The following is a 110,060-nucleotide window of genomic DNA, read 5'->3' as shown; positions in this document are numbered from 1 at the left end:
ACCTGGAGATGCGCGAGGCGCTCACCGAGGCGCTGGCGAGCTTCGAGGGCACGGTGATCATCGTCTCCCACGACCGCCACCTGCTGCGTGCCACCGTGGACGAGTTCTGGCGGGTGGCCGATCACGGCGTCACGCCCTTCGACGGCGATCTCGAAGACTACCGGGCCTGGCTCAAGAGTCGCCTGGAGGACGAGCGCCGCGAGGCCCGGGCCGACAAGGTCGAGCGCCAGGAGGCGGGGAGCGCGCCCCGGGAGGATCGCAAGGCGACGCGCCGGGCGGCGGCGGAGCTGCGCGAGAAGCTGCGTCCGCTCAAGCGCGACCGCGACCGGGCCGAGCAGGCGATGGAGAAGGTCCAGGCCGAACTCGCCGGCGTCGAGGAGGGGCTGGGGGAGGCCGAGCTCTATACCGACCCGGCGCGCAAGGAGGAGCTCACCGAGCGTCTGGGGCGCCAGGGGGAGCTCAAGTCCCGGCTCGAGGAGCTGGAGCAGGCCTGGCTCGACGCCGAGGAGGCCCTGGAGGCCGCCGAGGCGGAGCTCAACGGCGCCTGAACAGCGCTATCGCAGTTACCTGAAACAAGGGGCGCTGGGGACAAGCCGAAGAGGAGGTCCTACGCCAGGGATGGCGTCGGTAGCGCCCAAGGAGGGGTTCACAGCGCCTCCGGAAGGCCGGCCCCGCTCGCAGGCGTGTCGCCAGGCAGCCCCTAGCTACCGAGCTGTAAAGCTATCTGCGATAGCCTTGGGCGCCTGACGCCGGCGCTCACGGGCGCGTTCAGCCCTCCAGCAGGAAGGTGACCGGTCCGTCGTTGATCAGCGAGACCTGCATGTCGGCGGCGAACTCGCCGCTTTCCACCGTCGGCCAGGCCGCCCGGGCGCGCTCGAGCAGGTAGTGGAAGAGGCGCTCGCCCTCGGCGGGCGGTGCGGCGCTGGAGAAGCTTGGCCTGAGCCCCTTGCGGGTGTCGGCGGCCAGGGTGAACTGGGAGACCAGCAGCAGCCCGCCCTCGGCCTGCTGCAGGTTGAGGTTCATCTTGCCGTCCGCATCGGCGAAGACCCGGTAGTGCAGCAGCTTGTGCAGCAGCCGGTCGGCCGCGGCCTCGTCGTCACCCTTCTCGACGCCCACGAGGGCCAGCAGCCCCGGGCCGATGGCGCCCACTTCACGCTCTTCCACCTCTACGCTGGCGCGTCGCACGCGCTGGATCAGGGCCTTCATCGGACGGGCTCTCCTTGCTGATGTCTCGGGCGGCCAAGCCTAGCACGACGGCGTGCTCGAGGGCCGCCCCTCAGTGGCCCAGCAGGTCGTCCCGGAAGTCGTCGCCCAGCGGGTCGTTGCCCAGCCAGATGCCGAACAGCGCATTGGCGAGCGCCTGGTCACCACCCGAATAGAGGGGCTCGCCGTTCAGGGCGAGGGTCAGGGCCTCGCCGTCCCAGCCCAGGGCGTAGCGGTCGCCGGGAGTGACGTCGCGATAGCGGCCGTTGAAGGCGGCAAGGCTCGGCTCCAGGCGGGCGAATGCGTTGCCGGGCAGGGCCTTCCGCACCCGCTCGCGGGTCACCTCGGCGAAGTCGCCGGCCTCGATGGCGTGGAAGTACTCGAGTTCCAGGCGGCGCGGCACGTCGGACTGTGGTGCCGGACGGGGATAGCCGGCGGCCTGGTAGTAGGCGCCGGCATAGGCGTCCCAGATCATGTAGCGAAAGAGGCCGTGGCCGATACGCTCGTAGCGGCGCTCGTCGACCTCCAGTGTGGCGGGAAAGCGGGCGCCCTCGATCTCGACGGCCCCTCGCTCGGCAAACGCGGCTGAAGCGGGCAGGGCGGTTGCCAGGGCCGCGAGCAGCAGGACGCCGCGGGTGCGAAACGAAGACATGGGATGGACCTCGCGCGACAGGGTGTGTGTCGTACAGACAGCGAAGTCACGTCAAGGTTCTGTACAGCTTGATGCGGCCCTCTCGTCGGATGGCCCTGTGGATGGATGACCCGCTACCAGGCGCGACAGAGCATGATGTCGCAGTGGGGCTCGGAGAGCAGACGCTCGGTGATCTGGCTCTGGCGGCCCAGCTGCCCACGGCTGCCAAGCGCGAGCAGGTCCGGCGGCTGGCGACGCAGCCGGGTCATCAACACCTCCAGGGGATCGCCCTGCTCGAGCACCAGCTCGAGTTCCGGGACGTCGTCGAGCTCGCGCATCAGCTGCTCGGTCTCGCGTTCGAGATGGGTGCGCAGCCGCTCCACCTCGCGGTCGCGCCAGCGGGCGAAGTCGCCGTTCGAGCCCAGCTCGCGCTCGCCGGGAATGTCCCAGGCGTGCAGCAGGGTCAGTCGCGCCTCGGGGAAGCGCTTGAGGGTCTCGCGCAGGGTGTGCCGCGAGGTCAGCGAGAAGTCCACCGGCACCAGGATGTCGTGCCATGCCTGGGTCGCCAGGTGGCTGACCGAGAGCACCGGGCAGGGGGCGCTGCGCAGCACCCGGGCGAGGGTGGTGCCGGCCACCAGGTCGGGCTGCCCGCGCTTGCGGTGGGCGCCGAGGATGATCATGTCGGCCTGGCGCTCGTGGGCCTCGCGGATGATCTCGGCATAGGGGGCGCCGGCCATGGTCTGGATCAGGCTCTGGGGCTCGGGCAGCGCGTAATCCTCACGCAGGTCGGTGAGGGTGGTGCGGATGTCCGCCACCACGGCTTCCTCCAGGTCGTGGAGGACGCGGCGAGGCAGGTAGGGGTCGAGCACATGGATGATGTCGAGGCGCGCGCCGCTCTCCACCGCGAGGCGCACGGCGCGGGCGAAGGCGGCGCGATTCTCGGCGGAGAGGTCGCTGGCGAACAGCAGGGTCTGGCTCATGATGACTCCCTCCCGGGCAGGAAGATCTCGATGGCACCGCTCTCAGCATGGGTGGCCCCGGGGGAGGGCGCAAGGCCGCCCGCTACCACCAGGCGTGGAAGTGATGCACCGGGCCGTGGCCCTGCCCCACCGCGAGGCGGTGGCTCTGCTCGAGCGCCCGCGACAGCCAGGCCTTGGCGGCGGCCACCGCCTCGGGCAGGGCGTCGCCCAGGGCCAGGCGGGCGGTGATCGCCGAGGAGAGCGTGCAGCCGGTGCCGTGCAGGTTGCCGGTGTCGATGCGCGGGCCCTCCAGCCACGTCATGGCGTCGGCCGTGATCAGCAGGTCCGGGCAGGCCTCGCCGCGCAGGTGGCCGCCCTTGAGCAGCACTGCCCCGGCACTCAGCGCACGCAGCGCGGGGGCCATCGCCTGCATGCCGGCGCGGTCCGTGGGCACCGGGCGGTCGAGCAGCACCGCCGCCTCCGGCAGGTTCGGGGTGATCAGGTCGGCCATCGGCACCAGCACGTCGCGCACCGCGGCGATGCCGGCGTCGTCGACCAGGGTGTCGCCGCTCTTGGCCACCATCACCGGGTCGAGCACCACCCAGCGTGGCCGTCGGGCCGAGAGGCCCTCGCGGATTGCCTCGGCCACCGGGCGGCTGGCCACCATGCCGACCTTCACCGCGTCGATGGTGATGTCGTCGAGCAGGGTATCGAGCTGGGTGGCGATGAAGTCGGCCGGTATCGGATGCACGCCGGTGACGCCGCGGGTGTTCTGCGCGGTCAGGGCGGTGATCACGCTGGTACCATAGCTGCCCAGGGCCGAGAAGGTCTTGAGGTCGGCCTGGATGCCGGCGCCGCCGCCGGGATCGGAGCCGGCGATGGTCAGGGTATTGGGGATCGAACGGGGGGTGGCCATCAGCGTCTTGTCATTGCTTTCGAAGGGGACCGATAGCCTACTTCAGGCAGGGGGCGCGGTGCCATGCTGATGCTGTTCCTGGTGGCGCTGGCCAGCGCCACCCTGCTGCCCGGCGGCTCCGAGGTGTGGCTGGCGCGCCTCTGGTGCCAGGGCGAGCCGGGGTGGTGGCTGTGGGGCGTGGCGAGCCTCGGCAATACCCTCGGCAGCCTCGTCAACGTGGGCCTGGGGCGCTATGCCCGCCACTTCCAGGATCGCCGCTGGTTTCCGGTCTCGCGGGGAGGGCTCGAGCGCGCCGAGCGCTGGTACCTGCGCTTCGGCGAGTGGAGCCTGCTGGCGGCCTGGGCGCCGCTCATCGGCGACCCGCTCACCGTGCTGGCGGGTATCCTGCGCCTGCCCTGGTGGCGGGCGATCCTGCTGATCGCCGTGGCCAAGGGCGCCCGCTACGCCCTGGTGCTGTGGCTCGCCGAGGCCTGGCTGGCCCCGCTGTGCGCCTGACGGCGGCGGACCACATGCGCTGACCATGCGGCCGACAACGGCGAGGGGCCGCCCGCAGGCGGCCCCTCGTCGGTGCGATCCCGGCCGGGATCACTCGCCGGTGGTGTCGCCCTCCGGGTTGCGGGCGTTGTAGTAGGCCTGCTCGGAGATGGCGTGATAGTTCACGACCTTATCCTGGAAGGCCTGGTAGGAGTCGTAGATCTTCTGGGCCATCTCGCTCGACTCGGCGAGCTCGGCGACCACGTCGGCGGAGTGCTCCTTGGCCTGGGCCAGGACATCGGCCGGCAGGCGGCGCAGCTCCACCTCGTGCTCGTCGACCAGGGTCTGGAGGGCGTCGTTGTTGCGCGCGGTGTACTCGTCGAGCACGTCGGCGTTCACGTCGCGCACGGCGGTGCGCAGGATCGCCTGCAGGTCGGCGGGCAGCGACGCCATGGCCTCTTCGTTGACGATCGCCTCGAACATCACCGTCGGCTCGTGCCAGCCGGGATAGTAGTAGTACTCGGCGGCCTGGTGCAGGCCGAAGGCCAGGTCGTTGTAGGGGCCGATCCACTCGGTGGCATCGATGGCGCCGGACTGCAGGGAGGTGAAGATCTCGCCGCCCGGCATGTTGACGATGGCCACGCCCATGCGGTTCATCACCTCGCCGCCGAGGCCCGGCATGCGCATCTTCAGGCCGTCCAGGTCGTCGACGGAGTTGATCTCCTTGTTGAACCAGCCGCCCATCTGCACGCCCGAGGCGCCGGCGGCCATGACGTCGACGCCGAAGTCGTCATACAGCTCGTTCCACAGGTCCAGGCCGCCGCCGTAGTGCAGCCAGGCGTTCATCTCCTGGGCGTTCATGCCGAAGGGCACGGCGGCGAAGAACTGCGCGGCCGGCGCCTTGCCCTTCCAGTAGTAGGAGGCGGAGTGCCCCATCTCGGCGGTGCCCTCGGAGACGGCGTCGAAGACCTCGAAGCCCGGCACCAGCTGGCCGGCCCCGAACACCTCGATGGTCAGCCGGCCGTCGGACATCTCCTCGACCAGCGTGGCCAGCCGCTCGGGCCCCTGGCCCACGCCGGGGAAGTTCTTCGGCCAGGAGGTGACCATCTTCCACTCGAAGGTCTCCTGGGCCTGGGCGTTGTTGTCGATGCCGGAGACCAGCAGCAGGCCGGATGCGCCGGCGCTCATGGCCACGGCCATGGCGAGTGATCTGAGTTTCATACGGTGCCTCTCGTGTTGTGGGACTTGGTGTCGAGACGCCCCATGGGGCGGTTGGCGGTCAGGTGGTCGGGGCGTGCCCGCCGTGAACGGCGCTCGTGCCGCTTTATACGCTGGCACTATAGCGAACCGAGCCGCCTGTGGTGCTAACTCTCAGTCCACGCTCGGCGTCAGGCGGCGCCGCACCCGGGCCAGGCCCGGGTGCGGTGAACGAGCGCGCTAGAACTGGTCCGGCAGCCAGGTGGCGAGCCCGGGGAAGAAGGCCAGGGCCAGCAGCATGGCCAGCTGCAGCACGATGAACGGCATGACGCCCTTGTAGATCGCCGAGGTGGGCACCGATTCCGGCGCCACGCCGCGCAGGTAGAAGAGCGCGAAGCCGAAGGGCGGCGTGAGGAAGGAGGTCTGCAGGTTGATGGCGATCATGATGCCGAGCCAGATGGGGTCGAGGCCCATGGCCAGCAGGATCGGCCCGACGATCGGCACCACCACGAAGGTGATCTCGATGAAGTCGAGGATGAAGCCGAGCAGGAAGATCACCAGCATCACGATCAGCGTCGCGCCGACCACGCCGCCGGGCATGTTGTCGAACAGGTGGGTGACCAGCTCCTCGCCGCCGTAGGCGCGGAACACCAGCGAGAACAGCGCCGCCCCGATCAGGATCAGGAACACCATGGTGGTGACGTTGGTGGTGGAGCGCAGCACCTCCTTGAGGGTGGCGAGGTCCAGTCGGCGGTAGGCCAGGGCCAGCATCAGCGCGCCGAAGGCGCCCACGGCCGAGGCCTCGGTGGGGGTCGCGAAGCCGCCGAGGATCGAGCCCAGCACCACCACGATCAGCACGATGGGCGGCACCAGCCCCTTGAGCAGCAGCAGGCCGAGGCCGCCCTCGTGGCCGAGTTCCTCCATCAGCTCGCGGCGGTCGACGGCCGGCGCGGCGCTGGGCTTCCACCAGGCGACCAGGGCGACATAGACGATGTAGAACACCACCAGCACCAGGCCGGGGATCAGCGCGCCCATGAACAGGTCGCCCACCGAGACCGTCTTGGGGCTGAAGATGCCCATGGAGAGCTGGGCCTGCTGGTAGGCCGAGGAGAGCACGTCGCCCAGCAGCACCAGGGCGATGGAGGGCGGGATGATCTGGCCCAGGGTGCCCGTGGCGCAGATGGTGCCGGTGGCCAGCGGCATGCTGTAGCCGCGCTTGAGCATGGTCGGCAGCGACATCAGGCCCATGGTGACCACGGTGGCACCGACGATGCCGGTGGAGGCGGCCAGCAGCATGCCGACCAGGGTCACCGAGATGCCCAGGCCCCCGCGCAGCGAGCCGAACAGCAGCGCCATGGCCTCGAGCAGGGTCTCGGCGACCTTCGATTTCTCCAGCAGCACGCCCATCAGCACGAACAATGGCACCGCCAGCAGCGTCTGATTGGTCATGATGCCGTAGAGGCGGTTGGGGAAGGCGCCCAGGTAGCCGGCATCGAAGTGGGCATCGATGCCCAGCGACTCGAGGCCGAGGCCGAGGCCGGCGAAGGCCAGCGCGGTGCCGGCCAGCGACAGCGCGACCGGGTAGCCGGCCATCAGCACCAGGCAGATGACGACGAAGAGGACCAGCGGCATGAACTCCAACATCACAGGTGCTCCTCGTGGGTCTCGTCGTCATGGGTGGCGGCCAGGCGCCCGGTCAGCACGTAGACGTTCTTCACCGCCTCGACCAGGGCCTGCAGGATCATCAGGCCGGCGAACAGCGGGATCAGCGTCTTGAGCAGGAAGACGCCGGGAATGCCGCCGGAGTCGGGCGAGCCCTCGAGGATCGCCCAGGACTTGCCGACGTAACCGAGGCTCGAGAGGATCACGAAGCCCATCACCGGCAGCAGCAGGAAGAGGGTGCCGGCGAGGTCGACCAGCGCCTTGCGCTTCGGCGTCATCGCCCGATAGAAGATGTCCACCCGCACATGGCCGTCGTGCTTGAGGGTGTAGGCGGCGGCCAGCATGAACACCGCGGCGTGCATGTACATCACCGACTCCTGCATGGGGATGCTGTTGACGCTGAAGGCGTAGCGCAGCACCACGATCAGGAACTGGATGAGCATCATCAGAAGGATCAGCCAGGAGAGGCTGTTGCCTAGCCGCTCCGAGGCGCGGTCGAGCCAGGCGATGATGCCCGGCAACTCGCGGGATTGGGCCATGGGGAGTCTCGCTGTGTCGAACGGGGCGTGGAAAAAGGACGGATGGTCGCACACCCAAGGCGTGCTGACCGCCGCGGCGACCAACGCTGACTATACGTTACCGACCCACCGAGCGTCAGTGTCGACGGCGTTCGCTCGTCTTCCGGCTGGCGGCCAGGCAGCTGCTCAGGCAGGCATCGGGCAGCCGCACGTCCACGGCGATCGGCAGGTGGTCGGAGAAGAGGTGCTCGAGTACCCGTACCTCGTCCGCGTGGAGCGAGTCGGAGAGCAGGATGTGGTCCAGGGCGCGGCGCGGCTGCCAGGAGGGGTAGCTGAGCGGCGGGCGCACCGGGTGCAGCGGCAGCGAGGCGCGGAAGCGCTCGTGGCCGTGCAGCTGGTCCGGGGTGCAGTTGAGATCGCCCATCACCACCACATGGCGCAGCGGGCGGATGATCTCGCTGAGGTAGTCGAGCTGGCGCACTCGGCCGCGATGGCTCAGCGCCAGGTGGGCGACGAACAGGTGCAGGGCGTCGGGGCCCTCGCCGTAGCGGACATGGATCGCCCCGCGGCCGGGCAGGGTGCCGGGCAGGCGGTGCTCCTCGATGCGTGACGGCGTCAGTCGCGAGAGCAGCCCGTTGCTGTGCTGGGCGATGCGACCCAGGTTACGGTTGAGCTGCTGGAAATGGTGAGGAAAGCCGGCATGGGTGGCGAGGTATTCCACCTGGTTGATGTGGCTCGAGCGGAAGCTGCCGCCGTCGGCCTCCTGAAGGCCGACGATGTCGAAGCGGCCGAGCACCTCACCGATCATGTCCAGACGCTGCAGCCGTTTCGGATGCGGCAGGAAGTGCTGCCAGCTGCGCGTCAGGTAGTGGTGGTAGGCCGAGGTCTGTATGCCCACCTGAAGGTTGAAGGTGAGCAGCTTCAGGTGGCCGCCGTCGAGCAGCGGTGTCCTTGCCTCGGCCAGGTGGGGCATCTCAGTCAGTGCGCTCCTCGCGGACCTTGTCGACCAGGGCGCCGGCGATCTGCGGCATGTTGCCAAGGCTGCCGGCGGTGCTCGGCGAGACCAGGTAGCGGCCGTCGACGATCAGCGCCGGCACGCCCATCAGCTGCATCTGGCGCATGCGGGCATGGGCCTGGTTGACCTGGCTCTTCACGCCGAAGGAGGCCAGCGCCTCGCGGGCCTCTTCCTCGCTGACGCCGTAGTCGCTGAAGAAGGCGGCGATGTCGTCTTCCGAGGTCAGGCGACGGCCCTCCTCGTGGATGGCGTGGAAGAAGTCGTCGTGGAGCTCGTCGAGGATCCCCAGCTGCTCGGCGGCATAGAAGGCGAAGGCGTGGGTGTTCCAGTCGCCGCCCATGGTGGCCGGCATGCGCTGGAAGGTCACGTCCTCGGGCTGCTCGGCGACCCAGGCATTGAGCGGGTCCTCCAGGTCGTAGCAGTGCGGGCAGCCGTACCAGAAGGCCTCGGTCACCGCGACCTGACCGTCCTCGACCCGCGTCTCCACCGGGTTCTCGAGCACCGTGTAGTGCTCGCCCTCGACGAGGGGGGCGGCGGATACCAGGGATGACAGGCCAAGGCCGGCCAGGGCGACCATCAGGGTCTTCAGCATGGGGACTCTCCTTGAATGAAACATGATCCGGGTGCCGGCGGGCGACACGTCGCTGGCTTTGATGCCCCGTCGGCCTCCGGGTTCCCCTCAGACGCCGAGGGCGGCCACTGGCCGCCCTCGAAGTGCCGGTGCCCGGCGGGCCGGGGCGGGGCTCAGTGCAGGCCGCGCACGTAATTGGCCACGGCGGCCATGTCGTCGTCGCTCATCTTGGCGGCGATGCTGCGCATGATGGCGGCGGGGTCGTTGGCCCGCGCGCCAGCGGCGAAGTCCTGCAGGGTGGAGACCACGTAGTCATGCTTCTGGCCGGAGAGTGCCGGGTAGACCGCGGAGCCGATGCCCTCGCCGCTCGGGCTGTGGCAGGCCGAGCAGGCCGGAATGCCCTTGGCCATGTCGCCGGCGCGATAAAGCTCGCGGCCGCGCTCGATCAGCGCCTCGTCGTCCTCGGCCTGGCCCAGGGCCGGGTCCATCTCGGCGAAGTACTTGGCCACGTCCCAGGCGTCCTGGTCGGAGAAGTTGTCCACCTGGCCGGCCATCTGCGCCACCATGCGGTTGCCGTCACGTATGTCCATGATTTGCTTGGCCAGGTAGGAGGCCTGCTGGCCGGCCAGGTTGGGGAAGGCGCCGGAGGGGCTGATGCCCTGCTGGCCGTGACAGGCGGCGCAGGCCTGCGCCTTGTCCCGACCGGCTGCCGCATCGGCGTCCGCTTGAAGGTCGGCATGGGCCACGCCGACCGCGCCCATGGTGATTGCCAGGCTTGCCAGTAGCTTTCTCATCGCAGTTCCACTATCCCGTTACGTTGTTGGCCGGTACGTACCCCGGGTGCCGCCCGGGTTGGATCCGGGTGCCCTGTGGCCGGTCGTCGCCGACGCGGTGGTCGGTCGCTGGCGGCCGAAGCACGGTGGTATACTGACGCGCCCCGGGTCGCAGACAAAGACACTGCATTATAACGGAACACCCGAGCCGCGGGAATGCAAGCCGTGGCGCCCTTGATCAACGTCAGGATTCTCCCGCATGTCGCGACTCAACTATCAGGCCTCCCGTTTCCTCACCAGCGCCCCGACCCTGGCCAAGTGCCCGCCGGACGACGGCGCCGAGGTGGCCTTCGCCGGCCGCTCCAACGCCGGCAAGTCCAGCGCCATCAACGCCCTGACCCGGCAGAAGGCGCTGGCCCGGACCTCCAAGACGCCGGGGCGCACCCAGCTGATCAACTTCTTCGGGCTCGGCGAGGACAGCGATCACCGGCTGGTCGACCTGCCGGGCTACGGCTATGCCAAGGTGCCGGAGCAGGTCAAGCTGGAGTGGCAGCGTCACCTCTCCGACTACCTGCGCCGGCGCGGCTCGCTGCGCGGCCTGGTGCTGGTGATGGACGTGCGCCATCCGCTCTCGGAGTTCGACCAGACCCTGCTCGGCTGGGCCGACGAGGCCGACATGCCGGTGCATATCCTGCTGACCAAGGCCGACAAGCTGAAGAGCGGCGCGGCGAAGAATGCCCTGCAGCAGGTGCGCTCGCGGCTGCATGAGTGGGAGGACCTGGTCAGCATCCAGCTCTTCTCTGCCCTCAAGAAGCAGGGCATCGAGGAGGTGCATGCGCGCCTCGACCAGTGGCTGCTCGATGCGCCGGTGCCCGCCGCCGACTGACGGGCGCTCCCCTCGCGGCTGCTCTGGCATCTGCCGCTGGAGCGACTAGCTCAGGTCGGCCAGCAGGGCCGGCAGCTCGCGAACGTGCGCCAGGCGGTGCACGCCTTCGGGCAGCGACCCCACCGGCGCCTGCGGGGCGATCCACACCGCCCGCATGCCCAGGCGCAGGGCCGGCAGCACGTCCTCCTGCCAGGAATCCCCCACGTGCAGCGCCCGCGAGGGCGCGGTCTCGAGCCGCGCCAGGGCGGCGAGGAAGGGGCGTGCGTCCGGCTTGGGGGCCTGGATCTCGCCGGCGGCGATGGCCACCCGGAAGTGCCGATGCAGTGCCAGGCGGTGCAGCGCCAGGTTGCCGTTGGTGATGGCGCCCAGCCGGTAGCGGTCGCCGAGGCCCTCGAGCAGCGGCTCCACCTCGGGGTGGGGCGCGACCTCCAGGCGCAGCGCATGGAAGCGCCCCATGGCAGCGGCCGCCCACAGCCAGGCGGCGCTGCGCGGCAGGCCGAAGGCCTCCAGCAGTTCGACCAGGGCGCGTTCGCGCAGCCAGGTGAAGTCGCCGCGCCGCGTCGGGAAGCGCTCGGCCAGCCGGCCGCGCGCCGCCTGATAGGCCGTCAGGGGATAGCGCTCGGCGAAGCGCCCTCGCGACTCGCCGCGGCGCGACAGCCAGTCCGCGAGGGCCTCGTCGAGCCAGGCGTAGTGGCCGGTCTCGGTGCGCGCCATCACCCCGCGGTTGTCCCACAGGGTGTCGTCCAGGTCGAAGGTGATCGCCCGCAGGCTCATGAGGGCTCTCCGCTGTCATTGTCGCGGCGTCGCGCCCGCGGATGGGCGGCGTCATAGCTCGCCGCCAGGTGCTGCCAGTCGAGCCGGGTATAGACCTGGGTGGTGGCGAGGTCGGCGTGACCCAGCAGCTCCTGCACCGCGCGCAGGTCCTGGCTCGACTCCAGCAGGTGGCTGGCGAAGGAGTGGCGCAGCCGGTGCGGATGCAGATGCTCGGCGAGCCCCCGCACCTTGGCCAGCTCGGCGAGGCGCCGCTGGATACCGCGATGTCCCAGGCGACTTCCGCGCACCCCGACGAACAGCGCCTGCGTATCCCGGTCGGCCAGCCGGCCGCGCACGGTGAGCCAGGCCTCCAGTGCCTGGCGGGCGCGACGGCCCACGGGCACCTGGCGGGGCTTGCCGCCCTTGCCGAGCACCCTGACCCGCTGGGGCTGGAGATCGGGGAGGTCCAGCGCCGCCAGCTCGGCCAGGCGCAGCCCGCTGGAGTAGAAGAGTTCCAGCATCGCCTGGTCACGGCGCGCCAGCGGCGAGTCGTCGTGGGGCGTGTCGAGGAAACGGGCCAGCTGATCCACGTCCAGCGGGCGCGGCAGGTGGCTGGGCTGGCGCGGGGCCTTCACCAGTGAGACCGGGTTGTGCGCCAGCTCTCCCGTCTCCACCAGGTGGGCGGCGAAGCGCGAGATCGCGGCGCGGCGCCGGGCCAGGCTGCGCGGGGCCAGGCCGCGCAGGCGCTCGCCGCCGAGAAAGCGGCGCAGCAGGGCGGCATCGAGCCCTGACCAGGCCTCGATCGCCTCGGCGTCGAGGAAGGCCATCAGGGCCGAGAGATCGCGCCGGTAGGCGTCCGCCGTGGCGGGGCTCGCCGTGCGCGCCAGCCCAGCGAGGAAGGCCTCGACCGCGGGCGCGAGCGTCTCGGCGTTCACGACGAGGCGGGCGCCATGCGCACCAGCAGGCGCGCCACCACCTCGCCCACGTAGTCGGTGAACAGGGTGTCCATGCTGGCGCGGAAGTGGTCCGGATCGGGGCTCGCCAGTACCAGGTAGCCCAGCGGCTCGCCCAGGGTCAGCCGCGCCACCGCGCAGGAGCCGGCCTTGGCGGGCGCCGGCACGTGGGGCAGCAGGCGCTTCCAGTCGGTGGGGGTCAGCCGCGTGCAGCGGCTGGGACGACCGTCGAGCAGCGCCGCGAGGCGCTGTCCGGCGTGATCGTCGAGCACCTGGCGGGGCGCCTGGGGGGGGCGAGGCTCGGCGTCGGTGAGGCTCGCCGGGCACCACAGCGCCACCGCCGGGGTGTGGAAGTGCTCACTCAGCTGGGTGGCCAGCGCCTGGCCCAGGGCATCGTTGTCCTCGGCCTCGAGCAGCGCGAGGACCAGTTCCCGGGTGCGTCGATACTGGCCCTCATTGAAGCGGGCCGACTCCAGCAGCTGCTCCAGGCGCCATTCGGCCTGCTCGGCGCGGGCGCGCAGGTCATGCACCAGCCGTTCGAGCAGTGAGGTGGCGCCGCGGGTCTCGGGGTGGGGCACCTTGAGCTGCTGCAGCAACCCCTCGCGACCGACGAAGAAGTCCGGGTGACAGGCCAGCCACTGGGCCACCCGATCGGGATCGAGGGTCTTGCGCGGGTCGGGGGCGGCACGGGTCATGGGCACTTCTCCTTGGGTGGCGGGGACGGCTCAGTTCAGCACGACGCGGCCGTCGAAGACGCGCTCGGCCGGTCCGGTCATGATCAGCGGGGCGTCGTCGCCACCCCACTCGATGCAAAGGTCGCCGCCGGGCAGGTGCACGGTAACGGGGCTCTCGAGCAGCCCCTGGCGGATGCCGCTGGCCACGGCCGCACAGGCGCCGGTGCCGCAGGCCAGGGTCTCGCCGCTGCCGCGCTCGAAGACGCGCAGGCGGATCTCGTGAGGGGACACCACCTGCATGAAGCCGGCGTTGACCCGCTTCGGGAAGCGCGGGTGGGCCTCGATGGCCGGTCCCAGCCGTTCGACGGGGGCGGACGCGACGTCGGCGACCCGCAGCACGGCGTGGGGGTTGCCCAGGGAGACCACGCCGATCTCGAGGCGCTCGCCGTCGACGTCCAGGGCGTGCACGGCGCGGTCCTCGTCGGCCTCGAAGGGCAGCGCCTCGGGGGCGAAGCGCGGGGCGCCCATGTCGACGCGCACCCGGCCATCGTCCTCGACCGCCAGGGTCAGCGGGCCGCCGGCGGTCTCGACGTGGATCTCGTGCTTGTGGGTCAGGCGCTGGTCGCGCACGAAGCGCGCGAAGCAGCGCGCCCCGTTGCCGCAGTTCTCGACCTCGCTGCCGTCGGCGTTGTAGATCCGGTAGCGGAAGTCCATCTCCGGGGCGCGGGGCGGCTCGACCACCAGCAGCTGGTCGAAGCCGATGCCGAAGCGCCGGTCGGCCAGGCGGCGGATCTCCTCCTCGGTGAAGCGCGCCCGCTGGGTGACCAGGTCGACCACCATGAAGTCGTTGCCCAGCCCGTGCATCTTGGTGAAGTGCAGGAGCATCAGCGGGCCTCTTGTGCGTCGTCGGGCAGCAGCGCCTCGCCGGCCCAGAGATCCTCGAGGCGCTCGCGGCGACGCACCAGGTGGGTGCGGTCACCGTCGACCATCACCTCGGCGGGGCGCGGGCGGCTGTTGTAGTTCGAGGCCATCACGAAGCCGTAGGCCCCCGCGGAGCGCACCGCCAGCAGGTCGTCGGCGGCGATGGCGAGCTCGCGATCCTTGCCCAGGAAGTCGCCGGTCTCGCAGACCGGGCCGACCACGTCATAGGTGGCGCTGTCGCGCGGGTGGCGGGTATCCACGGCCAGGATCGCCTGCCAGGCCTGATAGAGCGCCGGGCGGATCAGGTCGTTCATGGCCGCGTCGACGATGGCGAAGTTCTTGGTCTCGCCGGGCTTCAGGAACTCGACCCGCGTCAGCAGCACGCCGGCGTTGGCGGCGATGGAGCGGCCCGGCTCGAAGAGCAGGGTCAACCGCTCGCTGCCCGGCCACGCCGAGAGTCGCTCGAGCAGGGCGGTGGCGTAGTCGAAGGGCGCCGGGGGGTGCTCGTGCTGGTAGGGCACGCCTAGCCCGCCGCCGAGGTCGAGGTGCTCGATCTCGATGCCGCGCTCGCGCAGCCGCTCGAGCAGCACCAGCAGGCGGTCGAGGGCGTCGAGGAAGGGCGATAGCTCGGTGAGCTGGGAGCCGATATGGCAGTCCAGGCCGACCACCTCGAGGTGGGGCAGCGTGGCCGCCAGCTCGTAGGCGGCCAGCGCCTCGTCCACCGGGATGCCGAACTTGTTGTCCTTGAGCCCGGTGGAGATGTAGGGATGGGTGCCGGCATCGACGTCCGGATTGACCCGCAGCGAGACCGGCGCCCGCCTGCCGAGCCGGCCCGCCACCGCGTTGAGGCGCTCGAGTTCGGGGCGCGACTCGACGTTGAAGCACTTGATGCCCGCCTCCAGCGCGCGGGCCATCTCGGCTTCCTGCTTGGCGACGCCGGAGAAGACCACCCGGGCCGGGTCGCCACCGGCGGCGAGCACGCGCTCGAGCTCGCCCACGGAGACGATGTCGAAGCCGGCGCCCATCTTCGCCAGCAGGCCCAGCACCGCCAGGTTGGAATTGGCCTTCACCGCGTAGCAGATCAGGTGCGGATGGCCGCCCAGGGCCTCCGCGTAGGCGCGGTAGTGGCGGGCCAGGGTCGCCCGGGAGTAGACGTAGCAGGGAGTGCCGAACTCCTCGGCGATGCGGGTGAGCGGCACGTCCTCGCCATAGAGGACGCCGTCGCGGTATTCGAAGTGGTCCATGCTAGCTCTCGTCGTCGCGGGCGGTGTCATCGTCCTGCCGGTCGGCGTCGTCGTTTGACGTCGCCTGCTCACCGGCAGGGTCATAGCGTTCGGCGGCCGCCTCGTCGCCGGGCAGGTAGAGCGGACCCTTCTGGCCGCAGCCGGCCAGCGCGAGGGTCAGGGCCAGGGCGGCGGGGAAGAAGCGTCGCATCAGGCCAGGCTCGCCAGGGCATCGCGGGCGCGCTGCGCCGCGGCCCGCACCTGGTCCGGGGCGGTGCCGCCGATGTGGTTGCGGGCCGCCACCGAGCCCTCGAGGGTCAGCACCTCGAAGACGTCCGCCTCGATGGTGTCGGAGAACTGCCGCAGCTCCTCGAGGCTCATCTCGGAGAGATCCTTGCCCTCCTTGAGCCCGAAGGCCACGGACTGGCCGACGATCTCGTGGGCGTCGCGGAAGGCCACACCCTTGCGCACCAGGTAGTCGGCCAGGTCGGTGGCGGTGGAGAAGCCGCGGCGGGCGGCCTCGGCCATGCTGGGCTTCTTCGACTCGATGGCCGGGGCCATGTCGGCGAAGGCGCGCAGGCAGCCCTTGACGGTGTCCAGGGTGTCGAACAGCGGCTCCTTGTCCTCCTGGTTGTCCTTGTTGTAGGCCAGCGGCTGGGACTTCATCAGCGTCAGCAGGCCCATCAGGTGGCCATAGACCCGCCCGGTCTTGCCGCGCACCAGCTCCGGCACGTCGGGGTTCTTCTTCTGCGGCATGATCGAGGAGCCGGTGCAGAAGCGGTCGGGCAGGTCGATGAAGTCGAACTGGGCGCTGGTCCACAGCACCAGCTCCTCGCTCATCCGCGACAGGTGCATCAGCAGGATGCTGGCGAAGGCGGTGAACTCGATGGCGAAGTCCCGATCGCTGACCGCGTCGAGGCTGTTCTCGGCGGGCCGATCGAAGCCCAGCAGCTCGGCGGTGACGTGGCGATCGATGGGGTAGGTGGTGCCGGCCAGCGCCGCGGCGCCCAGCGGCAGCACGTTGACCCGCTTGCGGCAGTCGAGCAGGCGCTCGTGGTCGCGGGCCAGCATCTCCTGCCAGGCCAGCAGGTGGTGGCCGAAGGTCACCGGCTGGGCGGTCTGCAGGTGGGTGAAGCCGGGCATGATGGTGTCGGCCTCGCGGTCGGCCAACTCGATCAGCCCCTCGCGCAGGCGCGCCAGCTCGGCGGCCACGGTGTCGATCTCGTCGCGCAGGAAGAGGCGGATGTCGGTGGCGACCTGGTCGTTGCGCGAACGGCCGGTGTGCAGCTTCTTGCCGGTGATGCCGATCTTGTCGGTGAGGCGCGCCTCGATGTTCATGTGCACGTCTTCCAGGGCCACCGACCACTCGAACTCGCCGCGCTCGATCTCGCCGCGGATCTCGTCGAGGCCCTGGTGGATGGCGTCGCGCTCCGCGTCGGTCAGCACGCCGACCCGCGCCAGCATGGTGGCGTGGGCGACGGAGCCCTGGATGTCGTGGAGGGCGAGACGCTGGTCGAAGCCGACCGAGGCGGTGAAGCGTTCGACGAAGGCGTCGGTGGGCTCGCTGAAGCGGCCCCCCCAGGACTGATTGGTGCCGGGGTTGGAAGGACTCGGGCTCATCGGGCTGGGCATCCTGCTTGACGATGGGGGTGGTGGGCGCCGCCGTGGCGGCGCTGCCTTGACATGGCGGAAAGTGTACCAGAGTCCGCGGGACTGGCGAGGGGCGGCGAACGGTCGCCACGACGCGATTTTTCCTGTTTCGCGCGGTGCTTTATGATGAAGCCATATCAAGTCATCACCGGGCGCCAGCGCATCGTGCGCCATCGGCAGGCCAACCGGTACGGGAGAATCACGTGCAAGCCATCAATACCCTGCGTATCGCCACCCGCAAGAGTCAACTGGCCATGTGGCAGGCCGAGCATGTTCGCGACCGTCTGATGGCCGCCCATCCCGGCCTGCAGGTCGAGCTGGTCGCGATGTCGACCCGCGGCGACAAGATCCTCGATACGCCGCTGGCCAAGGTCGGGGGCAAGGGGCTGTTCGTGAAGGAGCTGGAGGAGGCGATGCTCGACGGTCGCGCCGACATCGCCGTGCACTCCATGAAGGACGTGCCCATGCACTTCCCCGAGAGCCTCGGGCTCTCGGTGATCCTCGAGGGCGCCGAGCCCACCGACGCCTTCGTCTCCAACCGCTACGCCTCGCTGGATGAGCTGCCCCAGGGCGCGCGCATCGGTACCTCGAGCCTGCGTCGCGGCCTGCAGATGCGCGAGGCGCGCCCGGACCTCGAGGTCCTCAACCTGCGCGGCAACGTCCAGACGCGCCTCGGCAAGCTCGATGCCGGCGAGTACGACGCCATCCTGCTGGCCACCTCCGGCCTCAAGCGGCTGGGCCTCGAGGCGCGCATCGCCATGGAGCTGCCGCCCGAGGTCTGCCTGCCGGCCTGCGGCCAGGGGGCGCTGGGCATCGAGTGTCGCCTGCACGACCCCGAGCTGCTGGCGCTGCTGACCCCGCTGGACGATGCGGCCACCGCCACCCGGGTGCGGGCGGAGCGCGCCATGAACACCCGCCTGGAGGGGGGCTGCCAGGTGCCGATCGGCGGCCACGCCGTGTTCGAGAACGACGGCCAGACCCTCTGGCTGCGCGCCCTGGTGGGCAACCCGGAGGGCACCCGGGTGCTGCGCGCCGAGGGGCGCGGCTCCATCCACGAGCCGGAGGCGCTCGGCATCCGGGTGGCCGAGGAGCTGCTCGACCAGGGTGCCGGCGACATCCTCGCCGAGGTCTACGGCGCCGTTTGATGGCGAGCCGACCGGTCCTGATCTCCCGTCCGGGCGAGCGCGCGGCGCCGCTGGCCGAGGCCATCGAGGCCCGCGGCCTGCCCGTGGCGCGCCTGGAGGTCATGCGCCTCGAGCCGCTGGCGGAGACGCCGGTGGCGCGCAGCACCTGGCTGGACGTCGACCAGTTCGACAAGGTGGTGGTGGTGAGCCCCTTCGCCGCCGAGTGCCTGGCCGAGGCGCTCGACCGCTACTGGCCACAGCTGCCGGTCGGTATCGACTACTATGCGGTAGGCGCCTCCACCGCCGCCGCCCTGCATCACCACCTGGGGGTGCGTGTGCACGTGCCGCCGCCGGAGAGCGGCGAAGACACCAGCGAGGCGCTGCTGCGCCTCGCCTCCTTGCGGACCCTCGACGGTGAGCGCGTGCTGCTGGTGGCCGGCGAGGGTGGGCGACCCCTGCTCGCCGATACCCTGGCGGCACGCGGGGCGCGGGTGACGCGCCTGGCGGTCTATCGGCGTCGCCTGCTCGACCCCAGGCCGTCCCTGCAGGCGCGGCTGGCCGAGGGCGATTACCGGGCGTTGGTGGTCAGCAGCGGAGAAATTCTCGAACATCTGGCAGGATGGTGTACGGATGCCGCCTTGAACCAACCGCTAATCGTTTCCAGCGCGCGGTTGGCTACACTGGCCGGCAGGTTGGGATTTCGTTTCCCCGTGGTGGCGTCGGGTGCCACCCCTGCCGCCCTGGCGGCCGCGGTCGCCGGGAGCAGCGCCCCTGAGGAGGCCGATGTCGATCATGATGATCTCGAAAAGGGCTAGCGACAGATGAGCAAGCAACCAAACGATCAGGACGAACAGCAGACGCCTTCGGATGCGGCCCAGGGCGCATCGTCGACCTCGGACGGCCAGGGGGGCGGCGAGGCCGACAAGGCCGGCGGTTCGGCCTCCCGCCGCTCCCGCCGCCGGGGCAAGGGCGGATCATCGGCACCGGCCAGCGCTGCGGCCGGGCAGGCGAAGCAGGACGCGGCGGCAGCGGATGAGGCGAGCGCCTCGTCCGCCACCCCGTCGAAAGGGCAGGGCGGCGCGACCGAGCCCCAGGCGTCGAACGCCTCCGCCGACAAGCCGACCACCGGCGGTGCCGCCAACGCCTCCAAGGCGTCGAGCGCTGCGGCCGAAAAGCCGACCTCGGGCACTGCCAGCCCGGACAAGGGCAAGGCGTCGAGTGGCTCGGCCGACAAGCCGACCGCGGGCGCTGCCAGCACCGGCAAGAGCAAGGCGTCGAACGCCTCGGCCGACCAGCCGGCATCGGGCGGCGCCAGCAGCGCCAAGGCCTCCGGCGGCGGCAAGCCCCCGGCGGGCGGTGCCGCCGCCACGAACGACGGCGGACAGGGCGGCGGCAAGTCCGCCGTCGTGGCGCTGGCACTGGTGATCCTGCTGGCCATCGGCGTGGCCATCTTCGGCTGGCAGGCCTGGCAGAAGCTCGAGGCGCAGCAGCAGCGCCTCGCCGCCCTGCCCGCCGACGTCGCCAGCCAGTCCGCCCTGGATGACCTGGAAACGCAGCTCCAGAGCGCCGAAAGCGAGCGTGATGCGGCCCTCGAATCGACCCTCTCCAGCCTGCGCGGCGAGTTCGACGACTACCGCGGCAGCGTCGACGAGACCCTCGACCGGGTTCTCGACGAGCTCTCCCGCGAGCAGGACACCGACGAGCGCGACTGGCTGCATGCCGAGGCCGCCTACCTGCTGCGCCTGGCCAACCAGCGCCTGCTGCTGGAGCGCGACGTCGAGGGCGCCGCGGCCCTGCTGCGCACCGCCGACGCGCGCCTGCGCGAGGCCGACAATCCCGCCCTGGTGCCGGTGCGTCGCGAGATCGCCTCCGAGCTCGCCGCCCTGGAGGCCGTGCCGACCGTCGATCGCACCGGCCTCTACCTGGCGCTCAACGCCCAGCAGGAGCTGATCGCCGGCCAGCCCCTGGCCCAGGACATCGAGGAGATGACCGCCGACGCCACCATCGAGGAGGCGCCCACCGGCGGCTGGCAGCAGCAGCTGTCGCGCTTCGGCAATGAGCTCAAGGGCCTGGTCACCGTGCGCAAGCACGACGAGGCGCTGGAGGCGCTGATCGCCCCGGAGCAGGAGTCTTACCTCCGCCAGAGCGTGCGCCTGGTGCTCGAGCAGTCCCAGCTGGCGCTGCTCAAGGAGGAGCAGGCGCTCTATGAGGCCAGCCTCGACAAGGCCCTGACGCTGATCCGTGGCTACTACGATACCGACGCCGCCGGCGTGCAGTCGGTGATCGCGCGCCTCGAGGAGCTCAAGCAGCGCAGCATCCGCCCCGAGCTGCCCGACATCAGCGGCTCCCAGCAGGCGCTGGCGAGCTTCATCGAGCATCGTTTCGAGAGCCGCTCCGCCGACCAGGCCGAGGGTGGCCAGGGAGATGACGCATGAGAAAGCTGATCCTGATCGTGGTCCTGGGCCTCGCGCTCGGGGCGCTGTTCGGCCAGCTGATGATGTCGGTGCCGGGCTACTGGCTGGTGCGGGTGGGCGACACCTCCTACCAGACCTCCTTCTGGTTCGGCCTCGTCATCCTGCTGGCGGTGTTCATCGTGCTGCACTTCGGCCTGCGGCTGCTGATGCGCCTGACTCGGCCGGTCAGCCGCTTCAAGGTCTGGAACAGCCGGGCCCGCAACCGCACCGCCATGAAGCGCACCGTGCGCGGCCTGGTGGCGCTCGCCGAGGGGCGCTGGAAGCGCGCCGAGAAGGCCCTGGTCAAGGCCGCCGATGACTCCAGCACGCCGCTGGTCAACTACCTCTCCGCGGCCCTGGCCGCCCACTACCAGGGGCGCTACGAGCAGGCCGACACCCTGCTCAAGCGGGCGCACCTGAGCACCGAGGGCGCCGACACCGCAGTGGGCATGATGCAGGCCCAGCTGATGCTGGATCGCCAGCAGTACGAGGAGGCGCTGGCGATCCTGACCCGCCTGGATCGCCACCTGCCGAATCACCCCCAGGTACTCAAGCAGCTCAAGCAGGCCTACCTCAGCGTCAGCGACTGGGACGGCCTGCGCCGCCTGATGCCGCGGCTGGGCGCTCAGCAGCTGATCTCCCGCGAGGAGCGCGAGCAGCTTGAGCTGCGCGCCTACCGCGAGCTGATCGGCCAGGAGGCGCGCAACCCCGGCGACATCGAGCGGGTGCGCAACCTCTGGGCCGACATGCCCGACTACCTGCGCACCAACAACGACCTGATCGTGCTCTATGCCGAGGCGCTGGTGCGCGGCGACCAGGAGGGCATCGCCGAACGCCTGCTGCGCCACTCCCTCAAGGAGCACTGGGACAGCCGCCTGGTGCTGCGCTACGGCCTGCTCGACGTGGATGCCCGCCGACAGCTGGTGGTGGCCGAGAAGTGGCTGCAGGAGCGGCCCAACGACCCGGACCTGCTGCTTACCCTGGGGCGCCTGGCACTGCGGAATGCCTACTGGGGCAAGGCGCAGGAGTACTTCGAGGCGAGCCAGCGCCAGCGGCCCAGCGGCGTGGCCTGCGCGGAACTGGCCCGGCTCTATGCGAACCTGGGCGAGCACCAGAAGAGCCAGCTCTTCTACCGCCAGAGCGTGGAGCTGCTCGACAAGTCGCTGCCCTCGCTGCCGCAACCCACCGAGACACCCGACTCGGCGGCTAAGGCGGCGTCCTGAGCCACGCCCGAACTTGAGCCAAGCTCGCCCGGGTCACCCTGACCCGGCTCGTCATGAGGTGAACCGCACAGCAAGGGGGGCTGCCATTCGGCAGCCCCCCTTGCTGTGCGGGTGGTTTTTACGCAGCGCCGGTGGCTTCGCCTCCCGCGGCCCTGGAGGCGGTGCCTTCTCGTCGGCGCGTCGATGATCGATCGCGACTGTCTGGAGGGCTGCTCCGCCTCCTGGCGCGGCGCCACCACCTGCCGGGGCGGGCCCGCTCACCTGTGGCGCCCACGCGCCCGATCAACGACAGCGGGGCCGCCATGGGCGACCCCGCTGTCGGGACGGACAGGCGCCGCGGGCGCCTGCGGGGGGAGCGCCTAGACCTCGCTCTCGTTGGGCTGGCGATGGTCGGCGTCGGCGATCTCTTGCACGCCGTGGCGGCTATCGTCGCCGGGGGCATCCTCGGCCGGGCGCCGACGCGACGCGGCCTCCAGCATCCGCACGTTGGCCGCCGGCGCGCGGCCCTGCTTGTCCTCGCCGAAGTAGAGCGTGGAGTGCGGGAAGGGGATCTCGATGCCGGCCTCGTCGAAGCGCAGCTTGACCAGACGGTTGTAGGCGCGCCCCACGGCCCACTGGTCGCCGGGCGTGGTCTTGATGATGACCCGGATGTTGACCGAACTGTCGGCCAGGGCCACCACGCCGGCCACGCTGAGCGGCTCCAGTAGCTGGTGGCCGTGCTCCTCGCTGGCCTGGAGGTCCTCGAAGGCCAGCTTGAGCTGCTCGATGGCCTCGTCGATGCTCTCGCGGTAGGCGATGCCGTACTCGCCGACGTGGTTGCCGAACTCGCGCATGTAGTTGGAGACGGTGTCGACGCTGGAGAAGGGCACGATGTGGTAGGTGCCGGACAGGTCCCGGATGCCCACCGAGCGGATGCTCAGCTTCTCGGCGGTGCCGGTGATGCCGCCCAGCGTCACCACGTCGCCGGTGTTCATGGCGTTCTCCACCTGGATGAAGATGCCGGTGATGATGTCCTGGACCAGCTTCTGGGCGCCGAAGCCGATGGCCAGGCCGAGCACGCCGGCACCGGCGATCAGCGGGCCGATGTTGATGCCGATCTCCGAGAGCACGATCATCGCCGTCATGGTGACCAGGGCGATGGCCAGGGCGTTGCGGAACAGCGCGAGCAGGGTCTGGGCCCGCGCCGAGGGCACTCCTCCGCCGGTCTCGGGGTTGAGCTTGTGCTCGATCAGGCTGGCGAGTCCCAGCCAGGCCGCCGCCGCCACCGCCAGGATCACGATCACGCTGACGACCTTGCCGACGAGCTCGCGGCCCGCCTCGGAGGCGTACCAGCTCGCCAGGTCGAAGGCGCCCCAGGCACTCAGCACCACCATGATCACCGAGATCAGGATCAGCACGCGAATGACGCGCAGGGCGTTGGGCACATAGCTGTTGAGGCGCGGCTCGAGCAGCGGCAGCTTGCGCCGCAGGTCATCGGAGAGCCGGATCTGGCGGCCGATGGTCTGGGTCAGGAAGCTGGAGGCCAGCATGCCCACCAGCACCGTCGCCAGCGTCTTGAGGGTCGCGATGAGCACGAAGGGCAGGGCATCCGCGGCGCGCGTGAGGGTGAGCACCAGCACCATCACGAAGTAGGCCAGGGCGAACAGGTGCCAGGTGCGGGCGAACAGCTGCAGCGAGACCCGGCTGGCGGCCATGGTCGTCTGCTGGGCCTTGCGATTGAGCGCGTCACGCAGCCGCTTGCGGTTGCTCAGTACCACCGCCACCGCGTAGACGAAGGCGCCGATCATGATCAGGGTGCCGACGCTCTGGCCCAGGGTCGGGGCCAGGTAGGCGCTGATCAGCGGCACCACCACCATCAGGCCATAGCCGACGAGGCCGATGAGCCGGGCGATCCAGCGGTTCCAGTAGGAGGCGTCGGCGGCGGGGATCGGCAGCAGGCGCAGCCCCTCGTAGCGCGACGAGAAGAGCATCCGCACCCCGGCCTTGAGCAGCTCGATCACCAGGAAGGCGTTGAGGAACAGCGAGGCCCGGGTGGAGAGCTCGCCGGCCTCGCCGACCGCGAAGGTGGCGACCAGGTTGCCGCCGACGTAGGACAGCGCCACCACCAGCACGTCGATCAGCGCGGCCAAGGCCACGCAGAGCACCAGGCGCAGCACCGGATTGAGTCCCTGGTCGGTGAGCGACCACTGGCTGATGCGGGTGAAGACCGGCTTGGCCAGCCAGCGGATGATTAGGAACAGCGCGACGGTGGCGAGGATCACCAGGCCCAGGTTGATGGCCGCCTCGCTGAAGGCCGCCATGTCGAAGCTGGCGCTGGCCTCGGCACTGCCCGCGACCAGCCCGCCGACCGCTTCCGCGGCGCTGGCCAGCTGGGTGCCGATCTCGCTGGCGATGCGGCTGGTGGCCTGGGCCAGCTGCCGCGGCAGGGAGGGCGTCGCGGCGGCATCGGCCGCGGCGCTGGCCGCTTCCGCTCCCGGGGTGTCCGCGGCCAGGCCGCGCAGCTGATCGATCAGCTGCTGGCGGCTCTCGGCGTTCTCGAGCAGGTCGGCCAGGGTGGAGTAGGCCGGCGGCTCGCCACCGGCATCGGCTTGCTGGGCCTGGGCCGGGCCGGCGAAGGCCACCAGGGCCAGCAGCAGCCAGCCGCACAGGGCTGTCAGGGCTCGCATAGGAATCACGCAGTGACCTCCGTCTCTTGGCGTTGGGGATGGGGTGTCGGGAAAGGGGGTTCAGTCGGCATGGTACGGGTTTGCCGCCGCGATCACGACCCGCTGGGCGTGAGGATATTTCATGTACAAGCATTGTACATCACGTGCGATGTCTGCCAATATCCATCCATTGCAGCGGCCGTGGGCCGCTGCCCCCTGCAAGGCAAGCATGCGATACTCTTGGCCACCCTCATCGGGTGGCTTTTTTTATGCGTAGGGATCTTGGCGTGGGGAAGGGATGAGCATCGAGCCGTTGACACTGCTCGCCGTGGCGGCCGGCGGAGGCCTGGGTGGCATGGCGCGTCTCGCCCTGGGAGAAGCCGTGGCGCGTCGCCTGGGGGCCGGCCTGCCCTGGGGCACCCTCGCGGTCAACCTCAGTGGCGCCCTGCTGATGGGCGGGCTCGCCGGCCTGCTGGGACCGACGGCCTCGGGGCCGGCATGGTCGCTGATGGCCGTCGGCCTGCTGGGCGGCTACACCACCGTCTCCTCGTTCAGCCTGCAGACCCTGACCCTCGCCCAGCAGGGGCGGCGCGGCGCCGCCGTGGCCAACGTCACGGTGACCCTGGTGGCGGGGCTTGCGGCGCTGCTGGCGGGGGCCTGGCTATCGGGGGGACTCTCTTGATCGCCGGGCGCGCCTACGCCGCCGTGGGGCTCGGCAGTGCCTTGGGCGCCTCGCTGCGCTACCTCGTCGGCGTCGCGCTCGCCGGGCCGGTCTTTCCCTGGGCCACGCTGGCGATCAATGGCCTCGGCTCGTGGCTGATCGCCGCCTTCGCCGCCTTCGCCGCCCATCGGGTCCACGGCCGGGTGGCACGCTGGCAGACCTTCCTGGTCGCCGGTTTCTGCGGCGGTTTCACCACCTTTTCCCTGTTCGGCCTCGAGACGCTCCAGCTGCTTCAGGCCGGTCGCCCCTGGTGGTCGCTCGGCTACGTGCTGGCGAGCGTGACGCTATGGCTGGCGGCGGCCTGGCTGGGGCAGCGGGCCGGCAAGCGAGCGGCGGCGCGGGCCTGACGAGGCCGGTGTCGCGGCGGCTCACTCGGTGCGCGAGGAGACCCAGGCGCCGGCATCGGGGATGGTCATCTCGTAGTCCCGGTCGAGCCAGGGCGAGCTGACCATGAAGTCGGCGCTGGCCGCGTTGCAGGCCACCGGGACGTTCCACAGCGCCGCCAGGCGCAACAGCGCCTTGACGTCGGGGTCGTGGGGCTGCGGCGCGAAGGGATCCCAGAAGAAGATCAGCAGGTCGAGGCGCTGCTCGGCGATGCGCGCACCGATCTGCTGATCGCCGCCCAGCGGCCCGCTCATCAGGCCCTCCACCGCGAGCCCCAGCTGGCGCGAGATGCGTTCCGCCGTGGTGCCGGTGCCGACCAGGGCATGGCCGGCGAGGGTCTCCTGCCAGCGGGCCACCCACTCGAGCAGCTCCTCCTTCTTGCCGTCGTGGGCCACCAGCGCGATGCGCTTGCGGGCCGGCAGGGTGCGCGTCACGTTGCGCGGCGGTCGGTGTGACATGTCGCTGCTCCTCGAGAGGGGATCCCTTCGGTGACGATAACGCTTTCAAGGTAAGTTTACTACTTCGTGTCGCGTCTGGCCGCTTGCCGGCCGATGCCTCGGCGAGCCTGTCGCGGGTGTCGAAAGGTTTGAAAAGTACTTGATGGCAGTCGTGTGTAGTGAACCCATGACGATGCGTGAGGCGAGGCGTGTCGGGTTGTCTGGGGTGAAAATGTAGTAAAGTTACTTAAAAATCCTTGAGCCCCCGGGCGACCTGGTCCACATTGTAGGTCACGATCAGCCGGGCACGAGACGCGTGGCCAGCGCTGAGCACAACCTTCACGCGCCGGGGCACTCTAATCCCGGCAGGGCGAGATCCCCGAACGCACCGGACCGAGGAGAACCATCCCATGACGCTCAAGATCGCCATCAACGGCTTCGGCCGCATCGGCCGCAACGTGCTCCGGGCCCTGTTCGAAAACGGCTATCGCGACCGGGTCCAGGTGGTCGCCATCAACGATCTCGGCGACCCGGCCCTGAACGCTCACCTGCTGCGCCACGATACCGTGCACGGCCACTTCTCCTTCGCCGTCGATCACGACGAGGAGAGCCTGAGCGTGGACGGCCAGCGGATCGCCATCCTCTCCGAGCGGAACCCCGCGGCCCTGCCGTGGAAGGCGCTGGGGATCGACCTGGTGATGGAGTGCACGGGGCTGTTCACCCAGCGGGCCGACGCCGCCCAACACCTCGCGGCCGGCGCCCGGCGCGTGCTGATCTCGGCACCGAGCCCGGATGCCGATGCCACCGTGGTGTACGGCGTCAACGAGGACGTGCTCACCGCCGCACACGAGGTCGTCTCCAACGCCTCCTGCACCACCAACTGCCTGGCCCCGGTCGCCCAGGCGCTCCATGAGGCGGTGGGCATCGAGAACGGCCTGATGACCACGGTGCATGCCTACACCAACGACCAGCACCTCTCCGATGTCTACCACCAGGACCCCTATCGGGCCCGCAGCGCGACCCACTCGATGATCCCGACCAAGACCGGCGCCGCGGCGGCGGTGGGCCTGGTGCTGCCGGCGCTCAAAGGCAAGTTCGATGGCCTGGCGGTGCGCGTGCCGGTGATCAACGTCTCGCTGGTGGACCTGACCTTCACCGCCTCTCGCGACACCACCAAGGACGAGATCAACGCCATCGTCGCCCGGGCCGCCGAGGCGTCGCCGGTGCTGGCGGTCAATGCCCAGCCGCTGGTCTCCATCGACTTCAACCACGACGCCCACTCCTCGACCTTCGATGCCAACCACACCCGGGTGAACGGGCGTCTGGTCAAGGTGATGGCCTGGTACGACAACGAGTGGGGCTTCTCCAACCGCATGCTGGATACCGCCCTGGCCATGCACGCGGCAGCGACGCGCTAGGGCGTCGCCGGCCGTTCCCGGCGTTGCGGTAGCCCTTCACGCCGCGCGCCTCAGTCGGGCAGGTGCCAGGTCGCCGGGCACTGGGCGGTGGGGAAGAGCCGCTGGGCGGTGTCGGCATTGCGCCGCTCGGCCAGGCAGTCGCGGCCCTCGGCGAGGGCCCGCAGCAGGGCGTCATCGCCGTGGCGCACGTTGACCAGGGTCAGGTCGTCGTGGCGCGTCACCGCGTAGTCGGCCTCGAGGGAGGCGACCAGCGGCTCGAGGCGCTCGGGATGGCTATCCAGGACTAGCGAGAGGCGCATGGCGCCGGCATCGATCAGGCCGGCATGCAGCCCGGCCGCCACCAGCCGGCCGAGGATGTCGTGCTGGCGCGCCTCGTCCATGAAGGCGAAGTCCCGCGGGCGGACCTCCAGCAGCGTCTGGGCCTCGCAGAGCATGAGGGCGGGCAGCTCGCCGTCTCGACTTTCGTCGTCGCCGATGGTGCTGCCCGGTGCCGCGAGGTCCTGGAAGGAGCGCACGGTCAGCGGGATCGCCCGCTGCTGCAGCGGCGCCAGGGTCTTGGGGTGGATCACCTTGGCGCCGTGCCAGGCCAGCGCGATCGCCTCGTGATAGGAGATCGTGTCGAGCTGCACCGCGTTGTCGACCCGGCGTGGGTCGGCGTTGAAGAGCCCCGGCACGTCCTTCCAGATGGTGACCGCCTCGGCGCCCAGGCAGTGGGCGAGGATCGCCGCACTGAAGTCCGAGCCCTCGCGACCCAGGGTGGTCGCGTCGCCCTCGGGCGTGGCGCCGATGAAGCCCTGGGTGACGCGCATCCTGCCGTCGTCGAGGTCCAGGGCGCGCACCCGCTCGGCGGTGGCGGACCAGTCCACGTTCGCCGCCTGATATTCGGCGTCCGTGACGATCAGCTCCCGGGCATCGCGCCATTCGCTGGCGAGGCCCGTCTCCTCGAGCCAGGCGGCCACGATGGTGGTGGAGAGCAGCTCGCCGAAGCAGACGGTCTGGTCGTAGTGAAAGGGCCGCTCGCGGTGCGCATGGTCGCGGTGGCGCCAGTCGAGCTCATCGATGAGCGCCTCGATGCGGCGCGCCACCGGCTCGGCCTTTTCCCCGAACAGCGCCTCGACCGTGGCGAGGTGGTCGCGGCGCAGGGCCGCGAGGCGCTCGCGGTACTCGGCCGGCGCATCGCCCCGGGCCGCGGCGAGCAGCGCCTCCAGGGCGTTGGTGGTCTTGCCCATGGCCGAGACCACCACGACCAGCGGACGCTCGGGGAAGCGGGCGAGCAGCTCGCCCAGGTGGCGGATGGCCTCGGCGTCCCGGATCGAGGCGCCGCCGAACTTGAAGACCTGAGTCATCCGAATCCTCCCGCCGTTCGCTGTGGTCACGGGTGCTACCTTGCGTGAAATCGCCGCTCGGGGAAAGGGCATCACGCCGCTGCTACTCTGAGGGCTGTCGGCCCGGTTGCTCGCGAGGCGTTTCGCAGGGAAGGCGCAATGGAGAACACCTTCTGGACGGCCCTGGTCACCAGCCTGCTGGCGGCGCTGGTGACTTCGCTTGGCATCTACACCATCCGCCGCTTCGCCGGCTGGGGACAGCGCAATACCACCTACTTCATGTGCTTCGCCGCGGGGGTGCTGGTCTCCGCCTCCTTCCTGCACATCATTCCCCGGGCGCTGTCGATGAATCCCGACGCCTCGGCGTGGCTGCTGGTCGGGTTCCTCGGGTTGCACCTGTTCAACCGCTTTGTCACCGCCTTCGTCTGCGAGCGGCGGCCCGATGGGCGTGATGTCGCCATCGGCGTGGTACCGATGCTCGGCATCGGCTTCCACTCCTTCATCGACGGCTTCATCTACTCCATCGCCTTCACGGTCAGCCTGCTGACAGGCTACCTGGCGACCGTCGGGATGGTGCTGCACGAGTTTCCCGAGGGGATCGTCACCTACCTGCTGCTGGTGCGCGGCGGGATCAAGGAGCGGCGGGCGATGTGGCTGGCCTTCCTGGCCGCGGCGGCGACCACGCCGCTGGGGATGCTGGTCTCCTATCCCTTGGTCAGCCGTATCGACGCCTCGACCCTCGGAGCTCTGCTGGGACTCTCGGCGGGGGCGCTGGTCTACGTCGGGGCCACCCACCTGCTGCCTCGGGCGGAGCAGGAGCCTCGCAAGTACAGCCTGGTGGCGCTGGCGGGCGGGGTGCTGGTGGCCGTGGTCATCGTTGCCTCCAAGGCGTGACTGGCCCGACCCCCGGGGGCCGGAAACGACGACGGGCACCCGAGGGTGCCCGTCGCGTCTGCGGCGAGGACTCCGGCGGCGTCAGCTCAGCCGCTGCCGGTAGTCCTCGTAGCCGAAGGCCTTCACCGTGCGCACCTCGCGGCTCGCCTCGTCGATGCGGCAGATCGACGGCAGGCGCATGCCATTGAAGGTGGTGGTCTTGACCATGGTGTAGTGGGCCATGTCGGTGAACACCAGGCGGTCGCCGATCGCAAGCGGCGCCTCGAAGCTGTACTCGCCCACCACGTCGCCGGCCAGGCAGGTCAGCCCGCCCAGGCGATAGGTGTGGGCCTTCTCGCCGGGCTCGCCCGCGCCGATGATCTCCGGCCGGTAGGGCATCTCCAGCACGTCGGGCATGTGCGCCGTGGCCGAGGTGTCGAGGATGGCGATGGCGCCGTCGTTGTCGACGATATCGAGCACCGTGCAGACCAGGTAGCCGGTGTTGAGCGCGATCGCCTCGCCGGGCTCCAGATAGACCTCGAGGTGCGGATGACGCGCCTTGAAGTCGCGGATCACCCGCACCAGCCGCTCGACGTCATAGTCGGGACGAGTGATGTGGTGACCGCCGCCGAAGTTGACCCATTTTCGATCGGCGAGATAGCGGCCGAACTTCTCCTCGAAGGCCGCCAGGGTGCGCTCCAGGGCGTCGCTGTCCTGTTCGCAGAGGGTGTGGAAGTGCAGGCCGTCGAGGCCCGCGAGCTCCACGCCCTCGAGCTCCGCCGCCCGGGTGCCGAGCCGTGAGCCCGGCGCGCAGGGGTCGTAGAGCGCGACCTTGCCCTCGGAGTACTCCGGGTTCACCCGCAGCCCGCAGGAGACCTCGCGCGGCGCCTCGGCCACGGCCGGGCGGTGGCGCTGCCACTGGGCCGGCGAGTTGAAGCTGAGGTGGTCCGCGTACTGCAGCACCACCGCTATCTCCGCCTCGCTGAAGGCGGGCGAGTAGGCATGCACCTCACCGCCGAAGGTCTCCGCGCCGAGGCGCGCCTCGTCCTGGCCGCTGGCCGTGGTGCCGACCAGGTACTGACTGACCAGCGGGAAGGCGTCCCACAGGGCGAAGCCCTTGAGCGCCAGCAGGATGCGCGCCCCGCTCTCTGCCTGGACCCGCTCGAGCAGCTCCAGGTTCTTGCGCAGCAGGGCGTCGTCCACCACGTAGGCCGGCGAGGGGCAGGCCGTCACGTCGAAGTCGGGCGTATCAACCATCGTCGATCAGGCCAGCGGGTCGGCGTCGGGATCGAGCTCGACCATCTGCCACGGCAGCCCCATGTCGCCGACGCGATCCATGAAGGGGTCCGGGTCGAGCTGCTCGACGTTGAACACGCCGTCGCCCTTCCACAGGCCCTCGAGCATCAGCATGGCACCGGTCACCGCCGGCACGCCGGTGGTGAAGGAGACCGCCTGGGACTGCACCTCGCGGTAGCAGGCCTCGTGGTCGCAGATGTTGTAGATGTGCACCTTGCGACGCTTGCCGTCCTTGATGCCGTCGAGGATCACGCCGATGTTGGTCTTGCCCTTGGTGCGCGGCCCGAGCGAGGCCGGGTCCGGCAGCACGGCCTTGAGGAACTGCAGCGGGGTGACCTGGCGCCCCTCGAACTCGATCGGCTCGATGCTGGTCATGCCGACGTTCTCGAGCACCTTGAGGTGGGTGAGGTACTGCTCGGAGAAGGTCATCCAGAAGCGGATGCGCTTCAGGCCCTTGATGTTCTGGAAGAGGGACTCGAGCTCCTCGTGATAGAGCAGGTAGAGGTCCTTCTCGCCGATGCCGTCGAAGTCGAAGGTGCGCTTCTCGGCCAGCGGCGCGGTCTCCTTCCACTCGCCCTCTTCCCAGTAGCGGCCGTTGGCGGTGATCTCGCGGATGTTGATCTCGGGATTGAAGTTGGTGGCGAACGGGTAGCCGTGGTCGCCGCCGTTGGCATCGAGGATATCGATGTTGTGGATCTCGTCGAAGAGGTTCTTCTGGCCCCAGGCGCAGTAGATGTTGGTCATGCCCGGGTCGAAGCCGCAGCCCAGGGTGGCCATGTTGCCGGCCTTGGCGAAGCGTTCCTGGAAGGCCCACTGCTCCTTGTACTCGAACTTCGCCTCGTCCGGGTGCTCGTAGTTGGCGGTGTCCAGGTAGGGCACGCCGGTGCGCAGGCAGGCCTCCATGATGGTCAGGTCCTGGTAGGGCAGGGCCACATGGATCAGCAGCGCCGGCTGGAAGGACTCGATCAGCGCGACCAGCGCTTCCACGTCATCGGCATCCACCTGGGCCGTCTGGATGGGGCGGTCCAGCTGCGCCGCGATGGCGCGGCACTTGTCTTGGTTGCGGCTGGCCAGGCAGATCTCGGAGAAGACTTCGGGATGCTGGGCGCACTTGTGGGTAACGACGCCACCGACGCCGCCGGCGCCGACAATCAGGACTTTGCTCATGGGGTTTCGAATCCAGATCGAGAAATGTTCAACGATGATAGGGTCTTATCGGTCGATGGACCGCGTCTGCGAGCCCGGACCCGATGCCACCCCGGTCGACCTTTCGCGCCGATCCCCGGGAGGTCGGCGCGAGTGCGCGATGATGGCGTCGATGCGAGTCGGGGGCAAGTGCTTTTCGCCCCCGGTCGCCCACCCGGGGCCGGGCCGCCGGTGCGGTGTGCCTCACTACCGTTTCGGGCAGCGGTCGGTCGTCAGCCGCTTGTCACCCCGGGCACGTAGGTGCGACGCTCCAACAGCCCCAGCAGGCTCGCCACCGTGGAGGTCAGCGCCAGGTAGATCAGGCCCGCCCAGAGGAAGACCAGGAAGAAGTCCAGCGTCCTCGAGCCGATATCCGAGGCGATGGCGGTGATCTCCACCACGCCGATGGTGTAGGCGATGGAGGTGAACTTGAGCTCGATGATCGCCTCGTTGGACCACTGAGGGATCACTCGACGCAGTGCCTGAGGGAGCATGATATGGCGTATCGCCTGCCACTGCGTCATGCCGCAGGCTCGCGCAGCCACCAGCTGACCTCGGGGGACCGAGAGTACCGAACCGCGAAAATATTCTGCCTGGTACGCGGCGCTATTGAGGGTGATGGCGATCACGGCGGCGGTGAAGGCATCGAAGACGATGCCCACGTGAGGCAGCCCCAGATAGATGAAGAACATCTGTACCAGCATCGGCGTGCCGCGGAAGAGTTCCACGTAGACGGTACTGACCCAGTAGAAGAGCCGGTTGCCGTAGACCCTGGCCCAGCAAAGCCCCAGGCCCAGGAAGAAGCCCAGCGTGATGGCAATCACCCAGAGCGACAAGGCGACCGGCACGCCCTTCAGCAGCTCGGGTAGCCACTGGATGCCGAACGATATGAATTCCTGCATGGCTCACCCGTGCTCCGCGATGACGTTGAGGAAGGCCCGTGTTCGCTCGTGCGTGGAGTCATTGAACATCGACTCCGGTGCCCCCTGCTCGACGATATGGCCATTCTCCATGAAGATGATCTCGTCGGCGGCCTGGCGGGCGAAGCTCATCTCATGGGTCACCACCACCATGGTCATACCCTCGGTGGCCAGTTGCTGCATGACTCTCACTACCTCACCCGTCAGCTCGGGGTCCAGAGCGGACGTGGGCTCATCGAACAGCAGCAGGTCGGGGTCCATGGCCAGTGCGCGGGCGATGGAGACGCGCTGCTGCTGGCCACCGGAGAGCTCGGCCGGGTAGGCGTCGGCCTTGTCGCCCAGGCCGACCCGTTCTAGTTCGCGGCGAGCGCGCTGGGTGGCGGCCTCCTTGTCCGTACCGTTGACCTTGATCTGGCAGATCCGCACGTTATCGAGCACGGTCAGGTGGGAAAAGAGGTTGAAGTCCTGGAAAACGAAGCCCATCCGGGCCCGCATCTTATCGATGTTGCTATCCAGCACTTCCAGGCCATTGAGGTAGACCCGGCCTGTATCCGGCACCGTGAGATGGTTGATGCAGCGCAGCAGGGTACTCTTGCCCGAACCGGAGGGGCCGATCAGCACCTTGGTCTCGCCCTTGTGCAGTCCGAAGCTGATGCCCTTGAGCACCTCGAGGCCGTCGTAGGCCTTCTCGACACCCTGCACGTCCAGAATCAGATCATCGGCCATTCTTGGCTTTCCTCTCGCGTTATTTTTCGAAGCCCGGTACGGCCAGCTTGCGTTCGAAGGCATACAGCAGGCTGTTGCCTGTCCGGTTGAGGATGAAATACAGCAGCGCCACCACGGCAAAGACCGTGAGGACGTTACCCTGGGTACTGGTGATGATGTAGTGGGCCTGTCGAGTCAGCTCGACGACACCGATGACGTAGGCGAGCGAGGTCTCCTTGATCTCGGAGGAGAATTCATTGGTCCACGGTCCGATGGCGTGCCGTGCCGCCTGGGGGAAGACGATATGTCGGATCGCCTTGATCTTCGACATGCCCATGGCCCTGGCGGCCATCATCTGCCCCGCTGGCACAGACTGAAAGGCGCTGCGAAATATCTGTGACTGATAGGCCGCAGAGCGAAGGCCCATGGCCAGTATCGCGGCACCAAAGGCCGAGATGTCGATGATGCCGGAAATGCCGTAGAAGAAGATGAACAGCATGATGATGACCGGCACACCGCGAAAGATGCGCTCGTACAGCATGAGTGGCCACTGCACGAAACGGCTTCTTGGGCCATAGAGTTGGATCAGGCAAATGGCCATGCCCAGCACGAAACCTATCAGCAGAAGGGCGGCCAATAGTACGATGGCCACTCCCAGTCCCTTCAGCAGGAAGGGGAAATCACGCAGCAGTACGTCGTAGATATCCATGCCGACTTCCCTTACGTGAAGGGCGCCTCGCCGAAACCGGTGAGGCGCCCATGATCACCTCAATTTATTCGTTGCCGAGCTCGGGAAGGCCGGCGACCGGTTTCTGATAGGTGTCGACGAAATCGGGCATGTGTCCCGGGATAGAGGGCACGCTGACGCCGGGAATGTATTCCCCGACGATCTCTCCCCACTCGCCGGACTCATAGATGGCCAGGATGCCCTGATTCAGGTCGCCAAGGATCTGTTGAGGATCGTTCTTGGAGACCGCCAGTGCCAGCGGGGCGCGGATATAGATCTTGCCTGCCATTTTTACCGGTTTTCCGGCGTTGATGTATTCCTGAGCGGATGTGTCGTCGACGATCACCGAGGAGATGCGGCCGATTGCCATGTCATCCACTGCGGTGACGTAGTTATCGTACTTGGCCAGTTCGATCTCGATGTCGCTGCCATCGACGACGTTTTCCTCCATCCATGCCTGCTGAGAGGAACCGCCCTGCACGCCGACCCTTGATCCGCAGCATACGGCGCTGAAGACGTTGAGATCAGAGTCTTCGGGTACCAGCACGACGTCGTTGGTTTCCCACCAGGGGATGGTAAAGTCGATGTTCTTGCTGCGCTCTTCGGTAACGGTCAGGCCGGTGGCAAGGATGTCGATCTTCTCGGCCGCGAGTGCAGGAATCAGTGAGGGAAATGGCATGTCCTGAAACTCGATCTCGATCCCGGCTTCCTCGGCAATTGCTTCCATGGCATCGATGGCGATGCCCTTGAATTCTCCTGCTTCCACATAGGCCCAGGGAGGAAAAGAGGCTTCTACACCCACGGTATAGGGATCTTGTGCGTATGCGGTGGTGGCCAGGCTGCCGCCCACTACCATGATGGCGGCGGCCAGGAAGGATGCTGTTATTCCTTTCATGATTTTCTCGCGTAGTTGTGAGTTTTATTATTCCGCCGAATCACTATGGGTGTGTTATTTAGAGGCTGTCAAATCGGCTCCAGCATTTCTCTGCATGACGTCCGCATCAATGCCGGGAAGGCCGGCTCACGCACGGAGAGGGTGGAGTAAAGCGGGGCGGCAAAGCACATCGCCGCCCCCGTTCACGATGGCTTGACGAGCCTCGACGAGAAGGCCGTGCGGAGCCGTCATCGTGCGATTGCGCTTCTCTTAGCCCGCCGTCGGGCGGGTGATGCGCTTGGCCTCCAGGTAGGCATCGAGCCCGGCCGGGCCGAGCTCGCGGCCGATGCCGCTGCGCTTCATGCCCCCCCAGCTGGCGTGGGGCGGCGCGACCTGGTCGCAGTTGCACCAGACGTTACCCGCCTCGAGGCGTCGGGCGATCGCCTCGGCCCGCTCCGGGCTGGCGGCCACCACGGTGGCGGCCAGGCCGAAGTCGCTGTCGTTGGCCAGGGCGATGGCCTCCTCGTCGTCGGCCACCCGCCGCGCGCAGAGCAGCGGCCCGAAGATCTCCTCCTGCCACAGGCGGCTATCGGTCGGCACGTCGCGATAGAGCCGCGGCGCCACGAAGCAGCCCTGCTCGGGCAGCGCGAGGGCGGGGGTGGCGCTGTCGAGCCCCTCCCGCTCGGCCTGGATCAGGAAGCCCTGCACCCGGTCGCGCTGGACGGCGGTCGCCAGGGGGCCCATGTCGGTCTCGGCCGCCAGGGGATCGCCCAGGCGCAGCGCGCCCATCGCCGCGTCGATGGCGTCGAACAGCGCGTCGGCCACTCGCTCGTGGACCAGCAGGCGGCTGGTCGCCGAGCACATCTGGCCGGCGTTGTAGCAGATGCCGGCCATCACCAGGTCCCGCGCCTGGGCGAGGTCGGCATCCTCGGTGACCACGATCGGCGACTTGCCGCCGAGCTCCAGGGAGACCGGTCGCACCCCGCGGGCGGCCGCCTGCATCACCGCCTCGCCCACCGCGTTGCTGCCGGTGAAGGAGAGCTTGTCGATGCCCGGGTGGCGGCTGAGCGGGGCGCCGATGCCCTGGCCGTCGCCGTGCAGCAGGTTGACCACGCCGGCGGGCAGGCCAGCCTCATGTACCAGCTCCGCGAGGACCCGCTCCGGCAGGGGCGTGACCTCCGAGGGCTTGAAGACCACCGTGCAGCCGGCGGCCAGCGCCGGGGCGAGCTTCCAGGCGCTGCTGACCAGCGGGAAGTTCCAGGGGGTGATCAGCCCCACCACGCCGACGGGGTCCCAGTAGCGCCGGGCCGAGAGGCCCTCGATACCGCTCGCGTCGGCCTGGCCCTGGCGCTCGCCCAGGGCGCGGGCCTGGTCGGCGTAATAGCGGTAGCAGGCGATGGCATCGTCGAGGTCCTGGTGGGCCTCGGCCAGCGGCTTGCCGTTGTTGCGGCTCGAAAGCGCGGCCAGCGCCTCGCGGCGCGCTTCGAGGCCCGCGGCGATGGCATCGAGATGCTCGCCGCGCCGGCGCTCCGGGGTGGCGCGCCAGCCGGGCAGGGCGCGGCGGGCGGCGGCCACGGCCGCCTCCACGTCCGCCGGGTCGCCGACGGTGACCTCGGCGATCACCGTCTCGTGGTAGGGGTCGAGCACCGGGCGGTGGGCCTCGGCCCGGCTCGGCACCCAGGCGTTATCGATGAACTGCTCGGTCAGGGAGTGCATAGGGTCTCTCGTGCTCAGCGAATCGGCAGCCAGCGGCGCCGGGTCGGCCGCATGCCGGGGAAGTTCAGCTCCACCACGCGCAGCCCGAGGGTCAGCACGATGGTGGTGGCCAGGTAGATGCCGGCGATCAGCAGCAGCGGTTCGTAGATCAGAAAGGTCTCGTCGCGAATGATGTTGGCGGCCTGCAGCAGGTCCATCAGCGCGATGGTGGAGACCAGCGGCACCGACTTGAGCAGCAGGATCATCTCGCCGGTCAGGGTCGGCAGGCAGAGCTGGATGGCTCGCGGCAGCCAGAGCCGGGTGAGCACCTGGACGCCGGAGAGCCCGAAGGCGCGGCCGGCCTCCAGCTCGCCCCGGGGCACGCTCTGCATGGCGCCGCGGATCACCTCACCGGAGTAGGCCCCGACGCTGAGCACGAAGGTGAGGGCGCCGAAGAAGAAGGGGTCGCGCAGCAGCGGCCAGAAGGCGCTCTCGCGGATCCCCGGCACGCCCTCCAGCAGGCGGCCCACGCCATAGTAGAATAAGAACAGCTGCACCAGCAGCGGGGTGCCGCGGATCACCGTGGTGAAGGCCAGGGCCAGCCAGGCCAGCGGCCGGGGGCCGCGCAGGCGCGCCAGGGCCACCCCCACGGCGAGGAGCAGGCCGCCGACGGCCGAGACCGCCAGCAGCCACAGGGTGTTGACGAAGCCCTCCCACAGGTACTCCTGATAGAAGGGATCGCTCAGCCAGGAAAAGTCCATCTCAGGCCTCCGTGGGTTGGCCGCGGCGCACCAGGCGCTCGAGGCGGGCAAACAGCGCCGTGGAGGAGAGGGTCATCAGCAGGTAGATGACGCCGGCGGCGGCATAGAACAGGAAGTAGGCGCGGCTGCTGGCGGCGGCCTGCTGGATGGTGAAGAACAGCTCGTTGAAGCCGATCACGCTGATCAGGGCGGTGTCCTTGATCAGGATCAGCCACAGGTTGGACATGCCCGGCAGGGCATTGGGCAGCATGGCCGGCAGCACGATGCGGTGAAAGCGGGTCCAGCGCGAGAAGCCGTAGGCGTCGGCGGCCTCCAGCTGGCCGCGGGGGATGGCCAGGATGGCGCCGCGGAAGACCTCGGTCATGTAGGCGCCCTGGACGAAGGCCAGCACCCCCACGGCGGTGGCGAAGCCGGTGATCTTCACCGCGCCCGCCATGCCGAGCTTGGCCAGCAGGGCGTCCAGCGCCTGGGCGCCGGCATAGTAGAGCAGGATGATCAGCAGAAGCTCCGGCACGGCGCGGATCAGCGTCGAGTAGGCGCCCGCCAGGGCACGCAGCGGCGCCCAGGGGCTCAGCTTGGCGCCGGCGCCCAGCAGGCCCAGCAGCAGGCCGATGGCGTAGGCCAGCACGGCGATCTCCACCGTGGTCAGGGCCCCGGCCAGGATGGGGCCGGCCCAGTCGCCGAGCCCCTCCGGTGTCATGGAAGTCATGGTCGATGGTGTCCTTGGTCACGTGACGAGACGCCCCGACGCCGGGTGGCGTCGGGGCGGCGACTGGCGCGAGGCTCAGTCGTAGACGCAGACGTCGGTGCCCAGGTACTGCTCGGAGAGGCTGGCGCAGGTGCCGTCCTCGATCACCGTGGCGATGGCGTCGTTGAGCGACGCCTCGAGCGCGTCGTCCGCCTGGCGCAGGCCGATGCCGACGCCCTCGCCGTAGGCCTCGTGGCGCGGCGCCGTGGCCTTGATCTCGAAGCCCTCGGCCTCGTCGCGCTGGAGAAACTGCACCATGGCGATCTCGTCGGCCAGGATCACGTCCAGGCGCCCGGAGAGCAGGTCGCTGTTGACCTGCTCGGCCTGGTTGTAGACGCGGATGTCCACGCCGCTGTCGCGCAGCGCGCGGCGGGCGTAGGTGGCGTTGGTGGTGGCGGCCTGGACGCCCATCACCAGGCCGTCGAGGTCCTCGGGGCTGGTCATCTCGCGCTCGTCGGCGGCCACGTAGGCGCCGGGCGTGAAGTAGTAGGGGCGCGTGAAGTCGATGACCCGCTGGCGCTTCGCGGTGATCGACATCGAGTTCATGATCATGTCGATGCGCTCGGCGTCGAGCGAGGCGATGATGCCGCTCCAGCCGGTGGGCGTGATCTCGCACTCGCGCCCCATGGCGTCGCAGAGGGCGTGGGCGAGATCCACCTCGAAGCCGGTCCAGTCGCCGCTGGCGGCCTTGAAGGTGAAGGGCGGATAGGGCTCGCCGGAGATGCCCACCTTGAGGGGCTCGTTGGCCTGGGCGGTGACGGCGAGGCTCAGCGTGGCGGCGGCGAGGGTGCGCTTCAGGGGGAATGTCATGATCTTCTCCTGTCGTTGTGGTGTGTGGAGCGGTCAGGCGGCCGGCGCGACGAAGCGACGGCAGCGGGGATCATCGAAGACGTCCTGCGGGCTCCCCGAGGCGGCGATGCGCCCCTGGTCGAGGTAGACCAGCTGGTCTGAGACCTCTCGGGCGAAGTGCATCTCGTGGGTGACCAGCAGCATGGTGCGGCCCTCGTCGGCGAGGTCGCGGATCACCCCCAGCACCTCGTTGACCCGTTCCGGGTCCAGTGCCGAGGTGGGCTCGTCGAAGAGCAGCAGGCGGGGCTCCATGGCCAGGGCGCGGGCGATGGCCACCCGCTGCTGCTGGCCGCCGGAGAGGAAGGCGGGGTAGGCGTCGCGGCGGTCGGCCATGCCGACCCGCTCGAGGTAGTGCTCGCCGATGGCGGTGGCCCGGCGCCGGGAGAGCCCCTTGACCCGCATCGGGGCCTCGATGACGTTACCCAGCACGCTGAGGTGCGGCCAGAGGTTGAACTGCTGGAAGACCATGGTCACCTTGGCGCGCAGCCGCTGCAGCTGGCGCCGGTCCAGTCCGACGATGTCGCCCTGGGGATTGCGGGTGAAGCGAATCGCCTCATCCGCAATCGCCAGCTCGCCCCGGTCGGGCCGTTCCAGCAGGTTCATGCAGCGCAGCAGGGTGCTCTTGCCGGAGCCGCTGGAGCCGATGATGGAGGTGACGGTGCCCTCGTCGATCTCGAGGGAGACGCCCTTGAGCACCTCCAGGTCGCCGAAGTGCTTGATCAGGTGGTGGGCCGCCACCGCGGGGGCGGCGGCCTGGGGACGGGGAGAGGGTTCGAACGATGACGTCATAGGCAATCGGCCTCCGAGGCCGGGGTCGGTGACAGGGATGCCAGGGCGCGTTCGGCGAAGGCGGCCAGGCGGCGGCTGGCGGCGGCGAGCCGCTCGGCGTCGACGGTCAGGCTGAGGCGCACGAAGCCGGCCGCCGAGGGGCCGAAGGCCTCGCCGGAGAGCACCGAGATGCCCTCCTCGTCGAGCAGGCGGTCGGCGAAGGCCTGGGAGGAGAGCCCGGTGGCGCGGATGTCGACCATCAGGAACATGCCCGCCGGCGGACGGATCGCGCTGACCGCCGAGCTCTCGGCGAGCGCCTCGCAGACGGCGTCGCGACGCCCGCGATACGCCTCGCGCATCTCGTCGAGCTCGGCGGGGGGCGCGGTGAGGGCGCTGCAGGCCGCGTCCTGGATGAAGTCCGGGCAGCCGTAGAGCATGCACAGTGCCAGGTGGCTCAGATGGCCGATCAGCGGCTCCGGGCCCATCACCCAGCCCAGGCGCCAGCCGGTCATGGCGTGGGACTTGGAGAGGCTGTTGATCACCACGCTGCGCTCGGCCATGCCCGGCAGGGTGGCGGGGCAGACATGCTCGCCCTCGTAGATCAGCTCGGCGTAGACCTCGTCGGAGATCAGCCAGAGGTCGTGGCGGCGGCACAGCGCGGCGACGGCCTCCCAGGTCTCGGCGTCGATCAGCTGGCCGGTGGGGTTGTGGGGATTGTTGAGCAGCAGCGCCCGGGTGCGCGGGGTGATGGCCGCCTCCAGGGCCGCCGGGTCGAGGCGGAAGTCCGCCTCGCCGCGTAGCGGGACCTGTACCAGTTCGGCGCCGGTGGCGCGCAGCACCGCCTCGTAGGTGACGTAGCTGGGCTCCGGGACCAGCACCTCGTCGCCCGCATCGAGCAGGCACTGGGCGACGGCGTAGAGGCCGCATTGGGCGCCGGCCATGACGATGACGTGTTCCGGCCCCACCTCGAGCCCCTGGCGACGATAGCCGTCGGCGATGGCCTGGCGCAGCGCGAGCTTGCCTTGAACGTCGGCGTAGTGGGTGGCGCCGCCGCGCAGGCTCGCGACGGCGCTGTCGATGATCGGCGCCGGGGTGATGAAGTCGGGATCACCCACCGAGAGCACGGTGATCTCCTCGCCGGCGGCCTGGCGGGCCAGGGCGCGATAGTGGATGTCCCAGGCCGCGGCACCCTCGCCGGCGATCCGTTGGGTCAGTTGGGAATAGCGCATGGAAAGCTCAGCCTCGCTCGGGGGAGTGGAAGGGGGACGGCAGCCGGCGCCGCTCGGCCTGCCAGGCCAGGGCGGTGCCCGCCGGGCTCTCGGCCCAGGCCTCGTACTGGCGGGCGACGTGCTCGGCCATCGCGGGCGAGGCGGCGAGCAGCGGCTGGCCGGTGGCCTGGGCGGCGAGCTGGGTCTGGCAGCTGCGCTCCAGGTCGCGCATGCGCAGGAAGGCCTCGCCGACGCTGCGCCCGCAGGTCAGCAGGCCGTGCTGGCGCAGCACCATGGCCATGTGGGGCCCGAGGTCGTCGGTCAGGCGCTGGCGCTCGTCGAGGTCCAGGGCGATGCCCTCGTAGTCGTGGTAGGCCAGGCGGTCGTGGAACTGCAGCGCCCACTGGTTGAGCGGCGCCAGCCCCTCGGCGAGGCAGGAGAGGGCGACCCCGGCCACGGTGTGGGTGTGCAGCACGCAGGCCACCTCGGGGCGGGCGGCGTGGATGGCGCTGTGGATCGTGAAGCCGGCGGGGTTGATGCCGAGCCCGGTGGGGTCGTCGAGCACCGTGCCGTCGGCGGCCACCGTGACCAGGTCCTCGGCGCGGATCTCCTCGAAGCGCAGGCCGAAGGGGTTGAGCAGGAAGCGCTCCTCCTCGTCGTGCCGGCCCTCGCCGCTTGGCTCTGCCTCGGGAAGTCGCGCCGAGATGTGGGTCGAGATGCCGTCGTCCATGCCATCCAGGGCGATCAGCCGATAGGCGGCCGCCAGGTCGCGCCGCACGCCGGCCTCGGTCTCGGTCTCGCGGCGTGCGCTCACAGGCTCGCCTCCACGGCGGCCAGGGCATCACTGCCGTCGCGGGTCTCGACGCCCTCGAGGAAGGCGGCGACCCGCTCGGGGTGGGCGGCCAGCCACTCGCGGGCCACGTCCTCGACGTCGCGCTCCTCCAGGCTGTATTCGCGAATGAAGTCGCTCTGCTGGTCGGCGGAGAGCACGAACTGGTCGAGCAGGCGGGTCAGGTTGGGGTTGGCCTCGGCGTACTCCTTGGCGACGATGGTCTTGACGTCGCTGCGGCCGCTGTCGGCCCCGAAGACGTTGGCGGCGTCATCGAGGATGTGCACGTCGTACTCCGGCACCATCCAGTGCGGGGTCCAGCCGTAGAAGAGGATCCACTGCTGCTCCGCCACGGCGGCCTTGACCTCGGAGAGCATGCCGGGCGTGGACGAGGCCTTGAGCTCCCACGCCTCGAGCCCGTGGGTGTCGGCCTCGATGGCGCCCTCGATCATGTCGGTGACGGTGGAGCCGCTCTCGATGCTGTAGATGGCGCGATCGAAGCGCTCGGCGACCTCGGGGTCGGCGAGCTGTTCGGCGTTGGTGATGCCGGCCTCGGCCACGTAACCGGGCACGGCGAGGCCCATGCGGGCGCCGTTGACGTTGTTGCCGAGGTCGAGGATCGCGCCGGCCGCCATGGCGGCGTCGTAGCTGTCCTGCTGGGCGGGCATCCAGCCGGCGAGAAAGGCGTCGCTGTCGCCGCTCTGCAGGGTGCTGTAGCCCACCGTCGAGCTGAGCTCCAGGGCCTCGGTGCGATAGCCGAGGGGTTCGATGAGCTGGGCGATGATCTCGCTCTTCACGGTCACGCCCGGCCAGGGCGGTACCACCAGGCGCAGGCGATCGTCGCGGTCGGCGGCGAGCGCCGGCGTCGCCAGGGCCAGGCCGGTGACGAGGCTCAGGCCGTGGATGAGGGTCAGGGTACTTCGCGTCTTGGTGCGCATGTGCAGACGTCTCCTTATCGTCAGGGCCGGTCATGCCGGCCGGAAGTCAGTGCCAGGCCGCGGGTGGCCTCAGGTCGACGCGGCCCAGGCGGCGGCATCCACCTCGATGATCAGCGGCGAGTCGGCGTCGTCGAGGCGCGCGAGGGCCGCGTGCAGCCCGGCCGGGTCGCCGATGGCGGCGTAGCGGCAGGCGTAGGCCGAGGCGAGGTCGCGGAACGACGGGGCGGCCAAGTCGACGCCTACGTGCTGCACGTCGCTTGACGACATGTAGCGGCGGATCTCGTCGTAGCCGTCGTTGTTCCAGACCACGACCGCCAGCGAGCGGCCCAGGTCGCGGGCGGTGCCCAGCTCGCCGAGCACGAACTGCAGGCCGCCGTCGCCGACCAGCGCGACCACCGGCAGCGCCGGCTGGGCCAGGGCGGCGCCCAGGGCGGCGGGCAGCCCGTAGCCGAGGGTGCCGTAGCCGGTGGCGGCGTTGAACCAGCGCCGCGGGGCCGGCATGGCGGCCAGGAAGTTGCCGGCGTAGACCGGGCCTGTCGAGTCGCCGACCACCACGGCGTCGGGCAGCGCCTCGCGCAGGGTGGCGAAGAGCGGCACGTATGGCGCGAGCTCCGGGTCCGAGGCAAGCGCGAGCTCCCGGCGCACGGCGGCGGTGCGGGCGTGGCCATCGCGTTCGCCGGGCTCGGGCAGGCGCGCCACCAGCGCCTCGAGAGTCTCGCCGGCGTCGGCGACCAGTGCCAGGTCTGTCGCCTGGTTGCGGCCCAGCTGCTGGGGGTCGATGTCGACGCGGATCAGTCGACCCTCGAGGCGGAAGCCCTCGTCGAAGACCAGGTCGTAGTCGGTCTCGCCGAGTTCGGTGCCGATCGCCAGCACCACATCGGCCTCGGCGGCCAGCCGGCGGGCGGCGGGCAGGCTGGCGGTGGCACCCAGGTCCAGCGGATGATCCTGGCCGAGCACGCCCTTGGCGTTGATGGTGGTCAGGGTCGGGGCCTGGAGGCGCTCGGCGAGTGCTCGGGCGGCCTCGGGGGCGCTGGCGCAGCCGCCGCCGAGCAGCAGCAGCGGACGCTCGGCGCCCGCCAGCCACTCGGCGGCCCGTTCGATCGCCGCCGGGGCCGGCGCCGGGGGGAACACCTCGAGGGGGCGCGGCGCCAGCGCCGGGATCTCGGCATCGAACAGGTCGATGGGGATCTCGAGGTGCACCGGGCCCGGCCGCGCGCCGCGAAAGATCGCGAAGGCCCGGGCCAGGATTTCCGGCAGCGCCTCGGGGTCGTGGAGGGTGTGGCTGAAGACGCTGACGCCGGCCAGGGTCTGCTGCTGGCTCGGCAGCTCGTGCAGGCGGCCCTGGCCGCGGCCCAGGGTCGGACGGCGGTTGACGCTGGAGATCACCAGCATCGGCACCGAGTCGGCGAGCGCCTGGCCCATGGCGGTGGCGATGTTGGTCATGCCGGGGCCGGAGATGATGAAGCAGGCCGCCGGGTGGCCGCTGGCGCGGGCATAGCCGTCGGCCATGAAGCCGGCGCCCTGCTCGTGGCGCGGGGTCACGTGGCGCAGGCGGCTCTCGCTCAGCTCGCGGTAGAGCTCGATGGTGTGCACCCCGGGGATGCCGAAGGCGGTGTCGACGCCATAGGCTTCCAGCAGGCGCAGCAGCTGGCGGGCACAGGTCTGGCTCATCGGGTCGCCTCCTCGTTCACCGGCCCATCCACCGGCTCGTCCACGAGGTCCGGCAGGCCGCCGCGCACCGGGCGACCCAGCACCCGCTCCACCATGGGCACGAAGTGCGTTAGGGGAAGGGTGTCGTAGTCGGGGTCGAAGCTCGCCTGGTCCCAGTCGTCGCAGAAGCGCACGGTGCGCGCATAGGCCGGGTGGTCGCGGAACTGCTCCCGGGCGTGGGGATCCTGGCCGAAGAAGTGGCGGTAGTGGTAGCCCTGGAAGAGCTCGTGGTGGCGGATCATCCAGGCGTTGAGCGGGTCGACGAAGGGCTCGAGGATTGCCGCGGCGATCTCGGCGTGATTGGCCGGGGCCAGGTCGTCGCCGATGTCGTGGAGCAGCGCACAGACGACCATCTCCTCGTCGGCGCCGTCGCGCAGCGCCCGGGTCGCGGTCTGCAGGCTGTGCTGGTAGCGATCCACCGGGTAGCCGTGGGTGTCGCCGGCCAGGTTGTGCAGGTGGGCCAGCACCCGGCGCGGGGCGTCGGCGACGTAGTCGCGGAAGCGGGCGTCGATCAGCGCCCAGTCGTCGCGGCGGGCCTCGCCGAAGTGGCGGAAGGTGGCCTGGTTCATGCGGGCTCTCCGGTGGTCGGGGCGGGGGTGGCCTGGCGGCGCAGCACGCGGCGGCGGCTGGCGGTGCTGTCGCGGTCGACGTAGCCCTGGCGCAGGTGGCGCACGCCGCCGGCCAGCTGGAAGGCGCTGCGGCCGTGCAGCAGGCGATAGTTGTCCATGATCAGCATCTGGCCCGGGTCGAGCTTGAGGTTCAGGGTCAGCTCCTCGCCGGTGATCAGGCGATAGAAGGCGCCGCGCGCGGCGTAGTAGGCCTCCAGCTGCTCGGGGGGCAGGGCCGGCACGCGCTCGGTGCGGTTGGAGTAGCGCACCCGGACCGGCTCGCCCTGGCTGTCCAGCTCGATCAGCGGCCCCTCGCCCTCGAGGTGGGTGGTGTCGTCGCGATAGCGGAACCCCGGGGTGACCCGGGTCAGGCAGTCGTAGGCGGCCGGGTCGCGCTCGCGCAGCAGGCGGGCCGCCATGAAGCCGTCGGCCAGGGTGCTGTCGCCGCCGTTGGCGGCGTTGGTCAGGCAGTGCAGCCAGATGTAGCCGGGGATGGGGTCGCGATAGGGGTTGTCCGTATGCGGCTCCAGGCCGCGCTGGGTCATGGTCAGGTCGTAGGCGTCGGCCACCGACTTGACGTCGGCGATGCCGCCCCAGTTGGTGCGCCGCAGCGGGCCGATGCGATCGATCAGCGGCTGCATGCCATGCTCCTCGGTGGGCACGCCTGAGACCAGCACGAAGCCGTCGCGATGCAGCGCCTCGAGCATCGCCAGCAGCGCCGTGTCGTCCTCCAGGGTGGCGGCGAAGTCGGCCTCGGGGCGCGGCGCGCTGGCGGCGTCCCAGAGCCGTTGGGGCGGGTCGCTCGGCGCGTCGTCGAAGAGCGCGTCGAGATCGAAGAGGCCGCGATGGCCGTCGCTGAAGCGCAGGGCAAGCTCGCCGTCGCGTACCTCGGCCGACTCGACGGCGAGCGTGAGCGGCAGCTCGGCGGCCTCGATCAGGCGCTGGCCGGTGCGCGGGTCCAGGGTCTCGGCATCGGGGCTGCGCTCACGCAGCCAGAGGGCGGCGAATTCGCGGGTCCGGCCGTGGTGGTCGATGACCAGGCGTCGGTTTTTGGCCAGGGATGTGACATGTGTCATGGCGGCGTCTCCACGGACTGTGCTTCGGGGTCGCGCTCAACCATAACCGCCTGCGGCGGCCACGACTTGATTAATTTGGCCTCAGGCTTGACCCTTTTGGCCATGATCGATGCTCCCGACGGCGCGTGGCCCTATCCGCGCCCCGACTCCCCGCCCCTGCTCACCCCGGAGCAGGCCGAATACACCCTCGACGTGTGGCTGGTACCGCGCTTCTCGATGCTGACCCTGTTCTGCCTGCTGGAGCCGCTGCGCGTGGCCAACCGCTTCGGCCGCGACCTCTTCGCCTGGCGGCTGCTCTCGGCGGACGGGGAGGCGGTGGTGGCCAGCAACGGCGTGCGCATCGACGTGGATGGCGCCCTGGAGTCGCTGGAGGACAGCGCGCGTCTGATGGTCGTCTCCTCCTATGAGGCGGAGGCGACGGTGCGCTTTCAGGATCGCGCCGTGCTGCGGCGCATCGCCGCCCACGGCGGCTGGCTGGGCGGGCTGGACACCGCGCCCTTCATCCTGGCCCGGGCGGGGGTGCTGGAGGGGTGTCGGGTAGCGCTGCACTGGGAGAGCGTGCCGGCCTTCCGGCTCGAGTTTCCGGAGCTGGAGATCAGCCCGGCGCGCTACGAGTTCGACGCCACGCGGATGACCGGGTCCGGCGGGGCGGCGAGCATCGACATGATGCTGGAGTGGATCGAGCGCGCCTATGGCCCCGCCCTGGCCGACGCCGTGGGCCGCCAGCTGGTGCACGAGCGGGGCCGCGGCGAGGGCGGCGCCCAGCGCCAGCGCTACGGGGAGCTGCCGCGCAGCGCGGTGCGGGCGCTGGCGGTGATGGAGGCCAACCTGGCCCAGGCGCTGCCGATCCCCGAGGTATGCCGGCTGGCGGGGCAGTCGCAGCGCCAGCTGACGCGGCTCTTCCAGCGTCACTTCGGCGAGACGCCCCACCAGTGCTACCTGGGCATGCGCCTGGACCGGGCGCGCCAGCTGCTGGCCGACAGCCGCTGCCTGGTGACCGAGGCGGCGCTGGCCACCGGCTTCACCCAGCCGGCACACTTCACCCGCGCCTATCGCCGCCGCTTCGAGGAAGCGCCCAGCGTGACCGCCGAGCGCGGCAGCAGCGTCGAGTCGGGGCGTGAGGGTGGAGCGGCCGCCTAGCGGTGTGCGATGCGTCGGGCGGGGGGGGCTGAGAGAGGCGGGCACAAACGAAAAAAGCGCCCGTAGGCGCTTGATTCGTCGACTGTTTGGTGGAGGCGGCGGGAATTGAACCCGCGTCCGCCGGCACTCACCCATTGGCTCTACATGCTTAGTTTCGTCATTTGATTTAACACCACTGGCTCCGACGATCAGGATCCAGCAATGCGATTCCTCGTCAGGTTTAACGACAGGCGAGAGGACACCACCTATCGCGATCCCATCAGTCTTGGCTCATATCCCGTCAGCAATGAATGGGCACATTGCCTTCGGGCCGGGCTAGAAGCTAGCGGCGTTTAAGCTGCCAGCGCGCCCTGAGCGTAGTTGTCGTCGTTTGCGACTATTTAGTCGTGATGTTGGATTTACGAGATACATCACGCTCTCGGCATGCACCTCAGGGATTGTCACCGGCGTCGAAACCGTGTCGCCCCCGTAACGCGCATCCTAACAGGATGTGCAGTTTTGTGACACCTCAGGCCTTGGTTTGTTCACGCATGATGCGCCCTTTCTGCCGCTGCCAGTCGCGGTCCTTCTCGGTGGCCCGCTTGTCGTGCAGCTTCTTGCCGGTCACCAGCGCCAGCTCGCACTTCACCCGGTTGTTCTTCCAGTAGAGCTTGAGCGGCACGCAGGTGTGCCCCTTCTCCTGGGTGCGCGAGAAGATCTTGGCGATCTCCTTGCGATGCAGCAGCAGCTTGCGGGTGCGTGTCGGGTCCGCGATCTCGTGGGTGCTGGCGGTGTTGAGCGGCGTGATGTGGGTGCCCAGCAGCCACGCCTCGCCGTTCTTGATCAGGATGTAGGTGTCGGTGAGCTGCGCCTTGCCGGCGCGCAGGCTCTTCACCTCCCAGCCGGCCAGCACCACGCCCGCCTCGAAGCTCTCGTCGATATGGTATTCGAAGCGTGCTTTCTTGTTCTGGGCGATGACGTTGCCGCCGGGACCCTTGCTCTTGCCTTTCTTGTTGGCCATGAAACCTCGTGTCCTGTATCTGCCGGTGGCGCTTGCCCTTCGATGTGGGGGGAAGCGTGGTACCATTCAAGGCCTGAAATAACCGCTCATGATACGCCCTGGGCACTGTGAAGTCAGCGGAGAGCTCAATGCCAACGGTCAATCGGTCCGCCATGGTGCGGCACACCCCCCAGGACATGTTCGACCTGGTCAACGACTTCGAGCGCTACCCGGAATTCCTCCCGGGATGCCGGAACGCTCGCCTGCTCGAGCGCGACGACGCGCACCTGATCGGCGAGATGACCCTGGGTCGTGCCGGGATCGAGCAGAGCTTCACCACCCGCAACGACCTGATCGAACCCGAGCGCATCGAGATGTCGCTGGTCAGCGGCCCCTTCAAGCGCCTGCGCGGCCGCTGGCTGTTCATGCCGATGGGCGAGGGAGCCTGCAAGATCAGCCTCGAGCTGGAGTTCGAGTTCGCCAACCGCCTGCTGGGGATGGCCTTCGGCAAGCTCTTCCAGCAGGTCGCCGGGCAGCTGGTGGACTCCTTCACCCGCCGCGCGGACAGCCTCTATGGCCGCTAGCTCTCCGGACACCATCGAGGTCGAGGTGGCTTTCGCCCTGCCCGAGCGGCAGTGCATCGTGACGCTTTCCGTGAGTGAGGGCACCACGGCCCGAGAGGCGGTCGCGATGGCGGGGCTGGAAGCGAGGTTTCCCGAGCTCCCCGCGGCGAGCATCCTTGATGCCGACCTGGGGCTCTTCGGCAAGCGGCTGCGCGACCCCGATGCGCAGCGCCTGAAGGTGGGGGATCGCGTCGAGGTCTATCGGCCGCTCAAGATCGATCCCAAGGCGGTGCGCGCCGAGCGGGCCGCGGCCAAGACGCGCTGACGCCCCGTCCGGCGGGGCCGGTACGGGGCGTCACGGGCAGGCTCGGTCGCGGGCTGGCTCAGGGGCGATCCGGCGTCAGGTTGTCGATCGGCGCGTCCTGATCGTCCTCGGCGACCTCGCTGTCGGGCCCGATGCCGCGATCGTCGCCGAGCGGCGGCGCCGTCGAGAAGTCCCCCTCCCGCTCGATGTTCGCGACGCGCCCGCCCTCGAAGGTCAGGGTGATGCGCCGCTGCTCGACGTCGCCGTAGGCCTCGTCGAGGCGGTAGACATAGTCCCACTGGCGGGCATCGAAGGGCGCCTCGAGCAGCGGGCTGCCCATCAGGTCGACGACCTGCTGGCGGCTCATGCCCGGCCGCAGCTGCTCGGCCATGCCCGCGGTCACCAGGTTGCCCTGGGGCAGGTCGCGCTTGTAGACGCCGAAGTAACTGCAGCCGCTGATCATCAGCAGGGCGACGGAAAGGGTGACGATTCTTGTCAGCTTTTGCATTTGCGCCTGTTCTTCACTATCGTGGATTCGGTCGATCATAACCGACCCTACCCGATACTGCGAAGAGCGACCATGGCCGACCAGAACCATGAATTGCGCAAGGCCGGTCTCAAAGTGACCCTGCCGCGCGTCAAGATCCTGCAGATCCTCGAGAGCGCCTCCGAAAAGCACCATCTGAGCGCCGAGGATGTGTATAAGACCCTGCTGGACGCGGGCGAGGACGTGGGCCTGGCCACCGTCTATCGCGTGCTGACCCAGTTCGAGACCGCCGGGCTGGTGATCCGCCATAACTTCGATGGCGGCCACGCCGTCTTCGAACTCTCCCAGGAGGAGCACCACGACCATATGGTGTGCCTGGAGAGTGGTGAGATCGTCGAGTTCTTCGATGAGACCATCGAGCGTCGCCAGCAGGAGATCGCCGAGGAGCACGGCTTCGAACTCGTCGATCATGCCCTGGTGCTCTACGTGAGGCCGCGGGGCTCCCGGGCGACTCGCCAGGAAGGCATCCAGAAGAAGTAGCGCCGACGGGGTCGCCCGGAACGGCGACACCCCCGAGCGGTGAAAGAGCGCGGCCCCGATCCTTGGATCGGGGCCGCGCTGCGTTGGGGATCATGGACGCGCGAGCCCGCGTCGCGGGCTCAGTGGTGGGCGCGCTGGCTGGCGTCGAGCATCTCCCGGGCGTGGGCCAGGGTGCGGTCGGAGAGGTTCACGCCGCCGAGCATGCGCGCCAGCTCGCCGACCCGGCCGGCCTCGTCGAGCAGGGCCATGCGGGTCAGGGTGGAGGCCTTCTCGGCCTGCTTCTCGATGTGCAGGTGATGGTGGGCCTGGGCGGCCACCTGGGGCAGGTGCGTCACGGTCATCACCTGGCCGTTCTCGCCCAGCCGGCGCAGCAGCTGGCCGACGATCTCGGCGGTGGCCCCGGAGACGCCCACGTCCACCTCGTCGAAGACCAGGCTGGCGATGGTCGAGTGCTTGGCCGCCACCACCTGGATCGCCAGGCTGATGCGCGACAGCTCCCCGCCCGAGGCCACCTTGGCCAGCGGGCGCGCCGGCTGGCCGGGGTTGGCGCTGATCAGCATACGTGCGCCCTCCAGCCCCTCGATGGCCGGGGTCTCCCGGGCGGCGAGCTCGACCTCGAAGGTGGCCTTGTCCATGGCCAGGAAGGCCAGCTGCTCCTGCACGGCGCGGCCGAAGCGGCGAGCGGCCTGGCGACGCGCCTTGGAGACCGCCGTGGCCTGCTCGTGCCAGCGCGCCTGCTGTGCCTCGACCTCGGCGGCCAGCGTCTCGAGGTCGCCGTCGCCGCCCTCCAGGCCCTCGAGCTCCTCGGCCAGGCGGCGGTGCAGGTCGACCAGCACCTCGGGCAGCACGTGGTGCTTGCGGGCGATGCGGTGCACCTCGCCCAGGCGCTCCTCGACCCAGGCCAGCCGCTCCGGGTCCAGCTCGACGCCGGCGGCGAAGTGGCCGAGCTCGCGGCCCGCCTCCTCGATCTGGATGCGCGCCTCGCCGAGCATGGTGAGGGTATCGGCCAGGCTCCCGCGGTCGCTGCCCGGCAGCTCCGAGAGATGCTGGATCGCCTGATTGAGCCGCGTCAGCGCGCCGGCCTCGTCGCCGTCGCAGCACTCGGCGGCGAACTGCGCCTCGCGCAGCCGCTCCTCGGCGTGGGCCAGCTCCTCCTGCTCCTCCTCGAGCCCCTTGAGCTCGCCCTCGGCCAGGGCCAGGGCATCGAGCTCCTCCACCTGATAGCGCAGCAGCTGGCGGCGGGCGCGGATCTCGTCGCCGTCCTCGGCCAGGCGCTCGAGGCGTCGGCGGCTGGCCTGCCACTCGCGGAAGGCCAGGCGCATCTCGGCCACCCGTTCGCGATGGCCGGCGAAGTCGTCGAGCAGGCGCAGGTGGGTCTCCTCGTTCAGCAGCGCCTGATGGGCGTGCTGGCCGTGGATCTCGATGAGGTGCTCGCCGAGGGCGCGCAGGTCGGCCACCGTCGCCGGTTGGCCGTTTATCCAGGCCTTGGAACGGCCGCTGCGCGTCACCACGCGCCGCAGCAGGCAGTCGTCGGCGGGCAGCTCGCGGGACTCGAGCCAGGCGCGGGCCTCGGGCAGGGCCTTGAGGTCGAAGCGCGCACTGAGGTCGGCGCGCTCTCTGCCGTGGCGCACGCTGGCGCTGTCGGCCCGCTCGCCCAGGCAGAGCCCCAGGGCGCCGAGCAGGATGGACTTGCCGGCCCCCGTCTCGCCGGTGATGGCGGTCATGCCGCCGGCGAGGTCCAGTTCGAGGTGGTCGACGATGGCGAAGTCGCGAATGGCAAGCTCTGTCAGCATGGTGCCTCCCGGGGCCTGTCTGGGAATACTGTTCTGGAAGTGCGGTGCTTCTACTACTGTCCATCCATACAAGTATTGTGCGTTTATACAGTAGTCGAGCATCCCCCACAATGCACCCGCGAATTCGTCTCGCGACGACGCCTTGAGTTCACCGCGGCCAGCCCCATATACCTCGCAGATCATCGTTCACGCCATCATTCATGCCTTGCCAGCGGCCCCTGGCCGCTGATTGCCATTCAGGAGACCCCACATGGCCAAAGACTCTCAGACCCCGCTGGACGACGAACTCGCTCGCGAAGAGCGGGAAGCCGAGCCGCAGGCCGAGACCGTGGAGGGTGAGCTGGAGGACGCCATCGAGGGCGCCGATCAGGCCGCCACCGAGGCCGAGGCCGCCGACAACCCCGAGGCCGAGGTGCTGGCGGCGCGCGTCGAGGAGCTCGAGCAGAGCGTCGCCGAGGCCAAGGACCAGGCCATGCGGGCGGCCGCCGAGGCACAGAACGTGCGGCGGCGCGCCGAGCAGGAGGCCGAGAAGGCCCGCAAGTTCGCGCTGGAGAAGTTCGTCAAGGAGCTGCTGCCGGTGATCGACAGCCTCGAGAAGGCGCTCGAGTCCATGGGCGACGAGGCCAGCGAGGCGCACATCGAGGGCGTCTCCATGACGCTCAAGATGCAGCACGACGTGATGGCCAAGTTCGGCGTCGAGGTGGTGGAGCCCCACGGCGAGCCCTTCGACCCGCAGTACCACGAGGCCATGGCCATGGTGCCCAACCCCGAGATGGAGCCCAACACCGTGATGGACGTCATGCAGAAGGGCTACCTGCTCAACGGGCGCCTGGTCCGTCCGGCCATGGTGGTCGTCAGCCAGGCCGCCGGCTGACACCGAGCCATAGAAAAGCGGCCCTCGGGTCTTGAAAAGGTTTCGAGGGCCCCCAGATAGACGGCAACCCCGCGGCGAAAGCCGCAGACCACGAATTCAACTGCCAGTTTGAGGATTTCCTATGGGACGCATCATCGGTATTGACCTGGGGACCACCAACTCTTGCGTCGCCGTGCTCGACGGTGACCAGGCCAAGGTGATCGAGAACGCCGAAGGCGCACGGACCACGCCGTCCATTATCGCCTACACCGACGACGGTGAGACGCTGGTGGGCCAGGCGGCCAAGCGCCAGGCGGTCACCAACCCCCAGAACACCCTGTACGCCATCAAGCGCCTGATCGGCCGTCGCTTCAAGGACGATGTCGTCCAGAAGGACGTCAAGATGGTCCCCTACACCATCACCGAAGCCGACAACGGCGACGCCTGGGTGCAGGTCAAGGACAAGAAGCTGGCGCCCCCGCAGGTCAGCGCCGAAGTCCTGAAGAAGATGAAGAAGACCGCCGAGGACTACCTGGGCGAGGAAGTGACCGAGGCGGTGATCACCGTGCCGGCCTACTTCAACGACTCCCAGCGTCAGGCCACCAAGGACGCGGGTCGCATCGCCGGCCTCGAGGTCAAGCGCATCATCAACGAGCCGACCGCGGCCGCGCTGGCCTACGGCATGGACAAGGCGCGTGGCGACAAGACCATCGCGGTCTATGACCTGGGTGGCGGCACCTTCGATATCTCCATCATCGAAGTGGCCGACGTCGACGGCGAGACCCAGTTCGAGGTGCTGGCCACCAACGGCGACACCTTCCTGGGCGGCGAAGACTTCGACATGAAGCTGATCAACTACCTGGTCGATCAGTTCAAGGCCGACAGCGGCATCGACCTGTCCGGCGACAACCTGGCCATGCAGCGCCTCAAGGAAGCCGCCGAGAAGGCCAAGATCGAGCTGTCCAGCGCCCAGCAGACCGACGTCAACCTGCCGTACATCACGGCGGACAACACCGGTCCCAAGCACCTCAACGTGAAGGTGACCCGGGCCAAGCTGGAGTCGCTGGTGGAGGAGCTGGTCAAGCGCTCTCTCGAGCCGTGCAAGACCGCGCTCAAGGACGCCGGCCTCTCCAACGGCGAGATCGACGACGTCATCCTGGTCGGCGGTCAGACCCGCATGCCCATGGTGCAGAAGTCCGTGGCCGAGTTCTTCGGCAAGGACGCCCGCAAGGACGTCAACCCGGACGAGGCCGTGGCCGTGGGTGCGGCAATCCAGGGCGGCGTGCTGGGCGGTGACGTCAAGGACGTGCTGCTGCTCGACGTGACCCCGCTGACGCTGGGCATCGAGACCTTGGGTGGCGTGATGACGCCGCTGATCGAGAAGAACACCACCATCCCGACCAAGAAGACCCAGATCTTCTCGACCGCGGATGACAACCAGACGGCCGTGACCATTCACGTGCTGCAGGGTGAGCGCAAGCAGTCCAGCGGCAACAAGTCGCTCGGTCGCTTCGACCTGGCCGACATTCCGCCGGCGCCGCGCGGCGTGCCGCAGATCGAGGTCGCCTTCGACCTGGACGCCAACGGCATCCTGAACGTGTCCGCCAAGGACAAGGCCACCGGCAAGGAACAGTCCATCGTGATCAAGGCCTCCAGCGGCCTGTCCGAGGAAGAAGTCGAGCAGATGGTCCAGGACGCCGAGGCCCATGCCGACGAGGACAAGAAGTTCGAGGAGCTGGTCCAGCTGCGCAACCAGGCCGACGGCATGGTCCATGCGGCCCGCAAGACCCTCGAAGAGGCCGGCGACAAGGCCAGCGACGAGGAGAAGCAGGCCATCGAGACCGCCGCGTCCGAGCTGGAAGAGGCGATCAAGGGTGACGACCAGGAGGACATCCAGGCCAAGCTCGACAAGCTGACCGAGGCCTCCGGCACCCTGGCGCAGAAGATGTACGCCGAGCAGGGCGAAGCCGCGCAGCAGGCCGGTGAGGCCGGCGAGGGCGCCGCCAAGCAGGAAGATGACGTGGTCGACGCCGAGTACGAAGAAGTCAACGACGACCAGAAAAAGCAGTAAACCACGACATCTGTTTGACGGATGATGCCAGCGCGGGGGCCTGACTCCCGCGTTGGTGTTTCCGCAGAGTCCCTACGGAGGCGGACAGACTCATGTCCAAGCGTGACTATTACGAAGTACTGGGCGTCGAGCGCGGTGCCGACCAGAAGGACATCAAGAAGGCCTACCGACGCCTCGCCCAGAAGTTTCATCCGGACCGCAATCCGGATGACGACTCGGCAGCCGAGAAGTTCCGCGAGGTCTCGGAGGCCTATGAGGTCCTGAGCGACGGCGAGAAGCGCGCGGCCTATGACCAGTTCGGCCATGCCGGGGTGGACGGCCAGGCCGGCGGCGGCTTCGGTGGCGCCGGGGCCGGTGCCGGCGGCTTCAGCGACATCTTCGGCGATGTCTTCGGCGACATCTTCGGCGGGGGCGGCGGTCGTCGCCACCCCAACGCCCCGCAGCGCGGCAGCGACCTGCGCTACAACCTCGAGCTCGACCTCGAGGACGCCGTGGCCGGCACCAGCGTGGACATCCGCGTGCCGCGCCATGTCGAGTGCGAGCGCTGCGACGGCGGCGGTGCCGAGCCGGGCTCCAGCAAGGAGACCTGCCCGACCTGTAATGGCATGGGGCAGGTGCGCATGCAGCAGGGCTTCTTCGCCGTGCAGCAGACCTGCCCGACCTGCCACGGCGGCGGCGAGCACATCAAGGTGCCGTGCCACAAGTGCCATGGCGAGGGCCGCGTGCGCGAGACCCGCACCCTGTCGGTGAAGATCCCGGCCGGCGTGGATACCGGCGATCGCATTCGCCTGAACGGCGAGGGCGAGGCCGGCGTCAACGGCGGACCGCCCGGGGATCTCTACGTCCAGGTGGCGATCAAGCCGCACCACATCTTCCAGCGCGACGGCCGTCATCTGCAGTGCGAGGTGCCGATCAACTTCGTCGATGCGGCGTTGGGTGGCGAGCTCGAGGTGCCGACCCTGGACGCTCGGGTCAAGCTGAAGATCCCGCCCGAGACCCAGACCGGCAAGCTGTTCCGCCTGCGCGGCAAGGGCGTGAAGCCGGTGCGCGGCGGTCCCCCGGGCGACCTGCTGTGCAAGGTCGTGGTGGAGACCCCGGTCAAGCTCAGCGAGGAGCAGAAGGACCTGCTGCGCGCCTTCCAGGACAGCCTGGAGGGCAGCAAGAGCCATCACTCGCCGAAGAAGTCGAGCTTCTTCGACGGCGTGAAGAAGTTCTTCGAGGACATGAAGCCCTAAGGGCGGTCCCCCAGGAATCGACGAGGCCCCGCGCTCCGCAAGGAGGCGGGGCCTTGTCGTTTCGTGGTGTCCGGTTCCGCGATGCAGGCGACCGGGCGCCCCGGGGCATGCGGGATGGGAATCATTCCTGATGGCGGTGTACCATGGCGTGCCCGGCATCGCCGGCCTTCGTGCGGGGGAGATCACCCCGCTTCCGCAGTACCCCAGACAAGGACGCGCATGAACGACGTCGCGGATCGGCCGCTGGCCGGCATTCTGCTCAGGCTGCTGTCGGGCATTCTCTTCACCGGGATGATGGTGTGCGTCAAGGCGGCGAGCACGGCGTCGGTGCCACTGGGGCAGACCGTGTTCTTCCGCTCGGCGTTCGCCCTGCTGCCCATCGTGGCGTTCATGGCCTGGCGGCGCGAGTTCCCTCGCGCCCTGGCCACGCGTCGCCCGCTTGGCCACCTGCTGCGCTCGGGGCTAGGGGCGGCGGCGATGTTCGCCTCCTTCGCCGCCTTGGCCCGGCTGCCGGTGGCGGAAGCCACGCTGCTGGCGCAGCTCGCCCCGGTGTCCATGGCGCTCGGCGGCGTGCTGCTGCTGGGCGAGCGCTTCACCCGGCACCGGGCGGCGGCCCTGGTCATGGTGCTGGGCGGCGTGGCGGCCCTGGTGGTGCCCGACCTGGGGCAGGCCCGGGCGGATGGGCGCCTGCTGGGATACATGCTGGGCATCCTGGCGGCCCTGCTGACGGCGGGGGGGCTGGTGACGGTGCGGCGCATCTCGCGCACCGAGACGCCGGCCTCCATCGCCTTCTACTTCGTCCTGGTCACTACCCTGGCGGGCCTTGCCACCCTGCCGCTGGGCTGGGTGGCCGTCTCGGGACTGACGCTGGGGCTGCTGATCCTCTCGGGCCTCTTCGGCGGCGCGGCCCATATCTGCATGACCCTGGCGTTGCGCTTCGCCGAGGTCTCGCGCCTGGCGCCCTTCGAGTACGTGGCGCTGATCTGGCCGGTGCTGGCGGACCTGCTGATCTTCGGGCTGCCGCTCTCCAGTGGCTTCCTGGTGGCGCTTCCGCTGGTGCTCGGCGGGGCGGGCCTGGCGGCGCTCGAGGGGCGGCGGCTCAGACGGCCGCTTCGACAATGAGCTGGGGGAGGCCCTGCGAGCAGGGCTCGATGCGGGCATCCACCCGGTAGACGCTGCGCAGCAGTTCGGGGGTGACCACCTGGTCGGTCGGCCCGCAGGCCGCCAGCCGGCCGCTCTCGAGCACGATGGCGTGGTCGGTGAAGCGCAGCGCGTGGCCCAGGTCATGCAGCGAGGCAATCACCAGCATCTCCCGCTCGCGGGCCAGCCGACGCAGGATCGACAGCAGCTGAATCTGGCGGTGCAGGTCCAGCGCCGAGGTAGGCTCGTCGAGCAGTAGGATCTCGGGGGCCTGCACCAGCGCCTGCGCGGCCCCCACCAGTTGGCGCTGTCCGCCGCTCAGGTCGCCGATGTCGCGCGCGCCGAGCTCGGCGATCCCCAGGTCCGCCAGGGCGCGGTCGACCTCGCTGAGATCCTCGGCCTGGACCCTCAGGCTGCGCCCCTGCATGCGGGCCAGCAGCACCGACTCGTAGACCGTCAGCACCGCGTTGGCGCCGGTGTCCTGGGGCATGTACGCCACGGGGCGCTCGCTGGTCGCGCTGCCGATGCGGGCCTCGCCGTCGCCGTCGAGCAGGCCGAGGATGCGCCGGAAGAGCGTGGACTTGCCGGCGGCGTTGGGGCCGAGCAGGGCCACCACCTGGCCGCCCGCGAAGGCGGGCGTGGTGATGTCGGCGAGGATCCGGCGCCGCCCGTAGCGGGCCGACAGGTGGTCGAGTGTCAGCGTTACCATGAGGCCTTCTTGTGGCGGAGGACGAGGAACAGGAAGAAGGGGATGCCCACCAGCGAGGTGATGATGCCGATCGGAATGATGGTGCCGGGCAGGATGATCTTCGACAGCACCGAGCCGACGGAGAGGATCAGCGCCCCGCACAGCGCCGAGCCGGGCAGGAAGAAGCGCTGATCCTCGCCCAGCAGCAGGCGGGCGATATGCGGGCCGACCAGGCCGATGAAGCCGATGGTGCCGACGAAGGCCACGGCGATGGCGGCCAGCAGCGAGACCAGCACCAGCACCTCCAGGCGCAGCGATCGGGGTTTCACGCCCAGGCTCTCGGCCTTGGCGTCGCCCAGGCGCATGGCGGTGAGCGCCCAGCCGTGGCGGGCGAGCAGCGGCAGCACCACGGCCAGCACGCCCAGCGCGATCCACAGCTTGGGCCAGGTGGCCTTGGTCAGGCTGCCCATGGTCCAGAACACCACCGCGGAGACGGCCTGCTGGCTGGCGAAGAACTGGATCAGCGCCATCAGGGCGTTGAAGATGAACACCATGGCGATGCCCAGCAGCACGATGGTCTCGATGGTCACGCCGCGCCGCATGCTCAGCGCATGGATCGCGAAGGCGGTCAGCATGGCCATCACGAAGGCATTGATCGGGATGACGTAGTCGACCGCCGCGGGAACGAGCGCCACGCCGAAGGCCAGCGCCAGGGCGGCGCCGAAGCTCGCCCCGGCGGAGATGCCCAGCGTGAAGGGGCTGGCCAGCGGGTTGCTGAGGATGGACTGCATCTGGGCGCCCGCCACCGACAGGCTGGCGCCGACCACCAGCGCCATCAGGGCCACCGGCATGCGGATCTCCCACAGGATGACGCGGGCCTGCTGGCTCACGTCCTCCGGGGTGAACAGCGCGGCGATCACCTCGCCGAGGCCGAAGCGGGCCGGCCCCAGGGCCAGGTCCACGCACAGGCTCAGGAACAGCGCCAGCGCCAGGGCGGCGAGCATCAGCTGGCGACGGACCACCAGGGCGCGATAGAAGTCGCGCTTCTCCTCGGCGGAGGACGCGGCCCGGGGCGTGGGCGATGGGCTCGTGCCGGCCTGCATGTCAGTCATCCTTCAGCGAGATCCAGTAGCCCGGCGCGTAGTCCACCGGCAGGAAGCGCTCGTGAAGTTCGCGCAGCGTGGCCTCGGGGTCGAGGTCGGTGAACAGCTCGGGATGGAACCACTTGGCCAGCCGCTGCACGGCGATGAAGTAGTAGGGGCTGTTGTAGAACTGGTGCCAGATGGCGTGGACGTCGGCGTTCGCCACGGCGGCGATGCCGGTCATGGCTGTGCGCTCGGTCAGTCCCTCGAGCTTGGCCCGGGCGGCGTCCATGTCGGCCCCCGGGCCCACGCCGACCCAGTCCCCGCCGGGGACGTAGGCCTCCCAGTTGCCGCCGGTCACCACCACCTGTTGCGGATCGGCGGCGATGATCTGCTCGGGGTTCAGCGAGCCGAAGGTGTTGGGGATGATGCCGGCGGCGATGTTGGAGCCCCCGGCGATCTCGACGTATTCGCCGAAGTTGCCCGGGCCGAAGCTCATGCAGCACTCTTCCGAGTAGCCGCCGGCGCGGTCGACGAGTACCCGTGGGCGCTCCGGCTCGGCGGCGGCGATGGTCTCGGTGACGCGGGCCATCTGCGCCTCGGAGAAGTCGATGAAGGCCTCGGCCGCCTCCTGCTCGCCGAGCAGCTCGCCCATCAGCCGCATGGAGGGTGTGGTGTGCGCGAGCGGCGCCTCGCGGAAATCCACGTAGACGATCGGGATGCCGAGCTCGGCCAGCTTGTCGTCATAGGCGGCGTCCTCGGTGGCGGCCCTGGCCTCGAGGTTCATCAGCACCACGTCCGGCGAGAGTGCGGCGGCCTGCTCGACGTCGAAGGTGCCGTCCTTGAAGCCGCCGAAGGTCGGGATCTCCTCAAGTTCGGGGAACTTCGCGGCGTAGCGGGCGTAGCTGTCCGGATCGGCCTGGGAGAAGTCCTCGCGCCAGCCCACCACGTGCTCGAACGGGGCGTCCGGTTGCAGGGCGCCCAGCAGGTAGATCTGGCGCCCTTCGCCGAGGATCATGCGCTCCACGGGGGCGTCGACGGTGACCTGGCGGCCGGCCACGTCGGTGATGGTGATCGGCTCGGCCTGAGCGGCCGCACAACCGAGCGCGATGGCCGTGCCACCGACGATGTTGAGCAGTGAGGTTTGCATGGGCGGATGTCGTACTCGTTGGTGGATCGCTCCGGTGCTCCGGAAGCTCGCGCCGTCCGGCGGTGTGGCGTCTTGCGTATGGTTCGTATTCGCAAGCGGCGGCAGTATGGCGGAATCCCCCGGCGACGTCGAGGCGTCGGCGACCTGCTACAGCCATCCCGCTCGCCGGAAGCGTCGGTAGAGCACGCCGCAGGCGCCGCCCATCACCAGCAGGGCCAAGGGATAGCCCAGGCGCCAGTCGAGCTCCGGCATGTGGGCGAAGTTCATGCCCCAGATGCCGGCGAGGATGGTGGCCACCGCGAAGATGGCGGCCCAGGCCGCGAGCCGCTTGTGCACCTCGCCCTCGTCGATCGCCACCATCGAGAGGTTCACCTGGATCGCGGTGATGGTCATCTCGCGCAGGGTATCCACCGCCGCCTCGATGCGGCTCAGGTGATCGTAGACGTCGCGAAAGTACTCCCGCGTCTTGCGACACAGGGCCGGCACTCGGCCGCCGAACAGGTGGCCCGCCGCCTCGCCGAGGGGCATGGCGGCGTGCTTGAGCCGCATGGTCTGGCGCCTGAGCTGATAGAGCCGCTCCAGGCTCTGGCGCGCCGTGCCCCGGATGAAGATCTGGTCCTCGATGCTCTCGAGCTCGGCCTGCAGGGCCTCGACCACCGGGAAGTATCGGTCGACGATGGTATCCATCAGGGCGTAGATCACGAAGGCCGGGCCGTGCTTGAGCAGTTTCGGCTCGTGCTCGCAGCGCCGGCGCACCTCGGCGAAGCCGCGGCCCGGATGCTGGCGCACCGAGAGCACGTAGCCGGGGCCGGCGAACACCGCCACCTGGCCGGTCTCCAGCTGGTCGTCGCGCAGGGTGACCATGTGCATGGTCACGAACAGCGACTCGCCGTACTCCTCGAGCTTGGGGCGCTGGCCCCCGTTCAGGGCGTCCTCCACGGCCAGCTCATGCAGGCCGAAGATCGCCTGGAAGCGGGCCATCTCCGCCTCGTCGGGCTCGTGCAGGGCCACCCACACGAAGCGATCCGGCTGCCCCAGGGTGTCGCCGATCTCCTCGATCGCGATGTCGCGCAGGCGATGCCCCTTCTCGTAGGCCACGCAGTTGATGATCATTGCCGAACCCTCCCGCTTCTTGGTGATGCCCTGTGCCACAGCATAGTGCCCGCGGGTGGTGCTTCGGCCCCGTCGGCCGGGTCGGAGGAGATGGGGCGGGCGACGCAGAGCCTGATGGAGGGCGCGGCCGCGTCACGGCGGGGTGGCGTTGGCGGGGCCTGGCGTCATAGTCTGGAGAGACATGTCCAAGGAACACGGAGTCCCCCCCATGCCGATTTCACGTGCCGATATTCCCGCCGAGGATGCCCAGGGGCTGATCGAGCGGCTGTGCCAGGAGTGGGTCGATGCCCAGCCCATCGACCGGCAGGAGACCCAGGCGCGGGTGAAGTTCGACGAGGGCAGCTGCCTGCTCGAGGCGCGGCCGGAACACCTCAGCGTGGCCGTCGAGACGCTGGATGACGAGAGCCTGGATCGCCTGGAGGGCAAGGTGAATGCCGCTCTCGAGGGGCTCGCTGGGGTCACCCTGGAGATCGTCTGGGAGAATTGAGCGCGCCACGCTTGGCCCGCGCCGCCCACCTCGGCATGCTGCTGTGGGCGGCGCTGGTGGGGCTCTCGTTCCCCGCCGTGGGGGTGATGAGCGAGCTGCCGCCGCTGTCGCTGACCGCGCTGCGCTTTCTCATTGCCTGTGCGGGGCTGTGGTGGCTGGCCCGGCGCTCGGCGGACTTCTGGCCCGACGGACGGGCCCTGCCGCTCTACGCCCTGATGGGGCTGTGCCTGGCCGGCTTCTTCGGTGCCATGTTCTGGGCGGCGCATCATGCCACGGCGCTCTCCATGGCCACCCTGTTCGTGACGGTGCCGCTGCTGGCCTTCCTGCTCGGCGCGGGCTTCGGGGTCGAGCGGCTGAGCTGGCGGCTGCCGGGGATCCTGGCGCTCGGCGCGGCGGGCGCCCTGGGACTGGCCGTCGCCGAGTCCCTGGAGCAGGGCGGTCGCCTGCGGTTCGGGATCGGTGAGGCGGTATTCTTCCTCGGCTGCCTGGCCACGGCGCTCTATCCGGTGCTCAGCAAATGGGGGCTGGCGACGGGGCGCCTGCCGGCCTCGGCGGCGGTGCGCACCTTCTGGAGCCTGGGGCTCGGCGCCCTGCTGGTCGGGCTGGCGGGGCTCTTCGTCGAGCCGGTAGCGCGCCTGGCCACCATGACCGGCCGCGACCTGCTGCTGCTGATCTACCTGGGGCTCTTCTCCAGCGCCCTGACCTTCTGGCTCCTGCAGCGCGCCACCGCCGTGCTGACGCCGGGGGCGGTCACCGCCTACAGCTACCTGGTGCCCTTCGTCTCGATGCTGCTGCTGTTCGTCCGCGACCCGGCACGCATCGACTGGGCCTGGCTGCCGGGCAGCCTGCTGGTGGTGGTGGCGATCACGCTGCTGCTGAGGGACGATCCGACCGCCCCGCGCGCGGCGCCCGACGGATGAGCGGGCGGCGGCGCCTTCGCCTCGTCGTCCGGGCGTCCCCCGGCGCCCCTCTGGTATACTGCCGCCCCTATCCGCAGCCATCGCATTCGCAGGAGTCCGCATGACCCGTATCGCCATCGTCGGCGTCGCCGGCCGCATGGGCCGCACCCTGGTCAACGCCGTGCAGCAGGACGCCGAAGCCACCCTGGCCGGCGGGATCGTCGAGCCGGGCAGTTCGCTGGTCGGCGCCGATATCGGCGAGCTCGCCGGCATCGGCAAGCTGGGCGTGACGGCGGCGGACAGCCTCGGCGCCATCGTCGACGACTTCGACGTGCTGATCGACTTCACCGCACCGCAGGTGACGCTTTCCAACCTGGCCTTCTGTGCCGAGCGCGGCAAGCGCATCGTCATCGGCACCACCGGCCTGGATGACGCCGAACTCGCCGAGCTCGATGGCTTCGGCGATCGGGTGCCGATGGTCTTCGCGCCGAACATGAGCGTGGGGGTCAACCTGACGCTCAAGCTGCTGGAGACCGCGGCCAGGGCGCTGGGCGACGAGGGCTACGACATCGAGGTGATCGAGTCCCACCATCGCCACAAGGTCGACGCCCCCTCCGGTACGGCGCTCAAGATGGGCGAGGTGATGGCCGACGCCCTGGAGCGCCCGCTCAAGGAGTACGGCGTGTTCGAGCGGGTCGGCCAGTGCGGGCCGCGCACCGACAAGGAGATCGGCTTCGCCACCGTGCGCGCCGGCGACATCGTCGGCGAGCACACCGTGATGTTCGCCACCGAGGGCGAGCGTATCGAGATCACCCACAAGGCCTCCAGCCGCATGACCTTCGCCAAGGGCGCGGTGCGCGCGGCGCGCTGGGTCGCCGAGCAGGGCAACGGCCGCTACGCGATGCAGGACGTGCTGGGCCTGTAAGGCGGTAGCGTGGTACCCGGAGGATCGAGGGGCGCCGGGAGCACGTCGAAGAGGAGGTCATTTGCCATGGAAGGCAAATGTAGCGCCCAGGGATGGGTTTACAGCGCCTCCCCGTAAGCCTGTCGCCGAATGAGTCCCGAGCATCACTGGCCTCTCGGTTATCCGGGGGTAGTCGCGGGCTGCCGTTTCCTGTAATATCCCCAAAATTTTGGCCGGGCGCACGGGCGAAAGCCCCTTCAACAGCGCTTGTTGCTTCGGCCCAGGCATTCCGAGCGAATGACAACAAGCGGGATGAAACCGGTCTAGCCATCGGGTTCGTCCCGCTTTTTTACGGCCCGGCGAACGGCATTCCTTGACGAGCGGTTAACACTTGGGAGGACCTAGCATTGAACAGACCCGCGATACTGGCCCTGGAAGACGGTAGTGTATTCCACGGCACGGCCATCGGTGCCGATGGACAAACCAGCGGTGAGGTGGTGTTCAATACGGCCATGACCGGCTACCAGGAAATCCTGACCGACCCCTCCTATTCCCGACAGATCGTCACCCTCACCTACCCCCATATCGGCAACACCGGCGTCAACGCCGAGGACGTCGAGTCCGGCAGCATCGCCGCGGCGGGCCTGGTGATCCGCGACCTGCCGCTGCTGGCCAGCAGCTTCCGCTCCGAGCAGTCGCTCTCCGACTACCTCAAGGGCGAGAACGTGCTGGGCATCGCCGACATCGATACCCGCCGCCTGACCCGCATCCTGCGCGACAAGGGCGCCCAGAACGGCGCCATCCTGGCAGGCGCGGAGGCCGAGGGCGACGACGCCGTCGAGCGCGCCCTCGCGGCGGCCCGGGCCTTCCCCGGCCTCAAGGGCATGGATCTCGCCAAGGTGGTTTCCTGCCAGACCGCCCACGACTGGAACGAGGGCGAGTGGGCCCTGGGCCAGGGCTATGCCGATGCGGCGGCCGTGGAGCGTCCCTACCACGTGGTCGCCTACGACTTCGGCGCCAAGCGCAACATCCTGCGCATGCTCGCCTCCCGCGGCTGCCGGCTGACCGTGGTGCCGGCCCAGACGCCGGCCGACGAGGTGCTGGCCATGGCCCCGGACGGCATCTTCCTCTCCAACGGTCCCGGCGACCCCGAGCCCTGCGACTACGCCATCAAGGCCATCGAGGCGTTCCTCGAGACCGAGATCCCGCTGTTCGGCATCTGCCTGGGCCACCAGCTGCTGGCGCTGGCCAGCGGCGCCAAGACGGTGAAGATGGGGCATGGCCACCACGGCGCCAACCACCCGGTGCAGGACCTCGACACCGGCAAGGTGATGATCACCAGCCAGAACCATGGCTTCGCCGCCGACGAGGCGAGCCTGCCGGCCACCCTTCGCGCGACCCACCGTTCGCTGTTCGACGGCACCCTGCAGGGCATCGAGCGCACCGACCGCCCGGCCTTCAGCTTCCAGGGCCACCCGGAGGCGAGCCCCGGCCCGCGCGACGTGTCGCCGCTGTTCGACCGTTTCGTCACCATGATGAAGGAACGCCGCTAGGCGCGAATCGCCCTACATCAGACCGTCATTCATCGATTAGCCGCGGAAACCGTCATGCCCAAGCGTACCGACATCAAGAGCATCCTGATCATTGGGGCTGGCCCCATCGTCATCGGCCAGGCCTGCGAATTCGACTACTCCGGCGCCCAGGCCTGCAAGGCGCTGCGCGAGGAGGGCTACCGGGTCATCCTGGTCAACTCCAACCCTGCCACCATCATGACCGATCCGGTGATGGCCGACGCCACCTACATCGAGCCGATCACCTGGCAGGCGGTGGAGAAGATCATCGAGGCCGAGAAGCCCGATGCCGTGCTGCCCACCATGGGCGGCCAGACCGCGCTCAACTGCGCCCTGGACCTCGACAAGCACGGCGTGCTCGAGAAGCACGGCGTGGAGATGATCGGCGCCAACGCCGACGCCATCAACAAGGCCGAGGATCGCGACCTCTTCGACAAGGCGATGAAGAACATCGGCCTGGAGTGCCCCAAGGCCAAGGTCGCCCACAGCATGCAGGAGGCCTGGGAGATCCAGGCCGAGCTGGGCTTCCCGACCATCATCCGTCCCTCCTACACCATGGGCGGCTCCGGCGGCGGCGTGGCCTATAACAAGGAGGAGTTCGACGAGATCTGCCAGCGCGGCTTCGAGCTCTCGAGCAACCACGAGCTGCTGATCGACGAGTCGCTGCTCGGCTGGAAGGAGTACGAGATGGAGGTCGTGCGCGACAAGCACGACAACTGCATCATCGTCTGCGCCATCGAGAACTTCGATCCGATGGGCGTGCACACCGGCGACTCCATCACCGTCGCCCCGGCCCAGACGCTGACCGACAAGGAATACCAGATCATGCGCGACGCCTCCCTGGCGGTGCTGCGCGAGATCGGCGTCGAGACCGGCGGCTCCAACGTCCAGTTCGGCATGGATCCGACCACCGGGCGCATGGTGGTGATCGAGATGAACCCGCGGGTCTCGCGCTCCTCGGCGCTGGCCTCCAAGGCGACCGGCTTCCCGATCGCCAAGATCGCCGCCAAGCTGGCCGTCGGCTACACCCTCGATGAACTGCAGAACGACATCACCGGCGGGCGCACCCCGGCCTCCTTCGAGCCGGCCATCGACTACGTGGTCACCAAGATTCCGCGCTTCACCTTCGAGAAGTTCCCCCAGGCCAACGACCGCCTGACCACCCAGATGAAGTCGGTGGGCGAGGTGATGGCCATCGGGCGGACCTTCCAGGAGTCGCTGCAGAAGGCGCTGCGCGGCATGGAGACCGGCAACGACGGCCTCGATCCCAAGGTCACGAGCTTCACCGCCGAGGCCATGGCGCACATCAAGGGCGAGCTGCAGGCCGCCGGGGCCGAGCGCATCTTCTTCGTCGCCGACGCCATGCGCGCCGGGATGAGCGTCGAGGAGGTCTTCGCCCTGACCAACATCGATCGCTGGTTCCTGGTGCAGATCGAGGAGCTGATTCGCCTCGAGGGCGAGGTGGCCACGCGCTCGCTCTCCGAGTTCACTCCGCGCGAGCTCTACCTGCTCAAGCGCAAGGGCTTCAGTGATGCCCGCCTGGCGCGCCTGCTGGGCGTCGCCGAGAAGGAGTTCCGGCGCACGCGGCAGCGGGCCGGCATCCGCCCGGTCTACAAGCGGGTCGACACCTGTGCCGCGGAGTTCGCCTCCGATACCGCCTACATGTACTCCACCTACGAGGAGGAGTGCGAGGCCGAGGTCAGCGACAAGCAGAAGATCATGGTGCTGGGGGGCGGGCCCAACCGCATCGGCCAGGGCATCGAGTTCGACTACTGCTGCGTCCACGCCGCCTTCGCCATGCACGACGACGGCTACGAGACCATCATGGTCAACTGCAACCCGGAGACCGTCTCCACCGACTACGACACCTCGGACCGCCTCTACTTCGAGCCGGTGACCCTAGAGGACGTGCTGGAGATCGCCGACAAGGAGCAGCCGGTCGGGGTGATCGTGCAGTTCGGCGGCCAGACGCCGCTGAAGCTGGCCCGTGAGCTCGAGGCCGCCGGCGTGCCGATCATCGGCACCACCCCGGACGCCATCGACCGTGCCGAGGACCGCGAGCGCTTCCAGCAGATGATCGACAAGCTGGGCCTCAAGCAGCCGCCCAACGCCACCGCGCGCAGCTTCGACGAGGCCTTCGCCAAGGCCGAGGCGATCGGCTACCCGCTGGTGGTGCGTCCGAGCTACGTGCTCGGTGGCCGGGCCATGGAGATCGTCTACGACGCCTCCGAGCTCGAGAACTACATGACCCACGCGGTGAAGGTCTCCAACGACTCGCCGGTGCTGCTCGACCACTTCCTCAATGCCGCCATCGAGATCGACATCGACGCGGTCAGCGACGGCCAGCAGGTGGTGATCGGCGGCATCATGCAGCACATCGAGCAGGCCGGCGTGCACTCCGGCGACTCCGCCTGTGCGCTGCCGCCCTACTCGCTGCCCGCCGAGGTGCAGGACGCGATGCGCGAGCAGGTCAAGCAGATGGCCGTGGAGCTCGGCGTCAAGGGCCTCATGAACGTCCAGCTGGCCTGGCAGGACGGCGAGATCTACGTCATCGAGGTCAACCCGCGCGCCTCGCGCACCGTGCCCTTCGTCTCCAAGTGCATCGGCAAGTCGCTGGCCCAGATCGCGGCGCGCTGCATGGCCGGCCAGACCCTGGCCGAGCAGGGCTTCGAGCGCGAGATCGTGCCGCACTTCTACAGCGTCAAGGAGGCGGTCTTCCCGTTCAACAAGTTCCCGGGGGTCGATCCGATCCTCTCGCCGGAGATGAAGTCCACCGGCGAGGTGATGGGCTCGGGCGACACCTTCGCCGAGGCCTTCTACAAGGCGCAGCTGGGCGCCGGCGAGGCGATTCCGCGGCTCGAGGGTGAGCGCAAGGCGTTCCTCTCGGTGCGCGATCCGGACAAGGCGGGAGTTATCGAGGTGGCCCGTTCTCTGGTAACCTTGGGGTTCACACTTTGCGCGACCCGTGGCACGGCGAAGGCCCTCGAGGGCACCGACCTGCCGGTAGAGATCGTCAACAAGGTCTATGAAGGCCGTCCCCATATCGTCGATCTGCTCAAGAACGACGAGGTCGCCTATATCGTCAACACCACCGAGGGCCGCCAGGCCATCAACGACTCCTCGGTGATCCGCCGCACCGCACTCGCTCGCAAGGTTCCCTATGCCACCACCCTGGCAGGAGCCAATGCCGTGTGCATGGCGCTCGAGTATGGCAATGCCATCACCGTGCGGCGGCTACAGGAACTGCATGCAGGAGCTACGCAATGAACAAGGTCCCGATGACCGTCGCCGGTGAGCAACGGCTTCGCAAGGAGCTCGAAGAGCTGAAGGGCGAGGCGCGTCCGCGGGTGATCGCCGCCATCGCCGAGGCCCGCGAGCACGGCGACCTGAAGGAGAACGCCGAATACCATGCGGCTCGCGAGCAGCAGGGCTTCATCGAGGGGCGTATCCAGGAGATCGAGGGCAAGCTCTCCAACGCCCAGGTGATCGACGTCACCAAGCTGCCCCAGACCGGCAAGGTGATCTTCGGCGTCACCGTGGGGCTGATCAACCTCGATAACGACGAGGAGGTGACCTACCGCATCGTCGGCGAGGACGAGGCCGACATCAAGGCGCGTCGCATCTCCGTCACCTCGCCGATCGCCCGTGCCCTGATCGGCAAGGAAGAGGGCGAAGTGGTGGTGGTGAGAACGCCCGGCGGCGAGGTCGAGTACGAGATCTCGAGCGTCGAGCACCTCTAAACGCCGAGCTACAGGCGCCCCGCCGCTCGGTGACGGGCGGCGGGGGCAGCGGCAGGCGCCAGGCAAGAAGAAACCCCGCGGACCGGAGTCGGCGGGGTTTCTTTTTGCGGCTCGTGACGATTTCGCGTCGTGGCCTCTGGCGATCGTCGACCGCCGGGCGCTTCAGCGCCGCCCGTGATGTTCCTCGAAGCGCGTGATGTTGGAGAGCTTCGGGTTGACCTTGGGGTTGTGGCGATAGAGCAGGGCCATCTTGCCGATCTTCTGCACCAGCTCGGCGCCGCTCGCCGTGACCAGCTCATCGAGCATGGCCGCGCGGTCGTCGCGGTCGGGCAGGGCGAGCTTGACCTTGACCAGCTCATGGTCGCGCAGGGCCCGGTCGAGTTCGGCGAGCACCCCTTCGGAGGCGCCGTTCTCGGAGACCGTGACCACGGGGTCGAGATGGTGGCCGATGCTGCGAAATGCTTTCTTTTGTGCCTGTGACAAGCTCATGGTATCTTGCTTCTTCCCGGTTGGCGCGCAGCGCACATGGTACGGTGAATCGCCCCGCGGCGAAAGCTCGTTACCGGCAAGCCTGCTTCTCCATCGGCCGGGTCCGCAGGTCAGCACCCCGTCGCACCTCCCTCGGGTCTTCCCGGATTTCGCTCGACTACCTGTCATTCATGGCCATTCACAGGTGATGCCGTGGCACGTCCCCATGCTTCCCGCGCCAAGGGCGCTACCGGCAAGAAGCCGGCCAGCAAGGCCTCCGTCAGCAAGACCAGCAAGGACTGGATGAAGGAGCACTTCGACGACCGCTTCGTGCAGCAGAGCTGGCAGGACGGCTACCGCAGCCGCGCCAGCTACAAGCTGCTGGCGCTGGACGAGAAGGACCGCCTGCTGCGCCCTGGCATGACGGTGATCGACCTGGGCGCCGCCCCGGGCGGTTGGAGCCAGGTGGCCGCCGAGAAGATCGGCTCGAACGGCGTGGTGATCGCCTCGGACATCCTCGAGATGGATGCCTTGGCCGACGTCGACTTCATCCAGGGCGATTTCACCGAGGCGCACGTGCTCGAGGCGATCCTCGAGACGCTCGGCGATCGTCCGGTAGACCTTGTGATGTCGGACATGGCCCCCAATATGAGTGGGATGGCCGCCATCGACCAGCCCCAGGCGATGTACCTGGTGGAGCTGGCCCTCGACCTGGCCCGCCAGACGCTGTCGCCCGGCGGCACCTTCCTGGCCAAGGTCTTCCAGGGCGAGGGGTTCGACGAGTTCCTCAAGGAGCTGCGCGGCAGCTTCAAGCGCGTGGTGACGCGCAAGCCGGAGGCCTCCCGGGCCCGCTCGCGTGAGGTCTACCTGCTGGCGGAAGGATTTCGCGGCTGAGGCACGGCCTCGGCGGCAATACGGGGCGCTGCCACGATAGGCAGCGCCTAATGGGCCGATGGCCGGACAGGGTGCCGCGACTGTGTCACAGTGACCACGATTCCCGCTCCGGCCGAAGGCTGGCTGAACATGTGCCGCTCATGTAGTGTCGAAGGACCAGGCATTTTCGGCCGACAGATTCTTGCAATGAGGGTAGTCCCTTGAACGACATGGCGAAGAACCTGATTCTGTGGTTGGTCATCGCGGCAGTGCTGCTGACGGTGTTCAACAACTTCAGCGTCGACAGCTCACCCCAGGCGATGAACTACTCCCAGTTCGTCCAGCAGGTGCAGAACCAGCAGGTCAAGAGCGTCACCATCGATGGCTATACCATCTCGGGTGAGCGCAATGATGGCTCCCAGTTCCGGACCATCCGCCCGGCGGCGGAGGATCCGAAGCTGATGGACGACCTGCTGGCCAATGACGTCACCGTGGTGGGCAAGGAGCCCGAGCAGCAGAGCCTGTGGATGCGCCTGCTGATCGCCAGTTTCCCGATCCTGCTGATCCTTGCCATCTTCATGTTCTTCATGCGCCAGATGCAGGGCGGCGGGGCCGGCAAGGGCGGGCCCATGAGCTTCGGCAAGTCCAAGGCCAAGCTGCTCTCCCAGGACCAGATCAAGACCACCTTCGCCGACGTCGCCGGCTGCGACGAGGCCAAGGAGGAGGTCGAGGAGCTGGTCGACTTCCTGCGCGATCCGACCAAGTTCCAGCGCCTGGGCGGCACCATCCCGCGCGGCGTGCTGATGGTCGGCCCGCCCGGTACCGGCAAGACGCTGCTCGCCAAGTCCATCGCCGGCGAGGCCAAGGTGCCGTTCTTCTCGATCTCCGGTTCCGACTTCGTCGAGATGTTCGTCGGCGTCGGCGCCTCCCGCGTGCGTGACATGTTCGAGCAGGCCAAGAAGCAGTCGCCCTGCATCATCTTCATCGACGAGATCGATGCGGTGGGCCGCTCGCGCGGCGCCGGCATGGGCGGCGGCAACGACGAGCGCGAGCAGACGCTGAACCAGCTGCTGGTCGAGATGGACGGCTTCGAGGCCAACGAGGGCATCATCGTCATCGCCGCCACCAACCGTCCCGACGTGCTCGACCCGGCGCTGCTGCGCCCGGGCCGCTTCGACCGCCAAGTGGTGGTGCCGCTGCCCGACATCCGCGGCCGCGAGCACATCCTCAACGTGCACCTGCGCAAGGTGCCGCTGGCCGACGACGTCAAGCCGTCGCTGATCGCCCGCGGCACGCCCGGCTTCTCCGGTGCCGACCTGGCCAACCTGGTCAACGAGGCCGCGCTGTTCGCCGCGCGTCGCAACAAGCGCCTGGTGGGCATGGAGGAGCTCGAGCTCGCCAAGGACAAGATCATGATGGGCGCCGAGCGCAAGTCCATGGTCATGACCGACAAGGAGAAGCTCAACACCGCCTATCACGAGTCGGGCCACGCCATCATCGGCCTGGTGATGCCGGAGCACGACCCGGTCTACAAGGTCACCATCATCCCCCGTGGCCGGGCGCTGGGCGTGACCATGTTCCTCCCCGAGGAGGATCGCTACAGCCTGTCGCGCCAGCAGATCATCAGCCAGATCTGCTCGCTGTTCGGCGGCCGCATCGCCGAGGAGATGACCCTGGGGCCGAACGGCGTCACCACCGGGGCCTCCAACGACATCAAGCGCGCCACCGAGCTGGCCCACAACATGGTCGCCAAGTGGGGACTTTCCGAGGAGATGGGCCCGATCATGTACGACGAGGACGAGTCCCACCAGTTCCTCGGCGGCCCCGGCCAGGGCGGCAAGCTGAAGTCCGGCGAGACCACCTCCAAGCTCGACAAGGAGGTGCGCAAGATCATCGACGGCTGCTACGAGCAGGCCCAGCAGATCCTCGAGGAGAACCGCGGCAAGCTGGATGCCATGGCCGAGGCGCTGATGAAGTACGAGACCATCGACTCCACTCAGCTCAAGGACATCATGGCCGGCCGCGACCCGCGTCCCCCCGAGGGCTGGGACGACCCGAGCGGCGGCGCGCCCACCGGCGGCGAGCCGCACGCCGCGGCCGGCTCGACCTCCCCGGACGCGAGCGATGACGCCGAGGATGACGACACGCCCTCGCGCCGCCCCTCCGACCCGCTGGGTGGCCCGGCCGGTAGCTGAGCCGCTCCGGCAGTGTTCTCAGGCGCCCCGCGGGGCGCCTTTGCCGTTCCGATCAACAGGAAGACGATGGATACCAGCACAGCGACCCACCTGCAGTGCGGCCGGCACCGCCTCGACCTCTCCTTTCCCCGCGTCATGGGGATCCTCAACGTCACCCCCGACTCCTTCTCCGACGGCGGGCGCCACGCGGTGCCGGACGACGCCCTGCGCCATGCCGAGCAGATGCTCGCCGAGGGCGCCGCGATCATCGACGTGGGCGGCGAGTCCACGCGCCCGGGGGCCGAGCCGGTATCGCCCCAGCAGGAGCTGGATCGGGTGGTGCCGGTGGTCGAGGCGCTGGTGCGCGAGTTCGATGCCCTGGTCTCGGTGGACACCAGCACCCCCGAGGTGATGCAGGCGACGGCCGAGGCCGGGGCCGGCATGATCAACGACGTGCGCAACCTGCGCCGCGAGGGCGCGCTGTCGGCGGCGATCGCCAGCGGCCTGCCGGTGTGCCTGATGCACATGCTCGGCGAGCCCGGCGACATGCAGCAGGACCCGCACTACGATGCGCCGGTGGAGGAGGCCGTGGCCGACTTCCTGGCGCAGCGGGTGGCCGCCTGCGAGGCCGCCGGGCTGCGTCGCGAGCGCCTGCTGCTCGACCCCGGTTTCGGCTTCGCCAAGACCGTGGAGCACAACCTGCGCCTGCTCAAGCACATGGATCAGCTGGCGCCCCTGGGGTTGCCCCTTCTCGTCGGCATGTCGCGCAAGAGCATGATCGGCAAGGTGCTGGGGCGGCCGGTGGAAGAGCGCCTCTCCGGTGGCCTGGCGCTCTCCGCCATGGCGGTGGAGCGCGGCGCCCGTATCCTGCGCGTTCACGACGTGGGGCCCCACGTGGACGCGGTGAACATGACCTGGGCCGTACTCGAGGAAGGTTGCGCGCATGACTAGACGCTATTTCGGCACCGACGGCATCCGCGGCACCGTGGGGGAGCCCCCCATCACCGCCGACTTCATGCTCAAGCTGGGCTGGGCCACCGGTCGCGTACTGACCCGCGAGACGGGGCGGGCGCGGGTGATGATCGGCAAGGACACGCGGATCTCCGGCTACATGTTCGAGTCGGCGCTGGAGTCCGGGCTCTCCGCCGCCGGCGTCGACGTGATGCTGCTGGGGCCGATGCCGACGCCGGCCATCGCCTACCTGACGCGTACCTTCCGCGCCGACGCGGGCATCGTCATCTCGGCCTCGCACAATCCCTTCCAGGACAACGGCATCAAGTTCTTCTCCGCCGCCGGGACCAAGCTGGCCGACGCGGTCGAGGCCGAGATCGAGGCGATGCTCGAGGAGCCGCTGACCACCGTGGGGCCGTCCCGACTAGGCAAGGCGATGCGGGTCGACGATGCCCCGGGCCGCTACATCGAGTTCTGCAAGTCGACCATTCCCGACCGGGTCAGCCTGCACGGGCTGAAGATGGTGGTCGACTGCGCCCACGGCGCCACCTACCACATCGCCCCCAGCGTGTTTCGCGAGATGGGCGCCGAGGTCAGCCTGATCGGCGCCTCGCCCGACGGCTTGAACATCAACCAGGCGGTGGGCTCGACCCATCCTCAGGCCCTGAGCGCCGCGGTCGTCGAGCAGGGCGCCGATCTCGGCGTGGCCTTCGACGGCGACGGCGACCGGGTGCTGCTGGTGGATGCCGACGGCCGCGAGATCGACGGCGACGACATCCTCTACCTGATCGCCCGCGACCGGCATGCCCGGGGCGACCTGGGCGGCGGCGTGGTGGGCACCCTGATGTCCAACTTCGGCCTCGCCACCGCCATGGAGTCCCTCGAGATCCCCTTCGAGCGCGCCAAGGTCGGCGACCGCTACGTCATGGAGCGTCTGGCGGCCAATGGCTGGCAGCTGGGCGGCGAGTCCTCCGGGCATATCGTCTGCGGCCACGTGCAGACCACCGGCGACGGCATCGTCTCGGCGCTGCAGGTGCTGGCGATCATGGTCCGCGAGGGGCAGTCGCTGGGCCGCCTGCTGGCCGGGCTGGAGAAGGCGCCCCAGGCGCTGGTCAATGTGCGCCTGACGCCGGGCAGTGACGCCAAGGCCTTGCTCGAGCAGGCCTCGCTCCAGCAGGCGGTGAGCGCCCTGGAGGCGGAGCTCGGCGACCAGGGGCGGGTGCTGCTGCGCGCCTCGGGCACCGAGCCGCTGATTCGCGTGATGGTCGAGGGGCGGTCGCACCTGGACGTCGACGGCCTGGCGCGGCGCCTGGCCAGTGACGTCGAGGCGCTGCTCGGCTGAAGCGCCCAGGCCGCGGGCTCTGGTTGCTTGGCTCTGGTTGTCTTGACTGGGCCCCTCCTATACCATTTCGCACCACCTTGAAAGAGGAAGCTCCATGCGCATGCCGCTGATCGCCGGGAACTGGAAGATGAACGGCTCCCTGTCCCTGGTCGAGGAATTCGGCCGGGCCTTCGCCGGCATCTCCCTGCCCGTGAACGTCGAGGTGGCCCTGATGGTGCCCTTCCCCTTCCTGGGGGCCGCGGGCCAGGCGCTCGGCGAGACGGCCGTGACGGTGGGCGCGCAGACGCTCAGCGATCGGCCCTCCGGCGCCTTCACCGGCGAGGTCAGCGGCGCCATGCTGCGCGAGTGCGGCGCCCGCCTGGTGCTGGTCGGTCACTCCGAGCGCCGCGCCCTGTTCGGCGAGGACGACGCGGCGGTGCTGGCACGCGTTCAGGCGGCGCTTCACGCGGGGCTCACGCCGGTGCTCTGCGTCGGCGAGACCCTCGAGGAGCGCGAGGCCGGACGCACCGAGGTGGTGGTGCTGGGCCAGCTCGAGGCCGTGTTCGAGGCCCTCGAGCCGACCCAGCGCTCGCGCCTGGTCGTGGCCTACGAGCCCGTCTGGGCGATCGGCACCGGCCGCACCGCCACCCCCGAGCAGGCGCAGTCGGTGCATGCGGCGCTTCGCGAGCGCCTGGCGCGCTATGACGAGACGCTCGCCGCCGGCATGCGTCTGCTGTACGGCGGCAGCATGAAGGCGGATAATGCCGCCGAGTTGCTCGCCCAGCCCGACATCGACGGCGGCCTGGTGGGGGGAGCCTCCCTCAAGGTCGACGATTTCCTAGCCATTTGTCAGTCAGCAGGTTGAATCCATGCAAGTTGCCATTCTCATGACCCACGTGGCGATCGCCATCGCCCTGGTCGTCCTGATCCTGCTGCAGCAGGGCAAGGGCGCCGAAGCCGGTGCCGCCTTCGGTGGCGGTGCCTCCCAGACCGTGTTCGGCTCGCGGGGCAGCGGTAACTTCCTGGCGAAGTTCACCGGCCTGCTGGCCGTCGCCTTCTTCGCCACCTCGCTGACCCTGGCGTACTTCGCGTCCCAGGCCGGCGATGCGCCCGAGGCCGGTATTCCCGATGCCGAGCTGATCGAGCAGCAGAATGCCGTGCCGACCCTTGACGAGGGCAGCAGTGATGTGGATAATACTGCGCCAGTGCTGGAGGAAAGCGGCGACTGAGTCGTCATCCAGCCTCCCCGATGCCGAAGTGGTGGAATTGGTAGACACGCTATCTTGAGGGGGTAGTGACCTTACGGTCGTGCGGGTTCAAGTCCCGCCTTCGGCACCAAATCGAAGCAAGCGAGCTGTTCGCGTCTTCGAAGCAGGATTGGCAGAATGCGGTGTTGCCACTTGACCATCGGGTCATGTGGGCTTACAATCACCGACCTAGATTGATGCGGGGTGGAGCAGTCTGGTAGCTCGTCGGGCTCATAACCCGAAGGTCATCGGTTCAAATCCGGTCCCCGCTACCATCTTCTTGGCAGGCATGCGCAGTTTCAGGGGCGTGTCAGAGTGCCGAAGTGGTATACAGGTTTCTTGTAAAAGCCCCTTCCTGTGAAGGGGCTTTTTGTTAGCAGCTTGCCAGCCGGAAATCCCGGCGGCGCTGCTCGGGCAACGCCAATCAGCCACCTGACTCTTCTCTCAACTCCCGGCCAGGTGCCTGATGCAACGGCTGTAGGAGCTTTCTTCCGTGGCAATCAAGGACGCTGCGCTGCATGCGCTGATCGAACCGGTGGTCTCGGCCATGGGGTTCGAGCTCTGGGGCATCGATCATCTGTCTCAGGGCAAACACTCCCGCCTGGTGATCTACATCGACCACGAGAACGGGATAAGCGTGGACGACTGCGCCGACGTCAGTCGTCAGATCAGTGCGGTGTTCGATGTCGAGGACCCGGTGCCGGGCGAGTATCGACTGGAAGTCTCCTCGCCGGGCATGGATCGGCCGCTCTTCACCCTCGAGCAGTTCGCCCAGTATGCCGGCCACGTGGTCACCGTGAAGCTGCGCGCGCCCTTCGACGGCCGGCGCAAGTTCAAGGGGCTGCTGGCAGGCGTCGAGAACGACGAGGTGCTGCTGCAGGTCGACGGCGAGGAATATTGCTTTCCCATCGAGGGCATCGATCAGGCGCGGGTCGTCCCGCAGTTCACGTGACGAGCTCGGTGTATAAGGACAGGTTCACTGGCGAGGCTAAGGCATGAGTAAAGAAATTCTGGCGGTCGTCGACACGATCTCCAACGAGAAGGGGGTCTCCCGCGAGGTGATCTTCGAGGCCGTCGAGGCGGCCCTGGCCAGTGCATCGCGCAAGCGCTTCGAAGACGAGGAAGCCAGCGTGCGCGTGCACATCGATCGCCACACCGGCGATTACGAGACCTTCCGCCGCTGGGAGGTGGTCGAGGACGACGACTTCGACGGGCCCGACGCCCAGATCAAGCTCTCCTTCGCCGAACGCCGCGACCCGCCCCTGGGGCTGGGTGACGTGGTCGAGGAGCGCATCGAGAACGCCGCCTTCGGCCGTATCGCTGCCCAGACCGCCAAGCAGGTCATCGTGCAGAAGGTGCGCGAGGCCGAGCGTGCCGAGGTGGTGCGTCAGTACGCCGAGCGCGAGGGCGAGCTGGTCGCCGGCATCGTCAAGAAGACCACCCGCGACGGCCTGATCATCGATCTCGGCGAGAACGCCGAGGCGTTCCTGCCGCGCAGCGAGATGATCCCGGGCGAGCGCTACCGCATGAACGAGAGGGTCCGCGCGCTGCTGGTCAAGGTCGATGCCGAGGCCCGCGGCGCCCAGCTGATCCTCTCGCGCACCTGCCCGGAGCTGATCATCGAGCTGTTCAGCATCGAGGTGCCGGAGATCGCCGAGCAGCTCATCGAGATCAAGGGCGCGGCGCGCGACCCGGGCTCCCGGGCCAAGATCGCGGTCAAGACCAACGACCGTCGCATCGATCCGGTCGGCGCCTGTGTCGGCATGCGCGGTTCGCGCGTGCAGGCGGTCTCCTCGGAGCTGCAGAACGAGCGCGTGGACATCGTGCTGTGGGACGACAACCCGGCCCAGCTGGTGATCAACGCCATGGCGCCGGCGGATGTCGCCTCGATCCTCGTCGACGAGGAGTCCCACGCCATGGACGTCGCCGTCGCCGAGGACAACCTGGCGCAGGCCATCGGCCGCAGCGGCCAGAACGTGCGCCTGGCCTCCGAGCTCACCGGCTGGCGTCTCAACGTCATGACCGAGGAAGAGGCCGAGGCCAAGCGCGACCAGGAAGTGGATAGCCTCGTCGAGCACTTCATCCAGCACCTGGACATCGACGAGGACGTGGCGCGCCTGCTGGTGGACGAGGGCTTCACCTCCCTGGAGGAGGTCGCCTACGTGCCGGTCGAGGAGATGCTGGAGATCGAGGAGTTCGACGAGGATCTCATCGAAGAGCTGCGCGCTCGCGCAAAGGATGAACTGCTGAACCTCGCCATCGCCTCCGAGGAGGAACTCGACGGCGCCCAGCCGGCCGACGACCTGCTGGAGATGGACGGCATGGAGCGTCACCTGGCCTTCATTCTGGCCAGTCGGGGCATTGTCACCATGGAGGACCTGGCCGAGCAGTCCGTCGATGATCTGATCGACATCGAGGGTATCGACGAGGAGCGCGCCGCGGCACTGATCATGACTGCCCGTGCGCCATGGTTCGAGAACGAACAGTAAACGGGTCACGGGCTGAGGAGGGTCGTAATGTCAGAAATGACCGTTAAGGATTTTGCAGCGAAGGTGGGGCGCGACGTGCCTCGCCTGCTGGAGCAGATGAAAGAAGCAGGGCTTGGCCAGAAGGCCGAGAACGACGCCGTGTCCGAAGAGGATAAGCGCCAGCTGCTCGACTATCTCACCAAGAGCCACGGCGGCAGCGGCGCCGGGGCGGCGAAGAACCGCATCACCCTGACGCGCAAGACGCGCAGCCGCATCAAGACCGGCGAGCGCGGCAAGAGCATCGAGGTGCAGGTGCGCAAGAAGCGCACCTACGTCAAGCGCGCCGAGGAAGAGACCGACAAGAGCGAGCCCGAGGTCGAGGCCGGTCCGCGCCAGCTGGTCGGTGATATGGCCGATTCCCAGCAGGCCCAGGCCGCCAAGGATGCCCGCGAGGCCGAGGAAGCCAAGGCGCGTGCCGCCGAGGAGTCCGCGCGTGAGGCCGCCGCCAAGCTCGAGGCCGAGAAGGCCGAGAAGGCGGTCAGCGAGCCGGCGATCCCGGTGCCCGAGCTGGAGACTCAGCCGGCCACCGAGGAGCCTCCGGCGCCGCCGAAGGAAGGGCGTCCCGAGCCGCGTCGTGCCGCGGTCAAGAAGGCCAGCGGCAAGGGTGGCAAGAAGGGCCGTGACGATCGCGAAGACGATCGTGGTGATCGCGAGGAGCGTCGCCGGGGCGGCAAGAAGGCCAAGCGCGCCGAGCGTCGCGGCGGTCGCCGCGGTGGCGGTAGCCAGGGCGGCGGCAAGCACGGTTTCCAGAAGCCGACCCAGCCGATCGTCCGCGAGGTCTCCATCCCCGAATCGATCAGCGTCGCCGACCTGGCCGACAAGATGTCGATCAAGGCGAACGAGGTCATCAAGGCCATGTTCACCATGGGCGCGGCGGTGACCATCAACCAGACCATCGATCAGGACACCGCGGCCATCGTGGTCGAGGAGATGGGCCACACGCCCAAGCTGGTCAAGGACGATGCGCTGGAGACCGAGGTCCTCGAGGGCATCTCCTACGAGGGCGAGGAGATCACCCGCTCGCCGGTGGTCACGGTCATGGGTCACGTCGACCACGGCAAGACCTCGCTGCTCGACTACATCCGCAAGGCCAAGGTGGCCACCGGTGAAGCCGGCGGCATCACCCAGCACATCGGTGCCTACCATGTGGAAGACGACCACGGCGGCGTGACCTTCCTGGATACCCCGGGCCACGCGGCGTTCACCGCCATGCGTGCTCGCGGTGCCAAGGCCACCGACGTGGTGGTGCTGGTGGTGGCCGCCGATGACGGCGTCATGCCCCAGACCATCGAGGCCATCGAGCACTCGAAGGCCGCCGAGGTCCCGATGGTGGTCGCGGTCAACAAGATCGACAAGTCGGGCGCCGATCCGGACCGGGTCAAGAACGAGCTCTCCCAGCACGGCGTCATCTCCGAGGAGTGGGGCGGCGACACCCAGTTCGTGCACGTCTCCGCACACACCGGCGAAGGCATCGAGTCGCTGCTGGAGTCGATCCAGCTGGTCTCCGAGGTGCTCGAGCTGAAGGCCGTGCCCGAGGCGCCCGGCAAGGGTGTGGTCGTCGAGTCGCGCCTGGACAAGGGTCGCGGTCCCGTGGCCACCGTGCTGGTCCAGAACGGCACCCTGAAGAAGGGCGACATCGTGCTCGCCGGCCTGCATTACGGCCGCGTGCGTGCGCTGACCAACGAGCTGGGCAAGCAGGTCGACGAGGCCGGTCCCTCCACCCCGGTGGAGATCCAGGGCCTGGACGGCACCCCCGAGGCCGGTGACGACTTCATGGTGCTGGCCGACGAGCGCAAGGCCCGCGAGGTCGCCAACTTCCGTCAGGGCAAGTACCGCGAGGTGCGCCTGGCACGCCAGCAGAAGGCCAAGCTGGAGAACATGTTCAGCCAGATGGGCCAGGACGTCGCCGCCAAGCTCAACATCGTGCTCAAGGCCGACGTGCAGGGCTCGCTGGAGGCGATCAAGGGCGCCCTGGAAGAGCTCTCCACGGACGAGGTCGAGGTGGCCGTGGTCTCCTCCGCCGTGGGCGGTATCACCGGCACCGACGCCAACCTGGCGCTCGCCAGTGACGCCATCGTGGTCGGCTTCAACGTGCGTGCCGACGCCGCGGCCCGCGAGATCATCGAGCGTGAAGGCCTGGATCTGCGCTACTACAGCGTGATCTACCAGCTGATCGACGAGGTCAAGCAGGCCATGAGCGGCATGCTGGCACCGGAGTGGAAGGAAGAGATCGTCGGCGTGGCCGAGGTCCGTGACGTCTTCCGCGCACCGAAGATCGGCGCCGTGGCCGGCTGCATGGTCGTCGAGGGCACCGTGCATCGCAACAAGAAGATCCGCGTGCTGCGCGACAACGTGGTGATCTACGAGGGCGAGCTCGAGTCGCTGCGCCGCTTCAAGGACGACGTCCAGGAAGTGCGCAATGGCATGGAGTGCGGCATCGGCGTGAAGAACTACAACGATGTCCAGGTCGGCGACAAGATCGAGGTCTTCGATCAGGTCAAGGTCGAGCGGACGCTCTAAGGGCCCCAGGAGTCGACCATGCGGGAATTCAAGCGTACCGACCGGGTCGCCGACCAGCTCCAGAAGGAGCTGGCGGTGCTCATCCAGCGCGAGGTCAAGGACCCGCGCCTGGGCATGGTCACCGTGAGTGGCGTCGAGGTCAGCCGTGACCTCGGCTATGCCGATGTCCACGTGACCCTGCTGGGTGAGCAGTCGCCCGAGCGCATCAAGGAGAACCTGGCGGTGCTCAAGCGCGCCGCCGGCTTCCTGCGCAGCCAGATCGCCCGGCGCATCAAGCTGCGTCACGTGCCGGAGCTGCGCTTTCATTACGATGAGAGCGTGGTGCGCGGTCAGCGGCTGTCGTCGCTGATCGACGAGGCCGTGGCCAGCGATCGTGGCGAGACGGACGAGGCGGCGGACGACGACGCCTCGGGCGCCGCGCCGCACGACGGTGCCTCAGACGGTCATGAGCGGGACTGATGGCTAGGCGACGTCGCGGACTGCCGGTGAACGGCGTGCTGCTGCTGGACAAGCCTGCGGGGGCGTCCAGCAACCATGCCCTGCAGCGGGCGCGGCGCCTGTTCCAGGCCCAGAAGGCCGGTCATACCGGGACGCTCGATCCCATGGCCACCGGCCTGCTGCCGGTCTGCTTCGGCGAGGCGACCAAGTTCTCCGCCCACCTGCTTGCGGCCGACAAGGTCTACCGCACCCGGGTGGAGCTCGGCGTGGTCACCGACAGCGGCGACGCCGAGGGCGCGGTGATCGAGCGTCATGCGGTGCCGCGGCTCACCGAGGCCGACATCGAGGGCGTGCTGACGCGCTTTCGCGGCGAGATCGATCAGGTCCCGCCGATGTATTCGGCCCTCAAGCACCAGGGCCGCAAGCTCTACGAGCTCGCCCGCGAGGGCAAGTCGATCGAGCGTGCAGCCCGTCGCGTGACGGTGTATGATGCTCGGCTTCTCGCCTGCGAGGCCGAGGCCTTCGAACTGGAGGTCCGCGTCAGCAAGGGCACCTACATCCGTACGCTGGCCGAGGACATCGGTCGCGCCCTGGGATGCGGGGCCCACATCAGCGTGCTGCGGCGGCTGGCGACCGGCTCCTTCACGAGCGATGGCATGCAGGACTTCGCCTCGCTCGAGGCCCTGGCCGATCAGGCCGAGCGCGAAGCCACGCTGTTGCCGGTGGACGTGCTGGTCGATCATCTGCCGCGCCTCGACGTCGATGTCGTGGCGGCGGGACGCCTGACCCATGGCCAGTCGGCCCGGGTCGAGGCCTGCGGGCTCGCCGAGGGTGAGACCGCCAGACTCTATCGTGACGAGGCCTTCCTGGGCCTCGGCACGGTGACGGGGCCACAGGAGGTGGCGCCGAAACGGCTGCTGAGCACCGCGGCCGAGTGAAGGGAGAGACGCCCGAGACTGCAAATATGCGTGGTCTCACACATTCAACCCCCAAGCATATTGCTTACTGGAGAGACAGATGGCACTGACAGCCGAGCAGAAGTCCGCAATCGTCAGCGAGTACGGTCGTGGCGACAACGACACCGGTTCCCCCGAAGTGCAGGTGGCCCTGCTGAGCGCCAACATCGATGGCCTGCAGGATCACTTCAAGACCAACAAGCAGGATCACCACTCTCGTCGTGGCCTGATCCGCATGGTCAACCAGCGCCGCAAGCTGCTGGACTACCTGAAGCGCAAAGACTTCGAGCGCTATCAGTCGCTGATTCAGCGTCTGGGCCTGCGTCGCTAAGCGTCGCACCCCCGCGTGGTAGAGAAACGGGCAGCCTTCGGGCTGCCCGTTTTGTTTGTTGGGCCATCTAGCGGGCCTGGGCCCGGAGCTGATCCGGCGATAGGCCCCGGAGCGCCGGACCGTCAGGGAGGCGCTGTGAACCCGTCCTTGGGCGCTACCTCGGCCCTGCTTCGCTCTCGCGTCCTGCTTCGCTTGCAGGTCCGGTGCTGGCCATCCTTGACCAGCCCGTTCGGAGCAATGCTCCTCACCCCTGGTCCTCGGACCTCCCCTTCGGTCTATCCCCGGTGCTCCTCGCAAAGGGAGAGGGGGAAATCTCGCCATCCGGTGGCCGCGGGACGCGTCAACCCCTAAAATGGTCGCCGAGTCAAAACGACCCAAACACAGAAAAGTAACGTTGAAGGAAGTCGCCGTGAATCCGGTCAAGAAGACATTTCAGTACGGTCGCAGCACCGTCACCCTGGAAACCGGGCGCATCGCCCGCCAGGCCACCGGTGCCGTGATGGTCACCATGGACGACACCGTGGTGCTGTGCACCGTGGTGGCCAAGAAGGAGGCCAACCCGGCCCAGCCCTTCTTCCCGCTCTCCGTCCACTATCAGGAGAAGACCTACGCCGTCGGCAAGATTCCCGGTGGCTTCTTCAAGCGCGAGGGGCGGCCCACCGAGAAGGAGACCCTCACCTCGCGGCTGATCGACCGCCCGATCCGCCCGCTCTTCCCCAAGGGCTTCATGAACGAGGTGCAGGTGGTCTGCTCGGTGCTCTCCACCGATCGCAACCACGATCCGGACATCGCGGCCATGCTCGGCACCTCCGCCGCCCTGGCGATCTCCGGCGTGCCCTTCAACGGCCCGATCGGCGCCGCGCGGGTGGGCTTCACCGAGGACAACGGCTACTTCCTCAACCCCACCGTGGAAGAGCTGGGTGACTCCGAGCTCAACATGGTGGTCGCCGGCACCGAGAAGGCGGTGCTGATGGTCGAGTCCGAGGCCAAGGAGCTGCTCGAGGACGAGATGCTGGGCGCCGTGCTCTACGCCCACCAGGAGATGCAGGTGGCGATCACCGCCATCAACGAGCTGACCGCCGAAGCCGGCAAGGCCAAGTGGGAGTGGCAGGCCCCCGCCGAGAACGTCGCCCTCAAGGGCGCCATGGCCGAGGCCTTCGAGGCGAAGGTCGGCGAGGCCTACCGTATCACCGACAAGATGGCCCGCCAGGACGCCCTGTCCGCCCTCAAGGATCAGGCCGTCGAGCAGTTCGCCGGTGAGGAAGACGGCCAGTTCGCCGCCGACGAGGTGAAGGGCGCCTTCGCCGGCCTCGAGAAGCGCGTGGTGCGCTCGCGGGTGGTCAAGGGCGAGCCGCGCATCGACGGTCGCGATCACAAGACCGTGCGTCCGCTCTCCATCGAGGTCGGCGGCCTGCCCAAGACCCACGGCTCGGCGATCTTCACCCGCGGCGAGACCCAGGCGATCGTGGTGGCGACGCTGGGCACCCTGCGCGACTCCCAGCTGATCGAGTCGCTGGAGGGCGAGCGCAAGGACCGCTTCCTGCTGCACTACAACTTCCCCCCCTACAGCGTGGGCGAGGCGGGCTTCATGGGCGGGCCCAAGCGTCGCGAGATCGGCCACGGTCGCCTGGCGCGTCGCGGCGTTCAGGCGATGCTGCCCGACGAGGCGGACTTCCCCTATACCATCCGCGTGGTCTCCGAGATCACCGAGTCCAACGGCTCGAGCTCCATGGCGTCGGTGTGCGGCTCGTCGCTCGCGCTGATGGATGCCGGCGTGCCCATGAAGGCGCCGGTGGCCGGCATCGCCATGGGCCTGGTCAAGGATGACGACGGCTTCGCCGTGCTCACCGACATCCTCGGCGACGAGGACCACCTCGGCGACATGGACTTCAAGGTGGCCGGTTCCTCCGAGGGCGTCACCGCCCTGCAGATGGACATCAAGATCGAGGGCATCAACGAGGAGATCATGGAGCAGGCGCTGCAGCAGGCCTATGACGCCCGCCAGCAGATCCTCGAGCAGATGAACACCGTGATCGCCCAGAGCCGCGCCGAGGTCTCCGAGAACGCGCCCTCCATGGCGACCCTCAAGATCGATCCGGAGAAGATCCGCGACGTCATCGGCAAGGGCGGCGCCACCATCCGCAAGATCTGCGAGGATACCGGCGCCTCCATCGACCTGGACGACGACGGCACCGTGCGCATCTACGCCGAGGACAAGACGGCGGCCAAGGCGGCCATCGACACCGTGCTGGCGATCACCGCCGAGCCCGAGATCGGCAAGCTCTACCGCGGCAAGGTGGTGCGTATCGCCGACTTCGGCGCCTTCGTCAACATCATGCCGGGCACCGACGGCCTGGTGCACATCTCCCAGATCGTGCCGGAGCGGGTCAACGACGTGCGCGACTTCCTCAACGAGGGCGATGAGCCCATCGTCAAGGTGCTCGACATCGACAACCGCAACCGGGTGAAGCTCACCATCAAGGAGATCACCCCGGAAGAGAAGGCCGCCTTCGAGGCCGAAGCGGCCGCCGAGCCCGAACTGTAAGCGACCGCCCTCGGCGAGCCGATCGCCGACGCGGTAACGAAACCGCCCCCGCAGCCTGGCTGCGGGGGCGGTTGTCGTATGGGGTGACCGGCTTTCCCGGCGACAGGTCCCGAAGTGTCGGACCATCGCGGAGGCGCTGTAAACCCTTCCCTGGGCGCTACCGATGCCATCCATGGCATCGGACCTCCGCTTCGACCTGTCCCCGAGGCCGCTGCGTGCTTACCGTTCGATCGCCAGCGCGACGCCTTGCCCGCCGCCGATGCACAGGGTCGCCAGGCCCTTCTTGGCATCCCGGGCGATCATCTCGTGCACCAGGGTCACCAGGATGCGGCAGCCGGAGGCGCCGATCGGGTGGCCGATGGCGATGGCGCCGCCGTTGACGTTGACCTTGTCGGTATCCCAACCGAGCTCCTTGTTGACCGAGAGCGCCTGGGCGGCGAAGGCCTCGTTGGCCTCGACCAGGTCCAGGTCGTCCAGGCTCCAGCCGGCCTTCTCCAGGCAACGACGGGTGGCCGGGGCCGGGCCGATGCCCATGATGGACGGGTCGACGCCGGCGTTGGAGTAGGCGGCAATGCGCGCCAGCGGCTCGAGCCCCAGCGCCTTGGCCTTCTCGGCGGAACAGAGCATGACCACGGCCGCGCCATCGTTGATGGAGGAGGCGTTGCCGGCGGTGATGGTGCCGTCCTTCTTGAAGGCGGGGCGCATGCCGGAGAGCTTCTCGGCGGTCACGTCGCGCGGGCCCTCGTCGGTGTCGAAGACCACCGGGTCGCCCTTGCGCTGGGGAATCTCGACCGGAACGATCTGGCCCTTGAACTTGCCCTCGCGGATGGCCGCGGCGGCCTTCTGCTGGGAGCCGGCGGCGAACTCGTCCATCTGCTCGCGGGTGATGCCGTACTTCTCGGCCAGGTTCTCGGCGGTGATGCCCATGTGGTAGTTGTTGAAGGCATCCCACAGCCCGTCGTGGACCATGCTGTCGATAGCCTTCCAGTCGCCCATGCGCTGGCCGTTGCGCGAATTGGGCAGCACGTGGGGCGAGGCGGACATGTTCTCCTGGCCGCCGGCGATGATCAGCTCGGCATCGCCACAGCGGATCGCCTGGGTCGCCAGGTGCAGGGCCTTGAGGCCGGAGCCGCAGACCTTGTTGATGGTCATGGCGGGCACCGCGTCCGGCAGGCCGGCCTTGATGCTCGCCTGGCGGGCGGGGTTCTGGCCGACGCCGGCGGTCAGCACCTGACCGAGCAGGACCTCGTCGACCTGGTCGCCGGCAACGCCGGTGGAGGCCAGGATGTCCTTGATGACATGGGCACCCAGGTCGCTGGCGGGGATGCCGGCCAGGGAGCCGCCGAAGGTGCCGACGGCGGTACGGCGTGCGGCAACGATCACCACGTCTTGCATGCGGGATACTCCTGAAAATAGGTAGCGGACTGGCGGCCGTGTCTGGTGGACACCCTGCACTCGATGACGTCTCAGACAGAGCCGGGGTTCTCAGCATAGGGGAGTATTGTGCGTCGCGGCAATGCTTCCATGGCCGTAGGGGGGCGTCGCGGCGCGTGCGTCGCCAGGAGGGCGACAGGGTGAGGGTGGCACGGCAGGGAAGGGGCGGCGCGGAGAGCTCGTTGAAGAGCGCCCGTGGAAGCGCGCGCGGAGGAGGCGAGAGGAGAAGGCGCGGGCACCCCGGGGCGGGGTGCCCGCGAGGCGTCAGGCCAGCTGCACGGGAATGGCGTTGCTGGTGTGGCTGACGACGTTGCCTTCCTGGAGATAGACCAGGGCCGGCTGGTGGGCGTCGAGTTCGGCCTCGCTGTAGTGGGCGTAGCTGCAGATGATCACGCGCTGCCCTTCGGTGGCGAGGTGGGCGGCCGCACCGTTCACCGAGATGATCCGCGAGCCTTCCTCGGCGCGGATGGCGTAGGTGGTAAAGCGCTGGCCATTCTCGACGTTGTAGATCTGGATCTGCTCGTTCTCGCGGATGCCGGACATGTCCAGCAGCTCACCGTCGATGGCGCAGGAGCCTTCGTAGTTGAGCACGGCATGGGTGACGCGGGCCATGTGCAGCTTGGCCTTGAGCATGATGGTCTGCATGGGACAAGGGTTCCTCTGGTCGCGATGCCGCGGATTCAGCGCGGCAGGGTCAGGCTCAGGTTATCGATCAGTCGGGTCGGGCCCAGGCGGGCCGCGGCGAGCAGCACGGCCTCGCGGGTCGTCGCCTCGACGGGCCCCAGGTCGGCGGCGCGCAGCTCCAGGTAGTCCGGCGCGAAGCCGGCCGCCTCCAGGCGGGCGAGGCCGTCGGCCAGGGTGTCGTGCGGAGCGGCGCCGTTCTCCAGTGCCGTGCGCAGCGCGCACAGGGTGGCGTAGAGCGTCGGCGCCACGGCGCGCTGCGCCGCGTCCAGGTAGCCGTTGCGCGAGGAGAGCGCCAGGCCGTCCTCGGCCCGCACGATCGGCACGCCAATGATCTCCACCGGCAGGTGCAGGTCGGCCACCAGTCGGCGGATCACCGCCAGCTGCTGGTAGTCCTTCTCGCCGAAGCAGGCCACATCGGGCTGCACCAGCTGGAAGAGCATGGTCACCACGGTGGCCACGCCGTCGAAGTGGCCGGGCCGGTCGCCCCCGCACAGGCCCTCGCTGACCTCGGGCACGCTGACCCGGGTCTGGGCGTCGAGGCCGCGGGGGTAGAGCGTGGTGGTCTCGGGGGCGAACAGCAGGTCGCAGCCGGCCGCCTCGAGCTTCGCCTGGTCCTCGGCGAGGGTGCGCGGATAGGCGTCCAGATCCTCGCCGGGGCCGAACTGCAGCGGATTGACGAAGATGGTCGCCACCACCAGGTCGCCGCGGCGACGGGCTTCCGCGATCAGCGCCAGGTGGCCCTCGTGGAGGTTGCCCATGGTCGGCACCAGGGCAATGCGCTGGCCGCGACGGCGCGCCTCGTCCAGGGCCTCGCGCAGGGGGGCGATCTCATGCAGGGTACGCATCGTCTCGAGCTCCCGGAATGAAGGCTTAGAAGCAGTGCGCTTCGGCGGGGAAGCGACGGGCCTTGACGTCTTCATGGTAGAGACGGAAGGCGCCCTGGATGTCGTCGGCATCCGCCATGAAGTTCTTGACGAAGCGCGGCGCGCGGCCAGGGGTCACGCCCAGCACGTCATGCATCACGAGTATCTGGCCGTCGGTATCGGGGCCGGCGCCGATGCCGATCACCGGCACCTCCAGCGCCTCGCTCACCGCGCGACCCAGGCTCGCCGGCACGCACTCCAGCAGGATCACCGAGGCCCCGGCCTCGACCAGCGTGCGGGCGTCCTCGAGGATCCGCGTCGCCTGCTCGGCCTCGCGGCCCTGCACCTTGTAGCCGCCCAGCTGGTAGACCGACTGGGGCGTCAGGCCGAGGTGGGCGCAGACCGGCACGCCGCGGCACGTCAGCTCGCGAATGCCCTCGGCCATCCAGGCCTCGCCCTCGACCTTGACCAGCTCGGCGCCGGCGCGCATCAGGGCGCCGGCATCCTGGAGCAGTCGCTCGGTGCTGGAGTTGCTCATGAAGGGCAGGTCGACCATCAGCAGGCTCTTGCCCTTGCCGCGTGCCACGCAGCGGGTGTGATAGCAGACCTCGTCGAGGGTCACCGGCAGGGTGCTGGCGTGTCCCTGCAGGACCATGCCCAGCGAATCGCCCACCAGCAGCACCTCGATGCCGGCCTCGCCGGCCGCCCGCGCGAAGGAGGCGTCGTAGGCGGTCAGGCAGCTGAAGGGTTCACCGGCGCGCTTGAGGGCCGACAGCGTGCTCAGGGTGACGGTTTTCATGGCGTGTTCTCATCGTCTGGTCGGGGGAGGCCTCTGGCGGGCCGTCCTCGGTGTAACCCGCGATTGTTACCCGAATCATGCCGGGGTGTCGATAGGTAACAGTATGGGGGCGATCATCCGCCGGTCGGTAACACCGGGGCCAGGTCCTGGGGTTCGAGCTCGGCCGCAAGGCGCGACAGCGGCCGGCCGTCGAGGGCGAGGCCCGGGGCCAGCTCGGCCAGCGGCACCAGCACGAAGGCGCGCCGCGTCATCTCCGGGTGGGGAAGGGTCAGGCGCGGCAGCGCCAGTCGGCGGTCGTCGTAGAGCAGCAGGTCCAGGTCCAGGGTGCGGGGGCCCCAGCGGCGGCCACGCACCCGGCCGTGGCGCTGCTCGAGGGCCTGCAGCTGATCGAGCAGGGCGAGCGGCGAGAGCCGCGTCGCCAGGTGCGCCACGGCGTTCACGTAGTCGGGCTGATCGGCAGGCCCCACCGGGCGGCTGGCATAGAGCCTTGAGGCGGCGATGCGGCGCGTCAGCGGCAGGCGGTTGAGCTCCTCGAGGGCGCGGGCGACGTGCTCGTGCGGGCCATCGAGGTTGCTGCCCAGGCCGATCCAGGCGTGATGCTCCGTGCGACTCATGTCATGCGTCGCTCGCGGGGCCCCGCGGCTTGCGGCGGCGCCGGCGGCGCTTGCGCGGGGCCCCGCTGCCGGCCGGGTCGGCGCCGACCTTGCTCAGCAGGCGGCGCTGCTCGTGTTCGTCGGCCTGCTGGAAGGCGGTCCACCAGTCGCCGAGCCCGGGGTCGAGCTCGCCGGCCGCCTCGCGCAGCAGCAGGAAGTCATAGGCGGCCCGGAAGCGCGGGTGCTCGCGCGTCTGGAAGACGCGCTTGCCGCGGCGCAGCGGCAGCCGCTGCTGAAGATCCCAGATGTCGCGCATCGGCAGGCTGAAGCGCTTGGGAATGGAGATGTGCTGGAGCTGGCGCGACACCACCTGCTGGGAGGCCGCCTGCAGCGCCGGGATCGCCGGCATGCCATCGGCCTCGAGGGTCGCCTGGCGCTGCTGCACGGGCGCCCAGAGCAGGGCGGCGAACAGGAAGGCCGGTGTCACCGGGCGATCCTCGCGAATGCGCCGATCGGTGCTCTCCAGCGCGTGCTCGACCAGGCGCTCGGCCCAGGGCAGCTCCTCCATGGCCTCGTCGGCCTCGGGGAAGAGCATGGCGAACAGCCCGTACTGGCGCAGCAGCTGGAAGGTCACGACCCCGTGGCCGGCCATGAACAGCTTGAGGATCTCGTCGAACAGCCGGGCCGGCGGAATCTGCAGCAGCAGCGGCGCGGCCTCGGCGATGGGCGCCTCGGTGGCCGGGTCCAGGTGGAAGTCGAGCTTGGCGGCGAAGCGCACCGCGCGCAGCATCCTCACCGGATCCTCGCGGTAGCGCGTTGCCGGGTCGCCGATCAGCCGCAGGGTACGGGCCTCGATGTCCTTCACGCCGTCGGCGAAGTCGTGGATCGAGAAGTCGGCGATGTTGTAGTAGAGGGCGTTGACCGTGAAGTCGCGGCGCAGGGCGTCCTCCTCGAGGTTGCCCCAGACGTTGTCACGCAGCAGCAGGCCATCGTCCGACTGCTGGGAGATATGATCGGCGTGGTCGTCGTTGGGCTTGCCGCGGAAGGTGGTGACCTCGATCACTTCGCGGCCAAAGCGGACGTGCACGATGCGAAAGCGTCGGCCGATGATCCGCGAGTTGCGGAACAGCTCGCGGATCTGTTCCGGCGTCGCATCGGTGGCGACGTCGAAATCCTTGGGCATATGGCCGAGCAGCGAGTCACGGATGCACCCCCCGACCAGGAAGGCCTGGAAACCCGCATTGTGCAGGCGGTAGAGCACCTTGAGGGCGGCGTCACTGAAGTGCTGACGCGAGACAGGGTGTTCCTGGCGGGGAATGATGCGAGGACCGGTGCTGCCGGCCGGCGCATCCTGAGGGCCGAACAGCGACTTGAGGTGCTGGCCCGGGCTCTGCAGAAAGCGGGTAAAACCTTTGATCATGCGGCGATATCGACTCGCGGGACGCGGAAAAGCGTTGAGTGTAGCCGACCACTGACACCTTGCAAAGCGCGGTGCGGCGATGAGGGCCTGAGGTCGACGCCAGACACGGGTCGCCAGACAGAGAAAGGGGAGGCCGTGGCCTCCCCTTTAAGCAGGATGCTGCATCCGTGCAGCTGATTCTTCTTCGTGATGGCGCATCGCCCTGAATACGCACCACAGTCACCAAGGAGTGTTCAGGCAAGCGGTGTTGTTATGTTTGTTGATGCTCCTGACGGAGACCGTCTCGTATTCAAAACAATAGTCCAACCACGACGGCATGGAAGTATGCCTCCTCCCGGATTGTTGGCATTGTTGCCGGGAGTGCACCTCGCTGGCCGTTGTCATTGTTGTTGGCCGTACTTGGGTGCGTCGCGTCCTGATGGCTCCGGTGCTTCGAGCAGCTTGTTGTTGTTGTCGAGTCTCGAAGGCCTCGCGCTGTGCCGTTGCTGTTCTTGTTGTCGGCAAGCGCCGAAGTCGTAGGGGCCCGAGTCTCTTGTTGTTGTTGTCGGGGCGGGCCCTGTCACGCCTGGCTGCCTTGTTGTTGTTGTTGGCGCCCGGTGACGTCCGGATTTGTTTTTCTTGGCCTGGTAGTAGCAGGTGGCGTGCCACTGTCTGGAAAATTTATATAAAACATGAGGATGGTGATGAAGCGGCGGGGCCATGTTTCGGCGCGGCGACGGAGTGTTACCCATCTGGCCCTGCGATGGGGCAGTGGCTGTGTGGGAAGGTAACAAATGGTGCAGAACGCGGCTTCGAGAGGCAAAAAACAGCGCCCGAGGCGTCGGCCGCGGGCGCTTGTACTATGGTCGTATGGCCAAAGGGCGTATGGCCTGGCGGCGTCATCCCGTGCTGCGTCGTGGGCTCTTCTTGCGCGGGATACCCAGGCGCTGGCGGCGCTCCCAGAGGCACTTGCGGCTGATACCGAGTTTCTGGGCGAGCTCCGTCTCGCTCATCTGGTCCTGGTGCTCCAGCACGAAGTGCTGGAAATAGTCCTCCAGGGAGAGGTCGTCCTCTTCGCCCGGGGTGGGCTCCGCGGGGGCGGGCGAGGTCGGCACGTCGCTGGCGGGCTCGACGAGCGGCCGGGGCGCGGCGGCCAGCCCCAGGTCGTCGGGATGGATCAGATGACCCTCGGCGAGGATGACGCCGCGCTCCAGGGCGTTCTCCAACTCGCGCACGTTGCCGGGCCAGGGGTAGTCGCGAATGGTGCGGCGGGCCGCCCGTGAGAGCCGCAGGCCCTCGCGCTCGTGGCGTCGACAGGCCTTCTCCAGCAGCACGTCGGCGATCTGCAGGATGTCGTCGTCGCGCTCGCGCAGGGCGGGCAGGTCGATCTGCATCACGTTGAGGCGATAGTAGAGGTCGAGGCGAAACTCGCCGGTCGTCGACAGGCGCTGCAGGTCGCGGTGGGTGGCGGCGATCAGGCGCACGTCCACGTGGCGGGTCTCCACCGAGCCGATCTTGCGGATCTCGCCCTCCTGCAGCACGCGCAGCAGGCGCGCCTGGGCGTCGAGGGGCAGCTCGCCGATCTCGTCGAGGAACAGGGTGCCGCCGTCGGCGGCCTCGACGAGGCCGGTGCGGGCGGCGCTGGCACCCGTGAAGGCGCCCTTCTCGTGGCCGAACAGCTCGGACTCGATCAGCGTCTCGGGGATCGCCGCGCAGTTGACGCAGATCAGCGGCGCGCCGGCACGCCGGCTCTGCTGATGCAGCGCCCGGGCCACCAGCTCCTTGCCGGTGCCGGATTCGCCCTGCACCAGCACCGTGACATCGGCGGGTGCCGCCTTGCGGATGCGGGTGTAGACCACCTGCATGGCGGGGCAGTTGCCGATCATGGGCTGGCGCTTGCCGTCGGGCTCGGTGATGTCGGGCGGCTCGCCCTGCTGGGTGGCCTGCTGGTGCAGGACCCGGGCCACCGTCTCGAGCAGCTCGTCGTGGTCGAAGGGCTTCGCCACGTAGTCCACGGCGCCCTGCTTCAAGGCCTCCACCGCCGAGCGCATGCTCGCGTAACTGGTCATGATCAGCACCGGCACGGGGGCGGCGCGGGCGATCAGGTCGGTGCCGGGCTCGCCGGGCAGGCGCAGGTCGCTGATCACCAGGTCGAAGCCCTGGGGCTCGAGGGCGAGGGCCTCGGCCACCGACCCCGCCTCGCTGACCCGGTGGTCGTGCCGTTCCAGCAGCCGCCTCAAGGCGCTGCGGATGATGGCTTCGTCTTCAACGATCAGGATCCGGCTCATCGGTGGGGTCACCATGCTCTGTGTTGAGGGGCAGCCACAGGTGGATGCGGGTGCCCTGGGCCTGCCCGGGGGGCGGGGAGTCGATGTCGATCTGGCCGCCGTGCTCGGCGATGATGCTGTAGACCAGCGGCAGGCCGAGCCCGGTGCCCTCGCCGGGCGGCTTGGTGGTGGTGAAGGGCTCGAACAGGTGGTCGCGCACGTGCTCGGCGATGCCATGGCCCTGGTCGGTGACGGTGACGTGCAGCCATTCGCCCTGGCGGCCGGCCTCGACGATCACCTCGCCGCCGGGGACGCTGGCATCCCGGGCGTTGCCGAGCAGGTTGACCATCACCTGCAGCAGTCGCTGGGCATCGCCCTCGACCTCGAGGCCCGCGGGGCAGCGATTACGGTAGTGGATATCCTCCCCCGAGCGGGCGAGGTGGATCAAGTGCAGGGCTTCGTCGGTCACCTCGGCCAGCGAGACCGGGGCGAAGGCCTGCCCCGCCACGTGGCGGCCGCCGTGGGCGAAGCCGACCAGCGACTCGACGATGCGCGAGATGCGGTCGGTGAGCTGCTGGATCTGGGTCGCGGTCTCCAGCACCTCGGGGTCGTCGGTATCGTAGCGCAGGTTCTGCGCCAGCGAGGAGATGCCGGTGACCGGATTGCCGATCTCGTGGGCCACCCCGGCCGCCAGCTGGCCGATGGAGGCGAGCCGTGCGGCGTGCACCAGCTCGTCCTCCAGCCACTTCATCTCGCTGTGATCCTCGACCAGCACCACGGTGCCGCCGCGGATGTCCTCGTCGGCGGTGAGCTCGGCCTTGTGCAGGCTCAGGTAGCGCGTCGTGCCGTCGAGGCGTACCGACTGCTTGTAGAGGTGGTCGTGATGTTCGAGGAACATGCGCCCCAGCAGGTCGTTCCAGGGCGGCGGGAGGCTGTCCCGGCGGGAGCCGACCACGCTGGCGCCGTCGATGCCGGTCAGCTCGGCGAGGGCGTCGTTCCACATCAGCAGCTCGTCGTCGACGCCGAAGGCGCACAGGCCCACCGGCAGCCGGGTGAGGATGCGCCGGTGGTAGCGGCGCAGGCCGTCGAGCTCACGGGCCAGGCCGGTCAGCCGAGTGCGGTAGGCCTCCAGGCGGCTCTCGACAAAGTGGATGTCGTCGGTGGGCTCGAGGCCGCCGCGGCGATAGGGCAGGTGACGATCGACGAGGTCCTGGGCCACCGAGGGGCCCATCAGCCCGGAGAGGTTGGCCTGGATGCGATCGCGCAGGCGGCGCAGCGCGTAGGGGCGTCCGTCCAGCGGCGACAGCCCCAGATCGGTCAGCGCCCGGTCGACCTCGCGGCCGGCGACCTCCTCGCCGAGGGCGCGAGCCAGGTGATACTTGAACTCCTCGCCGTTGCCGGCGACCAGCGGCAGGCGCTTGGGGCGGATCACCGCGTCCACCGAGCAGGCCTCCGCCGCGGCGCGTTCCCCGTCGGAGGTGGGCGTGAGCAGCGAGACCAGGATGAAGGTGAGGATGTTGGCCGCCAGCGAGACGATCGTCACCACGTACCAGTCCGGCTGGCCGGCCAGGGCCTCGAGGCCCGGTGGCAGCAGCACCTGGGCCGGCAAGTCGGTGAGCAGCGGCACCCAGCTGCCGGCGAGCCACACCAGCACGCCGGCCGTCAGCCCGCTGACCATGCCCTTGCGGTTGGCGCCCGGCCAGTAGAGCAGCGCCAGCATGCCCGGCAGGCACTGGGCCATGCCGATGAAGGCGACCAGCCCCAGGGTGGTGAGGTCGTGGTTCACCCCCACCAGGCGGTAGAAGAGCCAGCCGGCGAAGATCACCGCGCCGATCAGGGCGCGCCGCAGCCAGCGCAGCCAGTGGTAGAGGTCCGGCTGGTCCACCGGGGGGTGGGCGACCAGCACCAGGTGGTTGAGGATCATCCCCGACAGCGCCAGCGAGATGATGATCATGGTGCCGCTGGTGGCCGCGAGGCCGGCGATGAACACCACGCCCTGCAGCCACAGCGACTCCGAGAGCCCGTACGCCAGGTAGGCGCTGCCGAGCCCTGCGGCATCGACGCCCAGGCGCTGGGCGGCCCACAGGATCAGTGGCACCGGCAGCGCCATCAGCAGCAGGAACAGCGGCAGCGCCCAGGCGGCCTGGAGCAGGGTGCGCCGCGAGAGCGTCTCGGCGAAGGTGATGTGGAACATGTGCGGCATCAGGAAGGCCGCGGCGAAGAACAGCAGCAGCAGGGTCCGCCACTGGGCCGGATCCAGGTGGTTCACGCCCGCCTGGGCCAGTCGGCCCGGGCCGTCGAGCCAGGCCTGCAGGTCACCGGGGCCGTTGAAGACCACGAACAGCGCGAAGCCCCCCAGCGCCAGCATGGCGACCAGCTTGACCAGCGACTCCAGGGCGATGGCCGCCAGCAGGGTGTCGTGGCGGGCGTGGAGCCGGGTATGGCGGGCACCGAAGAGGATCGCGAACAGCGCGATCAGCGCGCAGAACGCAAGCGCCAGCAGGGCCGGCGAGGCGCTGCCGGTCAGCAGCTGGATGGTGTCGCCCAGGGTCTGCACCTGGAGGGCCAGCAGCGGCAGCACGGCGAGCAGGCTGACCAGGGTGATCAGGGTCCCGACCCAGCGCGAGCGAAAGCGGAAGGCGAAGAGGTCGGCCAGCGAGGCGAGCTGGTAGGTGCGGGTCATGCGCTGGATCGGCACCAGCAGCACCGGGGCGAGCAGGAAGGCGCCGGCCACCCCCAGGTAGTAGGCCAGATAGCCGTAGCCGGCGCTGCCGGCCAGTTCCAGGCTGCCGTAGATCGCCCAGGCGCTGGCGTAGGTGCCGAGCGCCAGGGTGTAGACCACCGGGTGGCGCGCGATGCGCGTGGGAATCCAGCCGCGCTCCACCGCCAGGGCGCAGATGAACAGCAGCAGCAGGTAGCCGCTGCCCAGGGCCAGGACGGCGCCGAGACTAGCGTTCATCGAGCTTTCTCTTCTGTTCCAGCCACAGGGTCAGGGCGATCAGCACGCCCCAGACCACGAAGGGGCGATACCAGGCGATGTCGGGGCTCGCCCAGCCGCTCATCAGCAGCGGCGAGAGCAGATACCCGCCGAAGACCAGGAAGAGCATGATGCGATAGACGTACACGTCGGGCTCCTCTCAGGGGGTGGTGGCGCCGGTCTGGCGATGGGGCGCGGCGCACAGCCGGGCGATGTCCCAATGGGCGATGCCCCACGCGAGCTGCTCGTCCACCGGCGCCGTGGCAAGCTTGCGCGGCGGCGCCTGATCGAGCGCCGCCAGGGCCGCGTGGAGCAGCGGTCGCACCGCTTCATCGGCTTCGGGCAGGGCCGGCGCCAGGTTCTGCTTGGAGAGCTTCTGGCCGTCGTCGCCGAGGATCAGCGGCAGGTGGAGGTAGCGCGGCTCGGGATAGCCCAGTGCCTGCTGCAGCTGGCGCTGCCAGGGGGTGTTGTCGAGCAGGTCGAAGCCACGCACCACGTCGCTGATGCCCTGGTCGGCGTCATCCACCACCACTGCGAGCTGATAGGCCCAGAGGCCGTCCTTGCGCCTCAGCACCACGTCGCCGAGCGCGGCGGGGTCGAGGCGCTGTTCGCCGAACAGCCGGTCCGGCCAGACCACCGGGCGCGGGCCCAGGTCGCTGCGCAGCCGCCAGGCCACCGGTTTGGTAGGGTCGCAGACGCCGTGGCGACACCAGCCGGGATAGACGGCATGGTCGCGCCACTGCTTGCGCGAGCAGCTGCAGGGGTAGGCGAGGCCCGCGGCCTTGAGGCGCTCCAGCGCGGCGGCGTAGGCGTCATCATGGTCGTGCTGCCAGCTCACCGGGCCGTCCCAGTGAAGGCCGAAGGCCTCGAGCTGGCGCAGGATGGTGTCGGCGGCGCCGGGCGGGCAGCGCGGCGGGTCGATGTCCTCGATGCGCAGCCGCCACTCGCCGCCCGCGCGGCGGGCATCGAGGAAGCTCGCCAGGGCCGCCACCAGGGAGCCGAAGTGCAGCGGGCCCGAGGGGGTCGGGGCGAAGCGCCCACGGTAGTCGCTCATCGCGGGGCTCCGGCGTGGGGGGCCGACACGCAAACGGGCACCCTCAGGTGCCCGTCGCGGGGGGAGATCCGGGGCATCGGCATCGCCGTCAGCCGCCCAGCTGCTTTTCCTTCAGCTCGGCCAGCGTCTTGCAGTCCACGCACAGGGTGGCGGTGGGGCGCGCCTCGAGGCGGCGGATGCCGATCTCGACGCCGCAGGCCTCGCAGAAGCCGTAATCGTCCTCGTCGATCTTGTCGAGGGTCTCGTTGATCTTCTTCAGCAGCTTGCGCTCGCGATCGCGGGTGCGCAGCTCCAGGTTGAAGCCCTCTTCCTGGGTGGCGCGGTCGGCGGGGTCGGCGTAGTTGTTCGCCTCTTCCTGCAGGTGGCGAACGGTGCGGTCGACCTCTTCCATGAGCTCCTGTTTCCAGCCCAGCAGGATCTTGCGGAAGTGCTCCAGCTGCTTCTCGTTCATGTACTCTTCACCCGCCGCTGGCTCGTACGGGGTGAATTTCTTGGGAGCATCCATCTTCTTTTCTGCTACTGGCATGGGTCTGCCTCGTGTCTTGAGTGACTGCTGATCAATCCCTGCCGCGTGCAGGGTATTTCACGCCAAAGGGATGCTTGTTTATCGGAAAAAGGCGGGCGTTGCAACCTCTGGCGGCGTCGGGACTGCGGCGTCACGCCAAAAGTCGTAACATGTCAAATTTTGACCACCGGCCGTCGGAAAGATGCCCCTCGCTCTCCGGCGCGACCCAAGGAGCCTCGGATGTCCTGGAATGCCCGGGTGGCACGTATCGCCCCCTTTCGCGTGATGAGTCTGCTGGAGATCGCCCAGGCCCGGGAGGCCGCCGGTCACGACGTCATCCACCTGGAGATCGGCGAGCCCGACTTCGCCACCCCGGCGCCCGTGGTGGCGGCCGGCCGCGCCGCCCTGGATGCCGGCCAGACCCGCTACACGCCGGCGGCCGGCCTGCCGGCGCTGCGCGAGGCGATCGCCGGGCACTACGCCGAGTACTTCGGCGCCGCGGTCGACCCGGCGCGCATCCTGATCACACCCGGGGCCTCCGGGGCGCTGCTGCTGGCGAGCCAGCTGCTGGCGGGCCCCGGCGACCGGGTGCTGATGGCCGACCCCAACTACCCCTGCAACCGCCACTTCATGGCCCTGGCCGGCGCCGAAGTCGATGCCGTGCCGGTGGGGCCGGAGAGCGGCTGGCAGCTGGATGCCGAGCTGGTGGCGCGCCACTGGCAGGCTGACACTCGGCTCGCCATGCTGGCCACGCCCTCCAACCCGACCGGTCACATGCTCGACGCGGTCCGGCTCGCGGCGGTGGCCGATACCGTCAAGGCGCGCGGCGGCGATCTGCTGGTCGACGAGATCTACCAGGGGCTCTGCTTCGATCTGCCGCCGCTCTCGGTGGCCGCGACCACTCCGGACGCCTTCGTGGTCAACAGCTTCTCGAAGTACTTCGGCATGACCGGCTGGCGCCTGGGCTGGCTGGTGGCGCCCGAGGCGGCGGTGGAGCCGCTCACTCGGCTTGCCCAGAACGTCTTCCTGGCCGCCTCCACCCCGGCCCAGCACGCCGCCCTGGCCGCCTTCACGCCCGAGTGCCGCGAGATCCTCGAGGCCCGGCGCCGCGAACTCGGCCGGCGTCGCGATGCCCTGCTGGCCGGGCTCTCGCGGCTGGGGCTGGCGCCGTCGCTGCCGCCCCAGGGGGCCTTCTACCTGTGGCTCGATATCTCCCGCTACAGCGACGACAGCGAGGCCTTCTGCCGCGCGCTGCTCGAGGAGGAGAACGTCGCCATCACCCCGGGTACCGACTTCGCCCTGGCGGGGGGCGAGCACCACGTGCGCATCGCCTTCACCACTGGCGAGGCGCGCCTCGAGGAGGCGGTGAATCGCCTCCAGCGTTTCCTGGCGCGTCGCTGATGGAGTATCCGACCCTGGTGCCCGGCACCCTGCTGCGTCGCTACAAGCGCTTCCTGGCCGACGTGCGCCTCGACGACGGTCGCGAGGTGGTGGCCCACTGCCCCAACACCGGCTCGATGCGCGCGGTGAACGTGCCGGGCTGCCGGGTGTGGCTCGCCGCCAGCGACAACCCGGCGCGCAAGCTGGCCTGGACCTGGGAGCTGATCGAGCTGCCCCAGCCCGAGGGCGGCGTGGCGGCGGCCTCGGTGCACACCGGACGCGCCAACCGCATCGTCGAGGAGGCGCTGCGCGCAGGACGCGTGGCGGAGCTTGCGGGCTACGCGGCGCTCCGCCGCGAGGTGCGCCTGGAGGCGTGGGGTGAGGGGGTGACGGCGGGCAGCGGTCGTGAACGCACCCGGCTCGACTTCTGCCTCGAGGACCCCCGCCGCGCCTCGGCCTTCGTCGAGGTCAAGCAGGTGACGCTCAGGGAGAGCGACGGCCACGGCTACTTCCCCGACGCGGTCAGTGCCCGGGGGCGCCGGCACCTGGAGGCGCTGGCGGCGCTGGCCGAGCGGGGGCATCGTGCCGTGCTGCTGTTCTGCGTGGCCCACGAGGGCATCACGGACGTGGCGCCGGCCGCGCACCTGGATCCGGCCTATGCCGCGACCCTGGGCGAGGTGGCCGCACGCGGCGTGGAGGTGCTGGCGCGGCGCTGCGAGGTCCTCCGCGAGGACGGCGTGCCGGTCGCGGTGCGCCTGGGGAAGGGGCTTCCGGTCTCACTCACCCGCCAGGTGGATGCCTCCGCCCTCATCGACTGAGACGGAAATCTGGCGCAGGTGCTCGCCCTGACAGGGACCGAACACGCACTCGCCGCCTTCGGGCAGGAACAGCGCGCCGTGCATGGCGCACTGGATCAGCTCGCCGCCGGCCTCCAGGAAGCGGTCCGGCTCGGCCTCGAGGGGCACGCCCTGGTGGGGGCAGCGGTTCTCGAAGGCGCTGACCCGCCCGTGCACCCGTACCAGCAGGGCGTCGCGCCCGTCGGGCAGGCGCACGCCGAGCGAGGCGCTGTCCCCGAGGTCGGCGAGGTGGGCGATGGCGTCGGTCGTCGCGCTCATCGATCGATGTAGAAGCGCTGGATGAAGCTCACCTCGGCGGGCTCGGTGTTGCGGTCGTAGCGCACGCTCAGGTCGAAGCGCATGGGCGCGTTCTCGCGGATGCGGAACACCGCGACCTGGGAGGGCGTGTCGTTGATGCGCAGGCTGCGAAAGGCCAGCGGGCTGGCCTCGCTGCCGTCGAGCGCGGCGCTGCGGCCGTCGACCGAGGCGATCACGGGACGGATCGAGCCGTCCTCGAGGCGCTCCATCACGCTGACGTTGAGCAGCGCCATGGCCTGGCTGCGCTGGATGCCGTGCTCCCGGGCCACCGCCTCCGGCAGGAAGCTGGTGTTCACGGCGCTGTAGTGGATCTGGTAGTCCCCCACCTGCTCGAACTGCTGGGCCTGGGCGGGCAGCGCCGCGAGCAGGATCAGGCCCAGCATCAGGGCCGTCAGGCTGTGTCGCATCATCGTCGGTTCTCCCTCTGGGCTCTCGGCTCTGGGCAGTGTCCCCGGGCGCGTGGGCTCACGGCCGGCGGGCGACCCGGAAGATGGCGATCTCGCCGAACAGGTTGGGCCACCAGCGCGAGGTCCAGTGGCCCTCGTGATCGCCGATGCCCACCGCCCGGTCGACAATGCTCAGACCCTTGTCGCGGCACAGGCGTTCAAAGTCGTTGAAGGTCGAGAGGTGGATGTTGGGCGTGTCGTACCAGGCGTGGGGCAGCGAGCGCGAGACCGGCATGTAGCCCTTGAAGCCGAGGTAGGCGCGATGGCGCCAGTAGGCGAAGTTGGGGAAGGTGATGATCGCCTCCCCGGCGACGCGCAGCATCTCGTCGAGCATCAGGTCGGGGCGGCGCAGCGCCTGCAGCGCCTGGGTCATCACCACCAGGTCGCAGGCGTTGTCGTCGAAGTTGGCGAGCCCCTCGTCGAGGTTCTGCTCGATGACGTTGACGCCCTTGGCGAGGCAGGCGGTGATGCCCTCCGGGTCGATCTCCAGGCCGTAGCCGGTGACCCGCTTGTCGCGGGCCAGCGCCGCCAGCAGCGTGCCCTCGCCGCAGCCGAGGTCGAGCACCCGGGCGCCCTCGGGAATCCAGGCGTGAATCAGCTTGAGGTCGGCGCGCATCATGAGCGGTCCTCCAGGCCCAGATCCCGGGCCACGCGGTTCATGAAGCCGGCGAACACCGCCTGATAGCGGGGCTCGGGCATCAGGAAGGCGTCGTGGCCGTGGGACGAGTCGATGTTGACGTAGCTGACGGACTTGTCAGCGCGGATCAGGGCATTCACCAGCTCCTTGGAGCGCGACGGCGGGAAGCGCCAGTCGGTGGTGAAGCTGACCACCAGGAAGGGGCAGGCCGCCGGCGCGAGGGCCCGGGCCAGCTCGCCGTCATGGGCGGCGGCCGGGTCGAAGTAGTCCAGCGCCTTGGTCATCAGCAGGTAGGTGTTGGCGTCGAAGGAGGTGGAGAAGGTGTCGCCCTGGTAGCGCAGGTAGGACTCCACCTGGAACTCCACGTCGAAGCCGAAGTTCAGGTCGGTGCTGCGCAGGTCGCGGCCGAACTTCGTGCCCATGGCGTCCTCGGAGAGGTAGGTGATGTGGCCCACCATGCGCGCGAGCTTGAGACCGCGGCGCGGCGCCGTGTCGTGATCGGCGTACCAGCCGTCATGGAAGTCGGGGTCGGAGCGGATCGCCTGTCGCGCCACCTCGTTGAAGGCGATGTTCTGCGCCGACAGCTTCGGCGTCGCCGCGATGACCACGGCGTGGGCGATGCGCTCGGGATAGGAGAGCGTCCACTGCAGCACCTGCATGCCGCCGAGGCTGCCGCCGATCACCGCGGCGAAGCGGTTGATGCCCAGCCGGTCGGCCAGCCGCGCCTGGCTGTGCACCCAGTCGAGCACCGTGATGATCGGGAAGTTCGGGCCCCACTGGCGGCCCGTCTCCGGGTTCTCGCTGGTGGGGCCGGTGCTGCCGTGGCAGCCGCCGAGGTTGTTCACCGAGACCACGAAGAAGCGGTCGGTGTCGATCGACTTGCCGGGGCCGATGTGGGCGTCCCACCAGCCCGGCTTGCGCTCGTCGGCGGCATGATAGCCGGCGGCGTGGTGGTGCCCGGAGAGGGCATGGCAGATCAGGATGGCGTTGGAGCGCTCGGCGTTGAGCGTGCCGTAGGTCTCGTAGACCAGGTCATAGGCCGGCAGCGTCCTGCCGCAGGCCAGGGCCAGGGGGTCGGCGAAGTGCGCCGTCTCGGGCGTCACCAGGCCGACCGAATCGCGGGGAAACTCGGGCATCGGTGTGTGGTGTCCAGTCGTTGTCATGAGCCAGCGTCAGAGGCCGACCAGGGCCCCGACGACACCCGCGGCGCGGGTCAGCGAGCCCACCACGATACCATCGATCAAGCTGATGGCGATGAACACCACGATGGGCGACAGGTCGATCATGCCCAGCGGCGGAATCACCCGGCGCACCGGCGCCATGATCGGCTCCACCAGCTGCATCACCAGCAGCGCGCCGGGGTGACTGGCCTGCGGCGCCACCCAGCTGAGGATGATCATCACGATCAGCGCGAAGAAGTAGATCTTGAGGATGGCGTTGGCGACGGCGGCCACCGCACCGATCGCCACGCTTGCGATCGGCGCCATGCCGAAGCCGGCGAGCTGCAGGATCAGGATGATGCCGATCGCCTTGATCACGAAGGCCGTGGCCAGGGTCGCCAGGTCGAAGCGGCCCATCACCGGCCCCAGGAAGCTCTGGAAGGGACGCACCGCCGGCTGGGTGACCCTCACCACCGACTGGCTGATGGGGTTGTAGTAGTCCGCCCGGGATGCCTGCAGCAGGAAGCGCAGCATCAGCAGGAAGATGTAGATATTGATCAGGGTGTTGACCAGCAGCAGGCCGGCGCTTCCCAGTTGACTGCCCATCGGGGCTCCTCCATGTCCTTGAAACGTGATCGTGGGGGCGTATCGCCCCGAGGGCTCAGCGCTGGCCGAGCTCGTCGGCCATCTCGGCGGCGCGGTCGGCACAGGCGGTCATCGCCTCGGCCATGATGCGGCGCAGCTCGGCCTGCTCGAGATGCGCGATGGCGCGCTCGGTGGTGCCCCCCGGCGACATCACGTTGCGCTTGAGCTCGGCCGGCGGCTTGTCGCTTGCCAGCGCCATCTTGGCCGCGCCCAGCGCGGTCTGCATGGCCAGGCGGCGGGCGGTGTCGGCCGGCAGGCCGAGCTTGACGCCGGCCTCCTCCATGGCCTCGAACATCAGGAAGAAGTAGGCCGGAGCGCTGCCGGAGACGGCGGTGACCGCGTCGAGCAGGGCCTCGTCCTCGACCCACTCCACCAGGCCTACCGCCTCCATCAGCTCGGTGGCGAGGCGGCGCTGGGCCGCGTCGACCCGGTCGTTGGCGTAGAGGCCGGCGGCCCCGGCGCCGACCAGGGCGGGGGTGTTGGGCATGCAGCGCACCAGCGGCAGCTCGCCGCCGAGCCACGCCTCGAGGGTCTCGGCCGGCAGCCCCGCGGCCACCGAGACGATCAGCGGCCGGCGCGCCTGGACGGCGTCGCGCATCTGCTCGCACACGTCGCGCATGATCTGCGGCTTGACCGCCAGCACCACCACGTCGGACTGGGCGACGGCCGTGGCGTTGTCGGTCTCGGTGCGGATGCCCAGCCGCTCGCGCAGCGGGGCGAGCACGTCGTCGCTTGGCGAGGTGGCGATGACGTCGTCGGGCGCGAAGCCGCTCTCGATCATCCCGCCGATGATGGCGCCGGCCATGTTGCCGGCGCCGATGAAGGTGACTGTGCTGGCCATGGGATCTGTCCTTCTGATGGTGGAAAGCCTCGGCCGGCAGCCGGCGCGGGCGGGATTATCGTGTGTGACGTTCGCCGAAGATGGCGGTGCCCAGGCGCACCAGGGTGGCGCCCTCGGCCACCGCGGCCTCCAGATCGGCGCTCATGCCCATGGAGAGGGTATCCAGCGGCGCCTCGGGGAAGCGCTCGCGAAGCGCTTCCAGGGCCTGGCGCAGCCGGGCGCAGGGCAGGCGCTGCTCGGCTTCGGTCTCGGCCGGGGCGGGGATCGCCATCAGGCCGCGCAGCCGCAGACGCGGCATCGCCAGCACGGCCTCGGCGAGCGCCGGAAGTGCCTCGAGGGAGACGCCGGACTTGCTCGCCTCGTCGCTGATGTTGACCTGCAGGCAGATGTCCAGCGGTGCCAGGTCCTCGGGGCGTTGATCGCTCAGGCGTCGGGCGATCTTTTCCCGGTCTACGCTATGCACCCAGGAGAAGCGTTCGGCCACGTCGCGGGTCTTGTTGGATTGCAGCGGCCCGATGAAATGCCAGACGATGCCCGTGAGATCCGCCAGTTCGGCCTGCTTGTCCAGGGCCTCCTGGAGGTAGTTCTCGCCGAACTCGCGCTGGCCTTCGTGCCAGGCCTGACGGATCAGGGCGGCGGGCTTGGTCTTGCTCACCGCGAGCAGCCGGGCGGCATCGGCGGGGCGTCCCGCGGCGTCGAGCGCCGCGACGAGCCGGGCGCGAGCGGCGGCCAGCGACTCGGAAAGTACCAGGTCCGTCATGTCGTAGGGTCTGTCATACTGGTCATACAGTAGGGAACCTCATCCCGGAAGCAGGGGAACCGCATGGATATTACCGAACTGCTGGCATTCTCGGCAAAACAGAACGCCTCGGACCTCCACCTCTCGGCGGGCCTGCCGCCGATGATCCGCGTCGATGGCGATATTCGCCGGCTCAACGTGCCGGCCATGGAGGACCGCGAGGTCCGCAAGCTGATCTACGACATCATGGCCGACCGCCAGCGTCGCGACTACGAGGAATTCTTCGAGACCGACTTCTCCTTCGAGGTGCCGGGCGTCTCCCGCTTCCGCGTCAACGTCTTCAACCAGGCGCGCGGCGCCGGGGCGGTGTTCCGCACCATCCCCACCGAGGTGCTGACCATGGAGGACCTGGGCATGGGTCCGGTCTTCCGCCAGCTCTCGATGCTGCCCCGCGGCCTGGTGCTGGTGACCGGGCCCACCGGCTCGGGCAAGAGCACCACCCTCGCGGCGATGATCGACTACATCAACGATAACCGCTTCGAGCACATCCTCACCATCGAGGACCCGGTGGAGTTCGTCCATCGCAGCAAGCGCTGCCTGGTCAACCAGCGCGAGGTGCACCGCGATACCCACGGCTTCGCCCCGGCCCTGCGCAGCGCCCTGCGCGAGGATCCGGACATCATCCTGGTCGGCGAGCTGCGTGACCTGGAGACCATCCGGCTGGCGCTGACCGCGGCCGAGACCGGCCACCTGGTGTTCGGCACCCTGCACACCACCTCGGCGGCCAAGACCATCGACCGGATCATCGACGTCTTCCCGGGCGAGGAGAAGTCCATGGTGCGCTCGATGCTCTCCGAGTCGCTGCAGGCGGTGATCTCCCAGACCCTGCTCAAGCGCCAGGGCGGCGGCCGGGTGGCGGCCCACGAGATCCTGGTGGCCACGGCGGCGGTGCGGAACCTGATTCGCGAGGACAAGGTGGCGCAGATCTACTCGGCGATCCAGACCGGCGGCAATCTCGGCATGCAGACCATGGATGCCGCGCTGGCGCGGCTGGTCACCGACAACACCGTGGCGCGCGAGGAGGCTCAGGCCAAGGCGAAGGGCGTGCTGGCCTGAGCACGGATAACAAGGAGGCAGGGACATGACGGCAAAAGAGTGGCTCCACCAGCTGCTGGACATCATGGTGCAGAAGGAGGCGTCGGATCTGCTGATCTCGGTGAACGCGCCGCCCACCCTGAAGATGGCCGGCCAGCTCATCCCCCTGGGCGACCAGGGGCTCAGCGTGGCGCAGGTCAACGAGCTGGTCGGTGCCTCGCTGCCCGATGCGCAGCGGGAGCGCTTCAAGACCGAGCACGAGGCCAACTTCGCGCTGAGCCTCAAGGGCATGGGGCGCTTTCGCATCAGCGCCTTCCAGCAGCGCAACCAGATGGCCATGGTCGTGCGCCGCATCGGCTTCGACATCCCCCACCTGGAGGAGCTCTCGCTGCCCCCCGCCTTGGGCGAGCTGGCCAACATCAAGCGCGGCCTGGTGTTCGTGGTCGGCGGCACCGGCACCGGCAAGTCGACCACCCTGGCGTCGATGATCCAGCAGCGCAACGAGACGATCGGCGGCCACATCATCAGCGTTGAGGATCCCATCGAGTACGTGCATCCGCACCGCAAGGCGATCATCAACCAGCGCGAGGTGGGCATCGACACCGAGTCCTTCGAGGTCGCCCTGAAGAACACCCTGCGCCAGGCGCCGGACGTGATCCTGATCGGCGAGGTGCGCACCCGGGAGACCATGGAGCACGCGCTGACCTTCGCCGAGACCGGCCACCTCTGCCTGGCGACGCTGCACGCCAACAACGCCAACCAGGCGCTGGATCGCATCATCAACTTCTTCCCCATCGAGCGCCACGCCCAGGTGTGGCTCGACCTCTCGCTCAACCTCCACGCCATCGTCGCCCAGCAGCTGCTGCCCACGGTCGACGGCGGGCGCTGTCCGGCGATCGAGATCATGCTCAAGTCGCCGCTGATCGGTGACCTGGTGCGCAAGGGCGAGGTCGGCGAGATCAAGAAGATCATGGCACGCTCCCGGGATCTCGGCATGCAGACCTTCGACCAGGCGCTCTTCGACCTCTACAAGGCGGGCAAGATCAGCGAGGAGGTGGCGCTGGTGCATGCAGACTCGGCCAACGATCTGCGCATGATGATCAAGTTCGGCGACGAGAGCAGCGACGGGGTAGCCGGGGCCAAGGAGGCGGCCAGCCACCTCTCGCTGCGGGGCGAGGACGACTTCTAGCGGCTCGGTTCGCGCTCGCTCCCAAGGATGCTCAGGGGGCGTAGAGTCCGCCGAGCACCCGGTCCCCGGCGGCGCCGGTCACCGAGGGCAGGTTGCCCGGCTGGCCGGCGAGGCGCCGGGCCGCCAGCCAGGCGAAGGCCCCGGCCTCCAGCCAGTCGGCGGGCCAGCCCCAGTCGTCGCTGGTGGTGAGCGGGGTCTCGGGCAGCCGGCGCGCCAGGCGGGCCAGCAGGTCCGGGTTGTGGGCGCCGCCGCCGCAGGGAATCAGTCGCGCGGCCGGCGGCGCCGCGAAGTGCTCCCGGGCCATCTCTATGCCCAGCGCCACGCTGGCGGCGGTCAGCTCGGCCAGCGTCGCCTGCACGTCCTCCGGTGATGTCCCCTCTTCTAGATGCTTTTCCAGCCAGTCCAGATGGAAGACCTCGCGGCCGGTGCTGCGCGGCGGCGGGCGGTGGAAGAACGGGTGTGCCAGCAGGCGGGCCAGCAGCGCCTCGTCGACGCGCCCCGAGGCCGCCCAGGCCCCGTCGGCGTCGAAGCGCCCGCCGCGATGGCGGGCGTGCCAGGCATCCATCAGGGCATTGGCCGGCCCGCTATCGAAGCCCAGCGGCGGGCGTGAGTCCTCGGCGGGTGGCAGCAGCGTGAGGTTGGCGAAGCCACCGAGGTTGAGCACCAGGCGCCATTCACCGGGCGCCCGGAACAGCGCCTCATGGAAGGCCGGGGCCAGCGGGGCGGCCTGGCCGCCGGCGGCCAGATCGCGTCGGCGCAGGTCGCCGACCACCGGACGGCCGGTGAGCTCGGCGAGCAGGCTCGGGTTGTCGAGCTGCAGGGTATAGGCCGGGCCGCCGTCATGGCCCCAGGGGGCGTGCTCGATGGTCTGGCCATGGCTGCCGATGGCGGCGATGCTCTCCCGCGCCACGCCGCTGCCGGCGATCAGCGCCTCGATGGCGCTGGCCTGCAGGCGGCAGAAGGCATCCTCGGCGGCCGCCAGCTCGGCGAAGGCCACGCGGTCGGCATGACAGAGGCGCCACAGCAGGTCGCGCAGCGGCTCGGGCATCGACGCGGCATGGGTGGCGATCAGGCTCGGCGGCTGCCCCGGGGTGATATCGACGAGGGCGGCATCGACGCCGTCGAGACTGGTGCCTGACATCAGGCCGATGAAGAGGCTCATGGGGACTCCCGGGCGGGCTCAACCGTGGGTGGTCGGACATGGTACCATCCTCGACCATTCGAACACCGAGTGCCCGCCGGGTCGCGGGCCGCCTGCTGAGTGGAGAGGAGACAATGACCGATGTAGCTGGCGCCCTGGCGCTGCTCAAGCGCGGCACCCACGAGATCCTGCTCGAGGACGAGCTGGAGAAGAAGCTGGCCTCCGGGCGCACGTTGCGCATCAAGGCGGGCTTCGATCCCACGGCGCCGGACCTGCACCTCGGGCACAGCGTGCTGCTGACCAAGATGCGTCAGTTCCAGGACCTGGGGCACGAGGTGATCTTCCTGATCGGCGACTTCACCGGCCGCATCGGGGATCCCACCGGCAAGAACGTGACGCGCAAGCCGCTCACCGAGGAGGAGGTCAAGGCCAACGCCCAGACCTACAAGGAGCAGGTGTTCAAGATCCTCGATCCCGAGAAGACCGAAGTGCGCTTCAACGCCGAGTGGTTCTCGGCCATGAGCGCGGCGGACATGATCGAGCTCGCCGGCCAGAGCACCGTGGCGCGGATGCTCGAGCGCGACGACTTCGACAAGCGCTACAGCGCGGGCCAGCCGATCTCCCTCCATGAGTTCCTCTATCCGCTGGTGCAGGGCTACGACTCCGTGGCGCTGGAGGCGGACGTGGAGCTCGGCGGCACCGACCAGAAGTTCAATCTGCTGATGGGTCGCGAGGTCCAGAAGCACTTCGGCCAGTCGCCCCAGGTGGTGATGACCATGCCGCTGCTCGAGGGCCTCGACGGCGTGCAGAAGATGTCCAAGTCGCTGGGCAACTACGTCGGCGTCGACGAGTCGCCGGGGGCGATGTTCAACAAGCTGGTCTCCATGCCCGATAGCCTGATGTGGCGCTACTTCGAGCTGCTCTCGCTCAAGCCCAACGAGGAGATCGAGGCGCTCAAGCGCGATGTCGAGGCCGGTGCCAATCCGCGCGACATCAAGATGGTCCTCGCCCGTGAGTTGATCGGTCGCTATCACGGCGAAGAGACGGCCGCCAACGCCCATCGCAGCGCCGGTAATCAGCTCGCCGACGGTGAGCTGCCGGAGGACCTGCCCGAGGTCGAGGTCGACTTCGAGGGCAGTGCCCAGGCGCCGATCGCCGCGGTGCTCAACCGCTCGGGGCTCGCCAACAACAGTGCCCAGGCCAAGGACATGCTCGGCAACGGTCGGGTCAAGGTCGAGGGCGAGGTGGTCGAGCGCGATCATATGCTCGACACCGGCAAGAGCTATGTCATCCAGGCGGGCAAGAAGCGCTATGCCCGAGTGATCCTCGTCTGAGGCGCGCCTCTCTAGCGCTTCAGTCCGCCCAGGCTGCCCTGGTCACGACGCCCGCCCTGTGCGGGCGTTCGTGTCTCTGGAAGGCGGGAAATCTATCCACACCCGGTCGTCGCGCCGCGCGCTCGAAGGCATTGTGGATAAGCTTCCGTTCATC

Annotated in this window: 107 protein-coding genes, 2 tRNA genes and 1 other RNA gene (1 of these 110 running past the window's edge); 45 read left to right on the top strand and 65 right to left on the bottom strand. The window is 69.0% G+C overall.

The window, feature by feature from the left end:
- Positions 1-548, top strand: the 3' portion of a protein-coding gene (locus ACGTNG_RS06920) for an ATP-binding cassette domain-containing protein (protein WP_394576281.1). Its footprint begins 1,399 nt before the window's first position; only the last 548 of its 1,947 coding nucleotides appear in the window; the start codon falls outside the window, past its left edge; it ends in the stop codon at positions 546-548.
- A 220-nt stretch (positions 549-768) separates the two neighbouring features.
- On the opposite strand, the gene dtd is transcribed toward ACGTNG_RS06920, so the two are convergent.
- The 4 genes from dtd to thiD all read right to left on the bottom strand — a co-directional run bounded on the left by dtd (position 769) and on the right by thiD (position 3,709).
- Positions 769-1,206 carry a D-aminoacyl-tRNA deacylase gene (dtd, locus tag ACGTNG_RS06915; RefSeq protein ID WP_394576280.1) on the bottom strand — a complete coding sequence of 146 codons (438 nt, stop codon included), beginning with the start codon at positions 1,204-1,206 and terminating at the stop codon, positions 769-771.
- 70 nt (positions 1,207-1,276) lie between these two features.
- The gene (locus ACGTNG_RS06910; RefSeq protein WP_394576279.1) at positions 1,277-1,855 is read right to left on the bottom strand and encodes a chalcone isomerase family protein; all 579 of its coding nucleotides are present in this window, start codon (positions 1,853-1,855) and stop codon (positions 1,277-1,279) included.
- A 113-nt stretch (positions 1,856-1,968) separates the two neighbouring features.
- Positions 1,969-2,814: a universal stress protein gene (locus ACGTNG_RS06905; RefSeq protein ID WP_394576278.1), complete on the bottom strand. Its 846-nt coding sequence runs from the start codon at positions 2,812-2,814 to the stop codon at positions 1,969-1,971.
- An 82-nt stretch (positions 2,815-2,896) separates the two neighbouring features.
- On the bottom strand, positions 2,897-3,709 hold the full coding sequence (gene thiD / locus ACGTNG_RS06900) for a bifunctional hydroxymethylpyrimidine kinase/phosphomethylpyrimidine kinase (protein WP_394576277.1): 813 nt from the start codon (positions 3,707-3,709) through the stop codon (positions 2,897-2,899).
- 63 nt (positions 3,710-3,772) lie between these two features.
- Here thiD and ACGTNG_RS06895 point away from each other — a divergent pair, with 63 nt between their 5' ends.
- Positions 3,773-4,204, top strand: coding sequence for a YqaA family protein (locus ACGTNG_RS06895; RefSeq protein WP_394576276.1), 432 nt, complete (start codon positions 3,773-3,775; stop codon positions 4,202-4,204).
- A gap of 90 nt (positions 4,205-4,294) precedes the next feature.
- Here the strand turns inward: ACGTNG_RS06895 and ACGTNG_RS06890 are convergent, their stop codons facing one another.
- The 6 genes from ACGTNG_RS06890 to ACGTNG_RS06865 all read right to left on the bottom strand — a co-directional run bounded on the left by ACGTNG_RS06890 (position 4,295) and on the right by ACGTNG_RS06865 (position 9,940).
- On the bottom strand, positions 4,295-5,404 hold the full coding sequence (locus tag ACGTNG_RS06890) for a TRAP transporter substrate-binding protein (protein WP_394576275.1): 1,110 nt from the start codon (positions 5,402-5,404) through the stop codon (positions 4,295-4,297).
- A gap of 216 nt (positions 5,405-5,620) precedes the next feature.
- Positions 5,621-7,024, bottom strand: coding sequence for a TRAP transporter large permease (locus ACGTNG_RS06885; RefSeq protein WP_394576274.1), 1,404 nt, complete (start codon positions 7,022-7,024; stop codon positions 5,621-5,623).
- Positions 7,024-7,581, bottom strand: a complete 558-nt coding sequence (locus ACGTNG_RS06880; RefSeq protein ID WP_394576273.1) for a TRAP transporter small permease subunit — start codon at positions 7,579-7,581, stop codon at positions 7,024-7,026. The genes ACGTNG_RS06885 and ACGTNG_RS06880 overlap by 1 nt, the downstream gene beginning before the upstream one ends.
- Before the next feature lie 115 nt (positions 7,582-7,696).
- Positions 7,697-8,533, bottom strand: coding sequence for an endonuclease/exonuclease/phosphatase family protein (locus ACGTNG_RS06875; protein ID WP_394576272.1), 837 nt, complete (start codon positions 8,531-8,533; stop codon positions 7,697-7,699).
- A 1-nt stretch (position 8,534) separates the two neighbouring features.
- The gene (locus ACGTNG_RS06870; RefSeq protein ID WP_394576271.1) at positions 8,535-9,167 is read right to left on the bottom strand and encodes a thiol:disulfide interchange protein DsbA/DsbL; all 633 of its coding nucleotides are present in this window, start codon (positions 9,165-9,167) and stop codon (positions 8,535-8,537) included.
- 152 nt (positions 9,168-9,319) lie between these two features.
- Complete coding sequence (locus ACGTNG_RS06865) at positions 9,320-9,940, bottom strand: c-type cytochrome (protein ID WP_394576270.1); 621 nt, start codon at positions 9,938-9,940, stop codon at positions 9,320-9,322.
- Between the two features lie 238 nt (positions 9,941-10,178).
- Between ACGTNG_RS06865 and yihA the strand changes: the two genes are divergently transcribed.
- Positions 10,179-10,805, top strand: coding sequence for a ribosome biogenesis GTP-binding protein YihA/YsxC (gene yihA, locus ACGTNG_RS06860; protein ID WP_394576269.1), 627 nt, complete (start codon positions 10,179-10,181; stop codon positions 10,803-10,805).
- 45 nt (positions 10,806-10,850) lie between these two features.
- Here yihA and ACGTNG_RS06855 read toward each other — a convergent pair whose 3' ends face one another.
- From ACGTNG_RS06855 to argH, 7 genes are read right to left on the bottom strand one after another with little or no spacing between them, the layout of a single operon-like run.
- Positions 10,851-11,579, bottom strand: coding sequence for an HAD family hydrolase (locus ACGTNG_RS06855; RefSeq protein WP_394576267.1), 729 nt, complete (start codon positions 11,577-11,579; stop codon positions 10,851-10,853).
- Positions 11,576-12,493: a tyrosine recombinase XerC gene (locus ACGTNG_RS06850; RefSeq protein ID WP_394576266.1), complete on the bottom strand. Its 918-nt coding sequence runs from the start codon at positions 12,491-12,493 to the stop codon at positions 11,576-11,578. The genes ACGTNG_RS06855 and ACGTNG_RS06850 overlap by 4 nt, the downstream gene beginning before the upstream one ends.
- Positions 12,490-13,206: a DUF484 family protein gene (locus tag ACGTNG_RS06845; RefSeq protein WP_394576265.1), complete on the bottom strand. Its 717-nt coding sequence runs from the start codon at positions 13,204-13,206 to the stop codon at positions 12,490-12,492. Before ACGTNG_RS06845 ends, ACGTNG_RS06850 begins: the two co-directional genes overlap by 4 nt.
- A 30-nt stretch (positions 13,207-13,236) precedes the next feature.
- Positions 13,237-14,070, bottom strand: coding sequence for a diaminopimelate epimerase (gene dapF, locus ACGTNG_RS06840; protein WP_394576264.1), 834 nt, complete (start codon positions 14,068-14,070; stop codon positions 13,237-13,239).
- Positions 14,070-15,350 (bottom strand): diaminopimelate decarboxylase, encoded by a 1,281-nt coding sequence (gene lysA / locus ACGTNG_RS06835; protein WP_394576263.1) that lies wholly within the window; start codon positions 15,348-15,350, stop codon positions 14,070-14,072. The genes dapF and lysA overlap by 1 nt, the downstream gene beginning before the upstream one ends.
- A 1-nt stretch (position 15,351) precedes the next feature.
- Positions 15,352-15,540, bottom strand: coding sequence for an LPS translocon maturation chaperone LptM (gene lptM / locus ACGTNG_RS06830; RefSeq protein WP_394576262.1), 189 nt, complete (start codon positions 15,538-15,540; stop codon positions 15,352-15,354).
- Entirely contained in the window at positions 15,540-16,949 is a 1,410-nt protein-coding gene (argH, locus tag ACGTNG_RS06825; protein ID WP_394576261.1) for an argininosuccinate lyase, read from the bottom strand. Before argH ends, lptM begins: the two co-directional genes overlap by 1 nt.
- A gap of 233 nt (positions 16,950-17,182) precedes the next feature.
- Here argH and hemC point away from each other — a divergent pair, with 233 nt between their 5' ends.
- The 4 genes from hemC to ACGTNG_RS06805 are packed head-to-tail and all read left to right on the top strand — an operon-like array spanning position 17,183 to position 21,779.
- Positions 17,183-18,124: a hydroxymethylbilane synthase gene (hemC, locus tag ACGTNG_RS06820; protein WP_394576260.1), complete on the top strand. Its 942-nt coding sequence runs from the start codon at positions 17,183-17,185 to the stop codon at positions 18,122-18,124.
- Positions 18,124-18,918: a uroporphyrinogen-III synthase gene (locus tag ACGTNG_RS06815; protein ID WP_394576259.1), complete on the top strand. Its 795-nt coding sequence runs from the start codon at positions 18,124-18,126 to the stop codon at positions 18,916-18,918. Before hemC ends, ACGTNG_RS06815 begins: the two co-directional genes overlap by 1 nt.
- A 6-nt stretch (positions 18,919-18,924) precedes the next feature.
- Entirely contained in the window at positions 18,925-20,538 is a 1,614-nt protein-coding gene (locus tag ACGTNG_RS06810) for a uroporphyrinogen-III C-methyltransferase (protein ID WP_394576258.1), read from the top strand.
- Positions 20,535-21,779 (top strand): heme biosynthesis HemY N-terminal domain-containing protein, encoded by a 1,245-nt coding sequence (locus ACGTNG_RS06805; protein WP_394576257.1) that lies wholly within the window; start codon positions 20,535-20,537, stop codon positions 21,777-21,779. Before ACGTNG_RS06810 ends, ACGTNG_RS06805 begins: the two co-directional genes overlap by 4 nt.
- Positions 21,780-22,138: 359 nt before the next feature.
- Here the strand turns inward: ACGTNG_RS06805 and ybiO are convergent, their stop codons facing one another.
- Complete coding sequence (gene ybiO / locus ACGTNG_RS06800; RefSeq protein ID WP_394576256.1) at positions 22,139-24,454, bottom strand: mechanosensitive channel protein; 2,316 nt, start codon at positions 24,452-24,454, stop codon at positions 22,139-22,141.
- A 268-nt stretch (positions 24,455-24,722) separates the two neighbouring features.
- On the opposite strand from ybiO, the gene ACGTNG_RS06795 reads away from it, so the two are divergent.
- Both ACGTNG_RS06795 and crcB read left to right on the top strand, forming a co-directional pair.
- Positions 24,723-25,106: a fluoride efflux transporter FluC gene (locus tag ACGTNG_RS06795; RefSeq protein WP_394576255.1), complete on the top strand. Its 384-nt coding sequence runs from the start codon at positions 24,723-24,725 to the stop codon at positions 25,104-25,106.
- Positions 25,103-25,492, top strand: a complete 390-nt coding sequence (gene crcB, locus ACGTNG_RS06790) for a fluoride efflux transporter CrcB (RefSeq protein WP_394576254.1) — start codon at positions 25,103-25,105, stop codon at positions 25,490-25,492. The genes ACGTNG_RS06795 and crcB overlap by 4 nt, the downstream gene beginning before the upstream one ends.
- A gap of 21 nt (positions 25,493-25,513) precedes the next feature.
- Here crcB and ACGTNG_RS06785 read toward each other — a convergent pair whose 3' ends face one another.
- The gene (locus ACGTNG_RS06785) at positions 25,514-25,987 is read right to left on the bottom strand and encodes a methylglyoxal synthase (RefSeq protein ID WP_394576253.1); all 474 of its coding nucleotides are present in this window, start codon (positions 25,985-25,987) and stop codon (positions 25,514-25,516) included.
- Positions 25,988-26,376: 389 nt separating this feature from the next.
- Between ACGTNG_RS06785 and gap the strand changes: the two genes are divergently transcribed.
- Positions 26,377-27,384, top strand: a complete 1,008-nt coding sequence (gene gap / locus ACGTNG_RS06780) for a type I glyceraldehyde-3-phosphate dehydrogenase (protein WP_394576252.1) — start codon at positions 26,377-26,379, stop codon at positions 27,382-27,384.
- 50 nt (positions 27,385-27,434) lie between these two features.
- Here gap and ACGTNG_RS06775 read toward each other — a convergent pair whose 3' ends face one another.
- Positions 27,435-28,730 carry an aspartate kinase gene (locus ACGTNG_RS06775; protein WP_394576251.1) on the bottom strand — a complete coding sequence of 432 codons (1,296 nt, stop codon included), beginning with the start codon at positions 28,728-28,730 and terminating at the stop codon, positions 27,435-27,437.
- Between the two features lie 138 nt (positions 28,731-28,868).
- On the opposite strand from ACGTNG_RS06775, the gene ACGTNG_RS06770 reads away from it, so the two are divergent.
- Positions 28,869-29,603, top strand: coding sequence for a ZIP family metal transporter (locus ACGTNG_RS06770; protein ID WP_394576250.1), 735 nt, complete (start codon positions 28,869-28,871; stop codon positions 29,601-29,603).
- An 81-nt stretch (positions 29,604-29,684) separates the two neighbouring features.
- Here the strand turns inward: ACGTNG_RS06770 and nspC are convergent, their stop codons facing one another.
- The 17 genes from nspC to tmpA all read right to left on the bottom strand — a co-directional run bounded on the left by nspC (position 29,685) and on the right by tmpA (position 46,479).
- Positions 29,685-30,839, bottom strand: a complete 1,155-nt coding sequence (gene nspC / locus ACGTNG_RS06765; RefSeq protein WP_394576249.1) for a carboxynorspermidine decarboxylase — start codon at positions 30,837-30,839, stop codon at positions 29,685-29,687.
- Between the two features lie 6 nt (positions 30,840-30,845).
- Entirely contained in the window at positions 30,846-32,045 is a 1,200-nt protein-coding gene (locus ACGTNG_RS06760) for a saccharopine dehydrogenase family protein (RefSeq protein ID WP_394576248.1), read from the bottom strand.
- 251 nt (positions 32,046-32,296) lie between these two features.
- On the bottom strand, positions 32,297-32,965 hold the full coding sequence (locus tag ACGTNG_RS06755) for an amino acid ABC transporter permease (protein ID WP_394576247.1): 669 nt from the start codon (positions 32,963-32,965) through the stop codon (positions 32,297-32,299).
- A 3-nt stretch (positions 32,966-32,968) separates the two neighbouring features.
- The gene (locus ACGTNG_RS06750) at positions 32,969-33,709 is read right to left on the bottom strand and encodes an amino acid ABC transporter ATP-binding protein (protein ID WP_394576246.1); all 741 of its coding nucleotides are present in this window, start codon (positions 33,707-33,709) and stop codon (positions 32,969-32,971) included.
- Between the two features lie 19 nt (positions 33,710-33,728).
- Positions 33,729-34,397: an amino acid ABC transporter permease gene (locus ACGTNG_RS06745; protein ID WP_394576245.1), complete on the bottom strand. Its 669-nt coding sequence runs from the start codon at positions 34,395-34,397 to the stop codon at positions 33,729-33,731.
- 64 nt (positions 34,398-34,461) lie between these two features.
- A complete protein-coding gene (locus ACGTNG_RS06740) occupies positions 34,462-35,310 on the bottom strand; it encodes an ABC transporter substrate-binding protein (RefSeq protein ID WP_394576244.1) in 849 nt (282 codons plus the stop codon).
- A 249-nt stretch (positions 35,311-35,559) separates the two neighbouring features.
- Positions 35,560-37,005 carry an aldehyde dehydrogenase family protein gene (locus tag ACGTNG_RS06735; protein WP_394576243.1) on the bottom strand — a complete coding sequence of 482 codons (1,446 nt, stop codon included), beginning with the start codon at positions 37,003-37,005 and terminating at the stop codon, positions 35,560-35,562.
- Positions 37,006-37,019: 14 nt separating this feature from the next.
- Positions 37,020-37,745, bottom strand: coding sequence for an ABC transporter permease (locus ACGTNG_RS06730; protein ID WP_394576242.1), 726 nt, complete (start codon positions 37,743-37,745; stop codon positions 37,020-37,022).
- A 1-nt stretch (position 37,746) separates the two neighbouring features.
- Complete coding sequence (locus ACGTNG_RS06725; protein WP_394576241.1) at positions 37,747-38,454, bottom strand: ABC transporter permease; 708 nt, start codon at positions 38,452-38,454, stop codon at positions 37,747-37,749.
- Between the two features lie 75 nt (positions 38,455-38,529).
- Positions 38,530-39,303, bottom strand: coding sequence for a transporter substrate-binding domain-containing protein (locus tag ACGTNG_RS06720; RefSeq protein WP_394576240.1), 774 nt, complete (start codon positions 39,301-39,303; stop codon positions 38,530-38,532).
- Positions 39,304-39,336: 33 nt separating this feature from the next.
- Complete coding sequence (locus ACGTNG_RS06715; protein ID WP_394576238.1) at positions 39,337-40,131, bottom strand: ATP-binding cassette domain-containing protein; 795 nt, start codon at positions 40,129-40,131, stop codon at positions 39,337-39,339.
- Positions 40,128-41,339 carry a pyridoxal phosphate-dependent aminotransferase gene (locus ACGTNG_RS06710; protein WP_394576237.1) on the bottom strand — a complete coding sequence of 404 codons (1,212 nt, stop codon included), beginning with the start codon at positions 41,337-41,339 and terminating at the stop codon, positions 40,128-40,130. The genes ACGTNG_RS06715 and ACGTNG_RS06710 overlap by 4 nt, the downstream gene beginning before the upstream one ends.
- Before the next feature lie 7 nt (positions 41,340-41,346).
- The gene (locus ACGTNG_RS06705) at positions 41,347-42,132 is read right to left on the bottom strand and encodes a class II aldolase/adducin family protein (protein ID WP_394576236.1); all 786 of its coding nucleotides are present in this window, start codon (positions 42,130-42,132) and stop codon (positions 41,347-41,349) included.
- On the bottom strand, positions 42,129-43,085 hold the full coding sequence (locus ACGTNG_RS06700) for an ABC transporter substrate-binding protein (protein WP_394576235.1): 957 nt from the start codon (positions 43,083-43,085) through the stop codon (positions 42,129-42,131). Before ACGTNG_RS06700 ends, ACGTNG_RS06705 begins: the two co-directional genes overlap by 4 nt.
- A gap of 69 nt (positions 43,086-43,154) precedes the next feature.
- Positions 43,155-44,756 carry a 5-guanidino-2-oxopentanoate decarboxylase gene (locus tag ACGTNG_RS06695; RefSeq protein ID WP_394576234.1) on the bottom strand — a complete coding sequence of 534 codons (1,602 nt, stop codon included), beginning with the start codon at positions 44,754-44,756 and terminating at the stop codon, positions 43,155-43,157.
- On the bottom strand, positions 44,753-45,364 hold the full coding sequence (locus ACGTNG_RS06690; protein WP_394576233.1) for an HD domain-containing protein: 612 nt from the start codon (positions 45,362-45,364) through the stop codon (positions 44,753-44,755). The genes ACGTNG_RS06695 and ACGTNG_RS06690 overlap by 4 nt, the downstream gene beginning before the upstream one ends.
- Positions 45,361-46,479 carry a 2-trimethylaminoethylphosphonate dioxygenase gene (gene tmpA, locus ACGTNG_RS06685; protein WP_394576232.1) on the bottom strand — a complete coding sequence of 373 codons (1,119 nt, stop codon included), beginning with the start codon at positions 46,477-46,479 and terminating at the stop codon, positions 45,361-45,363. The genes ACGTNG_RS06690 and tmpA overlap by 4 nt, the downstream gene beginning before the upstream one ends.
- 102 nt (positions 46,480-46,581) lie before the next feature.
- Here tmpA and ACGTNG_RS06680 point away from each other — a divergent pair, with 102 nt between their 5' ends.
- Positions 46,582-47,619, top strand: a complete 1,038-nt coding sequence (locus ACGTNG_RS06680) for a GlxA family transcriptional regulator (RefSeq protein ID WP_394576231.1) — start codon at positions 46,582-46,584, stop codon at positions 47,617-47,619.
- Between the two features lie 87 nt (positions 47,620-47,706).
- On the opposite strand, the gene ssrA is transcribed toward ACGTNG_RS06680, so the two are convergent.
- Positions 47,707-48,087, bottom strand: a transfer-messenger RNA (tmRNA) gene (gene ssrA, locus ACGTNG_RS06675).
- 40 nt (positions 48,088-48,127) lie between these two features.
- On the bottom strand, positions 48,128-48,619 hold the full coding sequence (gene smpB / locus ACGTNG_RS06670; RefSeq protein WP_349759098.1) for an SsrA-binding protein SmpB: 492 nt from the start codon (positions 48,617-48,619) through the stop codon (positions 48,128-48,130).
- 128 nt (positions 48,620-48,747) lie between these two features.
- On the opposite strand from smpB, the gene ACGTNG_RS06665 reads away from it, so the two are divergent.
- Positions 48,748-49,182 (top strand): type II toxin-antitoxin system RatA family toxin, encoded by a 435-nt coding sequence (locus tag ACGTNG_RS06665; RefSeq protein ID WP_138178673.1) that lies wholly within the window; start codon positions 48,748-48,750, stop codon positions 49,180-49,182.
- Positions 49,172-49,486 (top strand): RnfH family protein, encoded by a 315-nt coding sequence (locus ACGTNG_RS06660; RefSeq protein ID WP_394576230.1) that lies wholly within the window; start codon positions 49,172-49,174, stop codon positions 49,484-49,486. Before ACGTNG_RS06665 ends, ACGTNG_RS06660 begins: the two co-directional genes overlap by 11 nt.
- Positions 49,487-49,544: 58 nt before the next feature.
- On the opposite strand, the gene ACGTNG_RS06655 is transcribed toward ACGTNG_RS06660, so the two are convergent.
- Positions 49,545-49,973 carry an outer membrane protein assembly factor BamE gene (locus ACGTNG_RS06655; protein ID WP_394576229.1) on the bottom strand — a complete coding sequence of 143 codons (429 nt, stop codon included), beginning with the start codon at positions 49,971-49,973 and terminating at the stop codon, positions 49,545-49,547.
- Between the two features lie 72 nt (positions 49,974-50,045).
- Between ACGTNG_RS06655 and fur the strand changes: the two genes are divergently transcribed.
- Positions 50,046-50,492: a ferric iron uptake transcriptional regulator gene (gene fur / locus ACGTNG_RS06650; protein WP_108446059.1), complete on the top strand. Its 447-nt coding sequence runs from the start codon at positions 50,046-50,048 to the stop codon at positions 50,490-50,492.
- 119 nt (positions 50,493-50,611) lie between these two features.
- On the opposite strand, the gene recN is transcribed toward fur, so the two are convergent.
- Complete coding sequence (gene recN / locus ACGTNG_RS06645) at positions 50,612-52,285, bottom strand: DNA repair protein RecN (protein ID WP_394576228.1); 1,674 nt, start codon at positions 52,283-52,285, stop codon at positions 50,612-50,614.
- Positions 52,286-52,535: 250 nt separating this feature from the next.
- Here recN and grpE point away from each other — a divergent pair, with 250 nt between their 5' ends.
- The 4 genes from grpE (at position 52,536) to ACGTNG_RS06625 (ending at position 57,566) form a co-directional block, all read left to right on the top strand.
- On the top strand, positions 52,536-53,159 hold the full coding sequence (gene grpE / locus ACGTNG_RS06640) for a nucleotide exchange factor GrpE (protein WP_394576227.1): 624 nt from the start codon (positions 52,536-52,538) through the stop codon (positions 53,157-53,159).
- 121 nt (positions 53,160-53,280) lie between these two features.
- On the top strand, positions 53,281-55,209 hold the full coding sequence (gene dnaK / locus ACGTNG_RS06635) for a molecular chaperone DnaK (RefSeq protein WP_394576226.1): 1,929 nt from the start codon (positions 53,281-53,283) through the stop codon (positions 55,207-55,209).
- Positions 55,210-55,301: 92 nt separating this feature from the next.
- On the top strand, positions 55,302-56,444 hold the full coding sequence (gene dnaJ / locus ACGTNG_RS06630) for a molecular chaperone DnaJ (RefSeq protein WP_349759091.1): 1,143 nt from the start codon (positions 55,302-55,304) through the stop codon (positions 56,442-56,444).
- Between the two features lie 219 nt (positions 56,445-56,663).
- A complete protein-coding gene (locus tag ACGTNG_RS06625; RefSeq protein ID WP_394576225.1) occupies positions 56,664-57,566 on the top strand; it encodes a DMT family transporter in 903 nt (300 codons plus the stop codon).
- Here ACGTNG_RS06625 and ACGTNG_RS06620 read toward each other — a convergent pair.
- The 4 genes from ACGTNG_RS06620 to corA all read right to left on the bottom strand — a co-directional run bounded on the left by ACGTNG_RS06620 (position 57,544) and on the right by corA (position 61,617).
- Positions 57,544-58,293, bottom strand: coding sequence for an ABC transporter ATP-binding protein (locus ACGTNG_RS06620; RefSeq protein WP_394576224.1), 750 nt, complete (start codon positions 58,291-58,293; stop codon positions 57,544-57,546). The genes ACGTNG_RS06625 and ACGTNG_RS06620 overlap by 23 nt on opposite strands.
- Positions 58,287-59,375: a FecCD family ABC transporter permease gene (locus ACGTNG_RS06615; RefSeq protein ID WP_394576223.1), complete on the bottom strand. Its 1,089-nt coding sequence runs from the start codon at positions 59,373-59,375 to the stop codon at positions 58,287-58,289. Before ACGTNG_RS06615 ends, ACGTNG_RS06620 begins: the two co-directional genes overlap by 7 nt.
- Position 59,376: 1 nt before the next feature.
- Positions 59,377-60,504: an ABC transporter substrate-binding protein gene (locus ACGTNG_RS06610; RefSeq protein ID WP_394576222.1), complete on the bottom strand. Its 1,128-nt coding sequence runs from the start codon at positions 60,502-60,504 to the stop codon at positions 59,377-59,379.
- Positions 60,505-60,651: 147 nt separating this feature from the next.
- Entirely contained in the window at positions 60,652-61,617 is a 966-nt protein-coding gene (gene corA / locus ACGTNG_RS06605; RefSeq protein WP_394576221.1) for a magnesium/cobalt transporter CorA, read from the bottom strand.
- Positions 61,618-61,825: 208 nt separating this feature from the next.
- On the opposite strand from corA, the gene ACGTNG_RS06600 reads away from it, so the two are divergent.
- The 6 genes from ACGTNG_RS06600 to greA all read left to right on the top strand — a co-directional run bounded on the left by ACGTNG_RS06600 (position 61,826) and on the right by greA (position 69,218).
- On the top strand, positions 61,826-62,104 hold the full coding sequence (locus ACGTNG_RS06600) for a DUF2218 domain-containing protein (protein ID WP_394576220.1): 279 nt from the start codon (positions 61,826-61,828) through the stop codon (positions 62,102-62,104).
- Positions 62,105-62,115: 11 nt separating this feature from the next.
- Positions 62,116-63,024 carry a DMT family transporter gene (locus ACGTNG_RS06595; protein ID WP_394576219.1) on the top strand — a complete coding sequence of 303 codons (909 nt, stop codon included), beginning with the start codon at positions 62,116-62,118 and terminating at the stop codon, positions 63,022-63,024.
- A gap of 100 nt (positions 63,025-63,124) precedes the next feature.
- Complete coding sequence (dapB, locus tag ACGTNG_RS06590; RefSeq protein ID WP_394576218.1) at positions 63,125-63,928, top strand: 4-hydroxy-tetrahydrodipicolinate reductase; 804 nt, start codon at positions 63,125-63,127, stop codon at positions 63,926-63,928.
- A 386-nt stretch (positions 63,929-64,314) separates the two neighbouring features.
- Entirely contained in the window at positions 64,315-65,460 is a 1,146-nt protein-coding gene (gene carA / locus ACGTNG_RS06585; protein ID WP_394576217.1) for a glutamine-hydrolyzing carbamoyl-phosphate synthase small subunit, read from the top strand.
- 54 nt (positions 65,461-65,514) lie between these two features.
- On the top strand, positions 65,515-68,745 hold the full coding sequence (carB, locus tag ACGTNG_RS06580; RefSeq protein WP_394576216.1) for a carbamoyl-phosphate synthase large subunit: 3,231 nt from the start codon (positions 65,515-65,517) through the stop codon (positions 68,743-68,745).
- Positions 68,742-69,218 (top strand): transcription elongation factor GreA, encoded by a 477-nt coding sequence (greA, locus tag ACGTNG_RS06575; RefSeq protein ID WP_394576215.1) that lies wholly within the window; start codon positions 68,742-68,744, stop codon positions 69,216-69,218. The genes carB and greA overlap by 4 nt, the downstream gene beginning before the upstream one ends.
- Before the next feature lie 162 nt (positions 69,219-69,380).
- On the opposite strand, the gene yhbY is transcribed toward greA, so the two are convergent.
- A complete protein-coding gene (gene yhbY, locus ACGTNG_RS06570; protein WP_349759082.1) occupies positions 69,381-69,707 on the bottom strand; it encodes a ribosome assembly RNA-binding protein YhbY in 327 nt (108 codons plus the stop codon).
- Positions 69,708-69,899: 192 nt separating this feature from the next.
- Here yhbY and rlmE point away from each other — a divergent pair, with 192 nt between their 5' ends.
- The 15 genes from rlmE (at position 69,900) to pnp (ending at position 85,570) form a co-directional block, all read left to right on the top strand.
- Positions 69,900-70,580, top strand: coding sequence for a 23S rRNA (uridine(2552)-2'-O)-methyltransferase RlmE (rlmE, locus tag ACGTNG_RS06565; RefSeq protein ID WP_394576214.1), 681 nt, complete (start codon positions 69,900-69,902; stop codon positions 70,578-70,580).
- Positions 70,581-70,780: 200 nt separating this feature from the next.
- Positions 70,781-72,754, top strand: a complete 1,974-nt coding sequence (gene ftsH, locus ACGTNG_RS06560; RefSeq protein WP_394576213.1) for an ATP-dependent zinc metalloprotease FtsH — start codon at positions 70,781-70,783, stop codon at positions 72,752-72,754.
- Between the two features lie 66 nt (positions 72,755-72,820).
- Positions 72,821-73,684, top strand: coding sequence for a dihydropteroate synthase (gene folP / locus ACGTNG_RS06555; protein WP_444875021.1), 864 nt, complete (start codon positions 72,821-72,823; stop codon positions 73,682-73,684).
- Positions 73,677-75,026, top strand: a complete 1,350-nt coding sequence (glmM, locus tag ACGTNG_RS06550) for a phosphoglucosamine mutase (RefSeq protein ID WP_394576212.1) — start codon at positions 73,677-73,679, stop codon at positions 75,024-75,026. The genes folP and glmM overlap by 8 nt, the downstream gene beginning before the upstream one ends.
- Before the next feature lie 94 nt (positions 75,027-75,120).
- Positions 75,121-75,870, top strand: a complete 750-nt coding sequence (gene tpiA, locus ACGTNG_RS06545) for a triose-phosphate isomerase (protein WP_394576211.1) — start codon at positions 75,121-75,123, stop codon at positions 75,868-75,870.
- A gap of 4 nt (positions 75,871-75,874) precedes the next feature.
- Complete coding sequence (gene secG, locus ACGTNG_RS06540; RefSeq protein ID WP_394576210.1) at positions 75,875-76,234, top strand: preprotein translocase subunit SecG; 360 nt, start codon at positions 75,875-75,877, stop codon at positions 76,232-76,234.
- A 22-nt stretch (positions 76,235-76,256) separates the two neighbouring features.
- A tRNA-Leu gene (locus tag ACGTNG_RS06535) sits at positions 76,257-76,343 on the top strand.
- A gap of 107 nt (positions 76,344-76,450) precedes the next feature.
- Positions 76,451-76,527 (top strand) — tRNA-Met (locus tag ACGTNG_RS06530).
- 218 nt (positions 76,528-76,745) lie between these two features.
- Complete coding sequence (gene rimP / locus ACGTNG_RS06525; protein WP_108446037.1) at positions 76,746-77,204, top strand: ribosome maturation factor RimP; 459 nt, start codon at positions 76,746-76,748, stop codon at positions 77,202-77,204.
- Between the two features lie 43 nt (positions 77,205-77,247).
- A complete protein-coding gene (gene nusA / locus ACGTNG_RS06520; RefSeq protein WP_394576209.1) occupies positions 77,248-78,741 on the top strand; it encodes a transcription termination factor NusA in 1,494 nt (497 codons plus the stop codon).
- A 27-nt stretch (positions 78,742-78,768) separates the two neighbouring features.
- Positions 78,769-81,300, top strand: coding sequence for a translation initiation factor IF-2 (gene infB, locus ACGTNG_RS06515; protein WP_394576208.1), 2,532 nt, complete (start codon positions 78,769-78,771; stop codon positions 81,298-81,300).
- An 18-nt stretch (positions 81,301-81,318) separates the two neighbouring features.
- Positions 81,319-81,759 (top strand): 30S ribosome-binding factor RbfA, encoded by a 441-nt coding sequence (gene rbfA, locus ACGTNG_RS06510; RefSeq protein ID WP_394576207.1) that lies wholly within the window; start codon positions 81,319-81,321, stop codon positions 81,757-81,759.
- A complete protein-coding gene (gene truB, locus ACGTNG_RS06505; RefSeq protein WP_394576206.1) occupies positions 81,759-82,676 on the top strand; it encodes a tRNA pseudouridine(55) synthase TruB in 918 nt (305 codons plus the stop codon). The genes rbfA and truB overlap by 1 nt, the downstream gene beginning before the upstream one ends.
- Before the next feature lie 79 nt (positions 82,677-82,755).
- Positions 82,756-83,025 carry a 30S ribosomal protein S15 gene (gene rpsO, locus ACGTNG_RS06500; RefSeq protein ID WP_108446032.1) on the top strand — a complete coding sequence of 90 codons (270 nt, stop codon included), beginning with the start codon at positions 82,756-82,758 and terminating at the stop codon, positions 83,023-83,025.
- A 409-nt stretch (positions 83,026-83,434) separates the two neighbouring features.
- Complete coding sequence (pnp, locus tag ACGTNG_RS06495; RefSeq protein WP_394576205.1) at positions 83,435-85,570, top strand: polyribonucleotide nucleotidyltransferase; 2,136 nt, start codon at positions 83,435-83,437, stop codon at positions 85,568-85,570.
- Positions 85,571-85,789: 219 nt separating this feature from the next.
- Here the strand turns inward: pnp and ACGTNG_RS06490 are convergent, their stop codons facing one another.
- From ACGTNG_RS06490 to dksA, 11 genes are all read right to left on the bottom strand, one after another.
- Positions 85,790-86,965 (bottom strand): acetyl-CoA C-acetyltransferase, encoded by a 1,176-nt coding sequence (locus tag ACGTNG_RS06490; protein WP_394576204.1) that lies wholly within the window; start codon positions 86,963-86,965, stop codon positions 85,790-85,792.
- 303 nt (positions 86,966-87,268) lie between these two features.
- On the bottom strand, positions 87,269-87,649 hold the full coding sequence (gene panD, locus ACGTNG_RS06485) for an aspartate 1-decarboxylase (protein ID WP_349759069.1): 381 nt from the start codon (positions 87,647-87,649) through the stop codon (positions 87,269-87,271).
- 35 nt (positions 87,650-87,684) lie between these two features.
- The gene (gene panC, locus ACGTNG_RS06480) at positions 87,685-88,533 is read right to left on the bottom strand and encodes a pantoate--beta-alanine ligase (RefSeq protein ID WP_394576203.1); all 849 of its coding nucleotides are present in this window, start codon (positions 88,531-88,533) and stop codon (positions 87,685-87,687) included.
- 25 nt (positions 88,534-88,558) lie between these two features.
- Positions 88,559-89,350 (bottom strand): 3-methyl-2-oxobutanoate hydroxymethyltransferase, encoded by a 792-nt coding sequence (gene panB / locus ACGTNG_RS06475; protein WP_394576202.1) that lies wholly within the window; start codon positions 89,348-89,350, stop codon positions 88,559-88,561.
- Between the two features lie 113 nt (positions 89,351-89,463).
- Positions 89,464-89,964: a 2-amino-4-hydroxy-6-hydroxymethyldihydropteridine diphosphokinase gene (folK, locus tag ACGTNG_RS06470; RefSeq protein ID WP_394576201.1), complete on the bottom strand. Its 501-nt coding sequence runs from the start codon at positions 89,962-89,964 to the stop codon at positions 89,464-89,466.
- A gap of 1 nt (position 89,965) precedes the next feature.
- Positions 89,966-91,363, bottom strand: a complete 1,398-nt coding sequence (pcnB, locus tag ACGTNG_RS06465; RefSeq protein WP_394576200.1) for a polynucleotide adenylyltransferase PcnB — start codon at positions 91,361-91,363, stop codon at positions 89,966-89,968.
- An 878-nt stretch (positions 91,364-92,241) separates the two neighbouring features.
- Positions 92,242-93,630: a sigma-54-dependent transcriptional regulator gene (locus ACGTNG_RS06460; RefSeq protein ID WP_394576199.1), complete on the bottom strand. Its 1,389-nt coding sequence runs from the start codon at positions 93,628-93,630 to the stop codon at positions 92,242-92,244.
- Complete coding sequence (locus ACGTNG_RS06455) at positions 93,608-96,568, bottom strand: ATP-binding protein (RefSeq protein ID WP_394576198.1); 2,961 nt, start codon at positions 96,566-96,568, stop codon at positions 93,608-93,610. The genes ACGTNG_RS06460 and ACGTNG_RS06455 overlap by 23 nt, the downstream gene beginning before the upstream one ends.
- Complete coding sequence (locus tag ACGTNG_RS06450; protein ID WP_170121140.1) at positions 96,558-96,734, bottom strand: hypothetical protein; 177 nt, start codon at positions 96,732-96,734, stop codon at positions 96,558-96,560. Before ACGTNG_RS06450 ends, ACGTNG_RS06455 begins: the two co-directional genes overlap by 11 nt.
- Positions 96,735-96,746: 12 nt before the next feature.
- Complete coding sequence (gene gluQRS, locus ACGTNG_RS06445) at positions 96,747-97,640, bottom strand: tRNA glutamyl-Q(34) synthetase GluQRS (RefSeq protein ID WP_394576197.1); 894 nt, start codon at positions 97,638-97,640, stop codon at positions 96,747-96,749.
- 88 nt (positions 97,641-97,728) lie between these two features.
- Positions 97,729-98,166, bottom strand: a complete 438-nt coding sequence (gene dksA, locus ACGTNG_RS06440; RefSeq protein ID WP_108446021.1) for an RNA polymerase-binding protein DksA — start codon at positions 98,164-98,166, stop codon at positions 97,729-97,731.
- 219 nt (positions 98,167-98,385) lie between these two features.
- Between dksA and ACGTNG_RS06435 the strand changes: the two genes are divergently transcribed.
- Together ACGTNG_RS06435 and sfsA are read left to right on the top strand one after the other, a co-directional pair.
- Positions 98,386-99,546 (top strand): pyridoxal phosphate-dependent aminotransferase, encoded by a 1,161-nt coding sequence (locus ACGTNG_RS06435; protein ID WP_394576196.1) that lies wholly within the window; start codon positions 98,386-98,388, stop codon positions 99,544-99,546.
- Positions 99,546-100,343 (top strand): DNA/RNA nuclease SfsA, encoded by a 798-nt coding sequence (gene sfsA, locus ACGTNG_RS06430; protein ID WP_394576195.1) that lies wholly within the window; start codon positions 99,546-99,548, stop codon positions 100,341-100,343. The genes ACGTNG_RS06435 and sfsA overlap by 1 nt, the downstream gene beginning before the upstream one ends.
- On the opposite strand, the gene ACGTNG_RS06425 is transcribed toward sfsA, so the two are convergent.
- Genes ACGTNG_RS06425 through ACGTNG_RS06395 form a run of 7 tightly spaced genes read right to left on the bottom strand, consistent with a single transcriptional unit; the run spans position 100,302 to position 105,168 of the window.
- The gene (locus ACGTNG_RS06425; RefSeq protein WP_394576194.1) at positions 100,302-100,640 is read right to left on the bottom strand and encodes a Rieske (2Fe-2S) protein; all 339 of its coding nucleotides are present in this window, start codon (positions 100,638-100,640) and stop codon (positions 100,302-100,304) included. The genes sfsA and ACGTNG_RS06425 overlap by 42 nt on opposite strands.
- Positions 100,637-101,089, bottom strand: coding sequence for a DUF4426 domain-containing protein (locus ACGTNG_RS06420; RefSeq protein ID WP_394576192.1), 453 nt, complete (start codon positions 101,087-101,089; stop codon positions 100,637-100,639). Before ACGTNG_RS06420 ends, ACGTNG_RS06425 begins: the two co-directional genes overlap by 4 nt.
- A 55-nt stretch (positions 101,090-101,144) precedes the next feature.
- A complete protein-coding gene (metW, locus tag ACGTNG_RS06415; RefSeq protein ID WP_394576711.1) occupies positions 101,145-101,741 on the bottom strand; it encodes a methionine biosynthesis protein MetW in 597 nt (198 codons plus the stop codon).
- Positions 101,741-102,898, bottom strand: a complete 1,158-nt coding sequence (gene metX / locus ACGTNG_RS06410; RefSeq protein ID WP_394576191.1) for a homoserine O-succinyltransferase MetX — start codon at positions 102,896-102,898, stop codon at positions 101,741-101,743. The genes metW and metX overlap by 1 nt, the downstream gene beginning before the upstream one ends.
- Before the next feature lie 36 nt (positions 102,899-102,934).
- Complete coding sequence (locus ACGTNG_RS06405) at positions 102,935-103,528, bottom strand: YggT family protein (protein ID WP_394576190.1); 594 nt, start codon at positions 103,526-103,528, stop codon at positions 102,935-102,937.
- A 55-nt stretch (positions 103,529-103,583) separates the two neighbouring features.
- Entirely contained in the window at positions 103,584-104,408 is an 825-nt protein-coding gene (gene proC / locus ACGTNG_RS06400) for a pyrroline-5-carboxylate reductase (RefSeq protein WP_394576189.1), read from the bottom strand.
- 55 nt (positions 104,409-104,463) lie between these two features.
- Positions 104,464-105,168, bottom strand: coding sequence for a YggS family pyridoxal phosphate-dependent enzyme (locus tag ACGTNG_RS06395; protein ID WP_394576188.1), 705 nt, complete (start codon positions 105,166-105,168; stop codon positions 104,464-104,466).
- 63 nt (positions 105,169-105,231) lie between these two features.
- On the opposite strand from ACGTNG_RS06395, the gene ACGTNG_RS06390 reads away from it, so the two are divergent.
- Together ACGTNG_RS06390 and ACGTNG_RS06385 are read left to right on the top strand one after the other, a co-directional pair.
- Positions 105,232-106,263 (top strand): type IV pilus twitching motility protein PilT, encoded by a 1,032-nt coding sequence (locus tag ACGTNG_RS06390; RefSeq protein ID WP_394576187.1) that lies wholly within the window; start codon positions 105,232-105,234, stop codon positions 106,261-106,263.
- Positions 106,264-106,288: 25 nt separating this feature from the next.
- Positions 106,289-107,431, top strand: a complete 1,143-nt coding sequence (locus ACGTNG_RS06385; RefSeq protein ID WP_394576186.1) for a PilT/PilU family type 4a pilus ATPase — start codon at positions 106,289-106,291, stop codon at positions 107,429-107,431.
- Positions 107,432-107,462: 31 nt separating this feature from the next.
- Here ACGTNG_RS06385 and ACGTNG_RS06380 read toward each other — a convergent pair whose 3' ends face one another.
- Positions 107,463-108,593, bottom strand: coding sequence for an anhydro-N-acetylmuramic acid kinase (locus tag ACGTNG_RS06380; RefSeq protein ID WP_394576185.1), 1,131 nt, complete (start codon positions 108,591-108,593; stop codon positions 107,463-107,465).
- A 113-nt stretch (positions 108,594-108,706) separates the two neighbouring features.
- Here ACGTNG_RS06380 and tyrS point away from each other — a divergent pair, with 113 nt between their 5' ends.
- Positions 108,707-109,906, top strand: coding sequence for a tyrosine--tRNA ligase (tyrS, locus tag ACGTNG_RS06375; RefSeq protein WP_394576184.1), 1,200 nt, complete (start codon positions 108,707-108,709; stop codon positions 109,904-109,906).
- The last annotated feature ends 154 nt before the right edge of the window (positions 109,907-110,060 follow it).

Origin of the sequence: Halomonas sp. B23F22_3 (genome assembly GCF_043496965.1) — a bacterium.
GTDB lineage: Bacteria > Pseudomonadota > Gammaproteobacteria > Pseudomonadales > Halomonadaceae > Halomonas.
Note: the sequence above shows the minus strand (reverse complement) of the source record. Positions and strands in the feature narration are given on the sequence as shown.

What these genes read in the sequence shown, in the direction of transcription:
- dtd (WP_394576280.1), bottom strand. Translation starts at nt 1,206, where the DNA reads ATGAAGGCCCTGATCCAGCGCGTGCGACGCGCCAGCGTAGAGGTGGAA.
- ACGTNG_RS06910 (WP_394576279.1), bottom strand. Translation starts at nt 1,855, where the DNA reads ATGTCTTCGTTTCGCACCCGCGGCGTCCTGCTGCTCGCGGCCCTGGCA.
- ACGTNG_RS06905 (WP_394576278.1), bottom strand. Translation starts at nt 2,814, where the DNA reads ATGAGCCAGACCCTGCTGTTCGCCAGCGACCTCTCCGCCGAGAATCGC.
- thiD (WP_394576277.1), bottom strand. Translation starts at nt 3,709, where the DNA reads ATGGCCACCCCCCGTTCGATCCCCAATACCCTGACCATCGCCGGCTCC.
- ACGTNG_RS06895 (WP_394576276.1), top strand. Translation starts at nt 3,773, where the DNA reads ATGCTGATGCTGTTCCTGGTGGCGCTGGCCAGCGCCACCCTGCTGCCC.
- ACGTNG_RS06890 (WP_394576275.1), bottom strand. Translation starts at nt 5,404, where the DNA reads ATGAAACTCAGATCACTCGCCATGGCCGTGGCCATGAGCGCCGGCGCA.
- ACGTNG_RS06885 (WP_394576274.1), bottom strand. Translation starts at nt 7,024, where the DNA reads ATGTTGGAGTTCATGCCGCTGGTCCTCTTCGTCGTCATCTGCCTGGTG.
- ACGTNG_RS06880 (WP_394576273.1), bottom strand. Translation starts at nt 7,581, where the DNA reads ATGGCCCAATCCCGCGAGTTGCCGGGCATCATCGCCTGGCTCGACCGC.
- ACGTNG_RS06875 (WP_394576272.1), bottom strand. Translation starts at nt 8,533, where the DNA reads ATGCCCCACCTGGCCGAGGCAAGGACACCGCTGCTCGACGGCGGCCAC.
- ACGTNG_RS06870 (WP_394576271.1), bottom strand. Translation starts at nt 9,167, where the DNA reads ATGCTGAAGACCCTGATGGTCGCCCTGGCCGGCCTTGGCCTGTCATCC.
- ACGTNG_RS06865 (WP_394576270.1), bottom strand. Translation starts at nt 9,940, where the DNA reads ATGAGAAAGCTACTGGCAAGCCTGGCAATCACCATGGGCGCGGTCGGC.
- yihA (WP_394576269.1), top strand. Translation starts at nt 10,179, where the DNA reads ATGTCGCGACTCAACTATCAGGCCTCCCGTTTCCTCACCAGCGCCCCG.
- ACGTNG_RS06855 (WP_394576267.1), bottom strand. Translation starts at nt 11,579, where the DNA reads ATGAGCCTGCGGGCGATCACCTTCGACCTGGACGACACCCTGTGGGAC.
- ACGTNG_RS06845 (WP_394576265.1), bottom strand. Translation starts at nt 13,206, where the DNA reads ATGACCCGTGCCGCCCCCGACCCGCGCAAGACCCTCGATCCCGATCGG.
- dapF (WP_394576264.1), bottom strand. Translation starts at nt 14,070, where the DNA reads ATGCTCCTGCACTTCACCAAGATGCACGGGCTGGGCAACGACTTCATG.
- lysA (WP_394576263.1), bottom strand. Translation starts at nt 15,350, where the DNA reads ATGGACCACTTCGAATACCGCGACGGCGTCCTCTATGGCGAGGACGTG.
- lptM (WP_394576262.1), bottom strand. Translation starts at nt 15,540, where the DNA reads ATGCGACGCTTCTTCCCCGCCGCCCTGGCCCTGACCCTCGCGCTGGCC.
- argH (WP_394576261.1), bottom strand. Translation starts at nt 16,949, where the DNA reads ATGAGCCCGAGTCCTTCCAACCCCGGCACCAATCAGTCCTGGGGGGGC.
- ACGTNG_RS06815 (WP_394576259.1), top strand. Translation starts at nt 18,124, where the DNA reads ATGGCGAGCCGACCGGTCCTGATCTCCCGTCCGGGCGAGCGCGCGGCG.
- ACGTNG_RS06810 (WP_394576258.1), top strand. Translation starts at nt 18,925, where the DNA reads ATGAGCAAGCAACCAAACGATCAGGACGAACAGCAGACGCCTTCGGAT.
- ACGTNG_RS06805 (WP_394576257.1), top strand. Translation starts at nt 20,535, where the DNA reads ATGAGAAAGCTGATCCTGATCGTGGTCCTGGGCCTCGCGCTCGGGGCG.
- ACGTNG_RS06795 (WP_394576255.1), top strand. Translation starts at nt 24,723, where the DNA reads ATGAGCATCGAGCCGTTGACACTGCTCGCCGTGGCGGCCGGCGGAGGC.
- ACGTNG_RS06785 (WP_394576253.1), bottom strand. Translation starts at nt 25,987, where the DNA reads ATGTCACACCGACCGCCGCGCAACGTGACGCGCACCCTGCCGGCCCGC.
- gap (WP_394576252.1), top strand. Translation starts at nt 26,377, where the DNA reads ATGACGCTCAAGATCGCCATCAACGGCTTCGGCCGCATCGGCCGCAAC.
- ACGTNG_RS06775 (WP_394576251.1), bottom strand. Translation starts at nt 28,730, where the DNA reads ATGACTCAGGTCTTCAAGTTCGGCGGCGCCTCGATCCGGGACGCCGAG.
- ACGTNG_RS06770 (WP_394576250.1), top strand. Translation starts at nt 28,869, where the DNA reads ATGGAGAACACCTTCTGGACGGCCCTGGTCACCAGCCTGCTGGCGGCG.
- nspC (WP_394576249.1), bottom strand. Translation starts at nt 30,839, where the DNA reads ATGGTTGATACGCCCGACTTCGACGTGACGGCCTGCCCCTCGCCGGCC.
- ACGTNG_RS06760 (WP_394576248.1), bottom strand. Translation starts at nt 32,045, where the DNA reads ATGAGCAAAGTCCTGATTGTCGGCGCCGGCGGCGTCGGTGGCGTCGTT.
- ACGTNG_RS06755 (WP_394576247.1), bottom strand. Translation starts at nt 32,965, where the DNA reads ATGCAGGAATTCATATCGTTCGGCATCCAGTGGCTACCCGAGCTGCTG.
- ACGTNG_RS06750 (WP_394576246.1), bottom strand. Translation starts at nt 33,709, where the DNA reads ATGGCCGATGATCTGATTCTGGACGTGCAGGGTGTCGAGAAGGCCTAC.
- ACGTNG_RS06745 (WP_394576245.1), bottom strand. Translation starts at nt 34,397, where the DNA reads ATGGATATCTACGACGTACTGCTGCGTGATTTCCCCTTCCTGCTGAAG.
- ACGTNG_RS06740 (WP_394576244.1), bottom strand. Translation starts at nt 35,310, where the DNA reads ATGAAAGGAATAACAGCATCCTTCCTGGCCGCCGCCATCATGGTAGTG.
- ACGTNG_RS06735 (WP_394576243.1), bottom strand. Translation starts at nt 37,005, where the DNA reads ATGCACTCCCTGACCGAGCAGTTCATCGATAACGCCTGGGTGCCGAGC.
- ACGTNG_RS06730 (WP_394576242.1), bottom strand. Translation starts at nt 37,745, where the DNA reads ATGGACTTTTCCTGGCTGAGCGATCCCTTCTATCAGGAGTACCTGTGG.
- ACGTNG_RS06725 (WP_394576241.1), bottom strand. Translation starts at nt 38,454, where the DNA reads ATGACTTCCATGACACCGGAGGGGCTCGGCGACTGGGCCGGCCCCATC.
- ACGTNG_RS06720 (WP_394576240.1), bottom strand. Translation starts at nt 39,303, where the DNA reads ATGACATTCCCCCTGAAGCGCACCCTCGCCGCCGCCACGCTGAGCCTC.
- ACGTNG_RS06715 (WP_394576238.1), bottom strand. Translation starts at nt 40,131, where the DNA reads ATGACGTCATCGTTCGAACCCTCTCCCCGTCCCCAGGCCGCCGCCCCC.
- ACGTNG_RS06710 (WP_394576237.1), bottom strand. Translation starts at nt 41,339, where the DNA reads ATGCGCTATTCCCAACTGACCCAACGGATCGCCGGCGAGGGTGCCGCG.
- ACGTNG_RS06700 (WP_394576235.1), bottom strand. Translation starts at nt 43,085, where the DNA reads ATGCGCACCAAGACGCGAAGTACCCTGACCCTCATCCACGGCCTGAGC.
- ACGTNG_RS06695 (WP_394576234.1), bottom strand. Translation starts at nt 44,756, where the DNA reads ATGAGCCAGACCTGTGCCCGCCAGCTGCTGCGCCTGCTGGAAGCCTAT.
- ACGTNG_RS06690 (WP_394576233.1), bottom strand. Translation starts at nt 45,364, where the DNA reads ATGAACCAGGCCACCTTCCGCCACTTCGGCGAGGCCCGCCGCGACGAC.
- tmpA (WP_394576232.1), bottom strand. Translation starts at nt 46,479, where the DNA reads ATGACACATGTCACATCCCTGGCCAAAAACCGACGCCTGGTCATCGAC.
- ACGTNG_RS06680 (WP_394576231.1), top strand. Translation starts at nt 46,582, where the DNA reads ATGATCGATGCTCCCGACGGCGCGTGGCCCTATCCGCGCCCCGACTCC.
- smpB (WP_349759098.1), bottom strand. Translation starts at nt 48,619, where the DNA reads ATGGCCAACAAGAAAGGCAAGAGCAAGGGTCCCGGCGGCAACGTCATC.
- ACGTNG_RS06665 (WP_138178673.1), top strand. Translation starts at nt 48,748, where the DNA reads ATGCCAACGGTCAATCGGTCCGCCATGGTGCGGCACACCCCCCAGGAC.
- ACGTNG_RS06660 (WP_394576230.1), top strand. Translation starts at nt 49,172, where the DNA reads ATGGCCGCTAGCTCTCCGGACACCATCGAGGTCGAGGTGGCTTTCGCC.
- ACGTNG_RS06655 (WP_394576229.1), bottom strand. Translation starts at nt 49,973, where the DNA reads ATGCAAAAGCTGACAAGAATCGTCACCCTTTCCGTCGCCCTGCTGATG.
- fur (WP_108446059.1), top strand. Translation starts at nt 50,046, where the DNA reads ATGGCCGACCAGAACCATGAATTGCGCAAGGCCGGTCTCAAAGTGACC.
- recN (WP_394576228.1), bottom strand. Translation starts at nt 52,285, where the DNA reads ATGCTGACAGAGCTTGCCATTCGCGACTTCGCCATCGTCGACCACCTC.
- grpE (WP_394576227.1), top strand. Translation starts at nt 52,536, where the DNA reads ATGGCCAAAGACTCTCAGACCCCGCTGGACGACGAACTCGCTCGCGAA.
- dnaK (WP_394576226.1), top strand. Translation starts at nt 53,281, where the DNA reads ATGGGACGCATCATCGGTATTGACCTGGGGACCACCAACTCTTGCGTC.
- dnaJ (WP_349759091.1), top strand. Translation starts at nt 55,302, where the DNA reads ATGTCCAAGCGTGACTATTACGAAGTACTGGGCGTCGAGCGCGGTGCC.
- ACGTNG_RS06625 (WP_394576225.1), top strand. Translation starts at nt 56,664, where the DNA reads ATGAACGACGTCGCGGATCGGCCGCTGGCCGGCATTCTGCTCAGGCTG.
- ACGTNG_RS06620 (WP_394576224.1), bottom strand. Translation starts at nt 58,293, where the DNA reads ATGGTAACGCTGACACTCGACCACCTGTCGGCCCGCTACGGGCGGCGC.
- ACGTNG_RS06615 (WP_394576223.1), bottom strand. Translation starts at nt 59,375, where the DNA reads ATGCAGGCCGGCACGAGCCCATCGCCCACGCCCCGGGCCGCGTCCTCC.
- ACGTNG_RS06610 (WP_394576222.1), bottom strand. Translation starts at nt 60,504, where the DNA reads ATGCAAACCTCACTGCTCAACATCGTCGGTGGCACGGCCATCGCGCTC.
- corA (WP_394576221.1), bottom strand. Translation starts at nt 61,617, where the DNA reads ATGATCATCAACTGCGTGGCCTACGAGAAGGGGCATCGCCTGCGCGAC.
- ACGTNG_RS06600 (WP_394576220.1), top strand. Translation starts at nt 61,826, where the DNA reads ATGCCGATTTCACGTGCCGATATTCCCGCCGAGGATGCCCAGGGGCTG.
- dapB (WP_394576218.1), top strand. Translation starts at nt 63,125, where the DNA reads ATGACCCGTATCGCCATCGTCGGCGTCGCCGGCCGCATGGGCCGCACC.
- carB (WP_394576216.1), top strand. Translation starts at nt 65,515, where the DNA reads ATGCCCAAGCGTACCGACATCAAGAGCATCCTGATCATTGGGGCTGGC.
- greA (WP_394576215.1), top strand. Translation starts at nt 68,742, where the DNA reads ATGAACAAGGTCCCGATGACCGTCGCCGGTGAGCAACGGCTTCGCAAG.
- yhbY (WP_349759082.1), bottom strand. Translation starts at nt 69,707, where the DNA reads ATGAGCTTGTCACAGGCACAAAAGAAAGCATTTCGCAGCATCGGCCAC.
- folP (WP_444875021.1), top strand. Translation starts at nt 72,821, where the DNA reads ATGGATACCAGCACAGCGACCCACCTGCAGTGCGGCCGGCACCGCCTC.
- glmM (WP_394576212.1), top strand. Translation starts at nt 73,677, where the DNA reads ATGACTAGACGCTATTTCGGCACCGACGGCATCCGCGGCACCGTGGGG.
- tpiA (WP_394576211.1), top strand. Translation starts at nt 75,121, where the DNA reads ATGCGCATGCCGCTGATCGCCGGGAACTGGAAGATGAACGGCTCCCTG.
- secG (WP_394576210.1), top strand. Translation starts at nt 75,875, where the DNA reads ATGCAAGTTGCCATTCTCATGACCCACGTGGCGATCGCCATCGCCCTG.
- nusA (WP_394576209.1), top strand. Translation starts at nt 77,248, where the DNA reads ATGAGTAAAGAAATTCTGGCGGTCGTCGACACGATCTCCAACGAGAAG.
- infB (WP_394576208.1), top strand. Translation starts at nt 78,769, where the DNA reads ATGTCAGAAATGACCGTTAAGGATTTTGCAGCGAAGGTGGGGCGCGAC.
- rbfA (WP_394576207.1), top strand. Translation starts at nt 81,319, where the DNA reads ATGCGGGAATTCAAGCGTACCGACCGGGTCGCCGACCAGCTCCAGAAG.
- truB (WP_394576206.1), top strand. Translation starts at nt 81,759, where the DNA reads ATGGCTAGGCGACGTCGCGGACTGCCGGTGAACGGCGTGCTGCTGCTG.
- rpsO (WP_108446032.1), top strand. Translation starts at nt 82,756, where the DNA reads ATGGCACTGACAGCCGAGCAGAAGTCCGCAATCGTCAGCGAGTACGGT.
- ACGTNG_RS06490 (WP_394576204.1), bottom strand. Translation starts at nt 86,965, where the DNA reads ATGCAAGACGTGGTGATCGTTGCCGCACGCCGTACCGCCGTCGGCACC.
- panD (WP_349759069.1), bottom strand. Translation starts at nt 87,649, where the DNA reads ATGCAGACCATCATGCTCAAGGCCAAGCTGCACATGGCCCGCGTCACC.
- panC (WP_394576203.1), bottom strand. Translation starts at nt 88,533, where the DNA reads ATGCGTACCCTGCATGAGATCGCCCCCCTGCGCGAGGCCCTGGACGAG.
- panB (WP_394576202.1), bottom strand. Translation starts at nt 89,350, where the DNA reads ATGAAAACCGTCACCCTGAGCACGCTGTCGGCCCTCAAGCGCGCCGGT.
- folK (WP_394576201.1), bottom strand. Translation starts at nt 89,964, where the DNA reads ATGAGTCGCACGGAGCATCACGCCTGGATCGGCCTGGGCAGCAACCTC.
- pcnB (WP_394576200.1), bottom strand. Translation starts at nt 91,363, where the DNA reads ATGATCAAAGGTTTTACCCGCTTTCTGCAGAGCCCGGGCCAGCACCTC.
- ACGTNG_RS06460 (WP_394576199.1), bottom strand. Translation starts at nt 93,630, where the DNA reads ATGAGCCGGATCCTGATCGTTGAAGACGAAGCCATCATCCGCAGCGCC.
- ACGTNG_RS06455 (WP_394576198.1), bottom strand. Translation starts at nt 96,568, where the DNA reads ATGAACGCTAGTCTCGGCGCCGTCCTGGCCCTGGGCAGCGGCTACCTG.
- gluQRS (WP_394576197.1), bottom strand. Translation starts at nt 97,640, where the DNA reads ATGAGCGACTACCGTGGGCGCTTCGCCCCGACCCCCTCGGGCCCGCTG.
- dksA (WP_108446021.1), bottom strand. Translation starts at nt 98,166, where the DNA reads ATGCCAGTAGCAGAAAAGAAGATGGATGCTCCCAAGAAATTCACCCCG.
- ACGTNG_RS06435 (WP_394576196.1), top strand. Translation starts at nt 98,386, where the DNA reads ATGTCCTGGAATGCCCGGGTGGCACGTATCGCCCCCTTTCGCGTGATG.
- sfsA (WP_394576195.1), top strand. Translation starts at nt 99,546, where the DNA reads ATGGAGTATCCGACCCTGGTGCCCGGCACCCTGCTGCGTCGCTACAAG.
- ACGTNG_RS06425 (WP_394576194.1), bottom strand. Translation starts at nt 100,640, where the DNA reads ATGAGCGCGACGACCGACGCCATCGCCCACCTCGCCGACCTCGGGGAC.
- ACGTNG_RS06420 (WP_394576192.1), bottom strand. Translation starts at nt 101,089, where the DNA reads ATGATGCGACACAGCCTGACGGCCCTGATGCTGGGCCTGATCCTGCTC.
- metW (WP_394576711.1), bottom strand. Translation starts at nt 101,741, where the DNA reads ATGCGCGCCGACCTCAAGCTGATTCACGCCTGGATTCCCGAGGGCGCC.
- metX (WP_394576191.1), bottom strand. Translation starts at nt 102,898, where the DNA reads ATGCCCGAGTTTCCCCGCGATTCGGTCGGCCTGGTGACGCCCGAGACG.
- ACGTNG_RS06405 (WP_394576190.1), bottom strand. Translation starts at nt 103,528, where the DNA reads ATGGGCAGTCAACTGGGAAGCGCCGGCCTGCTGCTGGTCAACACCCTG.
- proC (WP_394576189.1), bottom strand. Translation starts at nt 104,408, where the DNA reads ATGGCCAGCACAGTCACCTTCATCGGCGCCGGCAACATGGCCGGCGCC.
- ACGTNG_RS06395 (WP_394576188.1), bottom strand. Translation starts at nt 105,168, where the DNA reads ATGACGGACCTGGTACTTTCCGAGTCGCTGGCCGCCGCTCGCGCCCGG.
- ACGTNG_RS06390 (WP_394576187.1), top strand. Translation starts at nt 105,232, where the DNA reads ATGGATATTACCGAACTGCTGGCATTCTCGGCAAAACAGAACGCCTCG.
- ACGTNG_RS06385 (WP_394576186.1), top strand. Translation starts at nt 106,289, where the DNA reads ATGACGGCAAAAGAGTGGCTCCACCAGCTGCTGGACATCATGGTGCAG.
- ACGTNG_RS06380 (WP_394576185.1), bottom strand. Translation starts at nt 108,593, where the DNA reads ATGAGCCTCTTCATCGGCCTGATGTCAGGCACCAGTCTCGACGGCGTC.
- tyrS (WP_394576184.1), top strand. Translation starts at nt 108,707, where the DNA reads ATGACCGATGTAGCTGGCGCCCTGGCGCTGCTCAAGCGCGGCACCCAC.